The following is a 98,415-nucleotide window of genomic DNA, read 5'->3' as shown; positions in this document are numbered from 1 at the left end:
TGCAGCAGCTTCTTCATGCGCAACGTCTTACCCATGCCGATCAACTGACTGAACAGTTTGCCGACGTCTTCGCACAAGGCGTCGTCGGAAGTCAGCAGGCTGTAGTCGGTATAAAGACGCGCATTGCCAGCGTGGTAGTTGCCAGTACCCAAGTGCGCGTAGCGGACGATTTCGCCCGCCTCGCGCCGCAGGATCAGCATCATCTTGGCGTGGGTCTTGAAACCGACCACGCCGTAGATGACCACGGCGCCTGCTGCCTGCAAGCGGCTGGCGAGCTGCAGGTTGGACTCTTCGTCGAACCGCGCACGCAGCTCGATCACCGCCGTGACCTCCTTGCCGTTGCGCGCCGCATCGACCAACGCATCGACGATTTCCGAGTTCGCACCACTGCGGTACAGCGTTTGACGCACAGCGAGCACGTGCGGGTCTTTTGCGGCCTGACGCAGCAAATCCACTACCGGCGTAAAGGACTCGAACGGATGCAGCAGCAGAATGTCCTGCTTACTGATCACGTTGAAAATGTTTTCGCTGTTCTGCAACAGCTTGGGGATCGCCGGCGTGAACGGCAAATATTGCAATTCCGGGTGGCTGTCGAGCCCGGTGATGCTGAACAGTCGCGTCAAGTTGACCGGGCCATTGACCCGATACAGCTCGGTCTCGCTCAAGTTGAACTGCTTGAGCAGGTAATCGGAGAGGTGTTTCGGACAGGTGTCGGCAACTTCCAGGCGTACCGCATCGCCATAACGACGGGAGAACAACTCGCCACGCAGGGCGCGGGCCAGGTCTTCCACGTCTTCTGAATCCAGCGCCAGGTCGGCATTGCGGGTCAGGCGGAACTGGTAGCAGCCCTTGACCTTCATGCCCTGGAACAGGTCGTCAGCGTGAGCGTGGATCATCGACGACAAGAACACGAAGTTGTCGCCAGGGCCACCGACATCTTCCGGCACCTTGATGACGCGCGGCAGCAAACGTGGCGCCGGGATGATCGCCAGACCGGAATCGCGCCCAAAGGCATCGATCCCTTCAAGCTCGACGATGAAGTTCAGGCTCTTGTTAACCAGCAGCGGGAACGGGTGCGTCGGATCAAGGCCAATCGGGGTGATGATCGGGGCAATCTCATCGCGAAAATAGCGACGCACCCAAGTCTTCAGTTTCGTGGTCCAGTAACGACGGCGGATGAACCGGACCTGATGTTTCTCAAGCTCCGGCAGCAGAATATCGTTGAGGATCGCGTATTGGCGATCAACGTGACCATGCACCAGCTCGCTAATACGCGCCAGCGCCTGATGCGGCTGCAAACCATCAGCACCGGCTTGTTCACGGGCAAAGGCGATCTGTTTCTTCAGACCCGCGACACGAATTTCGAAGAACTCGTCCAGGTTGCTGGAGAAGATCAACAAGAACTTCAACCGCTCCAGCAATGGATAGGACTCATCCAGCGCCTGCTCCAACACGCGAATGTTGAACTGCAACTGTGACAGCTCGCGATGAATATAGAGACTGCTGTCATCCAGATTCGGCACGACAATGGCGGGCACCGGCGGATGAGGGGGCTCGATCGCCGGTACGACTTCAATTGTCGGTTCGACCACGGGCGTAATCTCCTGGGCGTCAATCTCGACGGCGGCTTCGGTGAGTCCTTCGGTATTCATGAGTAATCCTGTGAGGCTACTGCCCTTTTAACAGTTGAGCGGCGCGAACGGCGAAAAAACTGAGGATGCCGTTCAACCCGTGAGTGGTGAGCGGGGCCCGCGCCACATCAGTGATGACGCCCAGTTGCGCGAAGCAGTCACTCGCGGCGCCCGTGACACGCTGCGCAATGCCCGGTTTTCACCGTGCAGAACAAATACGCGAAGAATCAGATCATCGACGATCAAAATTTTTTCGCGCACCCCCCAGCTGGAAAAAATCATCATGTCGGTTACGACGCAAGCGCGCCAGCAGGCACAAACGGTTGGACAAGGCAACGCTCACGGAAAACTCCAGAGCCCGCGCAGACGGGCGAGCGCGACAGTTATAAGCCGCCATTATGACCAATGTGTGACAGTCTTTGTTTGCGGTGCGACGGCGAGACGCAGCCGACATTTATGGAGGAATATTCTGTCAAGCGCGTAGGAAACTTTAACGTCGAGACACATATCCACACTTTCCTGAATGTCTTCGGCGAGTTAGGCTGCGCGTTCATTTCGCCAGCACCCACATGATGCTCCAGCATTTTCTACAAGAATTCGGCTATTTCGCCCTCTTCCTCGGGACCTTCTTTGAAGGTGAGACCATATTGGTGCTTGCCGGATTCCTGGCGTTCCGCGGATACATGGACATTAACCTGGTGGTGGTCGTGGCCTTTTTCGGCAGCTACGCCGGCGATCAGTTGTGGTACTTCATGGGCCGCAAGCATGGTCGCAAGCTGCTGGCGCGCAAGCCGCGATGGCAGCTAATGGGCGACCGGGCGTTGGAGCACATTCGGCGGCATCCCGATATCTGGGTGCTGAGTTTCCGTTTTGTCTATGGCCTGCGTACCGTAATGCCCATCGCTATCGGCCTTTCCGGCTATCCGCCGGGGCGCTATTTGCTACTCAACGGCATTGGCGCAGCGGTTTGGGCTGCCGGGCTGGGAGCTGCCGCGTATCACTTCGGCGCTGTACTTGAAGGCTTATTAGGTAACGTCAAGAAATACGAGCTGTGGGTACTGGGCGCCTTGCTGCTGCTGGGTGCTGTGCTGTGGCTGCGGCGCCGCCTGAAAGCCGCACGCATCGCCAAAGAAGCCAAGCTGGCCGTACCGGCTACCGTAGAACTCAAGAACCGCCCAGACGAATAAACCTACCCCGAGCGCCATACACCGCGATTGCGCTCAGCACGGTATCCGTCAACCAGATTACCGAGCCCAGCGAAGTCGCCGCCCACAACCCCGCCGCCTGCCGCGCCGATGGCCGCATTACGTACACGGTGCTCGCCGTCGCCGCTCAATACACCGACCAAAGCGCCCCCCACTGCACCCATGGCCGCACCGCCCGCGACCGACTTGGTCACGTTGGCGTCGGAATCACGCAGATGCTGCACAGGCTCATAACAGGTTGGATAGTATTCAACCTTGGTGCTGGCGCCCACTTTGGAGACCGGCGATGTGGCGCATCCGGTCATTAGCACAGCGCTGAATCCTGCCGCCACCAGTGACAATGCTCGGCGGTTGACGGTTGGGATAATAGATTTAGGGACAGACTGCATTTCATACTCTCTTTTCTGTTTAACTCGCCGGGCCCGCAGATCGCCGCCCCGACTTCCTTTAAGCTCGCTGGAGGCCGCGGTCATGGCTGACCCGCCGCAACGAGCACTTCCTTCAATATCGCCGCTGGGTCTGCCCGCTTTTGCTGGCGATACTCACCGACGTGACGGACGAACAACGTGGCCCGCGCCACCAGGCTCTTGCCGAGCACCGGCTTGCGGTTGAGTTCTTGCTTGACCCGCTGCAGTTGCGCCTGAATCACCGCATCGGTGTAGCGCGTGCCTGTAGCGAGGTTGTCGATATAGATCGCCACGGTGCCTTCCAGCGCCCGGCTACCGTTCTCGATGGCAATGGCGAACAGACGGGCGCTGGCCTCGTCTTTGGCGTCGGCAGCCTGCTGTTGGCTTTTCTTTAGATTGATCAAACGGATGTTGTAGTTGTTGATGGTTTCAGCCACCAACGCAGCGGACTGAATGAGGTTGCCAGCGGCTTCTTCGCGTTGCTGAGCAATCAGCGAAAGGTCGCGTTTGAGCTCTTCATTGACCCGCCCAAGCTCAGCCTGCAGACGCGGATCACTGCTGGAGGAGATGATGTTATCGAGCCGTTTGGTCGGGTCTTGCGCGTCGTCGATCGCGTCTGTCAGCGTGGCCAGACGCCCTTCCTGCTGCCACTGCTCGAACAATTCCTTGTAGCGTGAGCGCGGTGCGGACAACGCGCCGATAGCCACACGAAAGCCGGTCGCCTCATTGCGCTGCTCGGTGCCATCAGCGCCGAACAGCGGATATTCGCGGCGCATCCCGGTGAACAGCGTGCCCTCACCTTCGAGGTAGTTGCCACCCTTGGCAATAAAACCGCCGTAGGTCCCCTGACGACGACCCGCACGCACCAGTTGAAACGACTCCTGAACCATTTCAGCAGCATTGCCGATGACGTCGAACATCCCGATGGGGTTAGGCAATTTGCTGCCGATTGGCGTCAACCGCACGGCCTGGCCGGTACCACCGGCGACCTGATTGAAGACTGCCCAGCCCGCCAGCGGCCCATCGCTTTCGCTGCCGTCCAGGCGGCGAGGAAACAATCGTGCCTCTAATGCCTGACGGCTTACCGCCTGGCCGCCACGCGCTGCATATTCCCACTCGACCTCAGTGGGCAGGCGCACAAAACCCACGCCGCCGTCGTCACTTTTATCTCTTCCACTGACCGGCAGAAGGTCACGGTGATGCTTGATCAACCATGCGCTGTATACCGCCGAGAAACGTTCGGCGTCGAAACGCGACAAATTGACTTTCGGCAGACGTCCCGCCATGCCTTCAGGCGGCTCGCACGCTGGTGCTGGCTCATCGTTGGCCAACGATTGCGCCTGGGCCATGACCTGCCTGTACTGCCGCGCGGTGACCTCGTACTTACCGATGAAATACAGCATCGGCTTGAGCGGTGTTTGCTCGTTGGCCTTGGGTAATAACGGGCCGATTGTCTTGCGCCAGTCCCCTGACAGGTCGCTCAGGGTGAACTGACCATTGATGAAGTCTCGACGGTAACCAGAAATAAACGACTGCTTGTAACCCGCCTCGCCCTCGTTGAACGGATAACCCAGGCTGATTTCGCGGTCGTCCAGTGGGCCTTGAGCCAGCACGTAGACGTAGCGGAACACCATCTCGCCCTCACACGGCAACGGCAATACGAGGTCATCGGCGAGGGGCTTGGGGTTGTCCAGTGGGTCAGCGGCGCTGCCGCTGGCGGTAACCGCAAAGCACACTGATGCGGCTATCAGCCTGACAATAAGGCAGCGCACGTCAGACATGTCTGATCCCTTTCGATGCGTCAATGCCCGCCACCCGCCAACCACCCAACGCAGCAGCCAGTGCGCTGGCGCTGACTACGGCGAACAGGACGACACCGTAGTGACGCAGCAACAGGTGGCTGGCGTACTCGCCGGGCGTTTGCACGAACAAATGATTGAGGCCGCGCTCGGCCAAGCCATAGAGCGCAGCACTCAGAGCCACTGCCAAAAGCCCGCTGTAGAGCGCTTGTAGCACGACAAACAACAGCAACGAGCCAGTGCTCAAACCCAGCAAGCGCAGCACTGACAATTCGCGTCGCTTGCGTTCGACTGCGCTCAGTGCCCCGGCAAAAATGGCCGCGCAGGCACCGAGCACGGCCAAGGCCGCAATGATCCAGAAAACAATCGACAGGTTGCGGCTCAAGGACAGCACTTGAGTGATGGTGGCGGCCTGAGTTGACACCAACAGGTTGCGCTCAACGAAATAGCGACGCAGCGGCTCGACGTCGCCCAACGTCCGAGCGTACAAGCGCATTGACGCAAACACGCGCGGCTCGCTGGACGCCATGTCTCCTGCCCAATCCAACGCCGGGACAGCGCGGCCGTCGCGGTAGTCTTCGGCCGCCTCCAGCAGCGCCAACGGTGCAAAAATCGCGTCTCGTGCAAATACTGCGAGTGGCAAAATGGCTGCCACTTTCAGCCGTGTTCGCTGCGCTTGCGACCGACCGGCAACCTGGCGAGTAAACGCAGCGTCGAGCCAATCGCCCGCCACGGCACCGATTTTTTCTGCTGCGGTGTGGCTGAGCAAGACGGTGTCCAGCCCGGTCGGCACAGGCAGGCTGCTCAACAGCGGATCGCCGATGGCGGTTGGAATCATCTCCACATTCAGCACAGCGTTGCGCGCCGGGATCGAAAGGTCCACCGTGGCCGCGATCTGACGGGTTCTGGGTATCGCGAACGCGACATCGGGTCGCTCTCTCAAGCCATCTATAAAGGCAGCGTTGAAACGGCCTCCTCCCAACGGAATCAACTCGCGCACCGTCGGGTCGCGCTCAAGCCGCTCGATCAGGCTGCTGACCAAACCGAACTTCAGCCCAAACAGCACCAGCAGCGGCGCAATGACCGCAACCAATGCCAACACCGTGCAGACCGACAAGCGAGCATCGGCGCGGTAGTCCTGCCAGGCCAGAGACATCAACAAGATCGGGCGCATCAACGCCAGACCTGCAACGTCGCCGTGACGCCACCGTCGGCATCCCGCTGACAGGCGATGCGCAAAACACTGAGGGCCGAGTCCTCTATCAGGCGCTCATCGTGGGTGGCGACTACACAACAAACTCCCTGCTCGCGTGTGCGGTCGAGTAACAGCTGCATCACCCGACGGGCATTCAGCGGATCGAGCGCTGCGGTGGGCTCGTCTGCCAGTAACAGGCGGGGACGGTGTGCCAATGCACGGGCACAACTGACGCGCTGGCGTTGGCCGACAGATAGCTGTTGAGGGTACTTGTCTAATTGGTCGCCAATTTCAAGTGCTTCGGCCAGCGCCTCAACGCTGCGGTCGTTACTCAGACCCGACAACTGCCCAGGTAAGCCAATGTTGCCACGTACCGTAAGAAACCCCAGTAGCCCTCCAGTTTGCAGCACGTAACCCACGTATCGACTGCGCAACTGCGCGAGCCGATTGTGCTGTTTGGCCTGCCACAGCGCGGCAACATCGACCACGCGTTGGGACAGAGAACACTGGAAATACCGCGATTGATCAGGGGCCAGTGCCAGCGCCAACAGATCAAGCAACGTGCTTTTGCCGCAACCACTGGGCCCGACCAGCGCCATCTGCTGGCCAGCGGCAAGTTCCAGATGAGGGATCTCCAGGCTGAAACGCTGGCCGCGCTCGCCCCAGGTCTTGCGCACTTCTCGCAGGCTCAACATCACGGCAGCGTCGACAACGGAACGCGGTACAACGCGTCGCCAGGTTCTGCATTGCCGAAACGTACCCAATTAGCGAGGTCGTTATGGAAGGTTTCGTAGAGGCGAATTTTCGAATCAAGCTCGTCGATGAAGTCCTCTTGCTCCGCCACACTGAGCGACAGCCATAAATCCTGGCTCATGCTCAATGACTTGCTGCGATACGGCAGGCCTTCGAGGTACTCGCCGAGCAGGCCACCTTGCGCCAGGTTGCCGCCCTTGCGTAATGCCGAGGGGTCGCGACTCATATATGACCCGAGCGGACTCATAGTGCCGTTGATTGTTATCTCAGGCTTTCTGGACCGTGCGGCACTGGGCGCAGCTATTGAGGTTGGAGTGCAAGTGGGCAAACAGGTCGCAGGTCAGATGAAAGACAACTGGGATAATGATCGCGACCTGACTGATATTAAGTGGCGGTGTGTTGATATTAATTGGAAGCTTGTCGGAGTTGCGGGATTATTCGGTGCCGTGGCACCGGGTTTGCTGACTTCAGCTAAGAGTGTGTTTACTTCAGGCAAGGCTATCAAAGCGTTGTCAGGCCAAGCTGCTAACACCACCAATCGTGCGGCCAAATTAGCAGTGCGCAAGGCCGCTCATAAAAAAAACATTAAGGAAGCGGTTGAAACCCAAGCAGTCTGGCAAGCCACCAAACTAGTCTCGAAATGTATCAGCAAAGAAGAAGAGAAAGGGTGTGACACGTGATGATCAAACGCATCTTGCTTAAAGGGGCAATATTTTTACCGTTTGCTATTCTTTACAATGTTTTGGAAGTTTACCTTGGCGATACATGGCTTACAGCAGGTGTGTTTAGCATAGTGCTTATTTCTCTGCGAATCGGCCTGTATCTCTACCGGCGATCCAAAGGTATCAAGGACACTTGGCCGAATGATCAAGCAAACAATACCGTTAACCGTGCAGCAAAATAAATGCTCGCAAAATAGCCCATATCAACACTATCAAGGGGGTAGTCGCGAGTCAGGCTCGCTGACAGCTCGACAAACTGATTACTAAGTGCCTATCTAGAGACGAAGAACAGGAGTGCGACGAGTCATGATTAAAACCATTAAGGAAATTCTAATTTATACGGCGGTGAGCATCCCATTTGCATTCCTTTTAAACATCCTATAAATTTATTTTGGCGAAACGTGGTTAACACTCGTATTGTTCGGCGTAGTGCTAATTTCTCTGCGAACTGGCCTGTATCTCTACCGGCGATCCAAAGGTATCAAGGACACTTGGCCGAATGATTAAGCAAATATTATCGTTAGCCGGGCAACAAAAATAAATGCTCGCAAAACAGCCCATATCAGCTGAGGCTGGAGTGCAAGTGGGCAAACAGGTCGCAGGTCAGATGAAAGACAACTGGGATAATGATCGCGATCTGACTGATGTTAAGTGGCGGTGTGTTGATATTAATTGGAACCATGTAGCTCTCTCAGGGGGACTCGGTGCGGTGGTGCCGGGTTTGCTGACTTCAGCAAAGGGTGTATTCAGTTCAGGCAAGGCAATCAAAACGTTGTCAGGCCAGGCTGCCAACACCACCAATCGTGCAGCTAAATTGGCAGCACGCAAAGCAGCACACAAAAAGAAAATCAACCAAACAGTTATGATCCAGGCTGGCTGGCAAGCCACTAAACTAGTCGCTAAGTGCTTGGGCAATGAGGATGAAAAAGAATGTGTTCGGCCATAAAAAGTATTTTGCTATACGCGATAATTTTTTCCCGCTTGCTGTTTTTTACAACATTTTGGAATTTTATTTTGGCGATTCATGGCTACCTGTGGTGATAGTCCTCACTTTGATGATAACTGCATGTGCCGGTTTATATTACTACCGGCGTTCTAAAGGAATAAAGGACACTTGGCCGAATGACTAAACGACCAACATCATAAAATTGACTGCATGCAAAGCAGCCGATGCCAGAACTATCCAATCCACGATGGCTACTCAAACGAACTTTTAGACTACAAAGAAAATATTTAAATATCCATTAAAGACTGACGAGGAGGACTGTTAATAGCAATGATTATTTACTACTTAAAAATGACAGCATTGGCTACGCCGTTCGTCCTTCTATACAACATTCTGGAGCATTATCTGAGTTGTTCATGGCTGCCTGCCGCAATCGTTATCTCGCTGATGATAGCTATGCGAATCGTATTGTATCTTTACCGTCGATCCAAAGGCATCAAGGACACTTGGCCAAATGATTAAGCAACCAATACCGCACTTTAAATCGTTGTCGGTAGTTGTTGGAAGTCTGGTCCAGTCCAGGTTGGCTTCGATATCAGCGACTTTGAACTTTCCAGGCAATAAACGCGTTGTACCGCTCGCCGGGACGCTTCGAAAACTGGGAAGTCCTTCGGATCGATATTGCCGTATAGATCGAGTGACACATACCAGAGCGGATGGCATTGGCGAACAGGTGGCAGCATCAATTTAACCATTGGCGAGAAATGTCTCCTGTTTCAAAGAACTCTTTGAACAGCATGACCACCAGATCAAAGTCCTCGGTGAGTTGGCGGGTATCCCAGTTGTCGCCGAGGATTTCTACCATTTCGGCGGATGCGGTTGGGTTGTCGTACTCTCTAACATTCGTGTCCTCGCCCATGTCTTCGAGCAAAGTCACCAGATATTTTTGTTGTCAGCCTCTAGATGCATACTAACTGGACCTACTTCCAGGCCGTCAACAAGAACAAGGCGTAGGCTTCCTGTTTTCCTGAAGAGTGTTTAACTGCGGCCGGAGGTCCACCCAATCTTTGACAGTCTGGTTTCCGCCAAAACTCACGCCGTCGATCCGAGTCGTCCACGATAAACTCAATTTCATTTGCTATCCTTTTCAACAAGCTTTCTCATTCCTGGCTCCCAGAAAAGCGTTTTACCCGAGTCCTTTTCATAAATGGTCAGCGACTTCAATATACCTCTGTGAACATACTCAACATATATCACGGGGCAAATCTCTATCCGCCCACCAAAAAATCGGAAACCTCCCACAGTAACGTATGTAATTGCCTACAACATTTGAGTGAGAAGTTGCCGATGTTCGGTGCCTATTTCAGCGCTGGCAATCATAAAAAATGCAATTTCGATGTAACTTTTTAATGCTTCCCCAGCCTCAATGCTCCCCCACTCATGGACCAAATGATGAACCCAATCACAAAATACTCACGCGATAAGAAACCCGACTAAAATCACAGCAAAAAACCGCCTGCATGTATCAGAAACCGTACATCCCTCTACAATAAAACACACTCAAAACCCCAGCGTAAATTATTTGCAAAGTTCCTCTCCCTCCTTTACAACACCCTGTAGCCTGACCATCGATTAAAATAACGTTACAGGCCCTCCACCATGAAGCACTTACTATGGAAGTTGTTTCCAAAGAACCAACGTGAGCTTTTGCTTGAGCGGTTTTCTGTCGTCGATCGGCAGGTTGTGAACAAAACGCTGTCCCGTAAGCCCGTGTTTCCCGAGGTGTTCAATCAGTTCGAGTGCATTTTCATTCATGTACCAAAGTGCGCGGGCAGCAGTGTGGCGATGTCGATATTTGGTGATACACCCACCGGCCATTTGCCGTTGTATTGGTATGAGAAGCAGTTCAAGGAGCAGTACGAAGAGTATTTCAAGTTTGGCTTTGTACGCGATCCCTTACATCGCGCGTTATCGGCTTATCGCTATTTGTTAAAGAACCCGCAGCCGCGAGATAGAGCGGCCTATGAGTTGGTGAGTCGTTATTCACGGTTCGATACGTTCATTGATAGCTGGCTGCACGTGGATAATATTTCGAGGCAGATACATTTCGCGCCGCAGCATCAGTTTTTGCAAAACTCGATGGGGCAGATCGCTGTCGATTTTATCGGTCGTCAGGAACACCTGGAGGCTGACTTTTCGGCGTTGTGCGAGCAGTTGGGTATTAGCGCGCAGCTCCAGCACATCAACCGCTCCCCCGGCCTGGGTTATAAAACAGCGGCGTTATGCTCCGACGCTTCACGCAGACGAATTCGCGAGGTGTATGCCCGTGACTATGAGCTGTTCGCCTATGACTGAGCGTAAAACAGATCCGCGACCGCTGATTATCGCGCCTGAGCTGACGGTGGATCAGGCGCAGCGCGAGGCGACGAAACAACAGCGTGCTTGCTGCATATGGCTGACGGGTTTGTCCGGCGCGGGCAAGTCGACGCTGGGCAATCAACTGGATCAGACGTTGCAGACGCATGGTCTGCACAGCTACTTGCTCGACGGCGATCGGGTGCGCAATGGATTGTGTCAGGACTTGGGCATGAGCGACCCAGACCGTCGGGAGAATGTGCGGCGCATCGGCGAGGTCGCCAGATTGATGGTGGATGCTGGGCTGATTGTGATTGTCTCGGCCATCTCGCCCTTTCGCGCTGATCGTGATACCTGCCGTGCGCATTTCGCTGAGGGTGATTTTATCGAAGTGCATGTGAGCACGCCGTTATCGGAATGCATGCGCCGCGACGCCAAAGGCTTGTATCGCGCCGTGCGGGAGGGCCGGATACGTAATTTCACCGGGATCGACAGCCCTTATGAGGCACCGCTCAACCCCGAGTTTGTGATCGATACCAGCACCGGGGATAACAGCGAACTCGTTGATCGGCTGGTCATGCTGCAATTGGAAGCCGGTTCCGGACGCGCCTGTTATCGGCCGTTCAACGACTCAAGATCGCTCGGTCGCTGAGGCCCGAAAAGCGTCTACGCTGGGACTTGCGGCAGGCGAGGGAACGATTGTGCCGTGTGCAGGCTCACAATCCTTGTCTTTGAACCGTCGTCCTCGCGAGCATCCCTTATGGAACACGTACTCCCAGACGCCTGGCTGGCGGCCTTGCCTTTGCCTTGGCTAGACACCCTGATGGCTGCGGCTGTTGCCGTTGGCCTGTCGTTGTTGCTTCGCTGGCTCGCCTTGGCGCTGCTGAAGCGGGTGGCTCACTCGTTCATTTTTGCGCAACAACTAATCTATCGTGGCGCACCGCCTACTCTGTGGCTGATCCCTTTGCTGGCATTGCAAACCGTGTGGACCTCGGCGCCAGACGATTTGATGTTGATCAAGACGGTCCGGCACGTGAACGGCATGCTGGTGGTGGCCTGCTTTACGTGGCTGGCGTTGCGCTGCGTGAAGGCGATTGGCGAGGCGGTGGCGATCCGTAATCCACTGGACATCGAGGACAACTTGCAAGCGCGGCGCATCCAGACTCAGGTTCGGGTGCTGGTGCGCTGCCTGAATGTGCTGGTGGTGCTGTTCGGCACCGGGCTGATTCTGATGAGTTTCCCGCCGGTTCGGCAAATCGGCACCAGCCTGCTCGCCTCGGCTGGCCTGGCTGGGTTGGCGGCGGGCTTTGCCGCAAAACCGGTGTTGGGGAATCTTATTGCGGGGCTACAGATTGCGATTTCACAACCGATTCGTCTGGACGACGTAGTGATCGTGGAGGGCGAATGGGGGCGAATCGAGGAGATCAGCGGGACCTATGTAGTGGTGAAAATCTGGGATGAGCGGCGGATGGTGATCCCATTGCAGTACTTCATCGAAAAGCCGTTTCAGAACTGGACGCGCAGTACCTCAAGCCTGATTGGCTCGGTGTTTTTGTGGGTGGATTACGCGTTGCCACTGGAGGAGCTACGCGTGGAGGCGGAGCGAATCTGCAAGGACATTCCGCACCTGTGGGACGGTCGGGTGTGCGTGCTGCAAGTGACCGACACCACGGACCGGGCCATGCAGTTGCGGGTGTTGTTGAGTTCGGCGGATTCATCGCGAAGCTGGGATGCGCGCTGCCACATGCGCGAACGGCTGATCAGTTTCGTCGCCAAGCAGTATCCGCAATGCTTGCCGCAGCTACGCGCTGAAATGTCGTCGCGTACTGCGCAGCCTGAGCCTGACGGGCATGAGGCCCCCATCGAGATTGCGCGACAGCCACCGGTTTGAACGTCACCTGCCCGAAGCGCACCTGCCCACGATAGACACTTGCCTGTGCCGCATCCGCAGGCTGACCCAGCACGCTGTCGGGCAATTGCGCTCCAGGATTTGAGTCAGGCCCAAGCTCAAGCAACTCGTTACTGCCCGCCGTTAAGCATCGCAGCCTTGCCCATCATGGCGCCGGCAAACTGTTGGGCGGTCATTTTGTCACCATTGAAATCGACCACATCGTCGGCGTAATGCAGGGTGGAGGTGATGTTGTCGCCCTCAACTTTGCCCACGTCCAGCATGATTGCCATGGCGCCTGCCGTTTCGGCCGCGTCCTTGGCTTGCTGCGCGATGGTCGCGGGATCGGTAACACCCGCAGATTCGGCCTGCAAGGTTGCCAGGTCCTGAATCATCGGTTTGGACAGCAACAATTTGGCGTCCAACTGGGTCAGCAACTGCTTGAGCAGCTCAGGTGCCGGTTGGTCCAGCGAGGTCGGATTGTTCAGGTCCATCGCCAGGCTGAAATGGCTTTCACCGTTTTTGGTTTTCAGCGCCAGCTTTTCCAGCTCGATGTGCGGTTTGGCGGCGAGCAGCTTGCCCATTTGCGCATGCACCAGCGCCTGATCGGCGGGGCTGAGTTGCGGAACGAATCGCACACCCGCCATCGCGGCGGCCTGGGCCTGCGGTTGAATCCTGTCCTTGTAGAACTGCAGCAGCGTCTGGGTGGCGGCGATGTCGAAGTTGGCGAACTTCCACTGCATCTGCGTTGAGCCGACTTCCTTGCCGTTATAGCTGATCATGCCGATGTCGTAGCTGACCTGCGCGCTCAGGTTGCCTTCCACTTCCTGAAGCAGGCTGGTATTGACGAAATCCTTGAGTTCCACGGCGGGTTTGCCAACCACCTGGAACACCGCCGATGCCACTTTGGCGTCGCTGTGCCCAAGGTAGAAACCAGACTTGCCCTTGGTGCCGCCCGTCTCGAACGTGAACCCCTGGAGCGCAATGCGCACCGGCCCTTCTTCGGACTTGGCGTTGATGTCGAGGTTTTCCAGGTTGCCCGTGGCCTTGAGCTTCTCGCCATCGCCACTGGCTGCGGCATTGAGGGTGAAACCGGAAAACTTGAAGGAGCCCTTCTCATCGGCGAACTGGAACGGCAGCAACTCCACCCGCCCTTCGCCTGCGCGGTCGTAGCCCATGCTGAAGTGCCCGAGAACCGGCGCCTGGCCATTGGTCATGGCGAACCAACGCTCGGAGAACGCATTCTTCTCCAGTTGCATGTTACTGGCTGCCATCACTGGCACCAGCGCCAACGACTTCACGCGTGACCACGGAAACGGCCCATGCTCGATATTGTCGACAAACAGCAGTTCCACCGGCTGCCCTTGATTGAATTCAGGGCTGAGCAAAGTGACCCGGTAATGCGCGGTACTGGTAAAGAAGTGGCGATCCAGCGAAACCAGCTCCACGCTGGCATCCCCTTGCTGACCGACCAAGGCCGTCTTGAGCTGCCGATTCCCCTCGACAATGGCGTCGCCAAGCACCCCTTCCAGCCGCACGCCGGTGTACCAGGCGCCTGCGGTGATCAACGCGCCAGCGACTACAACGACGCCTACGGCAATTTTTGCTGATTTATTCATGTGTCGACTCAAAGATGTCCGTTCTGGTGATGATTGATGTCTTCCCTGACCCCGGAGAAGGTTCGGCGGTTGGGACAAGCCAGGCCGACGCAGCATCTGCCGCTGCCAAGAGCCGGGGCAGATTAGCACTCACGTGCGATGGCGGCATCCTTCGCAAATGAGTTGATCTGCCATACCCGGCTATTTAGAACATTTCGACGCTAGCCATTGTCTTGGACGAGTTGTTAGGCTGGGCCTCAATTTGCACAGGGGATCGACGAGATGAGCCAAGCGCAGAACGCAAAGGGACCGATCAAGGCTGTCATTTTCGACATGGACGGCCTGTTGCTCGATACCGAAGGCATCTACACCGAAGTCACCGACGCCATCGCCCGGCGCCACGGCAAGACGTTTGACTGGGCGGTGAAACAGCACACCATCGGTCGTGGCTCTCAGGACTTCGCTGAATACGTGACCAAAGCCCTTCAGTTGCCGATGTCTGCCGAGCAATTTCTCACCATTCGCCAACCCATGCTCGATGAGCGCTTCCCCCACGCCCAGCCCATGCGCGGTGCTGAAGCCCTGGTGCGACACCTTGCCGAGCACAATATTCCAATTGCCGTGGGCACCAGTTCGTCCATTCACTACTTCCATGCCAAGACAACATTGCATCGCGCCTGGTTCGAGCTGTTCGCGCATGTGGTCACTGCAGATGATCCGGATGTCACCGCAGCAAAGCCGGCGCCGGATATCTTCCTGGTGGCGGCGCGGCGCTTGGGTGTCGACCCCAGGGATTGCCTGGTGTTCGAGGACTCACCATTTGGTGTGACGGCAGCCAAAACGGCAGGAATGTATGCCATCGCCGTGCCCGATTCACATATGCCGGTCACCCAATACGCCCATGCCGATTTAATGCTGGGATCGTTAGCCGAGTTTGTGCTGGAGGATTGGGGGCTGCCTGCAATGGCGCCACGTTAGAGCATCCGCCCGGTAACAAACAGGACACAGAACGCTGAGCTCGGGTTCACCCCGAACGTGATAACCCACCGTATTGCAGGACATTTATCAGCCCATGCTTTTCGGTTTGCTAACTCATGAACTGACTCATTAATGAGAAAGGCTTTTAATACGCGACACCGCAGGCAAGATTGACGACCTGAGCGATTTGCCATTACTGTCCTGTATCACAGTTGTAATACGACATGTTTCATGCGTCGTGTTCGCGGAAAAATTATCGTTTGGAGCAAGGATGCAAGGCGCACTGTTACGTAGCGGCAAAAGTGAGTCATTTACCGCGCTCGGAGAATCCGGTCAGCCGGTTTATCGGGCCGCACTGCAATTGCGCGAAGCCATTCGCCGCAAAAACCCGAAACTGGTCGATCACCTCGCGATCCCTCAAAGCGACGAGTTGGGTAACAAGATCGACTGGTACAGCAGCATTGAAGGGGATGTGATTCCCTGGAGTGCCGCAACGGAAGAAGAACGCGCCCCTGCCCGCGCACAACTTGAGGAACTCGACGCTGCGCTGAACGAGTTGAGCGTTCGGTTCCTGGGTAATGATCCGGCTGAACAGCAAGGCGACAAAGCCGTATTCGGCAAATTGCTCAAGCGCGTCATCCACTTCCCCGACGAAAACTTCGTCTACCTGGTCAATGGCAAGCCGGTATTGACGTTCTGGGGCTTTGAACACGCCAACGCCGACCGCAGTCTTGAACCCCTGCACTGCCTGTACCCCAAACCCGATGCGCTCGAATTCGCGCTGCCGCCTGCGACGCCGGTCGAGCCCGTGGTGGAGCCAGCCCCGACGGTGTTGGTCCGTAAGTCCTGGTGGCGTCGCTGGTGGTGGCTGTTGCCGCTTTTGTTGTTGCTATTGCTACTGCTGCTGTTCGGGCTGCGCAGCTGCGTACCGACGCTGGCCATTCCAGGGCTGCCGGCTGTTGATCTACCGAAGGTGTCGTCTGAGCAAGGCCTGTCCGGCCAGACAGTCAGCGCGGGAAATGGCGTGAATGGACCGGTGCTCGATGGCAACGGAACATCGACCAATGGCGCCGTATCCGCAGCGCCCGATCCTGAAAAAGAGGCTAGCGTTACACCCCAGGCGACGCCTGAGGACAAACCCAACGAGCCGGTCGCTGAGCCGCCCAAACCTGCAGAGCAGGCGCAGGCAGCCAATGCGCTAACGACACCGCCAACGACACCGGCCCAAAAGCCTGCGCAAACAGCTGCGCCGCTGAGCATCCCGGCAAATGCGAAAAATGGCGCGGCTGATTTCCTCAACGGCCATTACCGTGCGGGCGCCGGCATTCAAGATCGGCGGACAGGCCGACCATTGCGTCTGGAATACCAATTCAAGGACGGCAAAGGCGAAGTCACTGTTCGCCAGGCTAACGGGGTCAGTTGCTCCGGGCCGGTCAGTGCGGCGATGAACAATGGAAACCTGTCCATCAACAGCAGCGCACAGGCCGCGTGTGGCGACGGCAGTACCTACGACATGCCAAAAATCGAATGTGGGAAAGGTGCCCAAAGCATCGCTGATTGCACCGGCGGATACGGCGCCGAGAAATTCCCTATGTCCATGCGGCAGATGACCGAATAAGACTGGAAGACCCTGACATGCTGCCTGAAGTCACTCAATTCGAAGATACCGTTTCCCTGGTCAGCGACACCGGTGTTCAGTTCCTGGATTTCGCCCTGCGCCTGGACCCGCGCAAAGAACCGGCGGGTGAATTTGCGCCGATGACCAGCGGGCTGATCTGTCGGCTGCTTTACAACGAGGAAAAGGATTTCTTCTTCTATGAGCCCGAGCCTGAAAAGATCGAGAAAGCCAAGCCGGTCTTCAGCATCGACATGCGCAGCAGCCTGGAGCTGCTGGACGGTCTTTGGTTGCCGCTGCCATTTTTTCGCTTCATGCCGCCGCACCGCTTCGACGAGGGCCCGACCAACTGGGCGCGCATGCGCATCGTCAAGCTGGCTGCGCCCGACATCGACGGCAACAGCCATCGATTGACCCTGGCCTTCGACAGCCGGGTGATGCGCAAACGTGACGGCACGGCCTATCTTGCACCCAACGAAGAAGACATCAGCTCCGGCGTGTCTTTCAAGCTGGCGAGCAAGGCACGGGAAACACGCTGGTTCCTGGCTCAAGGCTGGGTCAACGAGTGGTTGCTGGAGGTCTTCAACGAGGGCAATCCGAACCGCTCACGCGAAGAGCTGGACATCGACATCCGCGCCGGGCACCACCTGGCGCACTACCTGAATGTCCTGAACCTGCTCAGCGGCCCGGCACAGGCCCGTCAGCAAGACCCAAAAGCCCGCGTGGAGATCCCCGAACTCAAGGTGGTTGCCAACGACAGCAAAAGCCTGGTCAAGCCCATTCCGGTGGACCTTGTGCTGGATGTCGGCAACTCGCGAACCTGCGGCATCCTGATCGAGAACCACGGTCAGGCGGGCTCCGGCCTAAAGCAAAACTACGTGCTGGAATTGCGCGACCTCATCACCCCGGAGCACACCTACAGCCAGCCTTTCGAAAGCCGCGTGGAGTTTTCCCAGGCCTACTTCGGCAAAGACCATTGCTCGGTCAAAAGCGGACGCCATGATGCCTTCCAGTGGGCGACCATTGCGCGGGTCGGCAGCGAGGCCAGCCGTTTGGCGAGCCGCCGTCGAGGCACCGAAGGCTCGACCGGGTTGTCCAGCCCGAAACGTTACCTGTGGGATGAAAACGCCTATGGCCACGGCTGGCGTTTCAACTGCTCGTACATCAAAACCGATAACGAGCCGTACGCCACCGCCGCACCGTTTTCGCACCTGATCAACGAAACCGGCGAAGCGCTTTATACGCTGGATGAAGACGACCGCTTGCCGGTGTTCATGCCACGCTATTCGCGCAGTTCGTTGATGACCTTCATGCTCGCCGAAGTCCTCGCTCAGGCGCTTTCGCAAATCAACAGCCCGGCGCAACGTTCGCGCCAAGGCCACACCCGCGTGCCGCGCCAGCTCAACAGCATCACGCTGACTGTACCGCCCGGCATGCCGCAGGCCGAGCGCAGTATTCTCAACGAGCGTTTGCAGCAAGCCATCGGCCTGGTCTGGAAAAGCATGGGTTGGCACAGTGGCGAAGAAGACCCTCAGAGCGATGAGCTCCACCCGCCCAGCACGCCAATGCCCAGCATCCGCGTCGAGTGGGACGAAGCCTCCTGCGGCCAGCTCGTGTACCTGTACACCGAGGTCAACGAGAATTTCGCCGGGCACCCAGAAGAGTTCTTCGACACCATCGCGCGTCCGGACAAAACCGACCGCGAGCGCATCACCCTGGCGACCATCGACATCGGCGGTGGCACCACTGACCTGGTGATCACCGACTATCGCCTGGATCGCGCGGGCAATTCCGGCAGCGGCAGCAACGTGCATATCGTGCCCGAGCAGCGCTTTCGAGACGGCTTCAAAGTCGCGGGCGATGACATCCTGCTCGATGTGATTCAGGATTTTGTGCTCCCAAGCTTTGAAAAAGCCCTGCTCAACGCCGGGGTCAAATCCCCTGGCTCGCTGATGTCGCGCCTGTGCGGCGATGAGTCAGTCAGCGCGCAAGACCTGATCCTGCGCCAGCAACTAAACCTGCAAGTGTTCACGCCGCTGGGCCTGGCACTGCTCAAGGCGTACGAGCAATACGATCCGGAAACTCCGGTGGCTGTTTCAGTCCACAGTTACCGGGATTTACTGGGCGACCATGCGATCAGCCAGACCGTGCTCGAATACGTCAACAGCGCCGTGCGCCGAGACGTCGGCGTGCAAAGTACGTTCGACCTGTTCGATGCGCCGATCAGTTTCGATCTACAAAAACTGCATGCGGCATTCCTCAACGACCAGATCAACATCACCAAAATTCTGGGCGCGTTGTGCGAAGTGATCTTCCACTACCCGTGCGACGTGCTGCTGCTGACCGGGCGCCCTTCGCGCCTGCCGGGTGTGCAAGCGTTCATTCGCAAGATGCTGCCGCTGCCACCCGGGCGCATCTTGCCGCTGCAAAACTACCGCACCGGCGGCTGGTATCCGTTTCACAAAAGCGGCCTGATCGACGACCCGAAAAGCACCGCCTCGGTGGGCGCCATGCTGTGCCTGCTGTGTGCGAACCACAGCGTGCCGAATTTCTATTTCCGCTCTTCGGCGCTCAAGCCTTATTCGACGGTCAAGCACATTGGTGTGATCGACCTGAACAACGTGATCAAGGACGCCGACGTGTTGTATCGCGACATCCAGTCACAGGACGGCAAGATTCAACTGCCGCAGGTGGGCGTGGGTGATGACGCAGACACCCCTCAACTGGAAATGCGCGGCGATCTGCGCCTGGGTTTCCGTCAATTAGCCGCAGAGCGCTGGGCCGCGTCGCCGCTGTACACGCTACGCTTCACGCCAGCAGGCCGTGACAAGTTCTCAAGGGCCGTGGGCTCTGACAATCAAGCGCCCCTGCTCAAGGTACGATTCGAAGTGAAGGCTCCCGACAAACACACCAAAAAGCACGGGTTGGTGAGCGACAGATTGTCGGTGGCAGGCATCGAATCCAACAGCAACAACGTTAATTTCAACCCGCGCAGCGACCTGGAGCTGGAGCTCAATACCATGCTCGACGCAGGCCTGAGCGAGACCAAGTATTGGCTCGACAGTGGAAGCGTGAAACGCAAATGAGCGACCTGACCCCACAACAAACCGAGCTGTCGGCCAACTGGGCCGCAGTACACGAAGGTGCCGGCCAGGCGCTGCAATGGATCAGCCAGACACGCGGCAATGCGCCGCGCCTGGACGGCGAAGCCGACAACCTGAACTTGCGCCTGCACCGCGCACGCAACCTGGCCAGCAGCCTGGGCCGCGTCGCCTGCACGCCCATGACCATCGGCTTTTTCGGCCTGTCGCAGGCCGGCAAGTCGTACCTGATTTCAGCGTTGGCCGCAGGTGATAACGGCAAGCTGGAAACCCGATTCGGCGACAAGACGCTGGACTTCATCGCCCACATCAACCCGGTGGGCGGCGGCAAGGAAGCGACCGGGCTGGTCACGCGCTTCAGCCGCGGCGCCTTGCCAAGCCCCGATCCGGCGTTCCCGGTGGAGCTCAAGCTGTTCAGCGAAATCGAGATTGCCAAGATCCTCGCCAACGCCTGGTTCAAGGACTTCGATCTTGAGCACATTGATTACGACATCGACGAAGCACGCATCCAGCGGATTCTCAAAGCCGTCGAGGGCCGCGAAAGCTCGGTGGAGGTGCCCGGCGTCAGCGCCGACGACGTGGTTTCGCTCTGGGATTACCTGAACGACAACTTCAAAGGCTCGGTCAAAAAACTGCAGCACTTGTATTGGCCCCACGCATTACGCCTCGCGCCACGCTTGAGCATCCAGCAACGCGGCGAACTGTTTTCGATCCTCTGGGGCGAGCAGCCAGCATTAACCCGCGTCTATGAAAAACTCAGCAGTGCGCTGGCCAAGCTGGGCCATGCCAGCACTGTTTTCGCCCCGCTCAGCGCGCTGGTCAGCCCGGATGGCAATGGCCAATACAGCCAGACCGACAGCATCATGAACGTCGACATCCTTAACCGCTTCGACACCAGCGCCGACCTGTCGATTGACGTTCGCCCCCAGCGTGACGGCCAACTCGGCGCCAGCGCATCGATTACCGTGGCGCAGCTCGCGGCATTGACCACCGAGATGACCTTTTGCCTGATCAATGAGCCTCAGGACAAGGTCGTCAACGAAGTCGACTTGCTGGACTTCCCCGGCTATCGCGGGCGGATGAAGCTGCGCGAGCTGAAAGACTCAAGCGGCGCCGACGGCAACATGGTGTCGCAACTGCTGTTGCGCGGCAAAGTCGCTTACTTGTTCGAACGCTATACCGATTGCCAGGAAATGAACGCGCTGGTGGTCTGCACAGCATCGGACAAACAAAGCGATGTGAGCGACGTCGGCCCGGTGCTGACCCGCTGGATCGAGAAAACCCAAGGTATCGACGCACAAGATCGCGCCAAACGCAGCGGCATCGGCCTGATTTGGGCGCTGACCATGCTCGATAAGCGCATCTCCGGCGCATTGAGCACGCCGGAGAACATGCTTGATGCGGCGTGGGAAGGCATGATCAAGCTGACCATGATCGAGCGCTTTGGTACGTTCAACTGGATGACGGACTGGGCAGGCAAACCTTTCCACAACACCTATCTGGTGCGCAAACCGCGCATGGAAACGCCCTTTATCGAGCTCGAAGACGGCGATGAGTTGCGCATCCTGGAGCGCTCGCAGGGACGTATTGATCTGCTGGGCCAGACCTTCGCGGCCAACGAACTGGTGATCAAACACGTCAACCAGCCCGCACAGGCGTGGTCGGCGCTGCTGCAAATCAACGACGGCGGTATCAAGCGCTTCAGCCAGAGTTTCAATGGCGTGGCCAATACCGAGTTCAAACTGTCGCGAATTCGCGAACAGTTGAGCGAATGCCTCGACGACCTCACCACCCACGGCTTGAGCAGTTGGTATCAGTCCGATGGCGACGGTGCCATGGCCGCCAAACGTGCCCAGGCGCAACTGATCCTGCAACAAGTGGGCAAGAATCAGGCAATCGCCGGCGAGTTGATCGACCACCTACAACTGCCCAGCGATGGTGTGCGCGACCTTTACCTGAGCGGCATCTACGAGGACGACAGCGCACCCGCCGCCGATGATGTCGCAGACGAACCCCAGCCCACCAGTTTGTATGGCAACAGTGGCGGCTTTGATTTTGCCGATTTCGGCGCCGAACCGAGCGCCGATGACAGCGCCGCGCCGAGCCCTCAGGCATCGGCGGCGGCGCCGGAACTGCAAGGCAGCGATCATCGTTTCGCAAAAGCGGTGTTCAATGCCTGGATCGCTCATCTGCGCGATCTGGCCAACCGGCAGAATTTGCTCAATCTGCTGGGCCTGAGCAAACCGGTGATCGAAGCCGTGGCCGATGAGTTGATCACTGCCGGTTACCGACAGGATCTACCGGGGCAACTGGCAAAGGCCGTGTTGAAGCGCGCCCAGAGCGGTGCCCGTCGCGACCAATTGGTTGAGCGTCAGGTGCTGGAAGTGCAACTGGTGCTGCGCGATTTCGTGTCCTGGTTCGGCTTCATTCAGACGCCGTTGGCGCAACGGCCGAAAAGCCTGGTGGGCAGCAAGGATCACCTGTTCGCCTTTTATCGTGATGTGGAGCACGGCCAGGTGCCGATCCTCCCACCACAACCGGCCAATCAGGCGAAGTTGTTCTTTGGCGATTGGCTGTCCGGGCTGGCAGCCCTGACATTGGCTAACGCGGGGCACAGCGCAGGCCGGGAAATAACCTCCGAACAGAACGAACGGCTGGGCCATGTGCTCGCCGCTTTGAAAGCGAGATAAGCAATGCCCATTCGAGTTGACCTGCTGGCCCTGGAGCCAAGCGTACTGGGCCAGGCCTGCCTGACGGTAAAAAAATGGCAAGGCGCCCATGAGCGTCTGGAGTTTTCTATCCAGCGCAATCAGGACGGCTTTTACCTGCAGGACCACAAGCAATGGAGCAGTAATCCCTTCTGGTTCAAGGTGCCGCATTTCAGCGAAGGCGCCAGCGGTGAAGCACTGGAAACCCTGGTCGGGCCTGACGTGGTCGACCCGCTGCTCGAAGGCAGTGCCAGCTCCAACTTCCAGATCGAGCTGCGCGAGCAAAGCCTGAACTTCAGCGACCGTGGCGTGGTGCGGCCGGGTGCCGGTTTGCTCGCTTCCAGCGCAGGCGGCGAAACCCGTGGCATCTACGGCGGCGCTGATCTGGCCACGCCAACAGTGCCAAGCGAGCCGCTGGAAATACCGGATGTGCCGTTGCTCGACCTGCCAACAGCAGACGTTGTCGAACCGGAGCCTGAACCTGAACCGATCAACTCAGAATCCAGCGAGCGCCTCGTGCAGCCTGAGCGGCGAAAAGGGGGCAACAAGCTCGTGCCGGTCATCATCGGTCTGTTGGTGTTGATTCTCGCCGCTGCGGCTGTGTGGTTTTTCCTCCTGAAAAAACCCGAAGCCCCGGTCCCCCCAACACCCACGCCCACGCCCAACGTCGAACCTGCTGCGGGCGCGGCCGCCTGCACACTGGAAAGCATGAACAGCCAGCCTGAGCTTGCCTTCGTGCAAGCCTGTATCAAGCAAGCACCGGCCAGCGCCGAGCTGTTGAAAATCATCGAGACCGCCAAGACCAGCAAGCATTGCGGCGTCGCTCAGCGTCTGTACGCCAACCGCTCGCAAGCGGGCGACGTGCTGATCGCCACAGCGTATGCGCACGAGTACGATCCGAAATTCCATCAGCCAAGCGAATGCTTCGCCGAACCGGACAAAGCCACCGCCGCTTACTGGTACGAAACCATTCTCGCCCTTGAGCCCAACAACGTTGAAGCCAAGCAACGCTACGAGGAGCTCAAACCGTGAGGGGGTTCAATCGCAGCTTGGCCTCCATTGCGCTGCTGACTATCTGCGCGGTCGGCCCAATGGCCCACGCGGACGACAAACCGCTGATTCAGGCGGGCAAGAAAACCTTGTTTCAGCGCGTGCTGACAACGCCGGGTTGCCAACTGAGTTCCACTGCGGGCGCAAAGGATGGCGTCGCACAGCCGACTTTCAGCCGCTTTTACGTCTATGAGCGCGCCCAGGCGGCCAATACCGAATGGCTGAAAGTCGGCCCGGACAGTTTCGGCAAAACCATTGGCTGGCTGCCTTCAACGTGTACTGTTGAGTGGAAGATGCAGCTCACGCTGGCGTTCACCAACCCGGCAAACCGCGACCGGCTGCTGTTCTTCAAGGAGCGTCCGACACTGGAAGGCATCCTTGATGCGCCCGATCCAGTGAGCAAGGTCGCGCCGTTGCGCGCCAAGCTCAAGCAAGGCGCTCAAGCGCCGGGGGTGCTGGCGCAGGAGCCTGAATACTTCGTCGACATGCAGAAGCAGTTCTACCTGTTGCCCGTGCTGAGCGGCGAAGAAGTCATGACCGAGGCAGGCTTTCGCACGCGCATTCTCAATGTCGCATCCGTGAGCAAGGCCGATGAGAAAACCGCTCAGGCCGCCGCTTCAGCCGGTGCTGCCAACAATGCAGCCGGCACGGCCAATGCCAATGCCAATGCCACCAGCCAGTTGAAGGAATTCAGCGCGGCCGTGGTGTTCGTGATCGACTCGACCATCTCGATGGACCCGTACATCGACCGTACCCGCGAAGCGATTCGCAAGGTCTACCAGCAGATCGAGAAAGAGAACCTGGGCAAGCAGGTGAAATTCGGCCTGGTCGCCTTCCGTTCCAGCACCAAGGCGGTGCCGGGGTTGGAATACGTCAGCAAGATGTACGCCGACCCCAATCAAGTACAGGACAGTACCGACTTTCTCGCCAAGGTCGCCGACCTCAAGCAGGCCAAGGTCTCCAGCGGCGCATTCGACGAAGACGCCTACGCGGGCGTCATGCACAGCATCGACAAGGTCGACTGGAGCCAGTTCGGCGCCCGCTATGTGGTCTTGATCACTGACGCTGGTGCGCTGGACGGCACCGACAAACTGTCCAATACCGGGCTCAACGCCGATCAAGTTCGTCTTGAAGCGGCCAACCCTGGCGTCGCTATTTACACCTTGCACCTGAAAACCCCGGCAGGTGCCAAGGATCACGCCAAGGCTGAAGAGCAGTACCGCAACCTGTCGACCTACCCCGGCACCAACACCTCGTTGTACTACCCGGTCAACGCCGGTGACGTGCAGGAATTTGGTCGCAAGGTCGATGCCCTCGCCGCCGCCATCACCTCGCAGGTCAAGGCCGCCTATATGGGCGATGAGGCGATTGGCAGCGCAGCCAACGCCAAGCAGGACCCCGCCGAGAAAAAGATGCTGGAGGACGCGGCCTTGATCGGCCACGCGATGCAACTGGCTTATCTGGGTGAAAAAACCGGCAGTCAGGCGCCGCCGGTGTTCCAGGCCTGGATCACTGACCGTGACCTGATCAAGCAGAACATCCCCACCACCGACGTGCGTGTGCTGCTGACCAAGTCCCAACTCAGCGACCTGAGCGACGTGATGAAGCAGATTCTCGACGCCGCCAACGAAGGTTTGATCTCGCCCACGGACATGTTCGAGAAGCTGCGCTCAGTGGCCGCCACCATGGGCGCCGATCCTAACCAGCTCAAACAGAACAACAACGCCAAGGTCGCCGATTTGGGCGTACTGGGTGAATACCTCGAAGACCTGCCGTATCACAGCGAAGTGCTCAACCTGGACGAAGAAACCTGGAAGAGCTGGGACGGGTTGGCGCAGGAAAAATTCATCCGCAACCTGAGCACCAAGCTTCGGCATTACCAGCGTTACAACGCCGATGTCGACCGCTGGGTAGCGTTGGCCAAAGACAGCGACGCACGGGATAACGTCTATCCGGTGCCTCTTGAAATGATGCCGTAACGAGAGCAGCCCATCGAAATGCTCGATATTCAGGACCTGCTTGTGCAACGCGGAGACGGCGCGCAAGCGCACCGCGTCCGCCTGCCGAACCTGCAGATCGGCGCCGGAGAAATCCTCGCCATCACAGGTGAAAGCGGCTGTGGCAAAAGCACGTTGCTGGAGGCCATCGGCTTGCTGTTGGCGCCCAAAGAGCTGGCGCATTTTCGGCTGGGGCGTGAAGCGCTGGACATCGGTCGGATGCTGGCCGCCGATGATCAGGCCGCGCTGACGCAGGTACGTTCCCGGGATTTGGGTTTCATTCTGCAAAGTGGCGGGCTGCTGCCATTTCTCAAAGTGCGCGACAACATCAGCCTGCCGCGCCGCTTGCTGGGCATGAGTGAACACAGCCCACACGTGGAGCGGGCGATCAGCGCTTTGCGCCTGGAAGGGCTGCTCGACAAACTGCCACAAGCGTTATCGATTGGTGAGCGGCAACGGGTCGCCTGCGTACGCGCCATCGCCCATGAACCTCAGTTGCTGCTGGCCGACGAGCCTACCGCTGCGCTCGACCCGCACAGCGCCCATCGTTTGTTTGAGCTGCTGCTGAGTCTGGTGGCGGATCTGGGCCTGAGCGCGCTGGTGGTTTCCCACGACTGGGCGCTGGTCCGGGATTTTGGGCTCAAGCGTCTGGGGGCCATCAGCCACGAAGGGGAGACGCGCTTTGAAGCGATGGATTGATCGCCTGCGCCTGCTCGGGAAACTGGCAGTCGAAGACCTCTGGCACGACCGAAAAGTCTCGTTCTGCATCGCGGCGTCTTTGGTGGCGGTAATCGCGCCCCTGTTGCTGCTGTTCGGGCTTAAACACGGTGTCGTCAGCCAATTGCAGGATGAACTGCTGCGCGACCCGCGCAACCTCGAAGTGAAGATGCTCAGCAGTGGCAATTTTGATGACGCCTGGATACAGCGCCTGCAACAGGTCCCCGAAACAGGTTTTGCCATTGGCCAGACACGCTCGCTGAATACCCAGGCCGACCTGTTGATCGGCATGCAGCGGTTTGTCGAAAACGCTGAAATCCTTCCGACTCAAGCGGGCGACCCACTGTTGAACACGCCACTCAGCGCCCTTCAGGGCAATGATGTGATTCTCAGCGCGATGGCCGCGCAACGCTTGCAGGCCAAAGCCGGTGACAGCGTGCGGCTGCGGGCCATGCGGCGCCTGGAGGGCGTCAGTGAGCGCGGCGAAATCAACCTGAACGTCGTGGCGGTTCTGGACGCCGCACGCTTCGGTCGCGCCGCTGGCTTTATTGCGCCTGCGCTGTTGCTGTCGCTGGAGCATTTTCGCGACGGCTATCAGGTTCCGGCGTTTGGCATAGACACCGGCAAGCCGTTGGGCACTCTGCAACCGCTGTACGCCCGTGCGCGCATTTATGCCCGCGACATCGACAGCGTCGCGCCGCTGGAGCACTGGCTCACCGCGCAGAACATTCAAACAACGAGTCGGCTGGCCGATATCGACAATGTGAAAGCAATCAACCGCGTCCTGGGTCTGATTTTCGGGGTCATTGCCGCTGCCGCATTGACCGGCTGCATTGCTTCGTTGGTCGGTGCATTCCTGGCCAATATCGATCGCAAACGCAAGAGCCTGGCGGTGCTGCGCCTGTTGGGTTTCAGCAGCCCGGCGGTCGCCGGTTTCGTGATTCTGCAAGCCACCGTTTTGAGCCTGATCGGCTACGCGGGCGGGCTGGCGTTTTACTTGGTTGGCAGCCAACTGTTCGACCGGCTGCTCGGCAGCAGCCAGGGCACTGGCGCCTTCATCTGTCACATCACCCTTTGGCACGGGCTGGCCGCGTTACTGCTGTCCCTTTTTGTGGCCGTGCTGGTGGCCCTCATCGGCGCTGTGCGCGCCATCAGCATCCAACCCGCGGAGAGTCTGCGTGAACTTTAAACGTATCGCCTTGCTGCTGCCTTTAACCCTGGCCCCCTGGCTGGACGCGTCAGCAGCCGCCTGGGAAGAGAAGCAATTCAACCCCATGCCGGACAAGGAAGACGTGATTCTGCCCATGCCCTGTGAAGGGTCGATGGTGTTTCGCAAGGTGTTCATCCCGCTTGCCGGGCCCCTGGACGACTTCCCGGTCAAGGTCGGCCAGGATGGCGCCGAATACGGCTACGTGGAGCAGACACGTCCAGCCTTTATCGCCGGCAGTTTTACCGGCGCCAAAAGCGATAAATCCCGTTATTACCTGATGGCCAAGTATGAGCTGACGCAGCTGCAATACCGCGCCCTGACTGACGAAACCTGCCCAACGCCGTCCAACAAGCTGCGCCTGCCGCAGGTGTCCGTCAGTTGGATGGACGCCATGCAGGCGTCGGACAAATACAACTTATGGCTGCGCAAAAATGCCGCCGACAAACTGCCCAAAGAGGACGGTTCCGAAGGTTTTGTACGCCTGCCGACCGAAGTGGAGTGGGAGTTCGCCGCGCGTGGCGGGGTTGATGTCAGCGCGGCAGAATTCCGTGATACCCGCTACCCGATGCCGGAAAACCTCAACGCCTACGAATGGTTCGCCGGGTCACAGTCCTCAAACGGCCAGTTGCAGCTCAGTGGCTTGCTCAAGCCCAACCCACTTGGCCTTCACGACATGCTCGGCAATGCCGACGAAATGATGTTCGAGCCCTTCCGGCTGAACAAACTCGACCGCCAGCACGGCCAGGCCGGTGGCTATGTGGTGCGGGGCGGTAATTTCCTGACCGCACAGGCCGAGATCCGCACCTCGCTGCGCCAGGAAGACCCGTACTACAACGCCGACGGCCAGATGAAGAGCAAGACCACAGGCTTTCGCCTGGCGATGGTCTCGCAAACCCTGACCTCGCGCGACCGCGTGAAGGCCATCGAGAGCAGTTGGAAAACCCTTGGCACTGGCAGTCAGGAACCTGATCAGGGCGAAGGCAAAGGGGCCGTTCAGACCCTCAATAATCTGGCGTCCACGGTTGACGACAAAGCGCTCAAAGAGAAACTTCAAGCACTGGAAAGCCAGTTACGGGCGGCCAATCAGCAGCAAGAAGAAAACCGTGACCAAGCGATTCGCGCCAGTCTGAATCTGGGCGCATTCCTCTGCACCAAGATGCTCGACGACGGGCAATACCTGGACTTCATGCAGCAGAACTACACCGTCACCTGCGAGGGCTCTGATAAAGATTCAACCTGCGACAAGCGCAAAGCCAAGCTCGACGAACAGCAAATCAGGGTTCACAAACTGGGGCTTTATTACGCCAGCAGCCTGGTGGAATCCGCGTCGCTGTATGGCCAGCCGTTGCTGGAAAAGCAGGTGCCTGTGATGGACGAAATCATGGACCGCAACAAACAACTACAGTCCCTCAAGCCGTACCTGAAAACGCATTGGGCCAACCAGAAAGTCTTTTTGCAAAAACAAAAAATCGATGCCGACGCCTGGTTGGCGGCTTGCAAAGCCGTCAAGCCATAACCCAAACAGCACACCTCAAGGAGCAACACCATGATTCAATACCTGCGTTTTCATTCCAGGCTGCTGATCAGCTTCGTCGTGGCAGGTAGCATTCTGCTGACCGGTTGCGCGTCCACCGGCAGCAGCCTGACCGGCAACTCGCCGGACCCGCGTCTGACTCAAGGTTCCTCTGCCGAATTCTTCAGCAAGTCGGGCTATCAGGCCTGTGCCGTAGCTGCCGGGGCTGGCGTGCTGGCCTGCGCGCTGTCCAACTCAAGTAACAAAGCCGCGTGCGCCGTTGTGGCCGGTGTTGCGGCGTGTGGTGTGGCGATGGGTGCGAACTACTATCTGGATCAACGTCGCGCCCAGTACTCCAATACCACCGAACGTTTGCAGGTCATGACCAAGGACGTTCAGGCCGATACCGACAAAGTGGTCGCCCGTACCGCCATCGCGCAGCAGGTGATCAACGACGACCAGCAAAACATCGCCCAGATCAAGCGTGACATCGCCAGCAAGAAGCTCGACAAGGCCAAGGCCCAGACCGACATTGCCAGCATCGACGAGAACATCACCTACCTGCGCAAAGAGCTGGGCAACATGCGCAACAAAGTCACCGAATACACCAAGGTTGCGGACGCCGAACGCGCTCAAGGCAACAGCGCCGAGCTCAAGCAGGTCGATATCAACATCCTGAAGATGAACGAGAAGGTCGCCGCGCTGCAAAAAGAAGTCGACGGTCTGTACAGCCAACGCTCTGCAATCACTCTGGGTTGATCTCATGAACATGACCGCTCGCCTGTTTCTTTGCCTGGGAGGCGCGTTGGCCCTTTCGGGCTGCGCCACCGCGCCCGGCTCCTGCGACGCCACCAATCGTGACGTGAGCATGATCACCAAGATGAACTGCGACTACACCGGTGGTTACAGCGATCAAGTACGCAGCAACGAGAAAGCCTTGACCGACGCGCAAAATGAAAACGCGATGTTCAAGCGGGTCTACGACAACATCGCGGCCGAGCAAGCCTCAACCCGCAAGGACCTGCAATCGCAGCAGCAAGCCCAGGCGACATTGAATCAATCGCTGGGGCAATTGCTGTCTACGCTCAAGACGCGCCATGCCAACAAGGCTGGCGTGCAAAAGCAGATCAACGCACTCCAGAGCCAACTGCAGGCCGCGCAAAGCCAGCCAGCCACCAGCAATCCGGCGCAACTGGCGGCCAAGCAGGAAGAGCTCAAGACCTTGCAAAAAAAGGTCAGTAAGTTGCAACTGAGCCTCGGCTACGACGAGTAAGCCAAACGAGTGCCCCGTGAGGGGCGCCTGAGACTTTTCAAGGGATAAATGCCATGCAGCGGGTCATCAGGGACGCCAGCACGCCTCCAGGCGAAATGACCACACTCGACGCCAAGGTCGAGATCATTCGTAAACACTTCCCACCCAATATCGCCAGCCTTTACGCCATCCCGCGTGAAGGCAGCGGTGGCGTGCTCGAATGGTGGACAGACCTGGGTGGCCAGGCCACGCCTTTCAGCACCCTGAGCGAAGATCAGCAGCGGCAATTGCTGGACACCTACCATCGACGCCAGCAGTCGTTGGAGCAGTTGGCGGATGAACTGCAAAACAGGGGCCAGCCAGACGCTGCCAGCGAGCTGCGCAGCCTGATCGGCGAGCCCGAACCTGAGCAGCTTTACAGCCTGAACGGTGAGCCGCTGGTGGTCCGCTGGCAATCGCTCAAACCTAAACCCAAACCCGTGCCGCCGATTGCCCCGGCGGCGGCCGCCGTCGCTCCTGCCGTGGTACGCCGTCGTCTCTGGCCCTGGCTGTTGCTGGCGTTACTACTCTTGCTATTGGCCTTTTTGCTGTGGTGGTTCTGGCGCACCCCCGAGGCGCAGCCCGTGCCTGTCGTGCCTGAGCCTGTGCCGCAAGTGATCGCACCGCCAGCGCCCAAGCCTGAGCCCATTCCCGAGCCAGCCCCGGTGCCCGTACCGGAGCCCGAGCCTGAGCCAGAACCAATACCGGAGCCAGCACCGCCTCCACCTCCACCTGTTCCCGAACCGGCACCTAAACCGGTGCCAAAGCCCAAACCTGAGAAGGTCTGCCCTAAACCGCTGGATGCCGCATTGCCGCCGCAGTTCGTCGTGGTGCTGGACACCTCGGGGTCAATGAACCTGAACGTCAAGACCTCCCCCCGGGACGATGAATGGTACGCCACGGTAGGCGCCAATCTTGACCCGCGCGATCCACGAGTGGCGCCGATGCTGGTCAGCCCGACGCGGCTTGAAGTGGCGAAAGACTCGCTGGCGAAGATGATCAACAACCTGCAACCGGAAATCGACACGCGCTTCATGGCGTTCCAGGGCTGCGGAAAAGTGGTCGATTACGGGGTGTTTCCAACACCTAAACGAACACAGCTAATCAAGGGCATCTACGGTTTACGCGCCGACTACGGGACACCGCTGGCTGAAAGCCTGGCCCAAGCGGCCTCACGAGTGGATGGCCGCAATCGCGATGCGTTCATCGTCATGTACATCGACGGTGAAGATAACTGTCAGCAAGACGCCTGTGCGGTATCGCGACGCATCGCTCAAAACCAACCACGCCTGAAGGTCAACGTGGTGAATATCGGCGAAAACAGCCTCTCCAACTGCATGGCTGAAAATACCGGTGGTCGCGTTTACGTAAGCCGCGATGCCGTCAAGCTCAAAGAGATGCTGCAACAGGCTTCCAAGGAGGTCTCGAAAACGCCGGGCTGTCCTTGAGCCAGAGGCTGCGATCAATCTGCGGCGGGGTTGGACTGAAGATTGATCGCGGCCTTGGGCGGTGGATGACAGGCACTGATCGAGCCTAATTAACTGCACCCGCAACATTTGCTTGCACCTTGAGTTGCGGGTTTTCACGTCTCGTCCGTCATTAATACAAGGCCGACTGTTTTGGCCCTACCGCGCAAGTTTCTTTGCGCCGGTTCCTCATTGCAGACAAGACGCTTAATCCATGTCCAAGAAGTCGCGCTCGCGCATCTGGTTCCTCGTCCATAGCTGGCTGGCGCTGCCCATCTGGTTTTTCGTGTTGATCGTGTGCATCACCGGCACGCTGGCGGTCGTCAGTCAGGAAATCGTCTGGCTGGTGCTCCCGGAGGTACGCGCCTCGCAGCCCTCCGACGATGCCCCGCTGCTGACCTTCGGCCAAGCCGTGGAGGCAATCAACAAGGCTCGGCCTGAGCTGGTGATTCGCGACATCAGCCGCCCTGACGAAGCGCATTTTGCGCTGACCGCGCGGGTCAGTAACGCCGATGGCAGCTCAGCGACATTGTTCGTCAATCCCTACACCGGCGTTATCCAGGGCAAAAGCCCAGACTTCAACTTCCGCCAGTTCACCCGAGCGCTGCATGGCTGGTGGCTGGTGCCGTTCACCAATGGTTTCAGTTGGGGTTGGTACCTGGTTTCGCTGCTGAGCCTGCCACTGTTGGCGTCGCTGATCACGGGGCTGGTGGTGTACAAGCGCTTCTGGCGAGCCTTTTTCAAACCCACGCTGCGCTTTAATCACGGCGCACGGATTTTCTGGGGCGACTTTCATCGCTTGTCCGGCATTTGGTCGATCTGGTTTATCGCGGTGATCGCCATCACTGGGCTGTGGTTTCTGATTCAGGCGATCCTGTTCGACAACCACATTGATATTTCCACCGAGGGCGTGCCGGACATGGTCGCGCGCCAGGAGGTGCCGCGCACTGCCGACGGCCAACGTCCGATGTTGATCGCTGTGGATAATGCTATCGACATCGCACAGAAGCGCATTCCCGGCCTTGAGATCAGCGACATCGACTTCCCCGGCACCGCCTACAACCACATTTCATTGTCAGGTCGGGGCTGGTATCCATTGATGTTTCAAAGCGCGTCGATCAACCCCTACAACGGCGATGTCGCCGAGCAGCGTTTGCTGTCGGACTATTCAAAACTGGAGTTCGTGACGCAATCGATGCGGCCACTGCACACCGGTGATTTTGGCGGGCTGTGGATCAAGCTGATCTGGCTGTTCTTCGGCTTGCTGTTGAGCATGATGGTGCTCAGCGGCCTGCTGATCTGGACCAAACGCACGGCGCTGGCCACCGCAGCGGCACTGAAACGTCCCGCCCGCCTGAACCGCCAGAGCAACGCCGTGGAGATCCGCCAATGAGCAAGGCCGCGACGCAACTCGACAAACACGCCATGCCAGCCTCGCGCGCGCGCCGTCTTTGGTTGAAGTGGCGCTTTCATCTGAACATTCTGTTGCTACTGATACCGCTGGGGTTCATGCCGCAGTACTTCCGTGACATGGCGCTTTTTCGCGGTGATGGCGGTTTGGGTGAGCGCATCGTTGGAGACGTGCAAGTCGGGCCATGGAGCCTGACGCTGGCCGAAGCCCACGACGAAGCACCGGAAGCCGAAGCACCGGGGGTTTACGTTAAAGAGTTCAATGCGGCGCTGTGTGACGCCTGCATTCCCCAGATCAAGGCGGGCTACCTGCGCGTCGGCAAGCCTCGCAGCCTGAGAGCGGCAGGGGCAATCCTGGAGGGCAGTCCTTATCGCATGGGCGTCGAGGTTGCGCTTTCGACGTCGACCAACCCCCAGGACGATCTGTGGATAACCCTCGAAGGCTGGGACGGCACGGTGCATCAGACGACTCTCTCGCTAGCAAAAGCCTCCCCTAAAACCGTCGAGTGGCTGAAGACCCAAGGAGATCGACCATGACGCGCGCGTTCACATTCGCCGCCGCATTACTGGTAATAGGCGCTGGCGCAAGCCTTGCGGCACACGCGCATACGCTGCTGTGTGAATGTCAGGAAATCGCCAGCGATCAGGTGCAGTGCAAAGGCGGTTTTGCCCATGGCAGTGGGGCGTCCGGCATCACCGTCGATGTGATTGACTACGACGAAAATACGGTGGTCGCAGGCAAATTTGCCGACGACTCCACGTTTACCTTCAAGCGCCCGGCCGGTGAATTTTACGTACTGATGGACATGGGCGCCGGGCATACGCTGGAAGTGGATTACACAGAGATCAAAAAGCGCTAACCCCTGCCTGGACCCGGGTAGACCTCGGCAACGGCAAATCAGCATCTGATATCGTGTTGTCGATAACGCGGACATTAGATCATCTAACAATTCATGCTGAACTCATCCGGTCGCGAAAACTGGATAACGTCGACGCTCCTGTGAAGAAAATGCTCTTTGCGGTTCGTTCGCGGCGATAGCTTCGTGTCTGCCGTCCACACCTAACGAAAGCGAAAGAGAACGACCATGGAAAAACTGATTCTCCCTACCCTGCTTGTCGGCGTGATGTTCTGCATTTCGGTCTTCGCTGCGGTGCCGAGCAGCGTGACGGAGAACGGTGAAATCACGGCAGCTATTGTGCCGAACTATCCACCGATGGATTTCAAGGACCCGACCACCAAGGCTCTGACCGGTGTCGACGTGGACTTGGGCAATGCATTGGCCGAACGTCTGGGCGTGAACATCAGGTGGCAGGAAACCGCCTTCGAACAAATGGCCAGCGGTCTGGTGACCAAGCGCTTCGACATCATCCTGTCAGGCATGACTGACACGGCTGAGCGACAAAAAACGGTGACGTTCATCGACTACCTCATCAGCGGTCCGCAGCTCTACACGCTGACGAAAAATACAGGGTTAAACGAGCTGACCGACCTATGCGGCAAGAAGGTTGGCACAAGCCGGCGCACCACCTGGCCTTCGGAAATAGCAGCATGGAGCAAGACCCATTGCCAGGCAGCAGGTAAACCGGCAATCGAAGTGATTGGCTCAGAAGGCTCGGCCGATGCTCGCGCGCAATTGCGTCAAGGGCGCCTGGACGCTGCCATGCAGGGCAGCGAAACCATTGCGTACCTGATGTCGCAAGAGAAGGACACTTACAAGCCAATCGGTTTGGCGATATCCAAGCAATTCACTGGCTTGGGTGTCAGCAAGTCCAATCCTGAACTGGCGGCGGCGATTGCCCAAGCGCTGCAGAGCATGGTTGACGACGGTACTTACGGCACCCTCCTGAAGAAGTGGGATCTGGAGCATGGTGCAGTGACCAGGGTCGAGACCAATCAGGGTCAGTGAGCGACGGCTCATATTTATTAGGGGCTGGCCTGGTTCGCAGCTTTGCCGAAAATCAATCCCCCAAACTTTGGGCTCATGAATTTGTCACTGTTCAAATCCGCTGCAAACAGGCGAGTATGTTCGGCCTAACGCGGCCGGTCTGACAGGTTCAAGAACCCACTCACCGATCCTGTTCAGACCGCCCTGATTTCCACTTTCCTTATGAAAAGGATATCGAGCATGACTCATCGCATTCTTGGCCAATCCGGCCTCAAAGTTTCGACGCTGACCCTGGGTTCGATGATGTTCGGTGTGCAGACCAGCACCGAAGAGTCGCTGCGCATCATCGACAAAGCCTGGGATCAGGGTGTGAATTTCATCGACACCGCGAATGTGTACAACGCAGGGCGCTCCGAAGAAATCGTCGGAGAGGCCATTGCCTCGCGTCGCAGCGAATGGGTGCTGGCGACCAAGGTCGGCAGCAGTTCCGGTGACGTCGCGCCTAACACCAGCGGCCTGAATCGCAAGCACATCTTCAACGAGCTTGAGTCCAGCCTGCGTCGTCTCGATACCGATTACATCGATATCTATTACCTGCACAAGGAAGACCACAGCACACCGCTTGAAGTAACGATTTCGGCCATCGGCGACCTGATTCGCCAAGGCAAGATTCGTTACTGGGGCGTGTCCAACTTCCGAGGCTGGCGCATCGCCGAGGCGGTCAATGTCGCGCAGCGTCTGGGCGTTGATAAACCCGTGATCAGCCAGCCGCTTTACAACATCGTCAACCGGCAGGCCGAATCGGAGCAGATAACCGCTGCCAGGTTTTATGGCCTAGGCGTGGTGCCTTACAGCCCATTGGCGCGCGGCGTATTAAGCGGTAAATACGCGCCAGACGTTACCCCGGACAGCAGCACCCGCGCGGGGCGGCAGGACAAGCGCATTCTGGAAACCGAATGGCGCGTGGAGTCGCTACGTATCGCTCAAAAGATTCAGCAGTACACGCTGGATAAAGGCGTCGGTATCGTCGAATTCGCCATTGCCTGGGTACTCAATAACCAGGCTGTAACCTCAGCCATCGTCGGGCCACGTACCGAAGAGCAGTGGGACAGTTACACCAAAGCCTTGAGCGTAAAGATCACCCCAGAGGATGAAGCCTTCATCGACTCGCTGGTGACACCCGGCCACGCGTCAACACCTGGCTTTAACGATGTTCAGCATTTTGTGACGGGGCGGTATGTCTGATAGAAACAACCCCGTTTGAGTCTCGGTCTGTTGGCGGCTCGCTGGACAGTCGTTTATGGTCCACCGCAGCTAAGCGGGTCGTGCTTGCGCGCAGCGCGCCATGCCTGGGCCCATACAAAAGGGGTACACGAATGCACCCCTTTTTTTTGTTGCGACCCACGCCTTCTCAAGCCTGAACAGCGGCGTCCTGTTCCTTGTGTGCGTTGTGCAGCACCTCGATCAAGCAGTCTTCCAGTTCGAAGCGCTCGTGCAGCAGACCACCCAGGGTTTTGAACTCAGCGGCGACCAGTGAGCAATCGGAGCAATCGCCTTTGTCGCACCGATCATTGAATGCCAAGGCAGTCTCGGTGATGACATTCAATCGCGGGTAAATAGTATCGGCCAGTTCCAGGCCACGGTCGTCATTGAACGCTTTGGCTTCGCTGTTCAGTTGCTCGTAGACTTCAAAGTGTCCGGCAGAGACGTAATCGACCAACAACTCGCAAAACGTCTGCAGTCCCTTTCGATCAGCGGCCAAGGCTTCGGGAGTGTCGCCAAGTACATCGTAGGAGCGGATCAGTTCGCTGCGCTCCTGCAACCAGCGATCAATCAGCTTGTGGACCCCACCCCATCGTTCCTGGGCATTCTGACAACTTTCCAACATGATGTTCTCTCTTCCCTTTAGGGGCATGCTGGCTGTAACCGATTTGGCGAACCGGCCTGCAAAGCAGGAACCGTATCCAAAAAACGTCGACAGCAGCAATATTCCGATAACGCGTGCGGCCCAGATTATGCCCGCACGACTAGCCCTTCAAGGTACGCAGGAGATAAAGTTCATACAAGCGTTTAATCCCTGCTACCTGATTGCGCTGATCCGAACCGTCGAAACTCGATGAAAAGATAGTACAACGCAAACAGGCTCATCCCCGTATAGGCCAGCAGGCTCCATTCAGGAATACTGATCCCGAAAATTGACCAGTTGATTTCAGAACACCCCGCATTACCGGCCAACTCCATGCCGAAGACTTTTAAATAGGGCTGTGTGTCGAGCAAATACTGAAGATTGGTCAGGCATGACGCCATGTCTTCCGGGGGCGACGCTTGCAAGAACACCTGGCGACCCGAAATCGCAGCGCCACACAGCGAAATCAGCAACATACATGCCGAATACGTTTGCCAGCCTCGCTTACCGGGCGAATGGAGGGCAGTCAATAAACAGATCGCACCGTAGGCTGCGTAGAGAACCCGTTGTACATAGCACAGCGGACTCAGCGAAGGTCCGATGTCGTGCTCAAGGTAAGCAGAGGCACCCAGGATCAATGCACAGGCAATAGACGCCAGAAAGAACAAGGTACGAGCCGAGCGCATGGAAGATCCGTGACAAAGGACGAAGGCAGTTACGGTAGAGGAAAGCACGCTCCGCTTTCAAGGCGCTCGGATAAGGATATTTCTCTGTTTACGTAAGGACTTACTGATCACTGACAGGCGAATCCATACGAGATGCATTAAGAAATATCCGCCAAATCCTAAAAATAGAGAAATATCCTACTTACCTGCACCCTAAACTAAAAAAAGACCCTCAATCGGGTCTTTTTTTGCCGCTGTATCGCAAAGGTCAGGCGTCGCTCAAAACCGGCAATGGCCGCGCCAATAAACGCTCATCGAGCAGCCCCAAACCTTCCTGGAACAGCTGATTGCTGCGGTCTGTTTCGCCTAGCTGTCCAAGCAACCTGGCCAGCTCCGCGCACGCCTCAGGATTGCGCTGAACACGCAGACTGGCTTCCAGATAATCACGCGCCTTGCCCCACAAGCTGCTTTGCAGGCAGAGGCGGCCCAAGGTCAAAAGCAGACTGGGGTCCTCTGGATGATGCTTGAGCCAGCCTTCGGCCGTTTGCAGTTGCTTGGCCGGATCGCTGCCACGCACCAGGCCGTACAAGCGAGCCAAGTGGGTGTTGTAATCGCGTTTGATCGTCGAACGCAGCACCTCTTCGGCCTGTGCATCGGCCCCCAGCCGACGCAACTGTTCGGCATACGCCAGCACCAACGCAGGTTCCTGACGCTGCGCCGATGTCAGTTGCTGCCAGGCTCGATCCAGCGCCGCCAGCCCGGTCAACCCCGTGTCGCCTGGCTGTTCGCGATAGGCCGCCAGGGACAGATTCTCACCCCAGGCACGGCGCTCAAGCTCTGCAAGCTCTTGGGCAGGCAGCACTTTGTCTTTGCGTAACTCCGGCATCAGGCGAATGACTTCTGACCACTCACCACGCTGTCGGTACAAACGCTGCAACTGACGCAATACCTGCGCATTGTGCGGATGACGTTCCTGCATCGCCTGCAACGTGACCAGGGCGCCATCGCTGTCGCCTCGATCCAACTGAAGCTGTGCGTGGCTCAGAGCAATAGCCAGCTCGGCCTGTGGTTGACGCTCAAGCGCACGCTCGAGCAGGTTGTCGCTGTCCTCGTAACGCCCTTGCTCGTTAGCGGCACGGGCCGCACCGAGGTAGTAGAGCAGCGGTTGACGCTCGGCCTCAGCGGCGCGATGCAAGTGGCGCTGCGCGCTGGCCCAACGACCTTCGGCCAGATCCATCTGGCCCTGTTCAATCGCAATTTGAACGCGGCGACTACGGTTACGACGTGACCATGGATTGACCACACCACCGGAGGTGGTGACCAACCCGATCAGGGCGCGAATCGCCCACACCACCAGCCAGATAAAAACCAGCAACGCCAGCAGTGCCCACAGACTGGACTCATAACGGAAGCGATCATAGGAAATCAGCACGTAGCCTGCGTGCTCGGAAATGGCGAGCCCGACCAGTGCAGCGACAACGATGACCGCAAAGACGATCAGATAGGCGCGCTTCATTGGCGAGTCTCCTGCTGAGCCTCATTGCCTTGATTGCTCAATACGCCGCCGACTGGCGTATGCCGTTGCTCCAGATAAGCGCGCACCGCGCTAAGGCTTTGCGTCAAATCAGGGGTCACCACCGCAACAGGCTGCTTGGACAACGCCTCGATCTGCGCGCCGACCGCTTTGCTTTGCGGATTGTCCTGATTGAAATTGCTGTCCAGCACACCTTTCGCTTCAGCCATGGCCTTGGCGTAGACCGGTGCTTCACCGTTCAAGGCAGCCCATTGCGCCTGTTCCAGCGCAAGACTCAAAGCCAATCGCACCTGCGCCAAGCTCTGCCCAGCCAAAAGCGGGCGAACACTTTTGTCCGCATTGAAATCGACGCGGATGTAATGAGAAATCTGATCCCACCATTTGGCCCAATAGCTGTCTTCGCTGCCATCGGTGAGGCCAAACAGCGATTGACCTTCGTCTTTGTATTCCGGCGCCAGTGCGTTGAGCTCGATTGCTTGTTCGCGCACGGCTGCCAATTGCAGGAACAGCCCGGTGCGGTCCGGCTGATCGACACTGCGCAGCGCGGCAAGGCTTTTGGCCAACTGTTCACGCGCAGCAAAGGCGCCGGGATCGTCTTGTTCGCGGAGGATTTCATCCGCGCCTTCGACCAGCGCACGCGCGCTGTTAATGTCTTGCAACGCCGACAGACGCAGGCTGGCCAACCTCAACAAATGTTCGGCCTCAGCCAGACGCCAGTCCTTGCGGCTGGCACCCAATACGGTTTCCAATCGCTGACTCAACCGCTGCTGATCGCCTTGCAACTGGGCCACCAGACGCCGCCGTTCTTCGAGTTCGTCCGCGCCAGGTAATTGGGCAAGGCGTGCCGCCAACAGCTGTTCATTCTGCTTGAGTATCTGAGTTTGCGAACCGATGTCCTGCAACTGCCCCGATTGCTGCTGGTGACCGCTCTGAATGGCTCGTAACTGCCAGACACCCCATCCACCCACTGCAACGCCGGCGGCGCCTAACAGTAGTGCCAGAATCACCAGTCCATTACTGCGGTTGCCCGAGGGCTCTTTGCGCGCCAAGTCCGGCGTTGGCTCAGAAGAAGTCAGAACCTGTTCAATGTCATCTTTAGGCAAGTCTGTATCGCTCACGTATCCATCCTTTGCATTTGGGCGTAATCGCGTAATACGACTCGTCGATCTTTACGCTTGGGAGGCGGGCTCGGGTTGTTCCCCTAACGCCGCCAGCAAGGCCGTAGCACTCGCGCCACGGCAGTCCACCACACTCAGAGCCCCGGCGGCGCGCGCCAGTTCAGCGACCCGGGGGCTCGGCACGAATAACGGCAACTGCGCCAGTTCAGGCCAAAAATCACCTGCCAACTCACGCAAATGCTGAAAACCTTGTCCACTGCTGACCACCACCCCGTTCAAGCGTTCCGCCTGGACACGCTGCGCCAGCGTGAAAGCAGGATATTGCGGCAGGTTGCGGCGGTACAACGGCAGATAATCGACACTAATGCCCTGTTCACGCAAGCGCTCGGCCAACAATTCACGACCCTCTTCGGCGCGCATGATCAAAACTTTTGGGTAAGGGCTGTTGATAGCTTGCTGCAATTGCGGCAGGTCGAGCAGCGCTTCACTGTCGTCACCGTGCTCCGGAAAACTCACGCTCAGGCCGTAGTCCTCGAGAATTTGCGCCGTCCCGGCACCCACGGTGAACCACGCTTGCATCGGTGGCTGGGGCCAGATTGCATCAAGCATTTCCAGGCCCAGCCGCGCGGCCGGCTTGCTGACCACGATGACCGCACAATACTGATGCAAGTTATAAATGATCGTCTGATTTTCTGGCGTCACCGTCAGCGGCTGGATTTCCAGCAGTGGCAGGCTCGAACTGAACACGCCAACATCGGCCAGCACCTGAGCGAGCGCCTGCGACTCTTCGGCCGGGCGCGTCAATAACAGGCGCCAATTGCTCACTCTTCGCCTGCCTCGCCGTACACCGCCTTGAGGATCTTCGCCGCGCCTTGAGTCAGCAGGGCTTCGGCCACTCGGACCCCCAATGCCTGAGCATCAAGGTGCGGCGCACGGGCTTCAGCGCGCAACAACAGCGCCCCCGACGGATCGCCGACCAAGCCACGCAGCCAGACCTGATCGCCCTCCAGCACCGCATAGCAGGCGATGGGGACCTGGCAGCCACCATTAAGGTGTTTGTTCAATGCACGCTCAGCAGTTACGCGAATGGCAGAATCGTCATGATGAAGCGGAGCAAGCAAGGCGTGCAGTTCGGTGTCGACACTGCGGCACTCGATACCCACCGCGCCCTGCCCGCCCGCAGGCAAGCTGTCATCGACGCTGATTACAGCGGTAATGCGCTCTTCGAAACCCAGACGAATCAAACCAGCGGCCGCCAGGATAATTGCGTCGTACTCGCCTGCATCAAGCTTGGCGAGCCGGGTGTTGACGTTGCCACGCAAAAAATGAATGGTCAGATCGGGACGACGCGCCAGCAGTTGTGCCTGACGCCGCAGGCTTGAGGTACCCACAATGCTGCCAGCGGGCAATGATTCCAGGCTCGCGTAGGTGTTGGAGACAAAGGCGTCGCGCGGGTCTTCCCGTTCGCAAATACAGAACAGGCCAAGACCCTGAGGAAAATCCATGGGCACGTCTTTCATCGAATGCACGGCGATATCGGCTTCGTGCTCAAGCAGCGCCGTCTCAAGCTCTTTGACGAACAGGCCCTTGCCGCCAATCTTCGACAATGGTGAATCCAGCAGCTTGTCGCCGCGGCTGACCAGAGGAACCAGCGTCACAAGCAGCCCCGGATGAGCCTCTTGTAGACGCGCTTTAACGTATTCGGCCTGCCAAAGGGCCAGCGCGCTTTTGCGAGTAGCGATGCGGATTTCGCGAGAGGACATGGATCAATCCGTACTGAGTAAATGCGGCGGATAATAGCAGCTTGGCCTTAGCGTCTTGAATCTGCGCGCATCATGATCTCAATCAATCGCCCAACGCCATGCGGTGTCATGTCGCTTGCGCCGTCTTTGAAGTGGTTGCTATTACCAGGCGCAACGATTTGTTGGAGCGAGGCTTGCCTGCGAACAGGCTCATTAATCAAGCAGAAATTCGAACCTGAAACATTGCGTTCGCGGGTGAGCCTCGCGCCAACACGTCCGTATTTGCTCGACGGCGCCCCCTGCTCCTAAAGCTGCTGCATCATCTTGCGCACACCCGCCACATGGCGACGGCTGACGATCAGTGCATCGCCGTTGAGCCCCTTGAGGAACAACTGAAAATGCCCCAGTGGTGTGCGCTGCAAACGCTCGATGCGGTCGCGCGCGACCAGCGCATTCCGGTGAATGCGCACGAACCGATCACCGAACTCATCTTCCAGTGCCTTGAGTGGCTCATCGAGCAACACCTCGCCGTCTTCATGACGCAGCGTCACGTACTTGTGGTCGGCGATGAAATAGATCACATGATCCAGCGGAATCAGTTCGATCCCTTTGCGCGTACGGGCGCTGATATGGCTACGTGGCCCATTACCGCTTTCGGCGGCAGGCCGCGTCAGCGCGGCCAATTGCACACGATTGGGACGTTCAGCCTTGCGCAACGCCTCAAGCAGGCTTTCGGGGCGTACTGGTTTGACCAGATAACCCACCGCGCTGACTTGAAACGCTTCAAGCGCAAACTCATCGTGAGCCGTACAAAAAACCACGGCAGGCGGCGTATCGCGCTCGCACAATTTAGCCGCGACCTGTAGACCATCCAGGCCCGGCATGCGGATATCCAGTAACACCACGTCAGGCTTGAGGCTGTCGATCAAAGCCAACGCTTCTTCGCCATTGGTGGCGCTGGGTTCCAATACCCTATAACCCTCAAGCTCGCCGATCATCCGACTCAGTCGCTCGCGGGCAAGGGGTTCGTCATCAACGATCAGGACATTCATATTGCTCTGGCTTCCTGCGTGAGTCTCGCACAAGGATAGCGTAGACAGGTGAAGTGACGACCGTCACGGCGCTCCACGCTCAGACTTGCGAGAGGGCCAAAAAGTGCCGTGATTCGAGCTCCGATGTTTACCAGGGCCTGTTGTGTACCGTTTGAAGTTTGCTGCCTGGCTGCTTCATCGTAGGGATTACTGACACGCAATATGAACACCCCCCGTTCGTAATTTGCTTCGACCCTGACCACACCGCCCTCAATTCGAGGAGCAATGCCATAGATCAACGCGTTTTCCAGTAATGGTTGCAAGGTTAGCTGGGGAATCGGCAAGTCGTCGGGAATTGCACTGACGTCCCAGTCCAACTGTAGACGTTCACCAAGCCGATATTGCTCAATCGATAGATAACGTTTTGCCAACTCCAGCTCTTCCCGCCATGTGGTCAGGCTGGCAGGCTTGCCCAGGCTGGCACGAAAAAGATCCGACAAATCCAGTACTGCCTGCTCGGCCTTGACCGGATCACTGGTGACCAGGCTGGCAATACTGTTCAGTGTATTGAACAGAAAGTGCGGCCGGATCCTTGCCTGAAGCGACTCGATCCTGGCCCGCAATTCGGCCTGCTGCTGTTTGCGCCACTGACTCTGTAGATAAAAGTAGCGCAACATCAGTGCAGACATGATCACTGAAATCAATGAATAACGCAGATAGCGTTCAATCATGCCATCGACCGGCAGGCTACCACTCAACTGGCAGTAATCGGTCACCGCCGTACACACCAGCGTCACACCCACTACCAACATACAGCCAAGTGCCCCTGCGACACCTGGGTGCAAACGCGCCAGCCAAGGACGCAAGCCACACAGCAACGCGGCGGACAACAACACAATCCACTGCACGAACAGGGAAATCAGTGCCAGGCGCACCCAATTGAAATTCGGCCGCATCGGCTCGACCAACACCAATACCAGCACCAGCAGCTCGGCCAACACGACCAGCACCAACAACGCTTGGGGCAGGCACAGTTCCGGAAGGAAAAACTCATTACCGGGCGAGTCGCTCGGGCTCGGTCTGTTTCGCTGTTTTCGCATCACCCCAGTCTCTGCGTTCGCACCCTCAGCGGCAAGCTGTCCGGGATAAAAAAACAGCAATGCTGTTATTATCGCCCGCGCCTTTTTCAAAATCGGCCACGCCATTTATTTCCAGCACAGCAACCAGCAGAGCAGCGAGCGAATCATGAGCACCGACAAGACCAACCAGTCCTGGGGCGGCCGCTTCAGTGAACCCGTCGACGCCTTCGTCGCACGCTTCACCGCCTCCGTCACTTTCGATCAGCGCCTTTACCGCCACGACATCATGGGCTCGATTGCCCACGCAACGATGTTGGCCAAAGTCGGCGTGCTGACCGACGCCGAGCGCGACACCATCATCGATGGCCTGAAGACCATTCAGGGTGAGATCGAAGCTGGCCATTTCGACTGGCGAGTGGATCTGGAAGATGTCCACATGAACATCGAGGCGCGCCTGACTGATCGCATTGGCATTACCGGCAAAAAACTGCACACCGGTCGCAGCCGCAACGATCAGGTAGCGACCGATATTCGTCTGTGGCTGCGTGACGAAATAGACCTGATCCTCGCTGAAATCACTCGCCTGCAAAAAGGATTACTGGGCCTGGCCGAACGTGAAGCCGAATCCATCATGCCCGGTTTCACTCACCTGCAAACAGCCCAGCCGGTGACGTTCGGTCATCACATGCTGGCCTGGTTCGAAATGCTCAGCCGCGACTACGAACGCCTGGTCGATTGCCGCAGACGTACCAACCGTATGCCGCTGGGCAGCGCGGCACTGGCTGGCACCACGTACCCGATCGATCGCGAACTGACCTGTCAACTGCTGGGCTTCGAAGCTGTCGGTGGTAATTCGCTGGACAGCGTGTCTGATCGCGACTTCGCCATTGAGTTCTGCGCCGCCGCCAGCATCGCGATGATGCACTTGTCGCGCTTTTCCGAAGAGCTGGTGCTGTGGACCAGCGCGCAATTCCAGTTCATCGACCTGCCTGATCGCTTCTGTACCGGCAGCTCGATCATGCCGCAAAAGAAAAACCCCGACGTGCCGGAGCTGGTGCGTGGCAAGAGTGGCCGAGTCTTCGGCGCCTTGATGGGCCTGCTGACTTTGATGAAAGGCCAGCCATTGGCCTACAACAAGGACAATCAGGAAGACAAAGAACCACTGTTCGATGCCGCCGACACACTACGCGACTCGTTGCGCGCCTTTGCCGACATGATCCCGGCGATCAAACCCAAGCACGCGATCATGCGTGAAGCGGCGCTGCGTGGTTTCTCTACCGCGACCGATCTGGCTGATTATCTGGTTCGTCGTGGGTTGCCGTTTCGCGACTGCCATGAAATCGTCGGCCATGCCGTGAAGTACGGCGTGGAAAGCGGCAAGGATCTGGCGGAAATGACACTGGAGGAGCTGCGTCGCTTCAGCGATCAGATCGAGCAGGACGTGTTTGCCGTGTTGACGCTGGAAGGTTCGGTCAACGCCCGCGACCATATCGGCGGCACCGCGCCCAATCAGGTCAAGGCTGCGGTCATTCGTGGCCAGGCGCTGCTCGCCAGCCGTTGAAACATTCAATCTGAACCCTTAAATCAGGCGCGCCACCCACGGGTGGCGCGGTTTTACCGCCTAGGCACCGAGACTATCCATGAGCGACACAATCGATAACGATAACGATGAAGAAGAATTCGCTGAAGCGACCCTGATCGAGGCCATCGAGAATCAGATCGAAAGCGACAACCCGCCCGCCGCCAAAGCGACGTTCAACAAGCTGACACTGGTGGGTTATGAGCGCGACGATATCCTGGAAATGATGGCTCACGTCCTTGCCGTGGAGATCGACGGTATTCTCAAGGATGACCGCCCATTCAACACCGAGTGGTATGAAAAGGCCTTGCGGGCGCTGCCGGAAATGCCGCCAGGTGTGAAAACCGAAGAGGGCTGACACTGCTTTCTGTAGGAGCCAACGTGTTGGCGAAGCGTCTTGCCTGGCACGCCGCAGTGAAGTGCCTGGCCAACACGTTGGCTCCTACAGAATATCAATCAGCCTTTCCTGATCATCTGCAACATTCCCCCAGCAAATCCCCCAGACGCTACTACACTTGCAAACGCCCCGCTGCCACTTAACCTACGGGGCCGTCACGCCTGTCGCTTCACATCGTCCTGTATCAACTAAAAAGTCTGGAGTGCCTATGTCGTTTACACCTGAATTGGTTGCCGAACTGGAAATCCTGTCACTGTTCAATCTGGACAGCACCCAAGAAGGCCTCAAGGTTCATCATGTGGCCGCGCCATCGGCCATCGCCGCAGCAAAAAGACTCCACGAGAAAGGCCTGACCACTCAGGTCGACGGTGGCTATTTGACCAGCCTGGGGCTGGATGCCGCAGAACACGCGCAATCACTGCTGACCATCCTTACCACTTCCCAGGAAGCTGCCTGACAAAACCGGTACTGCGAAACCTTCGCCAGGACGCGTGAAATAAAGGTTTCGCGGACCCTTTATTTGTAAGATGCTGCGCCGATAAAATATTGGCGCCAGAAAAAATCAATCGGCCGCTGAACCCATCGTCCAGCGCTGCACCTTTCTTTCTCGTCGCCCTGCTCGCCACCCTTGTATTGCCGCTCGCCGGCCTGAGTCGCGATGAAGCGTAGTTCTGAAATTCGACCCGATCTGGACGAGGGCATCGACCGCAAGGTGCTCAGCCAGCTTCGTAACCGCTTCCTGACCCTCAATGAAGGGCGGCTTACCCGTGCCAATGAAGGCCTGTCCTCACGTCAGCAATCGGTACTGACGCTGTTGCCGCTGTTCTTCCATGTCAATCATCCGCTGTTGCCTGGCTATGTATCGGGCAGCACGCCAGCGGGTGTTTCAAACTACGAGCCTGACGCTCAGACACTCACCGAAGCACAGCGACTGACACGGTCGTTTTCCTACAAACCGCGTCGAGGCAACGCGCCGGAACCGATTCACGGCATCTTCCTGATGGGCAGCCTTGGCACGCTGGCGCAAGCCGATCAAAGCGACATGGACGTATGGATCTGCCATGACTCGACGCTCTCGACCGACGCCGTGCAGGACCTGCGCAAAAAATGTCAGGCGCTTGAGGTTTGGGCCGCGACGATGGGCGCCGAGGCGCATTTCTTTTTGATCGACCCCAAGCGTTTTATCCTCGGCGAACGCGATGCGCAGCTCAGCTCGGAAGACTGTGGCACCACCCAACACTATTTGTTGCTGGACGAGTTTTATCGCACGGCGATTTGGCTGGCAGGACGCACGCCCTTGTGGTGGTTGGTCCCGGTGTATGAAGAGCCGCGCTACAGCGAGTACACCCACACGTTGCTGTCCAAACGCTTCATTCGCGCCGACGAGATTCTCGACCTAGGCAACATGGCGCATGTCCCTGTCGGCGAGTTCATTGGCGCCGGGCTTTGGCAATTGTTCAAAGGCATCGAGTCACCCTACAAGTCGGTGCTCAAACTGCTGCTGACCGAGGTTTACGCCAGTGAGCATCCCAACGTTCAATGCCTGAGCATGGGCCTGAAGCAGGCGGTGTTCGCCAATCAGATTGACCTTGATGAGCTGGACCCGTACATGATGGTTTACCGCAGGATCGAGGAGTATCTGCGAGCCCGCGGGGAACCTGAGCGGCTGGAGCTGGTACGGCGCAGCCTGTACCTGAAGGTCAACAAGAAGCTCACCGGGCCGTCCCGCGCGCGCAGCAGCAGTTGGCAACGCGTGTTATTGGATCGCCTGGCGAAGGAATGGCAATGGGATGAGCACCAACTGGCGCTGCTCGACAGCCGCAGTCAGTGGAAGGTGCGGCAGGTGTCCAATGAACGCCGGGCATTGGTCAATGAACTCAACTACAGCTATCGCTTTCTGACCCAGTTTGCTCGCACGCAAAACGCCGTCAGCTCGATCAACAAGCGCGACCTCAATGTACTCGGGCGACGGCTGTATGCGACGTTCGAACGTAAGGCGGGCAAGGTCGAGTTCGTCAACCCAGGCATCGCACCGGACTTGGCCGAAGACACGCTGACGCTGGTGCAATCGCCCAACAAACGCGAACCGGGCAAATACCAGTGGGGGCTGTACAACGGCAATCTCGGGATCCACGAATGGGACAATTTCTCGCCGATCAAGCGCAGCCGTGAGTTGCTGGAGCTGCTTACCTGGTGTCATCGCAACAATGTGATCGACACCACCACGCGCCTGGCGCTGCACCCCGGCACCAGCGATCTGACCGAGTTCGAGCTGTTTAACCTGCAAGGCGCCCTGCAGCAAAGCATTGTGCTGCCGCTTGGTATCGTCAGCGAAGAGGCCCTGCTGAGCCCGAGTGTGCCGCGAGAAATTCTGTTGTTGGTGAACGTGGGCATCGACCCACTCAAACACCACAAAGACCTGAACATCCTGATGACCACCGAGCGCACTGACTCGCTGAGCTATGCCGGGGTCAGGGAAAACCTGGTATTGACGTTCGATCAAATCACGCTCAACAGCTGGAATGAGGTACTGGTCAATCGCTTTGACGGCCCGTACGCCCTGCTCGATTGCATGACCGACCTGCTCAACAGTTTTCCGCAAAACCGGCCGGCACCCGTGGTGCGTGTGCGTTGCTTCTGTCATAACCGGGCGCAGGCCATTACCCAGCGGGTGGAAGAGCTGATAAACACCGCCAGGTTGCTGCTCAAGCGCGGGCTCAATCATCGCTATTTGATCCAAGTCCAGCAGCATTACCACGTGCTGGAAATCGTTCCGGGGCAAGTCAGTCATGTGGCGTTGAATAGCCTGCCCGCGCTACTTGACTACCTGAGTGAAGAATTGCCCGCATACAGCCCGTTACATCTTGACCCGCAAGCGCTGGATGACAGCGATCTGGCACTGATCATTCCCCATGGCCAGCCTGAATGCATTCAGGTGTTCTATCGAATCAATGAGCCCAATGCCGACCTTTATGTGCTCGATGAGCACAATGCGATCTGGCATCAACGCCTGCCTTATTACGATGAATCAGGCCTGTTCCTGCCGCTGCAACGCTTCCTGCACTCGCTCATATACCGACGCGGCGCAACGCTTGCGCTGGAAAACCCGCTTGAGCCGACATCGCTGGAAACTTTGTATTACCGGATCTTGCCGGACGGCGCAGGGCATGCGCGGCGGATTGAACAGCGCCTGACCCCGGCCATGTCGTTGGACAAAGCCTTTTATGAGGTGCAGGCGATTGTCGAGGAGTCGTCGCCTGGCCAGGTGAGCGTCACGCTGTACTGCAACAACAAAGAGTTTTCCGAGCTGGAATTTGGCGACCAATTGTTTGCGGTCGTTGCCAAAGAAATTCTCGAACAGCGCAGTGAGCCACAGCGCTATCGCTGCTACATCACCGACCTGGATTTGTCCGGCGTGCTGGGCGATCAGCACGGGCAAACGATTTTGTTCCTGCGCTACAAGGCAGCATTGGAGAAATCGCTGAATGAGGCGATGGATCAGGCTTGACGTATCCCTCGCACCTATCGGTCATCTGTCGGGCCGCGCCATTGGCGGATGTCTTCAACATGATCAATTGTAGGAGCGACGTGTTCGCGAGGCGGTGTCTCGGACACTCCACGTTGGCCGCCTCGCCAACACGTTGGCTCCTACAAATCGGGTCAGACTGCGCTTGATCTGCGTTCTGCGGCCTCAGCCACAATTGCCCGCCGCTGCTCATCCGTCGCGGAGCGCCATTGGCGGATGTCTTCAACGTGGCGGTAGCAGCCAGTGCAGACTTTCTGCTCATCGAGCCGGCACACACTGATGCAAGGCGACGGCACTGCCGGGCTGACATTGCTGAACAGCGGCTTGGGCGGGCGAACGGGTGTGGCAGCCGCTGTCACGATCAGTTTCCGTCGATGGAGTCAAAATCAATGTCGACGCCAGCTTGGCTCTTGGCCAGACGCTGAAGCATTTCGCCCAGCAATTCCTCGCTCTTGTCGCACACCCAGCGCTTTTCTTCTTCGTCGTAGTCGAAGTGAAAGCCACCCGCTGGCGCGGCGGCCAGCCATAGCTGACGCAACGACTCCTGACGGCTGAAAATGAGCTGCGTGCCGTTTTCGAATTTCACAGTGAGCACACCGGCCGAACTCTTAAGGTCCAGGTCCAGATCGCTCTCGTCGAAAATATCCTCAAGTTTTTCTTGGGTGGCATCGACCAGATCGTGAAAGCGGGCTTCGGTCAAACTCATTGCAGGAACCTCGAAAGTGTCTACTGATGGCGCAGCGACGCAAGATACGGTCGCTCTGCGGCAATTGCAAAGCATACCCGCCCAATTGTGGGTCGCGCCGCCAAAAATCCGCACAATCGCCGCATCATTCTCAGCAATCGCGTCAAAGCCCCGCCGGACGGGAACTTCGGCGCATAGGCAATCTGTCAGGTGGTCGGTATACTCGGGCGCAATTAATGCTTATACAAAGGATTTCGCCATGAAGCGCCTGATCTCTTCCCTAGCTGCGCTCCTTGCGGTTGCGTGTCTTGTCACTGCCTGCGGTCAAAAAGGCCCGCTGTACCTGCCCGACGACGACTCGTCCGATGGCAGTAGCCAGAGCAAGCACTCGTCGTCGCACAAGCACTCGACCTACTAGGGAATACTCATGGACGCCTTCAACTACCGCGACGGTGAATTGTTCGCGGAGGGAGTTGCATTGTCTGCCATTGCCGAGCGCTTTGGCACGCCGACCTATGTGTATTCCCGCGCCCACATCGAAGCTCAATATCGCGCTTACGACAATGCGCTGAGCGGCACGCCGCACCTGGTGTGCTACGCCGTGAAAGCCAATTCCAACCTGGGCGTGCTCAATGTCCTGGCACGTTTGGGTGCCGGTTTCGACATCGTGTCACGAGGCGAGTTGGAGCGTGTACTGGCCGCCGGTGGCCAGGCGGACAAAATCGTCTTCTCCGGCGTCGGCAAGACCCAAGAAGACATGCGCCGCGCCCTTGAAGTAGGCGTCCATTGCTTCAACGTCGAATCCACCGACGAGCTGGAGCGCCTGCACATCGTGGCCGCCGAGATGGGCGTTCGCGCACCCGTCTCGCTGCGGGTCAACCCGGATGTCGACGCAGGCACCCACCCATACATTTCCACCGGTCTTAAGGAAAACAAATTCGGCATCGCCATCGCGGACGCCGAAGACGTTTACATCCGCGCCGCGCAGTTGCCCAACCTCGAAGTGATCGGTGTCGACTGCCACATCGGTTCGCAGCTGACCACACTGGCGCCATTCGTTGATGCCCTGGATCGCCTGCTGGCTCTGATCGACCGCTTGAGCGACTGCGGCATCATGCTGCGTCACCTGGATTTGGGCGGTGGTCTTGGCGTGCGCTATCGCGACGAAGAACCACCTTCAGCCAGTGACTACGTCAAAGCCGTGCGCGAACGTCTTGATGGCCGTGATCTGGCGCTGATGTTCGAACCAGGTCGCTTTATCGTCGCTAACGCTGGCGTGCTGCTGACCCGCGTCGAATACCTCAAGCATACCGAGCACAGGGATTTCGCCATCGTCGACGCAGCGATGAACGACCTCATTCGCCCGGCGCTGTATCAAGCCTGGATGGACGTGACCGCGGTACAGCCACGCGAGGGTGCAACACGCCCTTACGACATCGTCGGCCCGATCTGCGAAACCGGTGATTTTCTCGCCAAGGACCGCGAACTGGCTTTGGCTGAAGGCGATTTGCTGGCCGTGCATTCGGCCGGCGCCTATGGTTTTGTCATGAGCTCCAACTACAACACTCGCGGCCGTTGCGCCGAAGTGCTGGTGGATGGTGCCGAAGCTTTCGAAGTGCGTCGCCGTGAAACCGTGGCCGAGTTGTTCGCTGGCGAAAGCCTGCTGCCGGAGTAATCCCATGCTGCTGCGTTTTACCAAGATGCATGGCCTGGGCAACGACTTCATGGTGCTGGACCTTGTGAGCCAGCACGCGCACATTTTGCCCAAGCACGCCAAGCAATGGGGTGATCGACACACAGGTATCGGTTTCGATCAACTGTTGTTGGTAGAGGCGCCGAGCAACCCGGATGTGGACTTTCGCTACCGGATCTTCAATTCCGACGGCTCCGAGGTCGAGCAGTGTGGCAACGGCGCGCGCTGTTTTGCTCGCTTCGTTCTCGACAAACGCCTGACGGCGAAAAAACAGATCCGCGTCGAAACAAAAAGCGGCATCATCGAACTCGATATCCGCAACGACGGCCAAATCAGCGTCGACATGGGCCCGCCGCGTCTGGCGCCGGCTGACATTCCGTTCGATGCGCCAGCCCAGGCGGACAGCTACACCGTTGACGTCGACGGCCAAAGCGTTGAACTGGCGGCAGTGTCCATGGGTAATCCGCATGCGGTATTGCGCGTCTACGACATCAACAATGCCCCAGTCCATACCCTGGGGCCGAAGCTGGAACATCACCCGCGCTTTCCGGCTCGGGTCAACGTCGGCTTTCTGCACGTCGTCGATCGTCAGCGCGCACAATTGCGCGTCTGGGAACGTGGCGCAGGGGAAACCCAGGCCTGCGGTACCGGCGCCTGCGCGGCTGCGGTAGCGGCCATCAGCCAGGGCTGGATGGACTCGCCGTTGCTGATCGACCTGCCCGGCGGGCGCTTGTCCATCGAGTGGGCAGGCCCCGGCCATCCCGTCCTGATGACTGGCCCGGCAGTACGGGTTTACGAAGGCCAAGTACGTCTATGAGAGAGATCATCCAATGACCGACCAGCCTCAGACTTCAACCGACAAGCCCAGCGAATCGCCTGCCGATAACGCAGCGCCAACCCTTGAAGCCGAGGCGGTCGCGGCCTACCTACAAAAACACCCACAATTCTTCGCCGAGCACGATGAATTGCTGACGGCGATGCGTATTCCTCATCAGCGCGGCGACACCGTGTCGCTGGTCGAGCGCCAGCTCAAACTTTTGCGCGAACGTAATATTGAGATGCGCCATCGGCTTTCGCAACTGATGGACGTGGCCCGCGATAATGATCGTCTGTTCGACAAAACGCGTCGTCTGATCCTCAACCTGATGGACGCCACCAGCCTGGAAGAAATCGTCATTACCGTGGAAGACAGCCTGCGTCAGGAATTCCAGGTGCCGTTTGTCAGCCTGATTCTATTCAGCGACAACCCGATGCCGGTTGGACGCTGGGTCAGCAGTGAGGAAGCGCAAAAGGCGGTCGGAGGCTTGATCTCCGGCGACAAGACCATCTGCGGCGCACTGCGTGAACACGAACTGGCGTTTCTATTTGGCGCCGAGCAAAGCAAGGAGGTCGGCTCTACCGCCATCGTCGCCCTGAGCCATCAAGGCCAGCATGGCCTGCTGGCCATCGGTAGCCGTGATCCGCAGCACTACAAAAGCTCGGTGGGCACGCTGTTCCTCAGCTACATTGCCGATGTGCTTGCCCGCTTGCTGCCTCGTCACACCCATCCTTTGCGTTCAGTTCGCTAGTCGAGGTCTTGTGGCCATGAGCATTAAGCTGATCACCTTCGATCTCGACGACACGCTGTGGGAAACCGCTCCAGCGATTGTCAGCGCCGAAGCGATGTTGCGAGACTGGCTGGCGGAACATGCACCCAAGCTGGGCCCGGTTCCGGTGGAACATCTGTGGGAGATTCGTTCGCGGCTGATTGCAGCCGACCCGACGCTCAAGCACCGCATCAGTGCGCTAAGACGGCGGGTACTGTTCCATGCGCTCGAAGATGCAGGCTATGGTCAGGCGCAAGCACAGGACCTGGCCGAGCAGAGTTTTGAAGTGTTTCTGCATGGGAGGCATCAACTGGATATTTTTCCAGAGGTCGTTCCCACGCTGGAGATTCTGACCAAAACCTACACCTTGGGTGTGGTGACCAACGGCAACGCCGATGTGCGTCGCCTGGGCCTGGCGGATTATTTCTCCTTCGCGCTGTGCGCAGAAGACCTGGGGATCGGCAAGCCTGATCCAGCACCCTTCCTTGAGGCATTAAAGCGCGGCAATGCAAATGCCAGCCATGCAGTGCATGTGGGCGATCATCCCGGCGATGACATTGCCGGGGCGCAGCAGGCCGGCCTTCGGGCAATTTGGTACAACCCGAGCGGCAAAGTATGGGAAGCGGATAAATTGCCTGACGCCGAGATCAACAGCCTGACCCAGTTGCCGGACGTGTTGAAACGGCTGGGTTGAACACGTAACGGATGAACGATTTGTAAGGGCTAGGATTGCGGTGTGTCAGGCACGCAGCCCTGGGCAGCGCCTGCACGGATTGACGTTTGCTGAAAAAAACTCAAAAAAAACCCGCAGCGACAGCGGGTTTTTTCCAGCATGGAATCTGACACCCTTTAGATAGGGCGACTTCCGTACTTGTTGTCAGGCTTCTTGGGAGGATCGGCGACCACATTGGCCTCCACTTCCTGCACCTTGCCACCACGGGCGAGAAACTCTTCCATCGCGCGAGCCAGAGCATCACGCTCTTTGTTTTTGGCTTCTACGCTAGGCAGTTCATCAACCGAGACCGCAGCCTTGGCCTTTTTGGTTGGGGTTGCCGATGCTTCGGGACTGTCATCGACGTCCGCAACATCATCATCGGGAGCAGCGGCAAGCTCCTCACCGTCGTCTTCACCTTCCAGATCATCAACCAGATCGTCGTTGTCGTCGTCGCTCATGTTCTACCTCATGACTTGCGAAAGCAGATTAGTTATAGCCCAGCTGCGCTTAATTTCTAAGACGGCCGGAAAAAATTCCATGTCCGCTATTAATCAGCGGTCGTGCCCCTCACCCTGAAGGGTGGCAAGGACATGACGCGCACCGCCTGCATCGCGATGCTCTCCTAAATAAACACCTTGCCAGGTCCCTAACGCCAGCCTTCCCGCCGTCACCGGCAGAACAAGTTGGCAGCCTAGCAAACTGGCTTTGAAGTGCGCTGGTAGATCGTCAGGACCTTCGTCGTTATGTTCATATCCGTCCACGCCCTGAGGCACCAGACGGTTGAAAAAACGCTCGAAGTCACGACGTACTGCAGGATCGGCGTTCTCGTTGATCGTCAACGATGCCGAGGTATGCTGCAGCCATATATGCAACAGCCCGATGCGACACTCACGCAGCTTGGGAAGGCCTGCGATGATCTCGTCGGTTACCAGATGAAATCCTCGGGGTCTTGCCCGCAGGGTAATTCTGGTCTGTTGCCACATACAGTTCTCCGCCCTTCGGCGCGCATTCTATCGCGCTGGAAAAAAAAACAAAGCGCGTAATGAGTGACGTCCTTTGTAAGTCACTCGCTAACGCTGATATCACTTTGCGATAACCCCACTGAACGCTCTAAACCTGTGCTTATAACAGCAGTTTTTTGTACTGAAGCCCTCGCGACCCCTTATCGACAAACGCCAGACAAAAAAATGCCCGGTAACCCGGGCATTTTTTTAACAGCGATTACAAGTTGTAGCCACGTTCGTTGTGTTGCGCCAGGTCCAGACCGACCGCTTCTTCCTCTTCGGTTACACGCAGGCCCATGACCGCGTCCAATACCTTGAGGATGATGAAGGTCACGATAGCGGTGTAGATCACCGTGAAGCCTACGCCTTTGCACTGAATCCAGACTTGTGCGGCGATGTCAGTCACCGTGCCGAAGCCGCCCAGCGAAGGCGCTGCAAACACACCTGTCAGGATCGCGCCAAGGATACCGCCGATACCGTGAACGCCGAAGGCATCCAGGGAGTCGTCGTAGCCCAGTTTGCGTTTGAGGGTAGTGGCGCAGAAGAAACACACCACGCCCGCCGCCAGACCGATGATCAGAGCGCCCATTGGCCCGACAGTGCCGGCTGCTGGAGTGATGGCCACCAGACCTGCAACCACACCCGAAGCGATACCCAGTGCGCTTGGCTTACCGTGAGTCAGCCATTCTGCGAACATCCAGCCCAAGGCCGCAGCAGCGGTCGCGATCTGCGTAACCAGCATTGCCATACCGGCAGTCCCGTTGGCCGCAGCAGCGGAACCTGCGTTGAAGCCGAACCAGCCGACCCAGAGCATTGCCGCGCCAACCAGGGTGTAACCCAGGTTATGCGGAGCCATCGGGGTGGTTGGGTAACCTTTACGCTTGCCCAGCACCAGGCACGCCACCAGACCCGCAACACCGGCGTTGATGTGAACAACAGTGCCGCCTGCGAAGTCGAGTACGCCCCAGTCCCACAACAGACCACCGACGCCGCTCCAGACCATGTGCGCGATTGGCGCGTAGACCAGAGTGAACCAGATGGCCATGAAGATCAGCATCGCGGAGAACTTCATGCGTTCTGCGAAGGCGCCGACGATCAGTGCCGGAGTGATGATAGCGAAGGTCATCTGGAAGGTGACGAACACAGCTTCCGGGAACAAAGCAGCCGGGCCCGTGATGCTCGCTGGGGTGATGCCCGCCAGGAACGCCTTGGACAGACTACCGAAGAAGGAGTTGAAGTTGACGACGTTGGCTTCCATACCTGTGGTGTCGAACGCAATGCTGTAGCCATAAATGACCCACAGGATGCTGATCAGTCCGGTAATGGCAAAACACTGCATCATCACAGAAAGAATGTTTTTAGAGCGGACCATGCCGCCGTAGAACAGTGCCAGACCAGGAATGGTCATGAACAGCACCAAAGCGGTTGAAGTCAGCATCCAGGCGGTGTCGCCTGAGTTAAGGACTGGGGCTGCCACTTCGTCTGCCGCCATGGCCAAGCCAGGGGTGACGAGGGACAACAGGGCTCCTAGCCCTGCGAATTGACGCAGAGTCATATTGTTTTCTCCTGGGGCGTTGGGGTTGGCGGCTTAGATTGCGTCGGTATCGGTTTCGCCGGTACGGATGCGAATAGCCTGTTCCAGATTGACCACGAAGATCTTGCCATCACCGATCTTGCCAGTGTTGGCCGCCTTGGTTATCGCTTCGATAACCCGGTCCAGATCCTTATCGTCGATCGCAACATCGATCTTCACCTTGGGAAGGAAGTCGACTACATACTCCGCACCGCGATACAGCTCGGTGTGGCCTTTCTGACGTCCGAAGCCTTTGACTTCAGTTACCGTGATGCCCTGCACGCCGATTTCGGACAACGACTCGCGTACGTCATCCAACTTGAACGGCTTGATGATGGCAGTGACTAGCTTCATGAAACTTTCTCCCGAATTGGTGGACTTGCCCCAGGAAAACAAACCCGACTCAAGTCTAAGCGCAGTGTCTGGCTTTGTAACGCGTCGATGGCCCGAACAGACCAAACCAACACCAGAAAACCGCTTCTGACGAAACACTTCCCCGCTCCGCCTGCCGCACTGCATTCGTCACAGCGACTGCATCAGTGCATGGGTCATAAGCCACTAAGCAGAAAGCTTGCCATTTCGTGAAATTCCATTGATTACGGCACTTCTATCGCCATACAGGCAGTGCATATCGCCATCATCCCATCTGCACGCACAACAACAGTGCATGCATGCACGGGCACATGCGCGATAAGCGTGCAACGCTTAACCCACAAAAAGACTATAGACCCTGCGTGCTACACTGCCGCCCATCTGATTTACGGAAAACCACCATGCTCGCCCCCAAAGCTTTTCTCGATGCTGTCAGCGGTCACGCCTCGCGCTTGTTGAACGGCGAAACCCCGATTCCACGCAATGAGTTCGAAACCCAGTTCAAAGCCCTCCTGCAGAGTGGCTTCAGCAAACTGGATCTGGTCAGCCGAGAAGAATTCGACAGCCAGATGATCGTTCTCGCCCGCACCCGCGCTCGCCTCGAAGCGCTGGAAGCGAAAATGGCCGAGATGGAAGCGAAACTCGCGCCACCAGCGGAGTGATCCAGAAACGTCGCGGGCATTCTGTCGAGCTGACCTCAGCCGCAGGGGGCCAGACGTTGCACTTGGTCCTTGATTTGCGAACCTCTTTCGATTTCTGCCTTGCGCAGGTCGTACGTAAGTTGCAGGTTCAGCCAAACTCGGGCGTCGTCTCAAAGCACGCAGCCAGTCTTAGCGCTACGTGACAGACCCACGCTGCGACATTGCTGTAGATCACAGACACATCTCGCACAGGTTCATCCCCGCACCGCACGCCGCGCTGACTATCCTTTGCCACACCGCAGGACGCGGTTTGTCGTCATCAAGGAATGAGCTATGTCCCTCGCCATCGTCCATAGTCGTGCCCAGGTCGGCGTTGAAGCGCCTGCCGTAACCGTTGAATGCCATCTTGCGAATGGCTTGCCAATGCTGACGCTGGTGGGTTTACCCGAAGGCGCGGTGAAGGAGAGCAAAGACCGCGTGCGCAGTGCGATTCTCAACTGCGGGCTGGAGTTTCCTGCGAGACGCATCACCCTCAATCTGGCGCCTGCCGACCTGCCCAAGGATGGCGGGCGATTCGATCTGGCAATCGCACTCGGCCTATTGGCCGCGAGCGCGCAAGTCCCCACGCTGGAGCTGCAAGCGGTGGAATGCCTGGGCGAACTTGCGCTGTCGGGGGCGATTCGCCCGGTGCAGGGCGTGTTGCCCGCCGCATTGGCTGCGCGGGAAGCGGGGCATACGCTGATCGTCCCGGCGGTGAATGCCGAAGAGGCCTGTCTGGCTTCGGGCTTGCGGGTGATCGCCGTCAATCATCTGCTCGAACTGGTGGCGCACTTGAACGGGCAATCGCCGATTGCGCCCTACCAATCCAGCGGACTTATCCTGCAAACCCGACCGTATCCCGATCTCAATGAAGTTCAGGGCCAGACTGCCGCCAAACGGGCACTGTTGGTGGCTGCAGCGGGGGCACATAACCTGCTTTTCAGTGGCCCTCCCGGCACTGGCAAAACCCTGCTGGCGAGTCGTTTGCCAGGGCTGTTGCCGCCGCTCGATGAGTACGAGGCACTGGAAGTCGCTGCGATTCAATCGGTTGCCAGTCATGCACCGCTGACCAGTTGGCCGCAACGCCCGTTTCGTCAGCCCCATCACTCGGCATCCGGCCCGGCGTTGGTCGGTGGCGGCAGTCGTCCCCAGCCGGGAGAAATCACGCTGGCGCACCACGGGGTTCTGTTTTTGGACGAATTGCCCGAGTTCGACAGGCGTGTGCTGGAGGTGTTGCGCGAACCGCTGGAGTCCGGCCATATCGTTATTTCCCGCGCTCGGGACAGAGTAAGGTTCCCGGCACGTTTTCAACTGGTGGCCGCAATGAACCCGTGCCCATGCGGCTATCTGGGCGAGCCCACCGGACGCTGTCGTTGCTCGACCGATCAGATCCAACGCTATCGAAACAAACTCTCCGGGCCGCTACTCGATCGTATCGACCTGCATCTGACCGTCGCCCGTGAGGCCACCTCGCTGACACCCACGCCCCAAAAAGGGGACGACAGCGCCAGCGCCTCGATTCTGGTGGCCGAGGCCCGCGAGCGTCAGCAAAAACGCCAGGGATGCGCCAATGCGTTCCTCGACCTGCCCGCCTTGCGCCAACACTGCGCACTGCTGGCCGAAGACGAAGCCTGGCTGGAAACCGCTTGTGAACGCCTGACCTTGTCGCTGCGCGCCGCCCATCGCCTGCTGAAAGTAGCCCGCACGCTGGCCGATCTGGAGCGCGTCGACTGCATCGCCCGCTGCCACATTGCCGAGGCATTGCAGTATCGGCCTTCAACAAATTGATGAATGATGTCGTGCCGTTGCGGCACCGTCCGTCCGGCCGACGAAGAACTACCCTTTCCTCGAAGCCGAATCCCGCCAAAACGCAGGATCTGCGCTCTTCAATCGTTCAACCGCATTATTGATATGCGTCAGCGCAGCCTGGCGAGCGGCGACCGGATCGCCCGAGGCAATCGCCGCGTAGACTGCGAAATGTTCCACGCGCACGGTTTTCGCCAGATCCCGGCGTCGCTCTTCGTTTGAGCGGGTGATGCGGATCGCTTCTTTGACGAACTGCGCGATGAACTCATGAATCGAGGGATAGAGCGGATTACCCGTTGCGTGAGAGATCGAGAGGTGAAACGCCAAGTCTTCCTCTACTCCATCGTGCCCCGCCTGCTCAGCCAGATCGATAGCCTTCAGTGCCTGTTCAATGGCCTCCAGCTGTTGGGGGCTGTGTCGCTGCGCAGCGAGTGCGGCGGCCTCGCCCTCAATGCCGCGGCGCAACTCGGTGACGCGCAATACCGCTTCGATGGAGCCGCAGACATCGAAGTCGATGGTGAATGCCTTGATATGCGCGCCTTCGCAAACCACCGTTCCGCTGCCCTGGCGCACCTCCACCAACCCTGCGGATTTAAGCCGCGAAATAGCCTCGCGGATCACTGTGCGACTCACGCCATAGCGTTCGCAAAGCACCGGTTCAGTGGGAAAGCGCGCGCCAGGAAGGACGTCGCCACTGGCTATATGCGCTTTAAGTGCTGCGGTGACTTGATCGGCCAGAGTGCCCTTGGCGGAGTCCTTCAGCGTTGCCGAAGCGGCTGGAAGGGGGGAGCGATCAGAACTGGGCATGGAAATCTCGTGGCTCAAATCAGGGAACGTTACTGCATTTCGAGCCTATCGTCCCCTCCAACGACAGTCTTGAATTCGTATTACGTATTATGTTATCAACTCATCTGCACGCAGTCTGACAACAACAAAACCCCTCAAATATAAAAATAAGGATGGGAAAGACATGAGTGAATCATTGACTCAAGACACCCTCAGTACGCCAATAGATCACTCCGAGGACGCGGCGTATCGAAAAGTGGCCTGGCGCATCTTGCCGCTGCTATTGCTGTGTTATCTGGTTGCCTATCTGGATCGGGTGAACGTCGGCTTCGCGAAACTGCAGATGTCTGGTGATCTTCATTTTTCCGAAGCGGTCTACGGGCTGGGCGCAGGCATTTTTTTCATCGCCTATTTTTTGGTGGAAATTCCCAGCAATCTGATCCTTCACCGGGTCGGTGCGCGCCTATGGATTGCGCGAATCATGATCAGTTGGGGCGTGATTTCCTCCTGCATGGCTTTTGTCACCACACCCATGTCGTTCTACATCATGCGTTTTCTGCTCGGGCTCGCCGAAGCGGGTTTCTATCCAGGCGTCATCCTTTACCTCTCTTATTGGTTCCCGACCAACCGTCGCGGCAAGATGTACGCGCTGTTCGCCACCGCAGTGCCGCTATCAGGTCTGGTTGGGGCGCCGCTGTCCGGCTGGATCATGGCAGCGTTCTCCGGAGCCCACGGCTACACGGGCTGGCAGTGGCTGTTCTTCCTTGAGGGCTTGCCCTCGATTGCGATCGGCATTTTGGTGATTTTCTGCCTCAGCGACCGAATCTCCCAGGCTGGCTGGTTGAGTCATCAAGAGAAAACCTTGTTGCAAGCGCGCATTGACGCCGAAACCGATGGCCATCAGGTTCATAGCGTGAAGCAGGTGTTCGGCCAACCACGAATCTGGCTGCTGACGGCTATTTATTTCTGCATGATCGCAGGCTTCTACACGGTCGGCTTCTGGCTGCCGACGCTGGTTCAGCAGGCGGGTGTCACCGACGTCTTGCAGATTGGCCTACTCACGGCCATTCCTTATGCCGCAGCGGCCGCCACCATGCTGCTGGTGTCACGCAATGCCGACCGGCTTCGCGAACGCCGCTGGCATTTGGCGCTGACCGCCGTAGTAGGGGGTATCGGCCTGATCATTTCGGCCACCTGGAGCGACAACTTCACCATTTCCATGATCGGCCTGACGCTGGGCGCCATGGGTGCCTTGAGCACACTGCCGTTGTTCTGGAGCCTGCCGACCGCCTTCCTCGGTGGCACGGCTGCCGCTGCCGGTATCGCACTGATCAATTCCTGGGGCAACCTGGCAGGCTTCGTTTCGCCGTATCTGATGGGTTTTCTCAAAGACCTGACCCACAGCACCACCATCGGTATGTACGTGATGGCCAGCGCCCTGTTTCTGGGGGCGCTGCTGATCTTCAGAATCCCCGGAAAACTCGTCAATCGTTGAGTAGTTGGAGTAACCCATGAAAATTCTCGTGACCGGTGCAGCCGGATTTCTTGGCCTTCGCCTGATCGAAGCGCTTCTGCAGCGCGGCTCCTTGTCCAATCGTGCGGGCAACGCGCAGCCCATCACCCGAATCGTCGCGTTCGACAGGGTGCCGCTCAGTGGAATCGACGATCCGCGGGTTGAGGTGGTCTGTGGTGACATCGCTGACCCCGAAGTGCTCAACAACCTGATCGACGCCCAAACCGACAGCATCTTCCACCTGGCCGCCGTGGTTTCCAGCCAGGCGGAACAGGATTTCGAACTGGGCATGCGCATCAATTTCACGGCGACGCAAAACATGCTGGAGCGCATCCGCATAATCGGCAGTTGCCCGAAATGGGTGATGACCAGTTCCGTCGCAGTGTTTGGCGGCCAATTGCCAGAGCAAGTGGAGGACCAGCAGGTCTGGGCGCCACAGAGTTCCTATGGCACCCAAAAAGCCATGAATGACTTGTTGCTGGCAGACTACAGCCGACGCGGATTCGTCGATGGCCGCAGCCTGCGCATGCCGACCATTGTCGTCCGTCCCGGTAAACCAAACATGGCGGCGTCCAGCTTTGCCAGCGGCATCATTCGCGAGCCGCTCAACGGCGAGCCAAGTGTCTGCCCGGTACCCGTTGAAACACGCCTATGGCTGATGTCACCCGCGCAGGCGATCAGCAACCTGATAAAGGGTCACGAATTGCCCGCGGAGCGCTTGAAACAAGGCCGAGTGATCAATATGCCGGGGCTGTCGATTACCGTGGAACAGATGATCGATGCGCTGCGTCGCACGGCGGGTGATGAAGTGGCTGGACGAATTCGCTTGGAGCGCAATCCAGCCATCGAGCGCATCGTCGGCTCGTGGCCAGGATCGTTCTGCGCCACGTATGCCAAGTCGCTGGGGTTCACCGCAGACCATGACTTTGCCGACGTCATCGGGCAATTCATGGCCGAATATCCGCCCCAGGTCGCCTAACGCTGGCCTGCGAAGCGGTTTTCATCGCGAGCAAGTGTGGGGCTCACCCTCCTATCAACGAAACAGGTCAACAGCCCTGCGCAAATCGGCTGCCAGCGAATTCAGCTCTTGCGCGGTCACCGCCAGGTTCGACACCACTTCGCGTTGCTCGCTGTTGGCCAGGGCGATGCTTTGCAGGTTGCTGCTGAGCAGGGTCGCGGTATGGCTTTGTTCTTGGGTGGCGGTGGTGATGGCGGCGAACTGCTCGCCAGCCGAACGGCTTTGTTCATCTATTTGCGCCAACGCAGCGGCGACTTTGGCGTTGCGTGACAAGCCTTCCTCCATCAGCGTGTTGCCCTGCTCCATAGTGCTGATGGCATTGCCGGTTTCTTGTTGGATGCTGGTGATCATGCCGCTGATTTCGTCGGTTGCCTGACGAGTGCGTCGAGCCAGATTGCGCACTTCATCAGCCACTACCGCAAAACCGCGCCCCTGCTCGCCAGCACGGGCAGCTTCGATCGCCGCGTTGAGCGCCAGCAGATTGGTTTGGTCAGCAATTGAGGTAATAACACTGACGATGCCGCCAATTTCCTGAGAGCGCTGGCCGAGGGTGTCAATCACCGTAGCAGTGCCGTTCAGAGAGGACGCAATCTGCTCCAGCGAGGCCGACGCTTCCTGCATCGAGGCACGACCGATGCGCGTTTGCTGCGCGTTGCCCTGCGCCAGACGCTCGGTGTGGCCCATGTTGTCGGCAATGTTCAGGGCTGTGGCGCTGAACTCTTCCACGGCGCCTGCCATGCTGGTGATCTCACCCGATTGCTGCTCCATGCCTTCATAGGCACCACTGGACAATCCGGACAACGCCTGCGCGCGTCCGCTGACTTCCTGCGCAGCGGTGCGGATATGCGAAACCATGGTCGAGAGTGCTTCGCCCATCTTGTTGAAACTGCCCGCCAACTGACCGATTTCGTCGTGCCGGGTCACGTTCAACCGCACACTCAGATCGCCCGCGCCCAACGCCTCGGCCTGATTCACCAGATCGGCCAATGGCTGAAGCTTGCTGCGCAGCAGCCAGATCGCAGCGCCCACGGCGATCAACATCGCCAGCAAGCTGCCAATGCCCAGTTGGGTGCCGACACTCCAAGTAACAGCGCTGATTTCATCTTTGGGCATGCTCGCCAGAATCGACCAGGGGCCACCGGAAAACGGCGCAGCGACCGTGTAAACGTCATCGTTACCATCGCGCCAAAACCGGCCTTTACCCGGTTCCTTGACGAAGTCGGCCAAGGTTTTGCTCGCCTGATCCAGATCCTTCACCCCGGCTGGCGGGACCAGCCAATGGCTTTGCTCATCGAGCAGCGCAAGCGAGCCGGTCGCGCCGATACGAAAGCTTTTCAGGTTATCGAACTGCGCTTTCTGGGCGTCGGTGTAATCAAATCCTACAAACAATACGGCGATGACCTTGCCACTCTGGTCACGCACCGGGGTGTATTGGGTCATGTACGAACGATCGAACAGCAGCGCGCGTCCGACGTATTCCTGCCCCGCCAGCAAACGCTCGTAGGCAGGGTGTTTGTGGTCGAGCAATGTGCCAACCGCTCGCGAACCATCCTGCTTGGTCAGCGAGGTGCTGATACGAACGAAGTCTTCGCCGTTGCGCACGAAAACCGTTGCCACGCCCGCCGTCAGTTTGTGGAAGTCATCGACTTCGGTGAAGTCGTTGTTCAGCGCATTGCCGTTGAGCAACAGCGCAGGCGTTTGCAGAGCCGCGACCTTGATCGACTGATCGGCCTGCAGTGTCAGCCCGTTGCTGAAGCGCTTTTCGAACAGCCCGCTCAAACGCTGGGTGCTGTCGCGCAATGTGCTGTGGAAGGTGTTGAGTTGATCCGCCAACAACCTCGCCTCACTGCTCATATGTTCTTCACGGATGACAAGGTTCGCGTTATCCAGTGAGCGCAAGGCGAACAGCGTACTGGCGCTGATCACCACTGCGAGAATCACCGCCAGGGAGATCCCCAACTGAGAAGCAATACGGGCACGGGATTGAGGCATGGAGACTCCCTGTCCTAAGAGCGCGATCACCCTGATCGCGGACCGTTCGGACTGATTTTAATGAAGGATTTTTCGTGAACCGCTTTGAATAAATAGCTTTGCTATCGGGGATTCGGCTGACATAAAAAATACTTGAGCCTTACACACGGAGAATGATCAACGTCAAGTAAACCGAGGGATGCAGGTTATTGCAGGATAATCACATCCGGGAGCTCCATGGCGTTCACTTCGCCTTGCAGGAAGTCGCTGAGCCTGCGCAGCCGCTCTCCACCCGGACGCGTTTTGGGCCAGACCAAATAATAGTTTTCGCCGCTGACCACAGCAGTGCGCCACGGCAGGCTCAAGCGCCCCTGCACCACGTCTTCAGCCACCATCAGCAAATCGCCCATGGACACCCCATAGCCACGTGCCGCCGCGATCATGCCCAGCTCAAGGGTGTCGAACACTTGTCCGCCCTTGAGCGAAACCTGATCCGCCAGCCCCATGCGCTCCAGCCAACGGCGCCAATCGCGGCGGTCTGGTGTCGGATGCAGCAGCTCGGCGCTGGCCAGCCGCTCGACATCCCAGGGACGGTCCTCAAGCAGCGTCGGCGCGCCAACCGGAATCAGCAGCTCGGGAAACAGGTACGTCGCCTCCCAATCCGGTGGGAAGTGCCCGCGACTGAGCAGAACCGCGCAATCAAACGGCTCCTGCGTGAAGTCGACATTGTCGATGTCCATCCAGGCGCTGGTGAGCTGTACTTCGTTGCCCACCTGAAGATGACGAAAGCGGCTGAGCCGCGCCAGCAGCCAGCGCATGGTCAGCGTCGAGGGCGCTTTCATGCGCAGGATCCCCTCTTCGGCCATCAATGCGCTGCAGGCCCGCTCCAACGCGCTGAACCCTTCACGAACGCCCGGCAGCAGTTCTCTCGCCGCCTCGGTCAGTTGCAGCTTGCGGCCGTTGCGCTGAAACAAACGACAGGCAAAGTGCTCTTCCAGCGTGCGGATGTGTCGGCTGACTGCGCTCTGAGTGATCGATAACTCTTCTCCCGCGCGCGTGAACGAACTATGCCGAGCGGCCGCTTCAAATGCACGCAACGCATACAGCGGAGGGAGACTACGAGACATTGGGAATTTTCCTATTTACATCACGACGATTACAGAAGTCACTGTAGCCGAAATCAGGCATGAGTTTTACTCATGAGCTGGATCGCATTTATACCTTTGTGCCAATGCGCCTAAACCACCAGAATGGCGGGCTTATAGATGTCTGCAAAGCCGAGCGCCAAGACCATGCAACAGCACGCCTTCAAAGAACTCTGGATCATCCTGCGCCTGGCAGGACCGCTGATTGCATCCCAGATGGCACACATGTTGATGGTCTTCACCGACACCGTAATGATGGGCCAACTCGGCCCGGAAGCCCTGGCCGGTGGTGGTTTGGGCGCGGCCAGCTATAACATCATTTCGTTTTTCTGCGTGGGTGTGATGGCCGCGGTCGGAACACTGGTCGCGATTCGCCACGGCGCCAACGACGCCGCTGGCGTAACCCGCCTCGCTCAAGCCGGGCTTTGGCTAGCCTTGGGCATGGCGCTGATCGCTGCGTTGATGCTCTGGAATCTTGAGCCCATCTTGCTCAAGTTCGGTCAGGATGAAGCCAACGTCCACATGGCCAGCCAGTTCCTGATCACGCTTCCCCTTGCCCTGCCCGGCCTGTTGACCTTCATGGCCCTGCGCGGCTTCACCAGTGCATTGGGGCGAGCAGGTCCGGTGATGGCCATCAGCCTGGGCGGCGCAGCGGCTAACTTTGGCCTGAATTACGCGTTCATCCATGGTCTGTTTGGCCTGCCGCATTGGGGCTTGATGGGGATTGGCCTGGTGACTGCCATCGTCACCAACGGCATGGCGATCATCCTGGCGCTGCACATTCGTTATCACCGGGCGTATGCGGCGTACCCGATCCACGTCGGTTTAATGAACATTTCGCGGACCTGCCTGAAAGAGCTGTGGCGTCTTGGTCTGCCGATTGGCGGTACGTATGCAGTTGAGGTGGGGTTGTTCACCTTCGCCGCGTTCTGCATGGGCGCGATGGGCAGTACGCAGATGGCCGCGCACCAGATCTCCCTGCAATCGGTATCGATGGCGTTCATGATTCCGGTCGGCATTTCCTATGCCGTGACCATGCGCATCGGTCTGCATTACGGTGCAGGCAACCTGTTATTGGCGCGCACGGCCGGGCGTATGGGCATCGCGTTCGGCGGTCTGGTGATGCTGGCGTTCGCGTTTTTATTTTGGTTCGCGCCGCATGCAGTGATTGGCCTGTTTTTGGATGTACATAACCCCAAGTACCAGGACGTGGTGGATCTAGCGGTCAAGCTGTTGGCCATCGCCGCCTGGTTTGAACTGCTCGATGGCACACAAACCATCGCCATGGGCGCAATTCGAGGCTTCAAAGATGCCAAGACCACGTTCCTGATTGGGTTTGCGAGCTATTGGATGATCGGGGCGCCCGCCGCATGGGGATTTGGCTTCCTCGCCCATCAAGGCGCTGTCGGCGTCTGGTGGGGCCTGGCGTTGGGGCTCTTGTGTTCGGCGATTGCACTGACCTACGCGTTCGAACACAAAGCGCGGCAGTTGCTGCGCAAACAGGCATCGGGTGTGGCAGTGATGGGGTGAGAGTGGGGCGCAGAATTTGTAAGAGCCAACTTGTTGGCGAGGGAGTTTACGCTGAGTATCGGGTACGCCGCTTCGCGAATGAATTGGCGCCTACACGATCTGCGTAGACTGCCCTTTGCCCTGCCCGTACAGCAAATAACCGATCAATTCGGGCAGCGCCAGCGGGTGGCTGATCAGGTAACCCTGCACCTGATCGCACTTGAAACTGCGCAGTAGCGCCAATTGCTCCGGCGTTTCGACACCCTCGGCCACGACTTCCAGGCTGAGGTTATGCGCCAGGTTGATCATTGCGTGAACCAGTTTGCGGTTTTCCTCGCGCTGCTCCATTTCGCCGACAAAACTTTTGTCAATCTTGAGCAGCGTAATTGGCAAGCTGTTGAGATGCACGAACGATGAGAAGCCAGTGCCAAAGTCGTCCAGTGAAAAACGCACGCCCAAACGGCCTAGCGCATCCATGGTCTGCTTCACCAGATCACTGCGACGCATCACCGCTGTCTCAGTCAGCTCGAACTCCAGCCATTGCGCATCGATACCGCGATCAGCGATCAAGCGGCTGAGGGTGGTGAGGAGCTTATTGTCCTGGAACTGGCGAAATGACAGATTGATCGCCATGTGCAGCGGTGCAATCCCTTGCTCATGCAGGGTTTGCATATCGCGCAGGGCTCGGGAGATTACCCAGTAACCCAACGGTACGATCAAGCCACTTTGCTCGGCCAGCGGTACAAATTCGCTGGGTGGCAACAGGCCTCGCTCGGCATGACGCCATCGCACCAATGCTTCCAGACCGAGGATGTTGCCACTGCTCAGGCACAAGCGCGGCTGGTAATGCAGTTCTAGTTCATCGCGACGCAGAGCGCGGCGCAGCTCGCTTTCCAGATCCGCCAGGCTGCGCGCGTTACGATTGATGCGCTCGTTGAAGACGTGAAAAGTACAGCCCTGAGTGCCTTTGGCCTGCTGCATGGCAATGTGCGCGTGCCACATCAGCGGGTCGGCGCCATTTTGCGCGCGTGCATGGGCGATCCCCAAGCTGCAGCCAATCAGCAGGCTTTCGCCATCGATCCAGTAGGGCTCCGACAACGCCTCGGTGATCCGCTCGGCCATCCATTCGGCCCGTTCCGGGGCGCGTCGAGTGTCGATCAACAGGGCAAACTCATCGCTGCCTAAACGGGCCAATTGGTCGCCCGCCTCCAACTGGCCCTTCATGCGCGCAACAACCTGCAGAATCAGGCGATCACCAGCTTGGTGTCCTAACGCATCGTTGGCGCGACGGAAGTTATCCAGATCCAGATGACCCAATGCCAAACCGCGACCATCGGACTCGGCCAGACGCGCCGCCAGCAGCGTTTGAAACCCTTGGCGATTGGCAATGCCAGTCAATGGATCCTGTTCGGCAAGGCGCTGCAAGGTGTTTTCCAGCACGCCGCGCTCGCGGACATGGCGCAGACAACGGCGCAGGCTCTGAGTGTCGAGAAAGTCACGCACCAGCCAGTCGGCGACACCTATTGGCTCGACCTCTGGCTCAGCGTCCAACAACAACACCACCGGCAACGTACATTGCCCGGCCCCAGGCTGCAGGTTAGGTGTGGCAAACAAGACGGTGTTGTGTGGGATATCCAAGGAGAAGCCAACCGCGTCCCAGCCCGATGCGCAGACAAGAACAATGCTCTCTCCTAACGGAGCCAGGCACTCGCGTAACAGCGCTGACCATTCTGGCGTATCGGCCAGAAGCAGCAACCGCAAGGGTTCGACAGGCGTAGACAAGCTAGCTCCCCACACATACAAAGGCGTTGGCGCCCCTAAAACGAAGGCCGTCAAACACGGGATATCACCGCATGATGCGCAAATGTAACAAAACCGCGAAATATAGATAGCGTGAGGCATCACATGTCAGACGGTCGCTGCACAAATCGTCGACCCTGTTAAAATGCCCGCCCATTTCGCAAACGACCCCCTTTTCGTCATGTCCCGACTCAATCCCCGGCAACAAGAAGCCGTGAACTACGTCGGCGGCCCTCTTTTGGTGCTCGCTGGCGCGGGTTCCGGCAAGACCAGCGTGATTACGCGCAAGATCGCCCATCTGGTGCAGAACTGCGGCATTCGTGCGCAATACATCGTCGCCATGACCTTTACCAACAAAGCGGCGCGGGAGATGAAGGAACGGGTCGGCACGCTGCTGCGCGGCGGCGAAGGGCGCGGCCTGACCGTTTCGACCTTCCACAATCTGGGCCTGAACATCATCCGCAAGGAACACACGCGGTTGGGTTACAAACCCGGTTTCTCGATTTTCGACGAGACGGACGTCAAGGCCCTGATGACCGACATCATGCAAAAGGAGTACGCGGGCGACGACGGCGTCGACGAGATCAAGAACATGATCGGCGCCTGGAAAAACGACCTGATCCTGCCTGACGAAGCGCTGGCCAATTCGCGTAACCCCAAGGAACAAACCGCTGCCATCGTCTATACCCACTACCAACGCACGCTCAAGGCCTACAACGCTGTAGATTTCGACGACCTCATTCTGCTGCCGGTGAAGCTCTTTCAGGAGCACGCCGACATTCTCGAAAAGTGGCAGAACAAGGTTCGTTACCTGCTGGTGGACGAATACCAGGACACCAACGCCAGCCAGTATCTGCTGGTGAAACTGCTGATCGGCACCCGCTGCCAATTCACTGTGGTGGGCGACGACGACCAGTCGATTTACGCCTGGCGCGGTGCGCGGCCAGAAAACCTGATGCTGCTCAAGGACGACTACCCTTCACTGAAAGTGGTAATGCTCGAGCAGAACTACCGCTCCACCAGCCGCATCTTGCGTTGCGCCAACGTATTGATCGCCAACAACCCCCACGCGTTTGAAAAACAGCTGTGGAGCGAGATGGGCCACGGCGACGAAATCCGCGTGATCCGCTGCCGCAACGAAGACGCCGAAGCCGAGCGCGTGGCGGTCGAGATCCTCAGCCTGCATTTGCGCACTGACCGACCCTACAGCGACTTCGCGATTCTCTATCGTGGGAACTATCAGGCCAAGTTGATCGAGCTGAAACTGCAACACCACCAGATCCCCTATCGTCTGTCGGGCGGTAACAGCTTCTTCGGGCGCCAGGAAGTGAAAGACCTGATGGCCTATTTCCGCCTGCTGGTGAACCCGGATGACGACAACGCCTTTTTGCGCGTGATCAACGTACCGCGCCGGGAAATCGGTTCGACCACGCTGGAAAAACTCGGCAACTACGCCACCGGGCGCAAGGTCTCGATGTATGCCGCCACCGATGAAATCGGCCTGGGCGAGCATCTGGATGGCCGCTTTACCGACCGCCTGAAGCGCTTCAAGCAGTGGATGGACGGCGTGCGCCAGCAATGCGCGCAGAACGACCCGATTGCCGCCCTGCGCAGCATGGTCATGGACATCGACTACGAGAACTGGATTCGTCAGAACAGCTCCAGCGACAAAGCTGCCGACTACCGCATGGGCAACGTCTGGTTCTTGATCGAAGCGTTGAAAAACACCCTGGAGAAAGACGAAGAAGGTGGCATGACCATCGAAGAAGCCATCGGCAAGCTGGTCCTGCGCGACATGCTCGAACGTCAGCAGGAAGAGGAAGACGGCGCCGAAGGCGTGCAAATGATGACCCTGCATGCGTCCAAGGGTTTGGAGTTCCCTTACGTGTTCATCATGGGCATGGAAGAGGAAATCCTCCCGCATCGCTCCAGTATTGAGGCCGATACGATTGAGGAAGAACGGCGCCTGGCCTACGTGGGCATCACCCGCGCACGGCAGACGCTGGCCTTTACCTTCGCCGCCAAGCGTAAGCAGTATGGCGAGATCATCGACTGCTCGCCGAGCCGCTTCCTTGATGAGCTGCCCCCGGACGATTTGGCCTGGGAAGGCAACGACGACACACCAACAGAAGTGAAAGCCGTTCGCGGCAATACGGCATTGGCGGATATTCGCGCCATGCTCAAACGCTAAGCTGTTATTTATTTCGCGCTGTTAGCGCCCCGAGGAACCGACGTGGAAGCACTGCACAAGAAAATTCGCGAGGAAGGCATCGTCCTTTCCGATCAGGTATTGAAGGTCGACGCGTTTCTCAATCACCAAATCGACCCGGTGCTGATGCAGCAGATCGGCGACGAATTCGCCGCGCTGTTCGCAGACTCCGGCGTCACCAAGATCGTCACCATTGAAGCCTCAGGCATCGCCCCTGCGGTGATGACCGGCCTGAAACTGGGTGTACCGGTCATTTTCGCGCGCAAACACGAGTCGCTGACCCTGACCGAAAACCTGCTCTCAGCGACGGTCTACTCGTTTACCAAACGGGTCGAAAACACCGTGGCCATCTCGCCACGTCACCTGACCAGCAGTGATCGCGTGCTGATCATCGATGACTTTCTGGCCAACGGTAAGGCCTCGCAGGCGCTAATCTCTATCATCAAACAAGCCGGCGCCAGCGTCGCCGGGCTCGGTATCGTGATCGAGAAATCATTCCAGGGAGGCCGTGCGGAGCTCGATGCACAAGGCTATCGCGTCGAGTCGCTGGCGCGGGTCAAGTCGCTGGCCGGTGGCGTGGTCACTTTCGTCGAGTGATGCAAGGCAAGCGCCTCTCATCGAACACAACATAACCCACTCAATAAAAGGATTTTCTGTATCCGGACGGCAATCAATCACTTGCGGAGAGCAGCAATGATCATTGGTGAAAAGTTGCGCGTGGAAGCCTTCTTCGACGAACAGACATCGACCCTCAGCTACCTGGTCGTCGACCGCTCGACGCTCAAAGCCGCGCTCATCGACAGTGTGTTGGACTACGATCCCAAGTCTGGCCACACGAGCACAGTGTCCGCCGACCGACTGATCGCCAGGACCCGTGAGCTAGGTGTCGCGGTGGAATGGATTCTGGAAACCCATGTTCACGCCGATCACGTTTCTGCTGCGGCCTACCTGAAGGAGCATGTGGGCGGCACGGTTGCCATCGGCAATCAAATCACCCGCGTACAAAAGGTCTTCGGCACGTTGTTCAACGCCCAGGGTGACTTCGCCCGCGACGGCAGTCAGTTCGATCAGTTACTGGAAGACGATGCACATTTTCAGATCGGCTCGCTGCAAGCCACGGCCATGCATACGCCAGGACATACCCCCGCATGCATGACTTACCTGATCAGCGTGGATGACGAAACCATCGCCTTCGTCGGCGATACGTTGTTCATGCCCGATTACGGCACCGCCCGCTGTGATTTCCCCGGCGCTAGCGCACGTACGCTGTTTCGCTCGATCGGCAAAATTCTTAGCCTGCCACCTCAAACGCGCTTGTTCATGTGCCACGACTACCTGCCCAATGGCCGCGAGTTGATGTACATGACCACCGTTGCCGAGCAACGCGCCAATAACATTCATATTCATGAAGGGATCGACGAGGATGCTTTCGTCGAGATGCGCGAGAAGCGCGACGCCACGCTGGACATGCCAGTACTGATCCTGCCGTCAGTGCAGATCAACATGCGCGGCGGCCATCTGCCCGAGCCCGAAGACAACGGCATTCGTTATCTGAAGATTCCGATCAATGCGCTGTAAGCCACTCGACAATGAATGAACACGACCTGCTAGGCGCAGGCCTTGGCATCATCGTGGGTGCGATCCTGGCGTTGACCGGTGCTGGCGGTGGGATTCTCGCTGTGCCCTTGTTGGTGTTCGGATTGGGCCTGTCGATGGTTGAAGCCGCGCCCGTCGGCTTGCTGGCCGTGGGGCTGGCGGCGTGGGTCGGCGCGTTGTTGGGCCTGCGTAAAGGGATCGTGCGTTATCGCGCGGCCGGGTTCATCGCCGGTATGGGTATCGTCGTAACGCCGTTAAGTCTATGGCTTGCCCATCAACTTCCTAACCGTCCGCTTGCGCTCGGGTTTTCACTGGTATTGGTATACGCCTGCCTCCGCATCTATAGAAAAGCCGCTCATCAGCGACTTCATGGGCAACCCGCTCCACGCGCAGCTTTTTTGCCGTGCGTGCTGAATCAGCAAGTAGGTCGATTGCGCTGGACGCTGCCCTGCGCCCGCTCGCTGGCGATTACCGGCGTGCTGGCGGGGCTGCTGTCCGGGCTGCTCGGTGTGGGCGGCGGTTTTGTGATCATTCCGGCGCTGACCCGCTACACCGACCTCGACATGAAAAGTATCGTCGCCACGTCACTGGCGGTGATTGCCCTGGTCTCCACAGGCAGCGTAATCACGGCCAGTGTCAGTGGCGTAATGCATTGGCCAGTGGCGGTGCCCTTTGCAGCGGGCGCGGTGATTGGACTGCTCAGTGGATTGCAGGCGGCCAAATACATCGCAGGACCGAGACTGCAACAGGTGTTTGCGGTAGCCGGTTTTATTGCGGCGGCGCTACTCGCTTACAAGGCATGGACCTGACAACACGATGTAGCCTTCGGCAACTCAAAATGAACTGCGCTCAACCTGTATGAGCCAACGTGTTGGCGAGGCGAGCAACGCGGTGCGCCTGAGACACCGCCTCGCGAACACGTTCGCTCCTACAGTGTTACTCCCTCTTCGTTTCCATCGAAGTCAGCTTGTCATCGATGAATCGCAGGTATTGATATGCCCCGTTATGAGGGCCGTAAACCCAGATACTGATTTTCGCGGCATTCAACCTTGGCACCCCGTTGCTTCTTAATGCTGGGCCTTCACTGGTTTGCCTGTCAGGTGCGCCACATTTTTCGCGGACAGCATCCATGCCATCCCCCTCGGCAATCAGCGATGTACCGCAACGCATTGTGGCGCTCACTGCGCAAGTCCACATCAGTAAAGGGACAACGATCAGCATCGAAGCTTTGTTGAAATTCAAGTCAATCCGTCCTTGCTTGATAGAGCCATAAGCGCAGGGCAAACGACTGCTCGCCTTGTGCAAGGCCCATCCGGAGCGGTCTGGTGTGGCAATGTTCGAGACGTGTTACAGCCCGGACATTTTCTTGATCGCACCCTTGAGTTCGTCATCCGAGCAGTCACCGCAGGTGCCTTTGGGTGGCATCGCGTTGATACCGGTAATCGCTTTGGCGAGGATACCGTCGAGGCCGCCTTGGTGATCGGCGCGATCTTTCCAGGCAGCGCTGTCACCGATTTTCGGCGCACCCAACAGCCCGGTGCCGTGGCAGGCGTTACAGTGTTTGGCGATGACCTCATCAGGCGTCTTGGCCGCGCCGCCACCCACCGATGCCGTGACTTCCATGCCCGGACACTCCTTGCCCTGGACACAGACCTGCCCGACGGGCTCAAGCCGTTTGGCAATCTCATCGTTGGTCGCGGCCTGGGCAGTCAACACCCCTAGCGCCAGGAAACCCGCTACAGCCCATATCTTATTAGTGTGGTTCACGCTCTCACCCTCATGGTGGCTATATCACGCCTGCGGCCACGGTATACGCAGGCGGCGAAAGTATAGCGGGTAGCCTGACGGTCTGAAACATCCCTAACATTAGCAAGGATATTAGCGTTTCGACCTGCGTCTCAGACGAGTCCTTGATCGGCCTTCGGTTTCAGGCCGACCGGTTTTGCCGGTCAAAAGTTCGCGGGCGTAGCGGCGCTGATCAGTCGCGCCGGAACGTCAAACGGATTACGAAAGCGATGCGGTCGGGTGCTCTCAAAATAGTAGCTGTCGCCAGCCTCAAGCACATAGGTATCAAGCCCGACAACGAGTTCAAGGCGCCCCTCGACCAGAATCCCGGTCTCCTCGCCTTCGTGAACGAGCATTTCATCACCGGTGTCGGCGCCAGGCGGGTACACCTCGGTCAAGAAGGCGATTGCTCGGCTTGGGTGGGATTTGCCGACCAGTTTCATGGTCACCGCGCCATCGGAGATATCGATCAGTTCGCTGGCTTTGTAAACCACTTGCGTGGGGTTTTCGGGCTCCAGTTCTTCAGAAAAGAACTCCACCATGGACATCGGTATGCCGCCAAGCACTTTTCTCAGAGAGCTGATCGAGGGGCTGACGCTGTTCTTCTCAATCATGGAAATAGTGCTGTTGGTCACGCCCGCTCGTTTGGCGAGTTCACGTTGGGACAGACCTTTGAGTTTACGAATGGATTGCAGTCGTTCACCGACGTCCAATGCGGCAGTCCTCCTGATGATCAAGTTGGGTCAAGTGGTCGCCATGATGGCAACAGTGTTCAGTATTTACAACACTTGAGCCCGTTACCCGATTAGCAAAGGGACTAGCGGCCAAACAAGGTCGCCAAGGGGCAGGACAACTGAAGTGCAACCCTGCGCGTCAGCCCTCGCAATAGAGCCTTGGGACACGACGCAGGTTGCAGAATATCTGGTAGGGGATGGTGCCAGCGCGGGTCGCCACGTCGCTGGCCAATATGTGTTTGCCCCACAATTCGACGCGGCTACCGAGCCCGGCCTGCGGTACATGGGTGAGGTCGACGCAGAGCATGTCCATCGAAACCCGGCCCAGCAACTGGCTGCGCTGGCCGTCGATCAGCACCGGCGTGCCGGTGGGCGCCTGACGAGGATAACCGTCGGCATATCCCATCGCGACCACGCCAATGCGCATCGTACGATCTGTCACGAACCCACCGCCGTAGCCCACCGGCTCACCAGCAGGCAGCTCGCGAACGCAGATCACTTTCGACTCCAGCGTCATGACGGGCTGCAAGCGGTCGGCCACCGATTGCGGTTGATCGAACGGCGTGGCGCCATAGAGCATGATGCCCGGACGCACCCAGTCGCTTGGGATATTCGGCCAAGCCATCGTGGCCGGCGAGTTACGCAGGCTGATCTGCGCCACCAACCCCTGACTCGCCGCCTGAAATACAGCCAGTTGCTCATCGCTGCGCGAGCTGTCCAGCTCGTCAGCACGGGCAAAGTGGCTCATGAGCACGATCTTCGCGACTTTGCCGCTGGCCAACAGACGTTGATAAGCAGGCTGATAATCAGCGGGATGAAAACCAACCCGGTGCATGCCCGAATCCAGCTTGAGCCAGATGTTCAGCGGCTTGCCGACATTGGCTGTCTCGATGGCTTCGAGTTGCCACAGCGAATGCACCACGCACCAGAAGTCGTGCTCGACGATCAACGCCAACTCATCGGCCTCGAAAAAACCTTCCAGCAGCAGAATCGGTGCCTTGATGCCGGCCTGACGTAACTCCAGGGCCTCTTCGATGCAGGCCACGGCGAAACCGTCCGCCTGGGCCTCCAGCGCCTGCGCTACCCGCACCGCGCCATGACCATAAGCGTCGGCCTTGACCACCGCGAGCGCTTTGGCGCCAGTGGTTTCACGGGCGAGTTGGTAGTTGTGGCGCAAGGCCTGGAGATCGATGAGGGCGCGGGCTGGACGCATGGCTGGCTGATTCTGATCCAAGAGTAATGAGGAGCCTGTTGGAGCTTGGCTCCAACAAGGCTTTGTATTGTTTACGGCAATGCAGCAACAACCAACAGCTCAACCAGGATTTCCGGTTCGCACAGCTTGGCTTCAACAGTGGCGCGGGCTGGAGCGGTGCCTTTTGGCAACCACGTGTCCCACACACTGTTCATGCCTGCGAAATGTGCGTCGATGTCCTTCAGGTAAATCGTCACCGACAGAATACGGCTCTTGTCGGTACCAGCCAGATCAAGCAGGCGCTCGATGTTGTTCAACGTCTCGCGAGTTTGCTGCTCGATGCCTGCGGCCATGTCGTCAGCCACTTGGCCGGCAAGGTAAACGGTGCCGCTATGGGCGACGATTTGGCTCATGCGCTCATTAGTGAGCTGGCGCTGGATTGACATTTTTTGCGATCTCCTTGGAACTGCCATAACGAGAAATATCGAGGCCTTCGGCGCTGATTTGTGGCTTTTTGCGAGCGAGCAGGTCGGCCAGCAAACGGCCAGAACCGCAGGCCATGGTCCAGCCAAGCGTACCGTGGCCGGTATTGAGGAACAGGTTGCGATACCGCGTGGCACCAATGATCGGCGTGCCATCGGGTGTGGTCGGGCGCAGTCCGGTCCAAAAACTGGCCTGCGTCAGGTCACCGCCCCGAGGATAAAGGTCGTTGACGATCATCTCCAGCGTTTCCCGGCGACGCGGGTTGAGCGACAGATCAAAGCCCGCGATCTCGGCCATGCCGCCGACACGGATACGGTTGTCGAAACGGGTAATCGCGACCTTGTAGGTCTCGTCGAGAATGGTCGAGGTCGGGGCCATGGCCGGATCGGTGATCGGCACGGTCAGTGAATAACCTTTGAGCGGGTAAACCGGCGCTTTGATGCCCAGCGGCTTGAGCAACTGTGGCGAATAGCTGCCAAGGGCCAGCACATAGCGGTCAGCGGTTTCGAGTTTGCCGTTGATCCACACGCCGTTGATGCGATCACCCGCAAAATCGATGGATTCGATGGACTGGTCAAAACGGAACTCGACACCCAGGTCGGTCGCCATTTGTGCGAGGCGCGTGGTGAAAAGCTGACAATCGCCGGTCTGGTCGTTCGGCAAACGCAGCGCGCCGCTGAGGATATTGCTGACGCTGGCCAAGGCCGGCTCGACGCGGGCGATGCCTTCGCGGTCGAGCACCTCGTATGGCACGCCGGCCTGTTCGAGCACAGCAATGTCTTTGGCGGCGTTATCCAGTTGCTCCTGGGTGCGAAACAGCTGCGTGGTACCCAGGCTGCGGCCTTCGTAGGCAATACCCGTTTCTGCACGCAGTTCATCGAGGCAGTCACGGCTGTATTCAGACAGCCGCACCATGCGCTCTTTATTGACCGCATAGCGGTTGGCAGTGCAGTTGCGCAGCATTTGCGCCATCCACAGGTATTGATCAATATCGGCCGTCGCCTTGATCGCCAGCGGCGCGTGCCGCTGCAGCAGCCATTTGATCGCCTTGAGCGGCACGCCCGGCGCGGCCCATGGCGACGCATAGCCCGGCGACACTTGGCCTGCGTTGGCAAAACTGGTTTCCATGGCAGCGGCGGGCTGGCGATCGACGACCGTCACCTCAAAGCCTTCACGCGCCAGATAATAAGCACTGGTGGTACCGATTACGCCACTTCCAAGGACCAGAACGCGCATGTTGATTCCCTCATCGCGGATATCCGCTGACGTTTTGAAGTTTTAAGCAAGGATGTGGGCAGTATAAAAAGCAATCAGCAGTGCTTTTCACTATATAAATGCCTATATTCAGCTTTAATTCTTGTTAACGAAGGCTTTCGCAGACGGGGTTTTTATATGCGTACGCAACATCAGTCCAAGCGCGAACTGGACAAGATTGATCGCAACATCCTGCGCATCCTCCAGAGCGACGGCAGAATCTCTTTCACAGAGTTGGGGGAACGCGTGGGTTTGTCCACCACACCGTGTACAGAACGGGTCCGCAGACTGGAGCGCGAAGGCATCATCATGGGCTACAACGCGCGCCTTAACCCGCAGAATCTCAAGGCTAGCCTGTTGGTATTCGTTGAGATAAGCCTGGATTACAAATCGGGCGACACTTTCGAGGAATTCCGCCGAGCGGTACTGAAATTGCCCCATGTGCTGGAGTGCCACCTGGTGTCCGGGGATTTCGACTACCTGGTGAAAGCACGGATCTCCGAGATGGCCTCTTACCGTAAGCTGCTGGGTGACATCCTGCTCAAATTGCCCCATGTGCGGGAGTCCAAAAGCTACATCGTGATGGAAGAAGTGAAGGAGAGCCTGAATTTGCCGATTCCAGAGTAAGAGTTGCCGAGTCTGAACCGACTTCTTCGCAAGCAACATTCCGACAATTCAGGCCGCATTGAATATTGATACCCTATGGCGGATTTTTCCTACAGCACAGCGAATCACCGAAATGCCGGATTGGAATGCCGTTCTAAATCACTCAGCCATACAGCGCATCATCGGGCTGATGAAGCGCTATCCAGGCGTGATCGCGCTGTTCGGCTTTTGCTCGGGGATCGGTAGCTTCATTCTGGTAGATCGACAAGCCAAGCTGGCGACATGGATCGCGGTGATCCTGCTGCTGAGCTGGATTTGGCTGATGTTCGAGAACAGCGCCATGACGCTGTTCGCAAAAGTCTTCAAACGGGAAATCCCCAAACCACTGCTGCGCTATGGCACGCAGATGATTCATCAGGAAAGCCTGTTCTTCGTCCTGCCATTCTTCTTTGTCACGACCACCTGGAACAGCGGACAACTGGTCTTCACTGGGCTGCTGGCCGCCGCGGGGCTGATCTCGATTACCGACCCGCTGTACTACAAGTGGCTGGCTCCCAAGCGCTGGCTGTTCATGGCGCTGCACACCCTGACGTTGTTCGCCGCGTTGCTGACGGCACTGCCGATTATCCTGCACCTGACCACAGCCCAGAGCTACAAGCTGGCGCTGATCACCGCCATGTTGCTCTCGTTTCCCAGCCTGGCGTCGAGTTTCCCGATCAATAGCTGGCGGCGTGGCGCAGGTCTGGTGGTCATGACACTGGTCATTGGCGGCGCTGGCTGGCTGCTGCGTTCGTGGGTGCCGCCAGCAACACTCTGGCTCACCGAGGTCGCCGTCAGCACCACTTTCGATAACCAGAACCGTACGCCGGGCGACAGCATCAAGGAAATCGGCATCAACCAGCTACGCAGCGCCGGGCTGTATGCCTACACCTCGATCAACGCGCCACGCGGTCTGGACGAGCGCATTTATCACGTGTGGCGCCACAACGGTAAGGAAGTCGACCGCATCGCGCTGGACATCCATGGCGGCCGTGAAGAAGGTTATCGCGCCTGGACCCATAAACAGAACTTCCCCCCGGACGTGCTTGGCAAATGGCAAGTGAGGGTGATGACAGACGACGGACAAATGATCGGCGTCTTGCGATTTGAGGTCACCGACAGTGATCAGCCGGCCGTCACTCGCAAAAGATTCACGCCTGCAGGTTTGAAACCAGGCGCGGACAGCTATGATGCAGACGATTCGCACAAGGATGTACCTGATAAAGAAGGGCTTGCTCCAACTCAATCCGATCCAGCCAAAAGTAACTAAGCTCGTCGCCATGACTCAGTCGTCCACCCTGGCTACCCGCGCACCGGAACTTTCGGGCAGCGCCCTACTGGATACTTCGAACAATCCCACGCAGCTGCGGATTACCGGAGACTGGACGCTCGCCCATTACCCCAGCTTGCGGCGTCAAACAGCCGCCCTGCGCGATGGCTTCAGCGCCAGCACACAGGTCGATCTGAGCCAGCTTGGCGCGCTGGACACAGCGGGCGCCTCGCTGCTGGTGGAATTGCTCGGGGTGGAGCGTCTGCGGCTGCTGTCCGTGCAGTCGCCCAACCTGCCGGAGTCCAGCCGGGCGCTGATGCAAACGATTCAAACGGCGCTATGCGACTACTGCGAGCCGCTCAAAGACCCAGAAATAACCGTCAGCATGCAGCTCCTTGAGCGCATCGGCCGTGCGGTAGACGCAGTCTGGCAAGACACCCTTCAGTTGCTCGGTTTCTTCGGCCTTATTCTGCAAACCATCGTTCTTAATATGGCGCGCCCAAAGCGCTGGCGCACCACCTCGATCATCGCCCACGTCGAGCAAATCGGGCTGGACGCCGCGCCCATCGTGGCGCTGCTGACCTTTCTGGTCGGTGCCGTGGTCGCGTTTCTCGGTGCGACAGTACTGCGAGCCTTTGGCGCCACGATATTTACCGTCGACTTGGTGGCCTTCTCGTTTTTGCGGGAGTTTGGGGTATTGCTCACGGCTATTTTGATGGCTGGCCGCACCGCCAGCGCCTTCACCGCTCAGATCGGCTCCATGCAGGCCAACGAGGAAGTCGACGCCATCAGGACGCTGGGGTTGAGTCCTACAGAATTACTCGTCGTCCCGCGCGTGCTGGCGCTGTTGATCTCACTTCCGATACTGACGTTTCTGGCGATGATCTGCGGCATCGTCGGCGGTGGAGTGGTCTGTGCGTTGTCGCTGGACATCTCCCCCGCGATGTTTCTATCGCTGATCCAGGCCAACATCGGCGTGCAGCATTTTCTGGTAGGAATGTCGAAAGCCCCGGTCTTTGCCTTTTTCATTGCCGCCATCGGTTGCCTGGAAGGCTTCAAGGTCAGCGGCAGCGCTGAGTCCGTCGGGGCGCACACGACCTCAAGCGTGGTTCAATCGATCTTCGTTGTCATCGTCCTCGATGCATTGGCGGCGATGTTTTTCATGGAGCTTGGCTGGTGACAAAACGTTGCGTACAACCGAGTGAAGCGGTGATCGAGGTGCGCGGCCTGTGCAATCGATTTGGCCCCCAGATCGTGCATGAGAACCTGGACCTCGATTTGTACCGGGGTGAAATCCTCGCGGTCGTGGGCGGCTCCGGCAGCGGCAAATCAGTGTTGCTGCGCAGCATCGTCGGGCTGCGTCGCCCCGATGCAGGAAACATCCGGGTCTTGGGTCAGGATCTTCAGAACCTGTCGGAGAAAGGCCGTTCGCAGGTTGAGCGACGTTTCGGCGTACTGTTTCAGAAAGGAGCGTTGTTTTCTTCGCTGACCATCGCTGAGAACGTCGCCCTACCACTGATTGAACACGCCGGTTTGAGCCGCGAAGAAGCCGAGCACCTGGCCGGGATCAAACTGGCGCTGTCAGGGTTACCGTTGTCGGCGGCGTATAAATATCCGGCGGCGCTCTCTGGCGGCATGATCAAGCGCGCGGCGCTGGCCCGGGCGCTGGCCCTGGACCCGGACATCCTGTTTCTCGACGAACCCACCGCAGGCCTTGATCCGATTGGCGCAGCGGCTTTCGACCAGTTGATCCTGACGCTGCGCGACGCGCTTGGCTTGAGCGTATTTCTGGTGACCCACGATCTGGACACGCTGTACACCATCACCGACCGAGTGGCGGTGCTGGCTGAAAAACGGGTGCTGGTCGCCGATAGCATCGACAAAGTGGCCGCCACCCAAGACGCCTGGACTCACGAATACTTTCATGGCCCACGCGGCCGCATGGCGTACGCCGCCGCCAACCAGCCAAAAGAGGTCTAAGGATGGAAACCCGTGCCCATCACGTGCTGATCGGCCTGTTTACGGTCATTGTGGTCACCGCTGCGCTGCTGTTCGGCCTGTGGCTGGCCAAATCCAGTGTCGACACCGCATTCAAGGATTACCAGATCGTGTTCAACGAGGCCGTCACCGGCCTGTCACGCGGTAGCGCCGTGCAGTACAGCGGGATCAAGGTCGGCGACGTGGTTCAGCTCAAGCTGGACCCGCAGGACCCTCGCCGAGTGCTCGCACAAATCCGCATCACGGGCGATACACCCATCAAGGAAGACACCCAGGCCAAGCTGGCGTTGAACGGCATCACCGGCACCTCGATCATCCAACTCAGCGGCGGCACCCCACAGAGCCCAGAACTGGTTGGCGAACAAGACAAGCTGCCGACCATCATCGCGGCGCCCTCGCCCATTGCACGCTTGCTGAACAACAGCAACGACCTCATGACCGGGATTAACGTTCTACTGCACAACGCCAACGAGCTGTTTTCTTCGAAAAACGTGCAAACCCTGACCCAGACACTCGAACACCTTGAGCAAACCACCGGCGCGATTGCCGATCAGCGCGATGACATTCGTCAGGCCCTCAAGCAACTGACCGTTCTCAGCAAACAAGCAGGTGGCACGCTGGAGCAAACGTCGCTGTTGATGCGCAACGCCAATAACGTGTTGACCAGCGATGGCAAGCAGGTGATCGGCAGCGCCGCAAACGCGATGAAATCGCTGGAACAAAGCAGCGCCAGGATCAATGCGCTGCTGACCAACAACCAGGATTCCCTCAACGGCGGCATGCAAGGGTTGGGCGAACTCGGCCCGGCGATTCGCGAATTGCGCGAAACCCTCACCTCGTTGAAAACCATTTCCCGCCGCCTGGACGCTAACCCCAGCGGTTATCTCCTCGGCAGCGACAAGAACAAGGAGTTTGAGCCATGAGGCGTGTCCGTCAGTCAGTCAGCCAGTTACTCGTCGTTGGCGTGATCCTGCTGTCGAGCGGCTGTTCGATTTTGCCCAAGACCGAACCCTCCGTTGTCTATCGCTTGCCGACGGCCCTCACCGGCACGAAAAACCCGACGCCGGTGTCGTGGTCGCTTCGGATAGTCCGGCCTAAAGCCAGCGAAGTGCTGGACAGCCCTCGTATCGCGGTGACTCCCCAAGGTGACGTCATCAGCAATTACAAGGGCGCACGCTGGAGTGATCCGGCGCCCGTGCTGTTGCGCAACCGGCTGACCGATGCGTTTTATCGGGACGGGCGAGTGCAGTCGATCAGCACCGATGAGAGCAATCTGCAGGCGGATTTCGAGTTGGGCGGGGAGTTGCAAGCATTCCAGAGCGAATACAAAGGCCAGGCCATCGAAGTGGTGATTCGGCTGGATGCGCGGATCGTCAATGATCGGCAGCGCATCATCGCCAGCCATCGCTTCGAAGTGCATCAACCCGTGGCTGACAAGCAAGTCGCCGCAGTGGTTGCAGGTTTCGGGCAGGCCAGCGATGCGCTGACCGCCCAACTGCTGCAATGGACGGTAGAACAGGGTCAGAACAACTACGCGACCGCACCGAAAAACCAGTAGCAGACGAAAATCGCCGCGATTACGCCAGCCAGTTCAGCCAGCAGCGCACAGCCCACCGCATGTCGCGCACGCTGAATGCCTACGGCTCCGAAATACACGGCAAGCACGTAGAAAGTGGTTTCCGTGCTGCCCTGAATGGTTGCCGCGACCAACGCCGGAAAGCTGTCTACGCCTTGGGTCTGCATGGTTTCGATCAGCATGGCCCGCGCGGCGCTGCCCGAGAACGGTTTGACCAGCGCGGTCGGCAGTGCATCGACAAAGCGTGCGTCCAGCCCGGCCGACACAATCACATGGCGAATCCCTTCAAGGATCAGATCCAGAGCGCCTGACGCCCGCAGCACGCCCACCGCGCACAACATCGCTACCAGATACGGCAGCAGATTCTTCGCCACATCGAAGCCTTCCTTCGCGCCTTCGATGAATGCCTCATAGACCTTGACCTTACGCAGCGCGCCGATGACCAAAAACAAAATGATCAGGCCAAACAACGTCACGTTGCCCAACACCGAGGACAAGGTCGCCAGCGCGGTAGCCGAAAGCCCCGCCAGCACCGCCATGAAGCCGCCCAACAGCAAAGCACCGGGAATCAGGTACGCCAGCACCACCGGGTCCCACAGGCGCAAACGCTGCATGAACGCCACCGACAGCAATCCGACCAGGGTCGAGGCGCTGGTCGCCAGCAGGATCGGCAAAAAGACCATGGTCGGGTCGGGAGCACCTTGCTGGGTGCGGTACATGAAAATCGTCACCGGCAACAGCGTCAATGAAGAGGCGTTGAGTACCAGAAACAGGATCTGCGCGTTGCTGGCGACGGTTTGACTAGGGTTCAAATCCTGTAGCGCGCGGATGGCCTTTAGGCCGATGGGCGTGGCGGCGTTGTCCAGGCCCAGCGCATTGGCGGCGAAGTTGAGGGTGATCAGGCCCAGGGCAGGATGACCCGGCGGGACTTCCGGCATCAAGCGGGTGAACAGCGGCCCCAGGACTTTGGCCAGCCATTGGACAATGCCCGCCTTCTCGGCGATTTTCAGGAAGCCCAGCCACAAGGTTAGCGTGCCGAACAACAAAATCATCACATCGACCGACAGCTTGGCCATGGCGAAAATGCTTTCGACCATCGTCGCGAAAATCCCGGAATTGCCGCCAATCAACCACTGCGAAAGCGCCGACACCGCCGCCACAAGAAAAAAGCCAAGCCATAGGCCATTGAGCATCGGTAAATCCCTCGAAAGATGCGGGGGATGATAGCGGCGGGGGCGTAAACAACAAACCCCGGATTGAGTTTGGGCTCGGGGAGTTGAGATCCTGGGAATGTGCTGTTTGGGAGCGGCCTTGCCTCGCCCATCGAGAGAGCTGCCCAAGTAAAAACAACAAACCCCGGAAATCCGGGGTTTGTGCTTAAGCGCTCAAGCAGTCAATCGACAGTAGCATCGCCTGTGGGCAACGGCTCTTTGCTGCGCCAATGCGGCAGGGAGTTCCAATAGCGCTCGCCTTTGGCATCGTCGTACAGGCCTTCCCAACGAGAGATGACCAATACCGCCAAAGCGTTGCCGATCACGTTCAGCGCCGTACGGGCCATGTCCATGATCCGGTCGACGCCTGCGATGAATGCCAGACCCTCCAGCGGAATACCCACGCTGCCCAAGGTGGCCAACAGCACCACGAAGGACACACCCGGCACGCCAGCAATGCCTTTGGAGGTGACCATCAATGTCAGTACCAGCATCAATTGCTGTCCAATCGACAGGTCGATGCCATACAACTGCGCGATGAACAGGGCTGCGATGCTTTGGTACAGCGTCGAGCCATCGAGGTTGAACGAGTAACCGGTCGGCACCACAAAGCTGCTGATGGCTTTCGGCGCGCCGTAGGCCTCCATCTTCTCGATTACCCGTGGCAGCACGGTTTCCGAGCTGGCGGTGGAGTAGGCCAAAATCAGCTCGTCCTTGAAGATGCGTATCAGCTTGAGCACCGAGAAGCCGAACAGGCGAGCGATCAGGCCGAGCACCACAAAGGCGAAGAAGGCAATGGCGACGTAAACCAGAATCACCAGCTTGGCCAAAGGCAGCAATGATGCAAAGCCAAAGTTGGCGACCGTGACCGCGATCAGCGCAAACACCCCAATTGGCGCGTAGTTCATGATCATGTGCGTGACTTTGAACATGGTTTCCGAGACGCCCTGGAACACTTTCACCAACGGCTCGCGCACCTCGGCTTGCAGGCTCGATAGACCTAACCCGAAGAACACCGAGAAGAAAATGATCGGCAGCATGTCGCCACGGCTGATGGCCGCGAAGATGTTCGAGGGGATCAGGTTGAGGATCGTCGCCACGAACGCGTGATCATGTTGTACCTCGGAGGTGGTCTTCTCATATTGCGAGATGTCCACAGTCCCCAACGTGCTCATGTCGATGCCTGAGCCAGGATGGAACAGATCCGCCAACAGCAGGCCCACGACAATAGCGAGGGTGGTGACGACTTCGAAATAAAGGATGGTCTTGAGCCCGATGCGTCCAAGCTTCTTCGCATCGCCCATGCCAGCGATGCCGACAACCAACGACGAGATCACGATGGGGATGACGATCATCTTGATCAGCCGAATGAAGATTTCACCCGCCGGTTGCAAAATCGTGTTGATCCACCAGGCCTTCTCTGCACTGAACTGACTAAGCACCGCGCCGACGGCGATCCCCAATACCAGCCCGATGAGAATTTGCCAGGCGAGGCTCAGCTTTGCCTTTTTCATGTCATTACCCTTGTTTCAGATGGCTTGGACATTCCTCAACCAACGCATCCGAACCTGCACCCGAAAGAGCAGCTTGAAGCACTGGCGCCCTTGGAAACGCCCAGCAGGTCACCGCAAAACGAGCATCCGAGCTCTTGGCAGGCGAAAAAGGCCGCAACTATTCCCACGTAAGCCCCTGTCGTCTAATGCCGTAGATGACTACCTCATGCCGAATCGGCATGAATAAAATCAATGACTTAGCGATTTCGACATTTGAGAGCAGGTCTGAGGGCGCTGAATGTGTGCGCAGAAGTGGGTAAAACGTCGCCTGTGGCTTGGCAAGCAGAGGATTTTCAAAAGCAGGACGAAGAAAACTCACCCTGCGCGGCGGCGAACTTGAGGGTGTTTTTTCTCGATATACGGTCGTAAGACGTTTCTCGGCAGCGTGTAAGACGCTAAACATCAAACGCCAGGAACGTGGGGGGAAAAGGCAGGGAAATGAGCGCTGAAAGCGAAGGCGTTTTGCGCGCCGCGCCTTCCTGACCCGGCCCATAAGGAGGCACTCCATGCCCCCTAGGGCTGCGCATCGAACAGGAAGATCAGTGCATCTATAGATCTTCCGTTTTCAATCAGTACCAATTAGGGTCTTTTTTCAGTTGCTCTCTCAACAACGCCTGAATACCTTCATTAGGCTTGCCAAGAAAGCGGTAATCGGCGTGACGCGTCGGTGACTTATCTGCTGGCAAACCTGCAGGCACTTCAACCAGCATCGCGTAGGCATCTTTCTTGTCGAGGCTGAACGCCACGATAAGTCGCTTGCTGGTGCAGGTGTCCTGCGTCTCGCACAGCGGCCCTACCAAATAACCGTCACCTTTTTCGGTAACGGCGGTCATTTGATCGGAAGCACCGGATAGATTGATCACCCAATCGGGCAATCGCTCCTCCTTCTTAACAACGCTTGACCATGTCTGGCGGTATTGGGGATCAGAGCTCAGAAGCTCATTGACCCGAGACTGCCCATCGTTGGCCGCCATGACCATGGCACTGCTGCTCATCAGAATAGTCAGCGCCACGGCATGCAAGGGTTTACGCGTCATGTCAGCCTCGACCGCGACGACCGAAGAAGAACGAAACGACAAACATCACCAGAAAAACAACGAAGAGAATCTTGGCGATACCCGTTGCAGTACCTGCGATACCACCGAAGCCCAGGACCGCAGCGACGATAGCGATGATCAGAAACGTGATTGCCCAACTCAACATGGTGATTCTCCTTACTGTTTTAATTTTCTATACATCGAATCGGAATCGATTTTTCGATGCAGATACGCCTCTGGCTTCAATCGGCCAGAAGATACAAACGCTGCTTAGAACACCCAGCTTTGCTGACGGGGTGTTTGGTCAACGGCAGGTGCTTTTTCATCTACAGGCTGAAAACTCAACGCAACCTCCCTGGCCTGCAACACCGGTGCTTTAGCCAAGAGTGCGCTGCGACTGTAGGCAGGGTCGATCTGGGTGACTTCTTGATCTTGATTCCAACGATTGAATTGTTGAGCTGCGATCAGAGTGACCATCAGCGCCAGGCTAGCGAACAAACCTTGCTGCACATGCAGCGGCGCAATACGCAGACGAGCGAGACGTTGAGTGTTCATTCCGATGCTCCTCCCACTAAGGTGGCGATCAACCTTGTTGGCCGTCTATCCAAGCCTTTCTTGATTGAGTTATTGCAGTCTGTGTGCCAGCTTTTTATCTTCAATAAAAACAATATAAATCAATAGGTTATCGATAGATGAAAGACATCCTTTACACGCAAGCTGCACGATTGATCATTTGGCATCGTGCGTAATGCACGAAGTGATGAAAAGTTGCTGAAGCCGCGCTTGCCGGCAAACACCTTGGCACAGGCAGTGAGGACAGCATCTATAGCCACCTGTGCGGTAAGTGCGCCGCACATCGCCTAGGTGTCGCGATGGATTACCCTGTCGTGCGAGTCATCACCCGCAGCGTGTCGGCATCCACACCTTTGACCCCACGAATATTGCGCGCGATTTCAACGGCGAGTTCTTTCTCGGCGTAATTGGCGACCACACCCTCCAGGCTGACGATTCCCGCTTTGGTCTGAACCTTGATGTTCAAGCCATCCAGATTGCGGCTGTAGATCAAGCTGGATTTAACCTTGCTGGTGATCCACGCATCACTGAACTCCTCACGCACGCTATCGGCCTGCGCCGCGTTTTGATCCTTGATCGCCTGGGTGTCGCGGGCACTGAGACTGATAAGGTTGTTCACCTCAGTCACGCCATCGGTATTGCTCGCAAGGCTGCCCGCCAACTCCTTGGCCTGCGCGCTTTGCGCCTGCCCCTTGAGGGTGACAACGCCCTGTTGGCTGTTCACGTCGATCTTCAGCGCCTCGGTCACGCTGTTCCAAAGTAGTTTGGATTTGATTGTCGCCGTCAGCGTCGCGTCTTCGAAACGCTGGGCCATGTTGGCCTTGGTACCGGGCTCAGAAGCAACAGCGCTGTCGATCTGCAGTTGGTTATCGACCTTGTTGATGCCTTGGGTATCTGCGGCAATTTGCCCGGCCAGTTCTTTGTCGACCTCGTTTTCCACCTTGCCTTTGAGAATAGCGGTGCCTTGTTCAACGTCGACCGAGATATTGAATGGACTCAAGTGCCGGTTGAGTGCGAACGCAGTCCAGATCGAGCCTTCTTGTCGAGCCTCGGCCAGCTGAGTCTGCAGATCGCCCTGCGCGGCCTGAGCCGCCGGGATAAAAAACGGCGCAAGTCCCAACATGCTAACGGTGGCAGTGGCCAGGACGATCTTTTTAAGCGGATGCATGACAAATCTCCAACGGTTGCCAATGGGTCTACTTGAGAGACTTTCCATTGGCGCAGTGGTTCTATCCAAAATGCCATCACTGAGTTGTTCGCAAGCGCTGTTGTCACGCATTCACGCAGTAATAGAGGCATGAGATCAGAGCATCCGAGAATTTTCGGCAGATAAGTACCATGGCGCACGGTTAATCAATCAGAATCAACCATGCAACTTGCAAGATGTTTCCGTGACTAACAAAGATCATTCGTACAGGAGCGTAGGAAAAATGGAAGCAGCCACTGAGAATCAGGGCCGTATTCTGCTTGTGGATGATGAGTCCGCCATCCTTCGCACCTTCCGCTATTGCCTGGAGGACGAAGGGTACAGCGTGGCCACCGCCAACAGTGCGGCTCAGGCCGAGGCGCTGCTGCAACGTCAGGTGTTCGATTTGTGCTTCCTGGATCTGCGTCTGGGTGAAGACAACGGCTTGGACGTATTAGCGCAGATGCGTATTCAGGCGCCTTGGATGCGCGTGGTCATCGTGACCGCTCATTCAGCGGTCGACACTGCCGTGGATGCCATTCAAGCTGGCGCCGCCGATTATCTGGTCAAGCCGTGCAGCCCCGATCAACTGCGCCTGGCGACGGCCAAGCAATTGGAAGTGCGCCAGCTATCGGCCAGGCTGGAAGCGTTGGAAGGCGAAGTGCGCAAACCCAAGGACGGGCTGGATTCGCACAGCCCATCGATGATGGCGATTCTGGAGACGGCCCGTCAGGTCGCCAACACCGACGCCAACATCCTGATTCTGGGCGAGTCAGGCACCGGTAAAGGTGAACTGGCACGCGCCATTCATGGCTGGAGCAAGCGGGCGAAGAAGTCCTGCGTGACGATTAACTGCCCTTCGCTGACCGCCGAATTAATGGAAAGCGAGCTGTTCGGCCACAGTCGCGGCGCCTTTACCGGCGCCAGCGAGAGCACCCTCGGTCGAGTGAATCAGGCAGACGGCGGGACATTGTTTCTCGACGAAATCGGCGATTTCCCACTGACGCTACAGCCAAAACTCTTGCGCTTTATTCAGGACAAGGAATACGAACGCGTAGGCGACCCGGTGACTCGCCGCGCCGATGTACGCATCCTGGCGGCCACCAACCTCAATCTCGAAGACATGGTTCGCGAAGGGCGTTTTCGCGAAGACCTGTTGTATCGCCTGAACGTTATTACCCTGAACCTGCCTGCGTTGCGCGAACGTAGCGAGGACATCCTGACGCTTGCAGACCGCTTTTTGGCGCGCTTCGTCAAAGAGTATGGACGTCCGGCACGCGGATTCAGTGATCTGGCGAGGGCTGCCCTGCTCAATTACCGCTGGCCAGGGAACATCCGCGAACTGCGCAACGTGGTTGAACGGGCGAGCATCATCTGCCCGCAGGAAAAAGTTGAAATCAGCCACTTAGGCATGGCCGAACAGCCCGTCAATAATGCTCCGCGCGTGGGTGCTGCAATGAGCCTGGACGATCTGGAAAAGGCCCATATCGGGGCCGTTTTAGCCACCAGCGATACCCTGGATCAGGCCGCCAAAACCCTGGGCATCGACGCCTCGACGCTGTACCGCAAGCGCAAGCAGTACAACCTGTGATTGACTGCTCATGAAGTTCGCGATGAAGTTACGCACCCGCCTGTTCCTCAGCATTTCGGCCCTGATCACGGTCGCAATGGTTGGTTTGCTGCTGGGGCTTGTCTCCGTCTTGCAAATGGCGAAGTCGCAGGAAATGCTGGTTCAGCGTAACTTCGTCACCCTCGACCTGGGTCTGCAGCTACGGCAAAACCTGGGCGACCAATTGGTCATGATGCTGAGGAAAAACCCCGTACAGCCGGACCTCTCGCGAGCACAGCAACAGTTTCGGGACCTACTGAACAAAGGTATCGATCACGATCTACAGACCAACGAGCATAACGGCTTTGAACAGGCTCGAGAGGATTACCAGCTGTTTCTCCAGGCGTACGAGCATTCCAGAAATGCAACGCAGCCCATCAGTGACAACGAGCCGCTCACTACGAGTTTCAACGTGTTGCGCAATGGTCTGCTCAATGCCCACCGGCAAGCGCTTGAGAACATCAACGAATCCGAAAACGGTGCTCGCACTCATGCGTTGTGGGTATCGGCGTTGCTTGGACTGGTAGGGCTGGCAGTGCTGGGCATCGGCTTCATCACAGCACACGGGATTGCCAGACGATTTGGTGCGCCTATCGAAGCGCTTGCCAAAGCAGCCGACAACATTGGCCAAGGTAACTTCGAGGTGACACTGCCGATTTCGTCAGCGGCCGAAATGAACCTGCTGACACGCCGTTTCGGCGTGATGGCCGAAGCTTTGCGCCAGCATCAAGTCACTAACGTCGACGAGTTGCTGGCGGGGCAGCAGCGCCTGCAAGCGGTGCTCGACAGTATTGATGACGGCTTGCTGATGATTGATCACCAAGGGCGACTGGAACACTTGAACCCGGTCGCACAACGGCAACTGGGTTGGGAAGAAGACCGCCTTGGGTTGGGGCTCGGTGCAGCACTTGATCGCCCCGAACTCGATGAGCAGCTTTATCTGGTATTGCGTGGCGGCACGCTGGAGCGGGCGCCTGAAGACCTGTCCATCGAGATTGATGGCGAAACGCGCCTGCTGACCTATAGCCTGACGCCGGTCAGTCATACAAAAGGCCATATTCAGGGCGCAGTGATGGTGCTGCACGACGTGACCGAGCAGCGAGCGTTCGAGCGCGTTCGCAGTGAATTCGTGCTGCGGGCGTCCCACGAACTGCGCACGCCAGTCACTGGCATGCACATGGCCTTCGGCTTGCTACAAGAGCGTCTGCATTTCCCGGCAGAATCGCGCGAGGCGGATCTGCTCAAGACCGTCAATGAAGAAATGCAACGTCTGATGCAATTGATCAATGACCTGCTGAATTTCTCGCGCTATCAGAACGGCCTGCAAAAACTCACCCTGGCGCCCTGCGACGTCAGCCAATTGCTGGAAGAATCGCGTCTGCGCTTCGTCGATCAAGCTCACGATCAAGACACCATCCTGCTGGTGGAAATGCAGGAACCTCTGCCGCGCCTGCATGCCGACAAAGGCCAGTTGGAGCGCGTACTCGACAACCTCCTCGACAATGCGCTGCGCCATACGCCCCAAGGCGGGCTGATCCGTTTGCAGGCCCGCCGCCACGGTGAGCGCTTGATCGTCAGTGTCGAAGACAATGGCGAGGGCATCGCCTACGGCCAACAAGCCCGGATCTTCGAGCCGTTCGTTCAGGTCGGGCGCAAGAAGGGGGGCGCGGGGTTGGGATTGGCACTGTGCAAAGAAATCGTGCAACTGCATGGCGGGCGAATGGGTGTTTACTCACGTCCCGCCCAAGGCACGCAGTTCTACATGGCGTTGCCACTGTAGGCCCAAGCGCAAAAGGCCTGGTTCAGGCCACATCGTCTGCGCGACGGCCGACGTTGCGTCGCCCACCCGTGACCAATTCGATAAATTTGTTCGCGGTCAACGGCCTGGCGAATAACCAACCCTGGCCATAAATCACACCCTCGCTTTTGAGCAACAAGGCTTGCGATTCAAACTCGATACCCTCGGCAATCACCCTCAATTGCAGCGCGTGCGCCATGCGAATGATATGCGGCGCCACGCCACTGCTGGCCGCATCGTGCCCCAGCGCGTCGATGAATGCTTTATCGATCTTCAGGCAATCAACTGGTAGCGTTTGCAGGTACGCAAGGCTGCAATAACCGGTGCCGAAATCGTCGATCAACACCTGATGCCCACGGTCGCGAAGCGCCTGCAGATGATTGCGCGCCACCACCACATCGATCAGCCCACGCTCGGTCACTTCGAACGCGATCTGCCGTGGCGCTACGCGGTGCAACGCCAGAAGCCTGGACGTTACTCGGCCAATCCTCGGCGCCATGACATCACACGCCGCAAGGTTGACCGAAATGTACAAATGCGGATTAGCGCGCAGCAGTTGCCCCAGATGCTCAAGCAATTGCTGAAGGACGAAATCGGTAATCTGACGAATTTGCCCGGTATTCTCAGCCAATGGAATGAACAGGTCGGGACTGGTCAGCGTTCCATCCGGCCGTCGCCAGCGTACCAACGCTTCAGCCCCCACGCACAGCCGCGTATTAAGGTCGAATATGGGCTGGTAAAGCACCTTCAATTCGCCACGTCGTAATGCGCCGTGCAACTCGCCACCCAGCGACAGCCGTTGGCGAACCAGTTGCAGCACCAGCGCACCGATACACAGCGACACCAGAACACTGGTCGGCACCAGTAACCACCAGGCGCCGGTGATCTTTTGCTGCAGGCCGCTACGTGGCGTGATCAGCACCAACTGGTATTCGGGGCTTTGTGTGGGCATCCGGTAGATCAATTGATCCTGGGTCGTGATCAAGGTCTCGACGGATGTCGGCGACCAGTCGTCGGTGGGCGGCCAGATCTGCGCCGGGCCCAATACGGGAATAGCCTTGCTGCCATTGTTCAAGACCACGACGAGACTGCCGCCTGCGGGTAAGTCCACCACATCGGTCAAGTGACCACGGGAAGTCGACACGCGAAAATCGCCGCGCCCAAGCATCAGCGATGCGAGGTTGTCGTCGGGCTGGGTTGAGGTGTTAAGCCAGTAATCGTAAGTCGGGCCGCGAATATCAGGGGCTCGGAGCTTGTTGATCATGCTTTCCTGTGTCCAGCTGGAGCAGGACTGGGTGTCGGTGACGAACGCAGCTTCGTAAATGAAGCGAAAGCGCGCGTTGACCTCGCGCAGACGGTCGATCATCTGCGTACTGCATTCGCGCAACGGCTGAGCTTCTAGCTGATCCAGCCCCGCACGCAACTGACCAAACAGCTGTTCAAGACGAACCAGGAAGCGCTCGCCCTGAGCATTCATCTGGGCACTTTCCTGCTGCCGTGCCTGATGCATTGCCAAGCCGAAGCTGCCCGACAACAATACAGCCGCGCTCAACAACGCCGCCAGCAAAGCCAGCAGCACCGGACGATAGAAGACTGAGCGCAATTGAATTGTTGCCATCAACATCGGTTGGTATCCAGTCAAATACCAATGAGGTATAGCAACATGCACAGAAATAGCCCGTCAAAACGGACGATCAAAGACATTTAATTCTTGAGATTGAGCACCTGGAGGATAGCTGCACTTTGCAGATCAGGCTCGCCCTCAAATTTTTCCGGGCGGTAATGCATCTGGAAAGCTGCCAAAACGTGCCGAGTGGCAACATCCAGTTCACCCGTTTGCGGGGTAGGGTATCCGAGTAACGCCAACTGCTGCTGGAACCAGGAAATACTCGGCACATTACCCATCATTTGCGCTTGTCGTTGAGCGACCAACCGCTCGTCCGGCCAGAGACCAAGGCCCTCTCGCGCCAGCCGCTTCCAGGGGAACATCGGGCCGGGATCGAGTTTGCGCAGCGGTGCGATATCGCTGTGGCCGATGATATGCCGGGGCTCAATGCGGTTGCGCTGAGCGATATCTTTGAGCAGCACGATCAGCGCCTGAATCTGCGCCTCGCTGTAGGGATACCAAACCTTGCCAGTTGGCGTGTCCTGGTAGCCTGGATTGACTATTTCAATGCCGATGGAACTTGAGTTCAACCAAGTACGGCCTTCCCATTCGCTCTCGCCGGCGTGCCAGGCTCGCTGATGTTCGTCCACCAGCTTATAAATAGTTGCCGGGGCATCGTCCCCGATCAGGTAGTGACTGCTGACTTCGCCATGGGTCAACAATTGCAGCGAACGCTCCAACGATGCTGACGTGTAATGCACCACCACGAACTGCACGCGGTTATCGTAGTTGGCAGAAGGATGGGTGGTGTCGAGTTTCGGCCCACTGGTGCAGGCGGTCAGTAGGAGCAGGAGAACGGCGCAGAGCATCTTCATATCAAGACAGAACACATAGGCAAGTAATGCAATAGCATAACGTAAGCTCGCCAGAGCGCCCAAAGAAAGACCGCAAATGAAACACCCTCTTACTGCTTGGTCGCATCGATCAAGCCTGCTCGATGCGGTTACGGCCCTCGTTCTTGGCTCTATACAACGCCTCGTCGGCGCGCTTGAGCGCAACATCGCTGCGCTCGCCGGCCTTGAATGTCGTAACCCCCATCGACACCGTAATCGTCACCGGCTCACCCTTGAAGTGGAAAGGGCATTGCTCGACGGTCGAGCGCAGACTTTCAAGCAACACCAGCCCGTCGGACATCGCTGTATGAGGCAGCAGGAAAACGAACTCTTCACCGCCATAGCGGGCAATGAAGTCGCTTGGCCGCAGACGCTTGCGCAGTTGTGAGGCAATGATCTTCAGTACTTTGTCGCCCGCCAGATGCCCGTATCCATCGTTGATACGCTTGAAGTGATCCAGATCCAGAATGCCCATCAGCAGGCTACTGCGGTTTTTTTGCAGTTGCTCGATGTCATGATCGAGACGTTCATTCCAGGCCGCGCGATTGGGTAAACCGGTCAGCGTGTCGAGCAGCGCTTTTTGCCGCTGCTCCTCCAGATGAACGCGAAAACCCTGCGCTTCCTGCTCCATCGTTGCAACCCGCCCCGCCAGCGATTGCAGCTTGGTAGCGACCTCTTGTTCGCGTGCGTCACGCGCTTTCTGATGTTGATCCATGGTACCGATCAACCCTTCAAGGCGGTTCTCCAGCACGCTTTTCAGGCTGTCGAGGTCAGCGGCTTGCTGCACACTGCTCTGCAAGCCGTCCACATGCTCGCGCAGTTGATCGTCCAGTTGGCGCGAGGCCGATTGGGTATCCGCCAAGCCCGTGCTGGCAGCTTGCAGATTGCTCTGAAACGACTCCAGTCGCTCGTTCAGTTGCTTGAGGTAGATCTCGAACTCGTGCTGCCCACTGTCCGTGATGGCAAGCATCAAGACCGCCAGATCGTCGAGGATGGGCAACAACTCATACCAGTTGAGGCCGTGCTCCAAACGCGCGCGCATCGCTTCGGCTTGCGGGCGGTGATGTTCTGGCAGTGTCAGATCGCTCAGCAGACCCAGCAGGGTGTGTTCGATGTGCGCCGCGACCGAGCTGTAGCTGGGTTCCGGCGAGGACGGCAGCGCGTAAGGACCGTCGTCGTCTGTTTGGTCGAGGTCATCGCTTTCCTCTGACTCGACAGGCGTGTCTTCAATGGGCTCCGACTCAGCATTGGAGTCGACTGATTGCAGGGCAGCATCGGGGGCCGCTTGCGCTTCAGGCTCGGCTAGCGCTTGAGATAACGGCTGAGGGTTCTCTGCTTCTATAGACGGCGCGGCACAAGCAACCGCATCTGCTACGGCCAATTCAGGTGCCTGTGCCTGCGTCGCGTATTTTTCTTGCGCACTGTCTTGGGTGATAACCGTTTCGACAGGCAAGGCTGCTTGTTCTGGCAGAGCCGCCGGGGGTTGTGATGCAGCAGGTCGAGCAAGGGGCGATGGCTCGACGATAAGGACGACGGGCTGCTCTGCTCCGGCACTCGACAGGCGATCTTGAGGCTCGGATTGCACAGGCGCCTCGTTGCTCCACTGCGCCCTTTGGGGCTCCGCGGCCTCGGTAGGTGCAGGGCCATCGACATCGCGCTGCTGCGTCGCGGATTCAAGCGCAGGACTAGGCGTGGATGGCGGCTGATCGGGAGTCTGAATGGCAGGCTCTTGCTCACCAGCCCCCCGGCCGCCGAACAGTCGTTGCAAAAAGCCTGGCCGCGCGGCCAAATCCGGGTGCTCCAACAGCGCTAGCGCCTGACCTTGCAAACCACTGAGTTCCCCGAGCAGCAGCGGTAGCTCGCGCGCCTGATTGACGCGCTCTTCAAGCCCCTTCGCCAGAAGCTTGAGCGGTTTGCTCACCTCTTTGGGCAGCGGCAGCGCCTGCAGTTGCACCACAAGCGACATCAGCGCAGTGCCCATTTGCTCGACACGTTTTTCACGACGCTGCTCAGAATCGAGCACGGCCTTTTCCAGGCGCGGTATCAGTGCTGCCAGCCCTGCGTCCATGTCGTCTTTACGCACAACTTCGCGCATTTCCTTCATGCACTGGTCTACAGCCTTGTCGGCACCCTCGGCCGCCAGACTGCTACGCACCAGACCACGTCGCAACAAGTCGAGCCGCGCATTCCAGCGTCGCTCCAACTTGTCTTGCTGATCAATGCTCTTGAGGTATTTTTCTTTCCAGCGCTGTGCTTCGTCACTCATTCCACAGGTCCGAGAGGAGATGAGCTTGTTATCGGCAGGGAATCGCCAATTAATGAGGCTGGCAAGC

Annotated in this window: 88 protein-coding genes and 7 pseudogenes (1 of these 95 running past the window's edge); 50 read left to right on the top strand and 45 right to left on the bottom strand. The window is 58.0% G+C overall.

Translation table 11 applies throughout. The features are described 5' to 3' along the window. Positions 1 to 1,652 (bottom strand): polyphosphate kinase 1 (gene ppk1 / locus VGC62_RS15535; protein WP_331187959.1); only part of this gene is annotated, 1,652 nt, incomplete at its 3' end. Between the two features lie 61 nt (positions 1,653 to 1,713). Continuing rightward, positions 1,714 to 1,974 (bottom strand): annotated as a pseudogene (locus VGC62_RS27750) (hypothetical protein); the annotation flags it as partial. A gap of 226 nt (positions 1,975 to 2,200) precedes the next feature. Between VGC62_RS27750 and VGC62_RS15525 the strand changes: the two are divergent. Next, positions 2,201 to 2,818 carry a DedA family protein gene (locus VGC62_RS15525; protein ID WP_331187958.1) on the top strand — a complete coding sequence of 206 codons (618 nt, stop codon included), beginning with the start codon at positions 2,201 to 2,203 and terminating at the stop codon, positions 2,816 to 2,818. 17 nt (positions 2,819 to 2,835) lie between these two features. On the opposite strand, the pseudogene VGC62_RS15520 reads toward VGC62_RS15525, so the two are convergent. The 5 genes and pseudogenes from VGC62_RS15520 to VGC62_RS15500 all read right to left on the bottom strand — a co-directional run. Continuing rightward, a pseudogene (locus tag VGC62_RS15520) lies at positions 2,836 to 3,225 on the bottom strand (glycine zipper 2TM domain-containing protein); the annotation flags it as partial. Between the two features lie 80 nt (positions 3,226 to 3,305). After that, on the bottom strand, positions 3,306 to 5,024 hold the full coding sequence (locus VGC62_RS15515; RefSeq protein WP_331187957.1) for a formylglycine-generating enzyme family protein: 1,719 nt from the start codon (positions 5,022 to 5,024) through the stop codon (positions 3,306 to 3,308). Further along, the gene (locus VGC62_RS15510; protein ID WP_331187956.1) at positions 5,017 to 6,216 is read right to left on the bottom strand and encodes an ABC transporter permease; all 1,200 of its coding nucleotides are present in this window, start codon (positions 6,214 to 6,216) and stop codon (positions 5,017 to 5,019) included. The genes VGC62_RS15515 and VGC62_RS15510 overlap by 8 nt, the downstream gene beginning before the upstream one ends. Beyond that, complete coding sequence (locus VGC62_RS15505) at positions 6,216 to 6,932, bottom strand: ABC transporter ATP-binding protein (protein ID WP_331187955.1); 717 nt, start codon at positions 6,930 to 6,932, stop codon at positions 6,216 to 6,218. Before VGC62_RS15505 ends, VGC62_RS15510 begins: the two co-directional genes overlap by 1 nt. Then, positions 6,932 to 7,222: pseudogene (locus tag VGC62_RS15500) on the bottom strand (hypothetical protein); the annotation flags it as partial. The pseudogene VGC62_RS15500 and the gene VGC62_RS15505, both read right to left, overlap by 1 nt. Between VGC62_RS15500 and VGC62_RS15495 the strand changes: the two are divergent. From VGC62_RS15495 to VGC62_RS15485, 3 genes and pseudogenes are all read left to right on the top strand, one after another. Next, a pseudogene (locus VGC62_RS15495) lies at positions 7,212 to 7,670 on the top strand (RHS repeat protein); the annotation flags it as partial. The pseudogenes VGC62_RS15500 and VGC62_RS15495 sit on opposite strands and share 11 nt — an antisense overlap. Continuing rightward, positions 7,670 to 7,894, top strand: coding sequence for a hypothetical protein (locus tag VGC62_RS15490; RefSeq protein WP_331187954.1), 225 nt, complete (start codon positions 7,670 to 7,672; stop codon positions 7,892 to 7,894). The pseudogene VGC62_RS15495 and the gene VGC62_RS15490, both read left to right, overlap by 1 nt. Positions 7,895 to 8,280: 386 nt before the next feature. After that, positions 8,281 to 8,658: pseudogene (locus tag VGC62_RS15485) on the top strand (hypothetical protein); the annotation flags it as partial. Between the two features lie 742 nt (positions 8,659 to 9,400). Here VGC62_RS15485 and VGC62_RS15480 read toward each other — a convergent pair. Beyond that, positions 9,401 to 9,595: a DUF6911 family protein gene (locus tag VGC62_RS15480; protein WP_331187953.1), complete on the bottom strand. Its 195-nt coding sequence runs from the start codon at positions 9,593 to 9,595 to the stop codon at positions 9,401 to 9,403. Positions 9,596 to 10,317: 722 nt separating this feature from the next. Between VGC62_RS15480 and VGC62_RS15475 the strand changes: the two genes are divergently transcribed. The 3 genes from VGC62_RS15475 (at position 10,318) to VGC62_RS15465 (ending at position 12,904) form a co-directional block, all read left to right on the top strand. After that, complete coding sequence (locus VGC62_RS15475) at positions 10,318 to 11,013, top strand: sulfotransferase family 2 domain-containing protein (RefSeq protein WP_331187952.1); 696 nt, start codon at positions 10,318 to 10,320, stop codon at positions 11,011 to 11,013. Further along, positions 11,006 to 11,665 carry an adenylyl-sulfate kinase gene (cysC, locus tag VGC62_RS15470; RefSeq protein WP_331187951.1) on the top strand — a complete coding sequence of 220 codons (660 nt, stop codon included), beginning with the start codon at positions 11,006 to 11,008 and terminating at the stop codon, positions 11,663 to 11,665. The genes VGC62_RS15475 and cysC overlap by 8 nt, the downstream gene beginning before the upstream one ends. 108 nt (positions 11,666 to 11,773) lie before the next feature. After that, positions 11,774 to 12,904: a mechanosensitive ion channel family protein gene (locus VGC62_RS15465; RefSeq protein WP_414705806.1), complete on the top strand. Its 1,131-nt coding sequence runs from the start codon at positions 11,774 to 11,776 to the stop codon at positions 12,902 to 12,904. Between the two features lie 128 nt (positions 12,905 to 13,032). Here VGC62_RS15465 and VGC62_RS15460 read toward each other — a convergent pair whose 3' ends face one another. Then, on the bottom strand, positions 13,033 to 14,520 hold the full coding sequence (locus VGC62_RS15460) for a YdgA family protein (protein WP_331187950.1): 1,488 nt from the start codon (positions 14,518 to 14,520) through the stop codon (positions 13,033 to 13,035). Positions 14,521 to 14,781: 261 nt separating this feature from the next. On the opposite strand from VGC62_RS15460, the gene VGC62_RS15455 reads away from it, so the two are divergent. From VGC62_RS15455 to VGC62_RS15375, 17 genes are all read left to right on the top strand, one after another. Further along, positions 14,782 to 15,477: an HAD-IA family hydrolase gene (locus tag VGC62_RS15455; protein WP_331187949.1), complete on the top strand. Its 696-nt coding sequence runs from the start codon at positions 14,782 to 14,784 to the stop codon at positions 15,475 to 15,477. 271 nt (positions 15,478 to 15,748) lie between these two features. Further along, positions 15,749 to 17,095: an SrfA family protein gene (locus tag VGC62_RS15450; protein ID WP_331187948.1), complete on the top strand. Its 1,347-nt coding sequence runs from the start codon at positions 15,749 to 15,751 to the stop codon at positions 17,093 to 17,095. A gap of 17 nt (positions 17,096 to 17,112) precedes the next feature. Next, positions 17,113 to 20,178, top strand: a complete 3,066-nt coding sequence (locus tag VGC62_RS15445; RefSeq protein ID WP_331187947.1) for a virulence factor SrfB — start codon at positions 17,113 to 17,115, stop codon at positions 20,176 to 20,178. Next, positions 20,175 to 22,883 carry a putative virulence factor gene (locus VGC62_RS15440; protein ID WP_331187946.1) on the top strand — a complete coding sequence of 903 codons (2,709 nt, stop codon included), beginning with the start codon at positions 20,175 to 20,177 and terminating at the stop codon, positions 22,881 to 22,883. Before VGC62_RS15445 ends, VGC62_RS15440 begins: the two co-directional genes overlap by 4 nt. A gap of 3 nt (positions 22,884 to 22,886) precedes the next feature. Beyond that, a complete protein-coding gene (locus tag VGC62_RS15435; RefSeq protein WP_331187945.1) occupies positions 22,887 to 23,933 on the top strand; it encodes a hypothetical protein in 1,047 nt (348 codons plus the stop codon). Between the two features lie 59 nt (positions 23,934 to 23,992). Continuing rightward, positions 23,993 to 25,930: a vWA domain-containing protein gene (locus VGC62_RS15430; protein ID WP_331187965.1), complete on the top strand. Its 1,938-nt coding sequence runs from the start codon at positions 23,993 to 23,995 to the stop codon at positions 25,928 to 25,930. An 18-nt stretch (positions 25,931 to 25,948) separates the two neighbouring features. Continuing rightward, on the top strand, positions 25,949 to 26,647 hold the full coding sequence (locus VGC62_RS15425) for an ABC transporter ATP-binding protein (protein ID WP_331187944.1): 699 nt from the start codon (positions 25,949 to 25,951) through the stop codon (positions 26,645 to 26,647). Then, a complete protein-coding gene (locus tag VGC62_RS15420; protein WP_331187943.1) occupies positions 26,631 to 27,854 on the top strand; it encodes an ABC transporter permease in 1,224 nt (407 codons plus the stop codon). Before VGC62_RS15425 ends, VGC62_RS15420 begins: the two co-directional genes overlap by 17 nt. A gap of 85 nt (positions 27,855 to 27,939) precedes the next feature. Next, a complete protein-coding gene (locus VGC62_RS15415; RefSeq protein WP_414705808.1) occupies positions 27,940 to 29,391 on the top strand; it encodes an SUMF1/EgtB/PvdO family nonheme iron enzyme in 1,452 nt (483 codons plus the stop codon). Positions 29,392 to 29,421: 30 nt separating this feature from the next. Further along, a complete protein-coding gene (locus VGC62_RS15410; protein WP_331187941.1) occupies positions 29,422 to 30,147 on the top strand; it encodes a hypothetical protein in 726 nt (241 codons plus the stop codon). 10 nt (positions 30,148 to 30,157) lie between these two features. Further along, entirely contained in the window at positions 30,158 to 30,661 is a 504-nt protein-coding gene (locus VGC62_RS15405; protein WP_331187964.1) for a hypothetical protein, read from the top strand. Positions 30,662 to 30,714: 53 nt separating this feature from the next. Further along, positions 30,715 to 32,127: a hypothetical protein gene (locus VGC62_RS15400; RefSeq protein WP_331187940.1), complete on the top strand. Its 1,413-nt coding sequence runs from the start codon at positions 30,715 to 30,717 to the stop codon at positions 32,125 to 32,127. A 232-nt stretch (positions 32,128 to 32,359) separates the two neighbouring features. Then, the gene (locus VGC62_RS15395) at positions 32,360 to 33,538 is read left to right on the top strand and encodes a PepSY domain-containing protein (protein WP_331187939.1); all 1,179 of its coding nucleotides are present in this window, start codon (positions 32,360 to 32,362) and stop codon (positions 33,536 to 33,538) included. Then, positions 33,535 to 34,092, top strand: coding sequence for a thiamine pyrophosphate-binding protein (locus tag VGC62_RS15390; protein ID WP_331187938.1), 558 nt, complete (start codon positions 33,535 to 33,537; stop codon positions 34,090 to 34,092). Before VGC62_RS15395 ends, VGC62_RS15390 begins: the two co-directional genes overlap by 4 nt. Then, entirely contained in the window at positions 34,089 to 34,415 is a 327-nt protein-coding gene (locus VGC62_RS15385) for a hypothetical protein (protein WP_331187937.1), read from the top strand. Before VGC62_RS15390 ends, VGC62_RS15385 begins: the two co-directional genes overlap by 4 nt. Before the next feature lie 225 nt (positions 34,416 to 34,640). Further along, on the top strand, positions 34,641 to 35,462 hold the full coding sequence (locus tag VGC62_RS15380) for an ABC transporter substrate-binding protein (protein ID WP_331187936.1): 822 nt from the start codon (positions 34,641 to 34,643) through the stop codon (positions 35,460 to 35,462). A 219-nt stretch (positions 35,463 to 35,681) separates the two neighbouring features. Beyond that, positions 35,682 to 36,686, top strand: coding sequence for an aldo/keto reductase (locus VGC62_RS15375; RefSeq protein ID WP_331187935.1), 1,005 nt, complete (start codon positions 35,682 to 35,684; stop codon positions 36,684 to 36,686). A 166-nt stretch (positions 36,687 to 36,852) separates the two neighbouring features. On the opposite strand, the gene rsd is transcribed toward VGC62_RS15375, so the two are convergent. The 8 genes from rsd to VGC62_RS15335 form a co-directional block, all read right to left on the bottom strand. Next, positions 36,853 to 37,329 carry a sigma D regulator gene (gene rsd, locus VGC62_RS15370; protein ID WP_331187934.1) on the bottom strand — a complete coding sequence of 159 codons (477 nt, stop codon included), beginning with the start codon at positions 37,327 to 37,329 and terminating at the stop codon, positions 36,853 to 36,855. Between the two features lie 182 nt (positions 37,330 to 37,511). Beyond that, complete coding sequence (locus tag VGC62_RS15365) at positions 37,512 to 38,033, bottom strand: disulfide bond formation protein B (RefSeq protein WP_331187933.1); 522 nt, start codon at positions 38,031 to 38,033, stop codon at positions 37,512 to 37,514. 247 nt (positions 38,034 to 38,280) lie between these two features. Beyond that, a complete protein-coding gene (locus VGC62_RS15360; protein WP_331187932.1) occupies positions 38,281 to 39,528 on the bottom strand; it encodes a heme biosynthesis protein HemY in 1,248 nt (415 codons plus the stop codon). After that, positions 39,525 to 40,664, bottom strand: a complete 1,140-nt coding sequence (locus VGC62_RS15355; RefSeq protein ID WP_331187931.1) for a uroporphyrinogen-III C-methyltransferase — start codon at positions 40,662 to 40,664, stop codon at positions 39,525 to 39,527. Before VGC62_RS15355 ends, VGC62_RS15360 begins: the two co-directional genes overlap by 4 nt. 51 nt (positions 40,665 to 40,715) lie before the next feature. Further along, positions 40,716 to 41,489 (bottom strand): uroporphyrinogen-III synthase, encoded by a 774-nt coding sequence (locus tag VGC62_RS15350; RefSeq protein WP_331187930.1) that lies wholly within the window; start codon positions 41,487 to 41,489, stop codon positions 40,716 to 40,718. Further along, complete coding sequence (gene hemC, locus VGC62_RS15345; RefSeq protein WP_331187929.1) at positions 41,486 to 42,427, bottom strand: hydroxymethylbilane synthase; 942 nt, start codon at positions 42,425 to 42,427, stop codon at positions 41,486 to 41,488. The genes VGC62_RS15350 and hemC overlap by 4 nt, the downstream gene beginning before the upstream one ends. 284 nt (positions 42,428 to 42,711) lie before the next feature. Beyond that, positions 42,712 to 43,458 carry a LytTR family DNA-binding domain-containing protein gene (locus VGC62_RS15340; protein WP_331187928.1) on the bottom strand — a complete coding sequence of 249 codons (747 nt, stop codon included), beginning with the start codon at positions 43,456 to 43,458 and terminating at the stop codon, positions 42,712 to 42,714. Beyond that, positions 43,455 to 44,537: a sensor histidine kinase gene (locus VGC62_RS15335; protein WP_331187927.1), complete on the bottom strand. Its 1,083-nt coding sequence runs from the start codon at positions 44,535 to 44,537 to the stop codon at positions 43,455 to 43,457. The genes VGC62_RS15340 and VGC62_RS15335 overlap by 4 nt, the downstream gene beginning before the upstream one ends. Before the next feature lie 145 nt (positions 44,538 to 44,682). Here VGC62_RS15335 and argH point away from each other — a divergent pair, with 145 nt between their 5' ends. The 4 genes from argH to VGC62_RS15315 all read left to right on the top strand — a co-directional run bounded on the left by argH (position 44,683) and on the right by VGC62_RS15315 (position 50,000). Continuing rightward, positions 44,683 to 46,077, top strand: a complete 1,395-nt coding sequence (argH, locus tag VGC62_RS15330) for an argininosuccinate lyase (protein ID WP_331187926.1) — start codon at positions 44,683 to 44,685, stop codon at positions 46,075 to 46,077. 79 nt (positions 46,078 to 46,156) lie between these two features. Then, positions 46,157 to 46,453: a hypothetical protein gene (locus VGC62_RS15325; RefSeq protein ID WP_331187925.1), complete on the top strand. Its 297-nt coding sequence runs from the start codon at positions 46,157 to 46,159 to the stop codon at positions 46,451 to 46,453. A gap of 247 nt (positions 46,454 to 46,700) precedes the next feature. Beyond that, a complete protein-coding gene (locus tag VGC62_RS15320; RefSeq protein ID WP_331187924.1) occupies positions 46,701 to 46,949 on the top strand; it encodes a TIGR02647 family protein in 249 nt (82 codons plus the stop codon). A gap of 201 nt (positions 46,950 to 47,150) precedes the next feature. Then, positions 47,151 to 50,000, top strand: coding sequence for a class I adenylate cyclase (locus tag VGC62_RS15315; RefSeq protein WP_331187923.1), 2,850 nt, complete (start codon positions 47,151 to 47,153; stop codon positions 49,998 to 50,000). 152 nt (positions 50,001 to 50,152) lie between these two features. Here the strand turns inward: VGC62_RS15315 and VGC62_RS15310 are convergent, their stop codons facing one another. Next, positions 50,153 to 50,380 carry a DUF1289 domain-containing protein gene (locus VGC62_RS15310; RefSeq protein ID WP_331187963.1) on the bottom strand — a complete coding sequence of 76 codons (228 nt, stop codon included), beginning with the start codon at positions 50,378 to 50,380 and terminating at the stop codon, positions 50,153 to 50,155. Then, positions 50,380 to 50,724: an iron donor protein CyaY gene (cyaY, locus tag VGC62_RS15305; RefSeq protein WP_331187922.1), complete on the bottom strand. Its 345-nt coding sequence runs from the start codon at positions 50,722 to 50,724 to the stop codon at positions 50,380 to 50,382. Before cyaY ends, VGC62_RS15310 begins: the two co-directional genes overlap by 1 nt. 238 nt (positions 50,725 to 50,962) lie before the next feature. On the opposite strand from cyaY, the gene lptM reads away from it, so the two are divergent. From lptM to VGC62_RS15280, 5 genes are read left to right on the top strand one after another with little or no spacing between them, the layout of a single operon-like run. Continuing rightward, positions 50,963 to 51,121 carry an LPS translocon maturation chaperone LptM gene (lptM, locus tag VGC62_RS15300; RefSeq protein WP_331187921.1) on the top strand — a complete coding sequence of 53 codons (159 nt, stop codon included), beginning with the start codon at positions 50,963 to 50,965 and terminating at the stop codon, positions 51,119 to 51,121. A gap of 9 nt (positions 51,122 to 51,130) precedes the next feature. Then, positions 51,131 to 52,378: a diaminopimelate decarboxylase gene (gene lysA, locus VGC62_RS15295; protein ID WP_331187920.1), complete on the top strand. Its 1,248-nt coding sequence runs from the start codon at positions 51,131 to 51,133 to the stop codon at positions 52,376 to 52,378. A gap of 4 nt (positions 52,379 to 52,382) precedes the next feature. After that, positions 52,383 to 53,213, top strand: coding sequence for a diaminopimelate epimerase (gene dapF, locus VGC62_RS15290; protein ID WP_331187919.1), 831 nt, complete (start codon positions 52,383 to 52,385; stop codon positions 53,211 to 53,213). A gap of 13 nt (positions 53,214 to 53,226) precedes the next feature. Further along, complete coding sequence (locus VGC62_RS15285) at positions 53,227 to 53,964, top strand: DUF484 family protein (protein ID WP_331187918.1); 738 nt, start codon at positions 53,227 to 53,229, stop codon at positions 53,962 to 53,964. Positions 53,965 to 53,980: 16 nt separating this feature from the next. Next, positions 53,981 to 54,676 carry an HAD family hydrolase gene (locus VGC62_RS15280; protein ID WP_331187917.1) on the top strand — a complete coding sequence of 232 codons (696 nt, stop codon included), beginning with the start codon at positions 53,981 to 53,983 and terminating at the stop codon, positions 54,674 to 54,676. 155 nt (positions 54,677 to 54,831) lie between these two features. On the opposite strand, the gene sutA is transcribed toward VGC62_RS15280, so the two are convergent. From sutA to glnK, 4 genes are all read right to left on the bottom strand, one after another. Continuing rightward, positions 54,832 to 55,155: a transcriptional regulator SutA gene (gene sutA / locus VGC62_RS15275; RefSeq protein WP_331187916.1), complete on the bottom strand. Its 324-nt coding sequence runs from the start codon at positions 55,153 to 55,155 to the stop codon at positions 54,832 to 54,834. A 93-nt stretch (positions 55,156 to 55,248) separates the two neighbouring features. Then, positions 55,249 to 55,680, bottom strand: a complete 432-nt coding sequence (locus VGC62_RS15270) for a secondary thiamine-phosphate synthase enzyme YjbQ (RefSeq protein WP_331187915.1) — start codon at positions 55,678 to 55,680, stop codon at positions 55,249 to 55,251. A 238-nt stretch (positions 55,681 to 55,918) separates the two neighbouring features. Continuing rightward, complete coding sequence (locus VGC62_RS15265; protein ID WP_331187914.1) at positions 55,919 to 57,256, bottom strand: ammonium transporter; 1,338 nt, start codon at positions 57,254 to 57,256, stop codon at positions 55,919 to 55,921. 33 nt (positions 57,257 to 57,289) lie between these two features. Further along, positions 57,290 to 57,628, bottom strand: coding sequence for a P-II family nitrogen regulator (gene glnK / locus VGC62_RS15260; RefSeq protein WP_002555808.1), 339 nt, complete (start codon positions 57,626 to 57,628; stop codon positions 57,290 to 57,292). A gap of 419 nt (positions 57,629 to 58,047) precedes the next feature. Between glnK and VGC62_RS15255 the strand changes: the two genes are divergently transcribed. Beyond that, entirely contained in the window at positions 58,048 to 58,308 is a 261-nt protein-coding gene (locus tag VGC62_RS15255; protein WP_331187913.1) for an accessory factor UbiK family protein, read from the top strand. 35 nt (positions 58,309 to 58,343) lie between these two features. On the opposite strand, the pseudogene VGC62_RS15250 reads toward VGC62_RS15255, so the two are convergent. Further along, positions 58,344 to 58,489, bottom strand: a pseudogene (locus tag VGC62_RS15250) (addiction module antidote protein, HigA family); the annotation flags it as partial. 131 nt (positions 58,490 to 58,620) lie between these two features. Between VGC62_RS15250 and VGC62_RS15245 the strand changes: the two are divergent. Next, a complete protein-coding gene (locus VGC62_RS15245; RefSeq protein ID WP_331187912.1) occupies positions 58,621 to 60,114 on the top strand; it encodes a YifB family Mg chelatase-like AAA ATPase in 1,494 nt (497 codons plus the stop codon). Between the two features lie 48 nt (positions 60,115 to 60,162). Here VGC62_RS15245 and VGC62_RS15240 read toward each other — a convergent pair whose 3' ends face one another. Further along, the gene (locus VGC62_RS15240; RefSeq protein ID WP_331187911.1) at positions 60,163 to 60,939 is read right to left on the bottom strand and encodes a FadR/GntR family transcriptional regulator; all 777 of its coding nucleotides are present in this window, start codon (positions 60,937 to 60,939) and stop codon (positions 60,163 to 60,165) included. Between the two features lie 163 nt (positions 60,940 to 61,102). On the opposite strand from VGC62_RS15240, the gene VGC62_RS15235 reads away from it, so the two are divergent. Next, complete coding sequence (locus tag VGC62_RS15235) at positions 61,103 to 62,413, top strand: MFS transporter (RefSeq protein WP_331187910.1); 1,311 nt, start codon at positions 61,103 to 61,105, stop codon at positions 62,411 to 62,413. Positions 62,414 to 62,429: 16 nt separating this feature from the next. After that, positions 62,430 to 63,410, top strand: coding sequence for a D-erythronate dehydrogenase (gene denD, locus VGC62_RS15230; protein ID WP_331187909.1), 981 nt, complete (start codon positions 62,430 to 62,432; stop codon positions 63,408 to 63,410). 54 nt (positions 63,411 to 63,464) lie between these two features. Here the strand turns inward: denD and VGC62_RS27745 are convergent, their stop codons facing one another. From VGC62_RS27745 to VGC62_RS15220, 3 genes and pseudogenes are all read right to left on the bottom strand, one after another. Beyond that, positions 63,465 to 64,187 (bottom strand): methyl-accepting chemotaxis protein, encoded by a 723-nt coding sequence (locus tag VGC62_RS27745; protein ID WP_414705807.1) that lies wholly within the window; start codon positions 64,185 to 64,187, stop codon positions 63,465 to 63,467. 132 nt (positions 64,188 to 64,319) lie between these two features. Further along, positions 64,320 to 65,303 (bottom strand): annotated as a pseudogene (locus VGC62_RS27740) (Cache 3/Cache 2 fusion domain-containing protein); the annotation flags it as partial. 323 nt (positions 65,304 to 65,626) lie between these two features. After that, the gene (locus tag VGC62_RS15220; RefSeq protein ID WP_331187907.1) at positions 65,627 to 66,547 is read right to left on the bottom strand and encodes a LysR substrate-binding domain-containing protein; all 921 of its coding nucleotides are present in this window, start codon (positions 66,545 to 66,547) and stop codon (positions 65,627 to 65,629) included. Positions 66,548 to 66,712: 165 nt separating this feature from the next. On the opposite strand from VGC62_RS15220, the gene VGC62_RS15215 reads away from it, so the two are divergent. After that, positions 66,713 to 68,095: a NorM family multidrug efflux MATE transporter gene (locus VGC62_RS15215; protein ID WP_331187962.1), complete on the top strand. Its 1,383-nt coding sequence runs from the start codon at positions 66,713 to 66,715 to the stop codon at positions 68,093 to 68,095. Between the two features lie 90 nt (positions 68,096 to 68,185). Here VGC62_RS15215 and VGC62_RS15210 read toward each other — a convergent pair whose 3' ends face one another. Further along, positions 68,186 to 69,856 (bottom strand): bifunctional diguanylate cyclase/phosphodiesterase, encoded by a 1,671-nt coding sequence (locus VGC62_RS15210; RefSeq protein ID WP_331187906.1) that lies wholly within the window; start codon positions 69,854 to 69,856, stop codon positions 68,186 to 68,188. A gap of 199 nt (positions 69,857 to 70,055) precedes the next feature. Between VGC62_RS15210 and rep the strand changes: the two genes are divergently transcribed. From rep to VGC62_RS15190, 4 genes are all read left to right on the top strand, one after another. After that, positions 70,056 to 72,065 (top strand): DNA helicase Rep, encoded by a 2,010-nt coding sequence (gene rep / locus VGC62_RS15205; protein ID WP_331187905.1) that lies wholly within the window; start codon positions 70,056 to 70,058, stop codon positions 72,063 to 72,065. Between the two features lie 42 nt (positions 72,066 to 72,107). Beyond that, positions 72,108 to 72,680 carry a xanthine phosphoribosyltransferase gene (locus VGC62_RS15200; RefSeq protein WP_331187904.1) on the top strand — a complete coding sequence of 191 codons (573 nt, stop codon included), beginning with the start codon at positions 72,108 to 72,110 and terminating at the stop codon, positions 72,678 to 72,680. Positions 72,681 to 72,776: 96 nt separating this feature from the next. Further along, complete coding sequence (locus VGC62_RS15195) at positions 72,777 to 73,661, top strand: MBL fold metallo-hydrolase (protein WP_331187903.1); 885 nt, start codon at positions 72,777 to 72,779, stop codon at positions 73,659 to 73,661. A gap of 11 nt (positions 73,662 to 73,672) precedes the next feature. Next, complete coding sequence (locus tag VGC62_RS15190; RefSeq protein WP_331187902.1) at positions 73,673 to 74,488, top strand: sulfite exporter TauE/SafE family protein; 816 nt, start codon at positions 73,673 to 73,675, stop codon at positions 74,486 to 74,488. A gap of 127 nt (positions 74,489 to 74,615) precedes the next feature. On the opposite strand, the gene VGC62_RS15185 is transcribed toward VGC62_RS15190, so the two are convergent. The 6 genes from VGC62_RS15185 to dadA form a co-directional block, all read right to left on the bottom strand. Next, positions 74,616 to 74,921 (bottom strand): DUF2845 domain-containing protein, encoded by a 306-nt coding sequence (locus tag VGC62_RS15185; protein WP_331187901.1) that lies wholly within the window; start codon positions 74,919 to 74,921, stop codon positions 74,616 to 74,618. A gap of 105 nt (positions 74,922 to 75,026) precedes the next feature. Beyond that, on the bottom strand, positions 75,027 to 75,446 hold the full coding sequence (locus VGC62_RS15180) for a c-type cytochrome (RefSeq protein ID WP_331187900.1): 420 nt from the start codon (positions 75,444 to 75,446) through the stop codon (positions 75,027 to 75,029). 182 nt (positions 75,447 to 75,628) lie between these two features. Further along, positions 75,629 to 76,177: a cupin domain-containing protein gene (locus VGC62_RS15175; RefSeq protein WP_120128148.1), complete on the bottom strand. Its 549-nt coding sequence runs from the start codon at positions 76,175 to 76,177 to the stop codon at positions 75,629 to 75,631. 160 nt (positions 76,178 to 76,337) lie between these two features. Next, on the bottom strand, positions 76,338 to 77,411 hold the full coding sequence (alr, locus tag VGC62_RS15170) for an alanine racemase (RefSeq protein ID WP_331187899.1): 1,074 nt from the start codon (positions 77,409 to 77,411) through the stop codon (positions 76,338 to 76,340). Positions 77,412 to 77,482: 71 nt separating this feature from the next. Next, positions 77,483 to 77,836 carry a RidA family protein gene (locus VGC62_RS15165; RefSeq protein WP_331187898.1) on the bottom strand — a complete coding sequence of 118 codons (354 nt, stop codon included), beginning with the start codon at positions 77,834 to 77,836 and terminating at the stop codon, positions 77,483 to 77,485. Beyond that, complete coding sequence (gene dadA / locus VGC62_RS15160; protein ID WP_331187897.1) at positions 77,811 to 79,109, bottom strand: D-amino acid dehydrogenase; 1,299 nt, start codon at positions 79,107 to 79,109, stop codon at positions 77,811 to 77,813. Before dadA ends, VGC62_RS15165 begins: the two co-directional genes overlap by 26 nt. Before the next feature lie 156 nt (positions 79,110 to 79,265). Between dadA and dadR the strand changes: the two genes are divergently transcribed. The 6 genes from dadR to VGC62_RS15130 all read left to right on the top strand — a co-directional run bounded on the left by dadR (position 79,266) and on the right by VGC62_RS15130 (position 84,598). Then, positions 79,266 to 79,754: a transcriptional regulator DadR gene (gene dadR, locus VGC62_RS15155; RefSeq protein ID WP_074754679.1), complete on the top strand. Its 489-nt coding sequence runs from the start codon at positions 79,266 to 79,268 to the stop codon at positions 79,752 to 79,754. 112 nt (positions 79,755 to 79,866) lie between these two features. After that, positions 79,867 to 81,042, top strand: coding sequence for a DUF5924 family protein (locus VGC62_RS15150; protein WP_331187896.1), 1,176 nt, complete (start codon positions 79,867 to 79,869; stop codon positions 81,040 to 81,042). A gap of 10 nt (positions 81,043 to 81,052) precedes the next feature. Next, positions 81,053 to 82,222, top strand: a complete 1,170-nt coding sequence (locus tag VGC62_RS15145) for an MlaE family lipid ABC transporter permease subunit (protein ID WP_331187895.1) — start codon at positions 81,053 to 81,055, stop codon at positions 82,220 to 82,222. After that, complete coding sequence (locus VGC62_RS15140) at positions 82,219 to 83,022, top strand: ABC transporter ATP-binding protein (protein WP_331187894.1); 804 nt, start codon at positions 82,219 to 82,221, stop codon at positions 83,020 to 83,022. The genes VGC62_RS15145 and VGC62_RS15140 overlap by 4 nt, the downstream gene beginning before the upstream one ends. 2 nt (positions 83,023 to 83,024) lie before the next feature. After that, the gene (locus VGC62_RS15135) at positions 83,025 to 83,963 is read left to right on the top strand and encodes an MlaD family protein (RefSeq protein WP_331187893.1); all 939 of its coding nucleotides are present in this window, start codon (positions 83,025 to 83,027) and stop codon (positions 83,961 to 83,963) included. Beyond that, positions 83,960 to 84,598: an ABC-type transport auxiliary lipoprotein family protein gene (locus tag VGC62_RS15130; RefSeq protein WP_331187892.1), complete on the top strand. Its 639-nt coding sequence runs from the start codon at positions 83,960 to 83,962 to the stop codon at positions 84,596 to 84,598. The genes VGC62_RS15135 and VGC62_RS15130 overlap by 4 nt, the downstream gene beginning before the upstream one ends. On the opposite strand, the gene VGC62_RS15125 is transcribed toward VGC62_RS15130, so the two are convergent. From VGC62_RS15125 to VGC62_RS15100, 6 genes are all read right to left on the bottom strand, one after another. Continuing rightward, complete coding sequence (locus VGC62_RS15125) at positions 84,571 to 85,809, bottom strand: nucleoside recognition domain-containing protein (RefSeq protein ID WP_331187891.1); 1,239 nt, start codon at positions 85,807 to 85,809, stop codon at positions 84,571 to 84,573. The genes VGC62_RS15130 and VGC62_RS15125 overlap by 28 nt on opposite strands. 200 nt (positions 85,810 to 86,009) lie before the next feature. Beyond that, entirely contained in the window at positions 86,010 to 87,341 is a 1,332-nt protein-coding gene (gene gltP / locus VGC62_RS15120) for a glutamate/aspartate:proton symporter GltP (protein WP_331187890.1), read from the bottom strand. 608 nt (positions 87,342 to 87,949) lie between these two features. After that, a complete protein-coding gene (locus VGC62_RS15115; RefSeq protein WP_331187889.1) occupies positions 87,950 to 88,417 on the bottom strand; it encodes an inhibitor of vertebrate lysozyme family protein in 468 nt (155 codons plus the stop codon). 1 nt (position 88,418) lies between these two features. Next, positions 88,419 to 88,583, bottom strand: a complete 165-nt coding sequence (locus VGC62_RS15110; RefSeq protein WP_002555679.1) for a DUF1328 domain-containing protein — start codon at positions 88,581 to 88,583, stop codon at positions 88,419 to 88,421. A gap of 104 nt (positions 88,584 to 88,687) precedes the next feature. Then, positions 88,688 to 88,972 carry a hypothetical protein gene (locus VGC62_RS15105; protein ID WP_331187888.1) on the bottom strand — a complete coding sequence of 95 codons (285 nt, stop codon included), beginning with the start codon at positions 88,970 to 88,972 and terminating at the stop codon, positions 88,688 to 88,690. A 322-nt stretch (positions 88,973 to 89,294) separates the two neighbouring features. Beyond that, positions 89,295 to 90,158 (bottom strand): BON domain-containing protein, encoded by an 864-nt coding sequence (locus tag VGC62_RS15100; RefSeq protein ID WP_331187887.1) that lies wholly within the window; start codon positions 90,156 to 90,158, stop codon positions 89,295 to 89,297. A gap of 262 nt (positions 90,159 to 90,420) precedes the next feature. Between VGC62_RS15100 and algB the strand changes: the two genes are divergently transcribed. Together algB and VGC62_RS15090 are read left to right on the top strand one after the other, a co-directional pair. Next, on the top strand, positions 90,421 to 91,767 hold the full coding sequence (algB, locus tag VGC62_RS15095) for a sigma-54-dependent response regulator transcription factor AlgB (RefSeq protein WP_331187886.1): 1,347 nt from the start codon (positions 90,421 to 90,423) through the stop codon (positions 91,765 to 91,767). Between the two features lie 10 nt (positions 91,768 to 91,777). Then, on the top strand, positions 91,778 to 93,565 hold the full coding sequence (locus tag VGC62_RS15090; protein WP_331187885.1) for a KinB sensor domain-containing domain: 1,788 nt from the start codon (positions 91,778 to 91,780) through the stop codon (positions 93,563 to 93,565). A gap of 22 nt (positions 93,566 to 93,587) precedes the next feature. Here the strand turns inward: VGC62_RS15090 and VGC62_RS15085 are convergent, their stop codons facing one another. The 4 genes from VGC62_RS15085 to VGC62_RS15070 all read right to left on the bottom strand — a co-directional run. Continuing rightward, entirely contained in the window at positions 93,588 to 95,207 is a 1,620-nt protein-coding gene (locus VGC62_RS15085) for an EAL domain-containing protein (RefSeq protein WP_331187884.1), read from the bottom strand. 80 nt (positions 95,208 to 95,287) lie between these two features. Then, a complete protein-coding gene (locus VGC62_RS15080; RefSeq protein ID WP_331187883.1) occupies positions 95,288 to 96,064 on the bottom strand; it encodes an N-acetylmuramoyl-L-alanine amidase in 777 nt (258 codons plus the stop codon). 109 nt (positions 96,065 to 96,173) lie between these two features. After that, a complete protein-coding gene (locus VGC62_RS15075) occupies positions 96,174 to 98,348 on the bottom strand; it encodes a diguanylate cyclase (RefSeq protein WP_331187882.1) in 2,175 nt (724 codons plus the stop codon). Beyond that, positions 98,345 to 98,415, bottom strand: partial view of an endonuclease/exonuclease/phosphatase family protein gene (locus tag VGC62_RS15070; RefSeq protein WP_331187881.1) — the end only. The gene runs 811 nt beyond the window's last position; only the last 71 of its 882 coding nucleotides appear in the window; the start codon falls outside the window, past its right edge; it ends in the stop codon at positions 98,345 to 98,347. Before VGC62_RS15070 ends, VGC62_RS15075 begins: the two co-directional genes overlap by 4 nt.

Source organism: Pseudomonas sp., assembly GCF_036404235.1.
Lineage (GTDB): Bacteria > Pseudomonadota > Gammaproteobacteria > Pseudomonadales > Pseudomonadaceae > Aquipseudomonas.
The sequence above is the reverse complement of the archived record's forward strand: the minus strand, read 5'-3'. Positions and strand labels throughout refer to the sequence as shown.

Excerpts from the sequence above, each read along its gene's own strand:
- VGC62_RS15510 (WP_331187956.1), bottom strand. The coding sequence starts at position 6,216 with ATGCGCCCGATCTTGTTGATGTCTCTGGCCTGGCAGGACTACCGCGCC.
- VGC62_RS15440 (WP_331187946.1), top strand. The coding sequence starts at position 20,175 with ATGAGCGACCTGACCCCACAACAAACCGAGCTGTCGGCCAACTGGGCC.
- VGC62_RS15365 (WP_331187933.1), bottom strand. The coding sequence starts at position 38,033 with ATGCGCTCGGCTCGTACCTTGTTCTTTCTGGCGTCTATTGCCTGTGCA.
- algB (WP_331187886.1), top strand. The coding sequence starts at position 90,421 with ATGGAAGCAGCCACTGAGAATCAGGGCCGTATTCTGCTTGTGGATGAT.
- VGC62_RS15340 (WP_331187928.1), bottom strand. The coding sequence starts at position 43,458 with ATGAATGTCCTGATCGTTGATGACGAACCCCTTGCCCGCGAGCGACTG.
- VGC62_RS15105 (WP_331187888.1), bottom strand. The coding sequence starts at position 88,972 with ATGAACACTCAACGTCTCGCTCGTCTGCGTATTGCGCCGCTGCATGTG.
- VGC62_RS15100 (WP_331187887.1), bottom strand. The coding sequence starts at position 90,158 with ATGCATCCGCTTAAAAAGATCGTCCTGGCCACTGCCACCGTTAGCATG.
- lptM (WP_331187921.1), top strand. The coding sequence starts at position 50,963 with ATGAAGCGCCTGATCTCTTCCCTAGCTGCGCTCCTTGCGGTTGCGTGT.
- VGC62_RS15240 (WP_331187911.1), bottom strand. The coding sequence starts at position 60,939 with ATGCCCAGTTCTGATCGCTCCCCCCTTCCAGCCGCTTCGGCAACGCTG.
- VGC62_RS15335 (WP_331187927.1), bottom strand. The coding sequence starts at position 44,537 with ATGCGAAAACAGCGAAACAGACCGAGCCCGAGCGACTCGCCCGGTAAT.
- VGC62_RS15090 (WP_331187885.1), top strand. The coding sequence starts at position 91,778 with ATGAAGTTCGCGATGAAGTTACGCACCCGCCTGTTCCTCAGCATTTCG.
- VGC62_RS15245 (WP_331187912.1), top strand. The coding sequence starts at position 58,621 with ATGTCCCTCGCCATCGTCCATAGTCGTGCCCAGGTCGGCGTTGAAGCG.
- VGC62_RS15475 (WP_331187952.1), top strand. The coding sequence starts at position 10,318 with ATGAAGCACTTACTATGGAAGTTGTTTCCAAAGAACCAACGTGAGCTT.
- rsd (WP_331187934.1), bottom strand. The coding sequence starts at position 37,329 with ATGTTGGAAAGTTGTCAGAATGCCCAGGAACGATGGGGTGGGGTCCAC.
- VGC62_RS15150 (WP_331187896.1), top strand. The coding sequence starts at position 79,867 with ATGCCGGATTGGAATGCCGTTCTAAATCACTCAGCCATACAGCGCATC.
- cysC (WP_331187951.1), top strand. The coding sequence starts at position 11,006 with ATGACTGAGCGTAAAACAGATCCGCGACCGCTGATTATCGCGCCTGAG.
- VGC62_RS15515 (WP_331187957.1), bottom strand. The coding sequence starts at position 5,024 with ATGTCTGACGTGCGCTGCCTTATTGTCAGGCTGATAGCCGCATCAGTG.
- VGC62_RS15255 (WP_331187913.1), top strand. The coding sequence starts at position 58,048 with ATGCTCGCCCCCAAAGCTTTTCTCGATGCTGTCAGCGGTCACGCCTCG.
- VGC62_RS15270 (WP_331187915.1), bottom strand. The coding sequence starts at position 55,680 with ATGTGGCAACAGACCAGAATTACCCTGCGGGCAAGACCCCGAGGATTT.
- VGC62_RS15145 (WP_331187895.1), top strand. The coding sequence starts at position 81,053 with ATGACTCAGTCGTCCACCCTGGCTACCCGCGCACCGGAACTTTCGGGC.
- VGC62_RS15195 (WP_331187903.1), top strand. The coding sequence starts at position 72,777 with ATGATCATTGGTGAAAAGTTGCGCGTGGAAGCCTTCTTCGACGAACAG.
- VGC62_RS15490 (WP_331187954.1), top strand. The coding sequence starts at position 7,670 with ATGATCAAACGCATCTTGCTTAAAGGGGCAATATTTTTACCGTTTGCT.
- dadR (WP_074754679.1), top strand. The coding sequence starts at position 79,266 with ATGCGTACGCAACATCAGTCCAAGCGCGAACTGGACAAGATTGATCGC.
- lysA (WP_331187920.1), top strand. The coding sequence starts at position 51,131 with ATGGACGCCTTCAACTACCGCGACGGTGAATTGTTCGCGGAGGGAGTT.
- VGC62_RS15400 (WP_331187940.1), top strand. The coding sequence starts at position 30,715 with ATGCAGCGGGTCATCAGGGACGCCAGCACGCCTCCAGGCGAAATGACC.
- VGC62_RS15215 (WP_331187962.1), top strand. The coding sequence starts at position 66,713 with ATGCAACAGCACGCCTTCAAAGAACTCTGGATCATCCTGCGCCTGGCA.
- VGC62_RS15375 (WP_331187935.1), top strand. The coding sequence starts at position 35,682 with ATGACTCATCGCATTCTTGGCCAATCCGGCCTCAAAGTTTCGACGCTG.
- VGC62_RS15285 (WP_331187918.1), top strand. The coding sequence starts at position 53,227 with ATGACCGACCAGCCTCAGACTTCAACCGACAAGCCCAGCGAATCGCCT.
- VGC62_RS15165 (WP_331187898.1), bottom strand. The coding sequence starts at position 77,836 with ATGTCAATCCAGCGCCAGCTCACTAATGAGCGCATGAGCCAAATCGTC.
- VGC62_RS15435 (WP_331187945.1), top strand. The coding sequence starts at position 22,887 with ATGCCCATTCGAGTTGACCTGCTGGCCCTGGAGCCAAGCGTACTGGGC.
- VGC62_RS15405 (WP_331187964.1), top strand. The coding sequence starts at position 30,158 with ATGACCGCTCGCCTGTTTCTTTGCCTGGGAGGCGCGTTGGCCCTTTCG.
- dadA (WP_331187897.1), bottom strand. The coding sequence starts at position 79,109 with ATGCGCGTTCTGGTCCTTGGAAGTGGCGTAATCGGTACCACCAGTGCT.
- glnK (WP_002555808.1), bottom strand. The coding sequence starts at position 57,628 with ATGAAGCTAGTCACTGCCATCATCAAGCCGTTCAAGTTGGATGACGTA.
- VGC62_RS15235 (WP_331187910.1), top strand. The coding sequence starts at position 61,103 with ATGAGTGAATCATTGACTCAAGACACCCTCAGTACGCCAATAGATCAC.
- VGC62_RS15445 (WP_331187947.1), top strand. The coding sequence starts at position 17,113 with ATGCTGCCTGAAGTCACTCAATTCGAAGATACCGTTTCCCTGGTCAGC.
- VGC62_RS15220 (WP_331187907.1), bottom strand. The coding sequence starts at position 66,547 with ATGTCTCGTAGTCTCCCTCCGCTGTATGCGTTGCGTGCATTTGAAGCG.
- rep (WP_331187905.1), top strand. The coding sequence starts at position 70,056 with ATGTCCCGACTCAATCCCCGGCAACAAGAAGCCGTGAACTACGTCGGC.
- VGC62_RS15430 (WP_331187965.1), top strand. The coding sequence starts at position 23,993 with ATGGCCCACGCGGACGACAAACCGCTGATTCAGGCGGGCAAGAAAACC.
- VGC62_RS15410 (WP_331187941.1), top strand. The coding sequence starts at position 29,422 with ATGATTCAATACCTGCGTTTTCATTCCAGGCTGCTGATCAGCTTCGTC.
- gltP (WP_331187890.1), bottom strand. The coding sequence starts at position 87,341 with ATGAAAAAGGCAAAGCTGAGCCTCGCCTGGCAAATTCTCATCGGGCTG.
- VGC62_RS15380 (WP_331187936.1), top strand. The coding sequence starts at position 34,641 with ATGGAAAAACTGATTCTCCCTACCCTGCTTGTCGGCGTGATGTTCTGC.
- VGC62_RS15360 (WP_331187932.1), bottom strand. The coding sequence starts at position 39,528 with ATGAAGCGCGCCTATCTGATCGTCTTTGCGGTCATCGTTGTCGCTGCA.
- VGC62_RS15460 (WP_331187950.1), bottom strand. The coding sequence starts at position 14,520 with ATGAATAAATCAGCAAAAATTGCCGTAGGCGTCGTTGTAGTCGCTGGC.
- VGC62_RS15080 (WP_331187883.1), bottom strand. The coding sequence starts at position 96,064 with ATGAAGATGCTCTGCGCCGTTCTCCTGCTCCTACTGACCGCCTGCACC.
- argH (WP_331187926.1), top strand. The coding sequence starts at position 44,683 with ATGAGCACCGACAAGACCAACCAGTCCTGGGGCGGCCGCTTCAGTGAA.
- VGC62_RS27745 (WP_414705807.1), bottom strand. The coding sequence starts at position 64,187 with ATGGCAGGCGCCGTGGAAGAGTTCAGCGCCACAGCCCTGAACATTGCC.
- cyaY (WP_331187922.1), bottom strand. The coding sequence starts at position 50,724 with ATGAGTTTGACCGAAGCCCGCTTTCACGATCTGGTCGATGCCACCCAA.
- VGC62_RS15130 (WP_331187892.1), top strand. The coding sequence starts at position 83,960 with ATGAGGCGTGTCCGTCAGTCAGTCAGCCAGTTACTCGTCGTTGGCGTG.
- VGC62_RS15455 (WP_331187949.1), top strand. The coding sequence starts at position 14,782 with ATGAGCCAAGCGCAGAACGCAAAGGGACCGATCAAGGCTGTCATTTTC.
- VGC62_RS15125 (WP_331187891.1), bottom strand. The coding sequence starts at position 85,809 with ATGCTCAATGGCCTATGGCTTGGCTTTTTTCTTGTGGCGGCGGTGTCG.
- hemC (WP_331187929.1), bottom strand. The coding sequence starts at position 42,427 with ATGTCCTCTCGCGAAATCCGCATCGCTACTCGCAAAAGCGCGCTGGCC.
- VGC62_RS15395 (WP_331187939.1), top strand. The coding sequence starts at position 32,360 with ATGTCCAAGAAGTCGCGCTCGCGCATCTGGTTCCTCGTCCATAGCTGG.
- VGC62_RS15525 (WP_331187958.1), top strand. The coding sequence starts at position 2,201 with ATGATGCTCCAGCATTTTCTACAAGAATTCGGCTATTTCGCCCTCTTC.
- VGC62_RS15450 (WP_331187948.1), top strand. The coding sequence starts at position 15,749 with ATGCAAGGCGCACTGTTACGTAGCGGCAAAAGTGAGTCATTTACCGCG.
- VGC62_RS15115 (WP_331187889.1), bottom strand. The coding sequence starts at position 88,417 with ATGACGCGTAAACCCTTGCATGCCGTGGCGCTGACTATTCTGATGAGC.
- VGC62_RS15315 (WP_331187923.1), top strand. The coding sequence starts at position 47,151 with ATGAAGCGTAGTTCTGAAATTCGACCCGATCTGGACGAGGGCATCGAC.
- VGC62_RS15465 (WP_414705806.1), top strand. The coding sequence starts at position 11,774 with ATGGAACACGTACTCCCAGACGCCTGGCTGGCGGCCTTGCCTTTGCCT.
- VGC62_RS15425 (WP_331187944.1), top strand. The coding sequence starts at position 25,949 with ATGCTCGATATTCAGGACCTGCTTGTGCAACGCGGAGACGGCGCGCAA.
- VGC62_RS15085 (WP_331187884.1), bottom strand. The coding sequence starts at position 95,207 with ATGTTGATGGCAACAATTCAATTGCGCTCAGTCTTCTATCGTCCGGTG.
- VGC62_RS15325 (WP_331187925.1), top strand. The coding sequence starts at position 46,157 with ATGAGCGACACAATCGATAACGATAACGATGAAGAAGAATTCGCTGAA.
- dapF (WP_331187919.1), top strand. The coding sequence starts at position 52,383 with ATGCTGCTGCGTTTTACCAAGATGCATGGCCTGGGCAACGACTTCATG.
- VGC62_RS15390 (WP_331187938.1), top strand. The coding sequence starts at position 33,535 with ATGAGCAAGGCCGCGACGCAACTCGACAAACACGCCATGCCAGCCTCG.
- sutA (WP_331187916.1), bottom strand. The coding sequence starts at position 55,155 with ATGAGCGACGACGACAACGACGATCTGGTTGATGATCTGGAAGGTGAA.
- VGC62_RS15415 (WP_414705808.1), top strand. The coding sequence starts at position 27,940 with ATGCCGGACAAGGAAGACGTGATTCTGCCCATGCCCTGTGAAGGGTCG.
- VGC62_RS15110 (WP_002555679.1), bottom strand. The coding sequence starts at position 88,583 with ATGTTGAGTTGGGCAATCACGTTTCTGATCATCGCTATCGTCGCTGCG.
- VGC62_RS15280 (WP_331187917.1), top strand. The coding sequence starts at position 53,981 with ATGAGCATTAAGCTGATCACCTTCGATCTCGACGACACGCTGTGGGAA.
- VGC62_RS15385 (WP_331187937.1), top strand. The coding sequence starts at position 34,089 with ATGACGCGCGCGTTCACATTCGCCGCCGCATTACTGGTAATAGGCGCT.
- alr (WP_331187899.1), bottom strand. The coding sequence starts at position 77,411 with ATGCGTCCAGCCCGCGCCCTCATCGATCTCCAGGCCTTGCGCCACAAC.
- VGC62_RS15190 (WP_331187902.1), top strand. The coding sequence starts at position 73,673 with ATGAATGAACACGACCTGCTAGGCGCAGGCCTTGGCATCATCGTGGGT.
- VGC62_RS15265 (WP_331187914.1), bottom strand. The coding sequence starts at position 57,256 with ATGACTCTGCGTCAATTCGCAGGGCTAGGAGCCCTGTTGTCCCTCGTC.
- VGC62_RS15075 (WP_331187882.1), bottom strand. The coding sequence starts at position 98,348 with ATGAGTGACGAAGCACAGCGCTGGAAAGAAAAATACCTCAAGAGCATT.
- VGC62_RS15505 (WP_331187955.1), bottom strand. The coding sequence starts at position 6,932 with ATGTTGAGCCTGCGAGAAGTGCGCAAGACCTGGGGCGAGCGCGGCCAG.
- denD (WP_331187909.1), top strand. The coding sequence starts at position 62,430 with ATGAAAATTCTCGTGACCGGTGCAGCCGGATTTCTTGGCCTTCGCCTG.
- VGC62_RS15320 (WP_331187924.1), top strand. The coding sequence starts at position 46,701 with ATGTCGTTTACACCTGAATTGGTTGCCGAACTGGAAATCCTGTCACTG.
- VGC62_RS15135 (WP_331187893.1), top strand. The coding sequence starts at position 83,025 with ATGGAAACCCGTGCCCATCACGTGCTGATCGGCCTGTTTACGGTCATT.